Origin of the sequence: Natrinema gelatinilyticum, from assembly GCF_024266705.1 — an archaeon.
In the GTDB taxonomy this organism is placed as follows: Archaea; Halobacteriota; Halobacteria; order Halobacteriales; family Natrialbaceae; genus Natrinema; species Natrinema gelatinilyticum.
Window position 1 is genome coordinate 1,477,243 of record NZ_CP100756.1, and the last position, 112,978, is coordinate 1,590,220.

A 112,978-nucleotide genomic window follows, 5' to 3' on the forward strand; every position below is an offset into this window, starting at 1 on the left:
TTCCCGCGGACGAGACTCGAACGCGAGATTCGAACAATACGAGACTGAACGTCTCACAGACCGTTCGCGCGGCCACGCCGCGCGAAGACGAAGCGAGAACCACAGAGAAGTTAGCGTAGTCGTGTCGAAGCCGGCCGGTTTCGCCACCGCCGTCGCATCGACACCGGAAACGGCTTCCAACGCACCGTCGGTTGACAACGCCCGTTTTCTTGTGGGCTCCTCTCGACTAGTGAGGTATGGGAGCGGGCATCGATTACGGCAATCTCGACGAGGGACGGCACGTGAACTACTGGGCGCTCGATCGCACGCTCCAGCGCGAGCTTCGACGGGTGTACGACCCCACGGACTTCGAGTGGGCCGAACCCCGGCTCGAGGAGTTCGGCGAGCTGATCGGCCACACCGTCGCGGACAACGCGGATTACATCGACGACCACGGTCCGGAACTCGAGACCTACGACGAGTACGGCGACGTGCAGAATTTCGTCCGGTATCCCGCCGAACAGCGCGAGAACGAACGGGCGGTCTACGAGGCGGGCATCGTCGCCGACGCGTTCGAGGCCCCGCCCGGCCGCGACGAGCCGGTGCCGTTCAGCCACTTCCTCGCGATGTTGCACCTGTTGTCGTACGCCGACGCGGGATTCGGCTGTCCGGTCGCGATGACCGCCGGTGCGGCGCTCGTCCTCGAACGCTTCGACGAGGACGATCTCGAGGGCTACTACCACGGACTCGTCAGCCGCGACTACGACGGGCTGATCGAGGGGGCGATGTTCCTCACCGAAGAACAAGGCGGCAGCGACGTGGGCGCGAACGAAACGACGGCACGGTACGACGAGGAGGCCGATTGCTGGCGACTCACCGGTGAGAAGTGGTTCTGTTCGAATATCGACGCCGAGGGGACGCTCGCGCTCGCCCGGACCGAAGATGCGCCGGCGGGGACCGACGGGCTCTCGATGTTCCTCGTCCCCCACGGCGACCCCGAGGGGGGAGTCCTGACCGTGGGAGACCGCCGCGAATTCGAGGGCGCACCACCGGGCGAAGCCCTCAACGACCAGTTGTACCGGCGTCTGAAAGACAAGTTGGGGACGATTTCCGTCCCGACCGGCGAAGTCGAGTTCGACAAGACGAAGGCGTTCCTCGTCGGCGAGCGAGAGGCCGGTTTCCGACAGATGACCGAGATGCTCAACCTGGAACGGCTCGCGAACGCCGCCGCTTCCTGCGGAGTCATGGGCCGGGCCCTCCTCGAAAGCAGGGTCCAGGCGGCCACCCGCGAAGCCTTCGGGAAGACGATCGACGAGTTCCCGCTGATGCGGGAGGACCTCGTCGGAATGACTGTCGACTACGAAGCCGCGACGGCGTACGTCGCCGAAGTCGGTCGATTGTTTTCTGAACGCGAGCGCGCGCGACGAAACGGAGCGTCGCGTGACGAGCTCGACGACGAGTACCGGCTGCTTCGGATGCTGATCCCGATCGCCAAGCTCCGAACGGGCAGGATGGCCGTCGACACCACCTCGTACGCGATGGAAATCCAGGGCGGAAACGGCTACGTCGACGACTTCGTTACAAACCGATTACTCAGAGACGCGCAAGTGCTACCGATCTGGGAGGGGACCGAGAACGTCCTCTCGCTCGACGTCGTTCGTGCCCTCGAGCGCGAGAACGCTCACGAACCGTTTATGCAGACGGTCGAGGAGCGACTCGAGGCCGTCACCCATCCGGCGCTCGCGGACGCGGCCGACACGGTCGCCAGTGAGTACGAAGAGGTAACGGCGGCACTCGTGACGCTGGCCGAAGCGGACCCCGACTACGTCCAGCTCTCCGCAAAGCGGCTCGCACACTACGTCTTCGAGGTGTTTACCGCCTCGCTGTTGCTCGAAGAAGCGCAGGCTGATCTCGAGGACGGTGACGGTCGAACCGCGCTCGTCGCACGGCAGTTCGTTATGACAGAACTCGAAACGGGCGAGGCGCGGGGAATTACCGGCGGCGACCGGACCGTCCTCGAGGCGTTCGAGGCGATCGTTCACCACGCGCCGGTCGACCCCGAGACGGTCGCGGAGACGGTGACGGCCGACGATTGATACGGTCTGCTGTACCGATGTACCGGTGCAACCGCGACCATCCTGCGGGTGCACCGGCAATGGCGTACAGGAGTCCGTATGAGGCCCGTGACGCGTCGGACGAGAACGAGTCTTACGTGGCCACGGTCGCGTCTCGAGTTCGGATCCGTCCGTCGCTTCGGACGCCGACGTCGACCCCTTCGTAGGAAATCCACACCTCGTGGGCCCCGGCACCGACCTTCTGCTGGGCGTGTTCGACCAGCGAATCAAGCGCGTCCGGTTCGACGCTGTCGGACAGCGGGGACAACTCGAGGGGATCCGTCTCGAGTACGGCCGCGACAGCGGTGACGATCGCCTCGCTCGGTCGTTCGATCTCTGGATCGAACGTAGTCGTCCACTCGACTGACTCTGACTGTGACTCAGTTTCATCCGACGATTCGTTCGGGGAGGGCATAGTCAGCCGTTCGGAGAGTGGCCCGGTAGCCGCTGGGCTTCCCATATTCTCGCTTTAAATAATCGAACCGATAGATGCCGCAGGAGACCGATTTAGCCCACAACGGGACCGTCCGTATTTGAAGCGACGAGCGCGATCGATCGCATCATACGGACTCCTGTACGTCATTGCCGGTGCAACCGCGACCGTCCTGCGGGTGCACCGGTACAGCAGACCGTATCAGTCGCTCTGGATCCTCGGTGCGAGCATGTACGTGACCTGTCCCTGCCCCTCCGCGAAGCCGAAGTAGATCTTGACGGGGAACTCCTCGCCGAGATCCAGCGTGACCTCTGTGTCCGCGGGAATCGCTTTGTTCATGTCTTTGAGATAGTCGAGCGAGAAAAGCGAGTGTGCCGGGCCGACCTGCAGATCGATCAGATCATCCCGCGTGAGTTCGAGGTGAACGTCGTCGGTGTCGCCCTCCGCGTTGACGTAGAAGAACTCCTCGCTCTCGTCGACGCCGAATGCGATGTGGTCGCTAACCATGTCGGCTGCCGTTACCGATCGGTTGACGTCCTTGCCCTCGAGGACGACCTCCGCGGGGAGATCGAGATCCGGGATGTCTGGCTCCTGACGGATCGAATCGGGGTCGATGAGCGCGAGCGTGTACTCGAGGCCGTCGATCTGGATGTGGAGTTTTCGGGTCTCCTCGTCGAGTTCCAGCTGGACGAGCTGACCGGATTCGGCCATGCCAGCGATGTCTTCCAGCCGCGAGAGGTCGACGCCGAGTAGCCCGCCGTCTGCTTCGTAGGACTCGAACGCAGCCGAATCGAGCGAGAGGTCGACCATCCCGACGTTCGCGGGGTCGACGGCCCGGATTTCGAGGCCGTCCTCCTCGAGGTGGATCTTGCACTCGTCGACCAGCACGCTCACCGAGTCGAGCGCACTGGTGAGCGTTTCGGCGCTCACGATGGCCTTGAACATATAGGTCGCCGTACGAACGGTTGCCATAAAAAGCCACCCTTTACGCGCGGGCGGGGCTCGGCCATCGTGCTCGTGTTGGTCCGCGAACCGATCGGGCACGACCGTCTTCCCGTCTCGTCGGCGGTGAACGACACGCGTATCCGCCTCGAGCCGGTACCTCCGTCAAATGAGCAGAAAGGACCACTACTACAACAAGGCCAAACAGGAGGGCTATCGCTCTCGAGCGGCCTACAAGCTCAAACAGCTCGACGACCTCGAGAACGTCCTGTCCCGCGGCGACACGGTCGTCGACCTGGGTGCGGCTCCCGGCGGCTGGCTCGAGGTCGCCGCCGAGGAAGTCGGGCCACAGGGGACCGTGATCGGCGTCGACTTCCAGCGCATCAAGGACTTCAAGACTCACGAGAACGTCAAGACGCTCCGCGGGGATATGACCGAGAAGAAGACCCGCGACCGCGTCGTCGACGCGGCGGGCGGCCCCGTGGACGCGGTCATTTCTGACATGGCTCCAAATATGTCCGGCGAGTACTCGCTCGACCAGGCTCGCTCGCTCCATCTGGCACGACAGGCCTTCGAGACCGCCCTCGAACTCCTCGACAGCGGCGGGGACTTCGTCGTGAAGGTCTTCGAGGGACCGGACGTCGACGATTTCCGGGCCGACGTCGAAGAGGAGTTCCAGTACGTTCGTGCCACCTCGCCGAAGGCCAGCCGTGACGAGTCCTCCGAGATCTACCTCGTCGGAAAGGGTCGGCTCACCGCCTCGGTCCGAGCGGGCGACGAACTCGAGGTGAAAATCGTCGACGTCGGAAGCGAGGGCGACGGCATCGCCTCGGTCGACGGCTATCGGTTGTTCGTGCCGAACACGGTGACTGGCGAGTCAGTCGCGGTCCGCGTGGAGGACGTGAAGCCGAACTTCGGGTTCGCCCGGCGACTCGACCGGGACTGATACGATCTGCTGTACCAATGTACCGGTGCAACCGCGACCGTCCTGCGGGTGCACCGGCAATGGCATACAGTAGTCCGTATGAACGGCCACCGGGCTACTGCTACTCCCGATCCTCGAGTCGGTCGTGACGCTCGTCGATTTCGTCTAAGAGATCCAGGGTTTTGCGGATCGACGCGCGGATCGCGTCGCTACGGTTGACGAATTTTCCGTCGTCCCCGACGTGTTCGTCCAGATCATCGAGGAGTTCCTGCGGAATTTCGACGCTAATCTTGGGCATTAGTTTGGGTATGCGTTCGTATGCCCACACCTTAAGCCGTCGGCTCGGGACGCAGCGCTCAGCCGGAAACTGAGGCACTGGCTCGTTCAGCCTCCGATTCGGGTCGGGAAACCCCTTCCAGACTAGCGTGTCTGAAACGGTACCATTGAACTATGCTCTCTGTCGCAGGACCTGGTCGATAGCCGCCTCGAAGTACCCGATCGAAACGTACCTGGCATCGTCGGTACCAGCTGTGTCGGTATCATAGCACTCTTCCCCGGGCGTTGATGTCATCTACGTCTCCGGAGAAGCGACTGGAAAGGAGGTCTGATTATTGATCAGTTATCCGTCCTGTGAGCCAGATTATAAATATGATCGTGCCAGTGGCGATTGCCGTGAAAGCGAGGGCAAATTGTGGGCTTGTGAGTGGAAGACTCGCCACATATCTGGCGAGCTGATTTATGCCCCAGATGCCAACGAGAAGCGAGATGGCAAGTGCCATGAAGAGGAGTTCATAGTCGAACCACGTCTTCAGGCCTTCTGATGATATCATTGCAACAGTTTACCCTCGGAACGGTATATTCTTTTAGCTGTAATCGAGGACAGAAAACCCCTCCCTGCTCGCGTCGCTCGCTAAAGAAGGGGATACACCGCCCGCATGAATTGTTTACGTCTGAATCGTCTCTTTTACCACCATTTCGGCAAGGTGGATAGTAAGGTACTCACCACGCCCTGTCGTTGTTCAAACGCGACAAGAAGCGTGCAACGGCGGTTGTGGCCGAGTGTTGATTTGGGAGGAGTGGGACGCTCCGAACCGCCTGTCACGGGAACTCGCCTCCGGAGACTGAGACCATCCACAGAACGCCACGGCGTTCTGCCGGGCCGCACGAGACGCTCCGCGTCTTGTGGACGCTGTGGGATCGGTTCCTGCAGGCCCTGTCGTTGAACGAGGAAGCCCCAACCGCACCAAGCGAGGGACGGGGAGACCCGAGTGCGGGAGGGTGGGGTAGTTCACTCGTTTGCAAAATGTTCATCGACTGCTTCGCGGAACGCCCCGACGGTCATCTCGTAGACCGTGTTCCCGCTCTCGTCGCGATGACGACCGATCTCGAACGCGGGAGTTCCATCGATTCGAACCTCCCAGTCGTCGGGATAGCGGGTATTTACCCCGATGAACTGAATTCGGCAATTGTGAGTCGCTTCAAGTGGATCGACGACCTCGTGGGTATACACCCCATCGGCGAACCGTGGCGGCCGGTACTCCGCCAGTCCCATCTCCGCTCGAAGTCGTTCGTTATCGCGCCACCACTTCGGCTTGTCGGTCCCGGTCACAGTACGATGACCACCTCGCCGTCCTCGATCTCAACCGAATACGACGGGAGCGTCACACCCTTCCTGGAGAGACAGTCCCCGCTGGTCAGATCGTACTCCCAGCCGTGCCACGGACAATTGAGGATCTCGCCCTCCCGCTCCCAGCGGCTCTCAACTTCACCGGTTTCCCGGTCGTAGGAGGCAATCTCGGTCCCGGTGAGGGCACCCTCGCCGCACGGACCTCCTTGATGAGCACACCAGTTCAGATAGGCGTAGTACTCTCCGTCCTGGTGGAAGATGGCGATCTCTCGACCCTTGATTTGCGTCACGATCCGCTCACCGTCGGCGATTTCGTCGGCCTCGGCCACAACGTGGCGCTCGGTAGCTGTCCCCACCATTTCAGATCGAGAGGTCGAACGCCTCTATGGCAGTTCCCGAGAGGACTCGTTCTCTCGTCTTCTCGTCGCCGAATCGACGTATCTGCTGATCGAGGGCGTCAGGATGATCGAAGTCCCAGTGGGGATAGTCCGTCGAGAGCATGAGCGACTCGGGACCGAGAACATCGATTATCTGCTGGAGGTCTGCCGGGTCATTCGGCTCTCCGACGGGCTGAGTGGAGAAATAGAACTGGTCCCGGATATACTCCTCGGGGCTTTTCTCCAGGAGTGGCGCCTCGCTGCGCCGCATCGAGTATTCTTTGTTGAACCGGAACATCATATAGGGAACCCAGCTAACCCCCGCCTCCAGGAACGAGAAGTTGAGGTCGGGAAATTTCGCCGGGGTGCCGTTGACGATGAGACTTGACATCGTCATCATGTGCGCCCATGGGTGGGCGAGCATGTGATTTTCGAGGAATCGGTTGAACTGCGTATCCTGCACCGGAAAGTCCTTCGCGAAGGGGGCGCCGGCTGAGGCGTGGTACGCAACGTGGAGGTTGTTGTCCTCGGCAGCCTGATAGATCCGGTCGTACACGGGATCACCGAGTGGCGGCTGGGCACCACTGTTGAGCAGGTACAGTCCTTCGATGCATCGTTCCGATTCCATTCGGTCGATCTCTTCGGCTGCGGCCGCCGGGTCATGGGTCGCGACGGTACAGAGTCCGAGGAACTGGTCGTACTCGTCGAGGTAATTCTCGAGCAAATAATCGTTATAGGCGTACATCAATTCGACTGCCCGGTCGTCTTCAGGGACCGAATTCAGTACCGGAAAGGCGTTGATGAGCGGGTAATCGATTCCGAACTCGACACAGATTTTCTCGTACAGCGCATCCGCACTCCGAACGTTTTCCTTTTCGATTTCGATCTTTCCGCCCATATAGCGGTTCCATCCGCCTCTGTGAACCGGCGTGTAGGTTGGATACTTCGTGATCGACCGGTACGGTTCCTCACAGTACTCGGCCAACTCGTCGAACGGAATGGAGAGGTGAACGTCCGTATCGACGACCGTCGCCTCCTCGAACGCTCCACTATCCTCTGCTGTGCTAGTCATGCGCAACCGGATCACTTCTGTCCGGAAATAATTTCGGCTGCAGGGCCCCTTTCGCACGGTTGCGCACTGGTGTCTCTTTCCCAACAGATCACCACTGATGCGAATTCTTCGCCCGTCTGTCAAACAGGCTGCTCGATGCGAATCCCTGAAGCAACTCGCGGTCGCGCGACGAACATCCACTGTAGTCAGCGCGCACCTTCTGACAACAGTTAGACGCGGACTATGATGGGGTATCGAAGAACGAGCACACTCCACTGGAGTGAGATTGGACTACGACTCACCGCCCGTACCATTACTTGCGAGTTCCGGTCGTAGTCGACATGTCGAATTTCGATATTTCTCTCATCTCGTCCTGACGGTTGTGGTGCACCCATTCTCTCAATTTAGCACCCATTTTCTGTCAGAGGCTGGTCAGGATGTTCAGCTACTGCTGACTCGATGGAAATTCTGCTATCCCATAAGAGCGTGAAACAAGTATGGGACGCAAGAGACCGAGATCTATTCCGTGCCCCAAAGCACGTGCTGTTGACTGGTCCGAGTGCGTAGGAAGCCGAGTCCTGGGCAGTACAGCCCGACTGCCGCCAGGAGCGGCAGTCGGGAAAGCCCGCATAGGTGAATCTCTGTTTCACGCACCAGCGTTCCGAGGTGAATCCAATGTTCATCGGAATCGACGTACACAAACGGTACTCACAAATCGCAGTATTGGACGAAAACGGTGAGGTCGTCGAAGAGGTTCGCGTCGAAAACGCGAACCTCGACGACTTTGCCCAGCAGTACGCTGGGTCAAAAGCCGCGCTTGAAGCGACCAGCAACTATTACCACATCCACGATACGCTTTCAGAGTATCTGGATGTGACCGTCGCCAATCCAGGCGAATTAAAACTGATCTCCGACTCAGATGAGAAAACTGACCGCGTCGACGCGAAACAACTCGCTCGGATGGTTCGGTTGGGTTCAATCCCTGAAAGCTACGTTCCAACCGATGAGGTCCGGCAAGCCCGCGCACTTGTGCGCGGGCGCCAGAAGCTCGTTGAGAACCGGACTGAGTATGCGAACAAGATCCATGGTTTGTTGAGTGATCACGGGATCACTCAGGAGGTGAAACCGCTGAGTGTGAAGGGACGAGAGTTCCTCGCGGAACTCTCGCTCCCGGCGCCGTGGGATGCGCTGTTGGAGTCGTATCTGGAACTCATTCAGGCGCTCACCGAGCAGATTGAGTCGTTGGAAGCGGAGATCGAGGAACGGGCTGGGTCTCTGAAGGAGACCCAGCTCCTGATGACGATTCCTGGCGTGAGTTACTTTACAGCGTTGACGATTTACGCGGAGTTGGGAGAGGTCGCCCGGTTTGATCGGGCCAAGGAGGTCGTAAGCTACGTCGGGCTGAACCCGATAATCCGCGAGTCTGGCGACTCGCGGTTTGAGGGAAGTATCTCGAAACGAGGGTCAGGGCGAGTTCGGTGGCTGCTTGTTCAAGCGTCGTACACAGCGGTTCATACGTGCGAAGACGAGTACCTTAGCCGGTTTTACAACCGATTAGCCCGAAAGAAGAACTCGAAAACAGCGATTGTAGCAACCGCTCGGAAGCTGCTGGTTTCAATGTATCATATGCTGGACCGTGAGGAGGTGTACGATCCACCAGGGATGAGTGCCTGAGCGCCGCCGGGGCGGCGCTCATTGGCCGGTTGGTGGTAACGTTAGCGACTGCTCTCACTAACAAGAAGTCTCCCGCCTGATGGCTGTTACAGTAGCCATCGGTTCGCCGGTTGTCGATTCTCCGCTCGAAGACTGTAGCGAGTCCTCGTCGCCCGAAGAATTATCTTAGCAAACGTGGTTTGTTTAACCAGCAGAATTTCCATAGGTGAATAGATAGCGAATATCCAGCAGCGAACCACGCATACTGGAGCCAACCCTCACGGTAGAATTGTCGGCGTCTCAATTATTGGAAGCCTGTTCGGCAGGGAGAGTAAACGAAAAGGTCGATCCTTCCCCTGGTTCTGACTGGACCCAGATGTCGCCACCATGGCGCTCGACGATCTTCCGACACAATGCCAATCCGATGCCGGTTCCAGGGTACTCCTCGTGGGTGTGGAGTCGATCGAACACGTCGAAGATTCGGTCGGTGTAGTCGGAATCTAACCCGATGCCGTTGTCGGCCACCTGGAACACCCACTCCTCGGCGTCGCGTTCGGCGCTGATCTCGATCTCCGGCGGTTCCTCGCCTCGATATTTGATGGCGTTCGAGACGAGGTTCTGGAACACCTGTTCGAGTTGCTCCCGATCGGCGTGGACCGTCGGCAGCGATTCGACAGCAATCTCGGCGTCGTTCTCCTCGATCTGTCGCTCGAGGTTCCTGAGCACGTCCTTGACGACCGTTTCGCAGTCCGTGGGTTCAAGCGGTTTGGCCTCGGTATCGACCCGCGAGTACGCGAGCAGGTCGTCGATCATCTCCCGCAGCCGGTCAGCGCCGTCAACCGCGAAGTCGATGAACTCCTCGGCATCCTCGTTGAGTTGGTCAGCATACTGATTCTCGAGGAGTTGGAGGTAACTCGATATCATGCGGAGGGGTTCCTGGAGATCATGGGAGGCCACGTAGGCGAACTGTTCGAGCCGCTCGTTCGACTCCTCGAGCTTCTCGACCGTCTCAGCGAGTTGCTCCTCGTAGAACCGGCGATCGGTGACGTCAGTGTAGTGTTCGATGCGGCCACCCGCGTAGAGCCCAGTCTCGATGGGCTGGCTCCAGTGATGTAACCACCGTTCCTCGAGGGCGTCCTCGCCGAGGACGTGACACTCGAACTCCTCGGTATAGGTGTTGTCCTCGTAGGTGGCGAGCACGCGATCGGCGAACCGTTCGGGTTCCTCGAAGATGCCGGCGATGTCCGCCTCGATGACTGCACGCTTATCTCGACCGACGATCTCCTCCCGTTCGAGCCCGAAATACTCCTCGATTGACTCGTTGACCCAGACGATCTCGAAGTTCGAATCCAGAATGAATGTTCCAACCCCGGAGGTGTCGAGGACGTCGTCGGTCAACGACCGGTAGCGCTCCTCACTCTCTCTGAGGGCCTCCTCTCGCTCCTTTCGCTCGGTGATGTCGCGGACGTAGACGGACATCCCGGACTCGGACGGGTATGTTCGGATCTCCATCCAGATATCGAGAAGGTCAGAATGGAATTCGAACTCCACGGGCTCCTGGGTCGCCATCGCCTCCTCAGCCATCTCTCGTGGGTAGCCGTCGGCCACCTCGGGAAGGACATCCCAGACGCGGGCCCCAATCAACTCCCCCGGGGAGAGCCGCACCAGCTCCGCGGCACAGTCGTTCACATAGATGATACGCCACTCGTCGTCGAGAGCGAAGAACGCCTCGTCGACGCGATCGAAAATCTCGAGGATCTCCGCCTCGAGTTCGTCCCGTTGTTGTTTGAGGCGTTCCGCCTGCTTCCGGAGCTGTTCCTCGTGCTCGCGACGCTCGGTCATCTCGCGAGTGACCTTCACAAATCCCTCGAGGGTGTTGTCTTCGTCACGGATAGCCGTGATGGTGACGTCCGCCCAGAACTGTGATCCGTCCTTCCGGACACGCCAGCCTTCGTCCTCGGTGGAGCCCTGCTCGGCTGCAGCGGCGAGGTTCTCTTCGGGGACGCCGGCGGTACGGTCCTCCTCGGTATAAAATGTCGAGAAGTGTTCGCCGAGAATCTCCTCGGTGTCGTAACCTTTGATGCGTTCGGCACCAGAATTCCAACTGATGATGTAGCCGTCGGGATCAAGGCGGAAAATTGCGTACTCCTCGACGGCGTCGACGAGGGCACGGAACTGGTGGTCACGATGCTCCGGTGGGCATCCGCGACCTTCAGCTGAGTCCTCCCTGTCTTTCTGCGAAAAGGACGAGTCCTCTTCTGGCCCATTCACCATTACCGTTTTATCCTTGGAAGGGCGGAAAACTTTGTCGGGAGCAACGTTCTATTCTTCTGATAGATCCTCTCTATGCAGCAGGCCGTTTATATCAACTGTTGTGAGTTTCATTAAATTTCACAGGTCAGCCAGTCGGACTATGGTTAGGAGTCCGACTCGAGTTCGCTTACGTCGAGCTCACCCTCGAGATACGCTCGTCCGGTATCGGACAACTGGTAGAGCCCGGTGTCGACTACCTCGAGCAACTCGGCTTTGGAAAGTTTTCGACAGCGTTTACTCACGTACTGACGGTCGTACTCGATATTTGTCCCTATTACTCGTGGTGAGAGTAGAATTGGATGTTCCTCAAAAAAGAGCATAATCTCGTAGTCGGCTGGAGTCATCCAGGGAACCCGCTCGACCATCTTTTCACGATATCCCACAACCGGAACGGAAAAATCAGTACTATCTGGTGGTGAGTGAACCACTAACATGGTTTGATGAAAACTACGTTCGTGGATCAGATTTATGTTCCTACAGGTTATAATCAAAAGCACGGAAGCTATCAGTAACTCTCTCGGTTCCAGAATGGCAGAATAGCGGGCCGGTGCTAGCCCCACCGATCCGCGACAGCTTCCGTAAACACCCTACGGAAGCCATGAGTCAGGACGATTTGCGGGGCCTTGAAAGCCCCGACCGACCGCGCGCATCGAACACGAACGCTCGAGCCATCACCGACGGCGGCGAACGAACGGAACCAGAGTCCGAATCCGCAACCAGTCCAAACGAGTCACCCATTCCGAAACGCCTCGAGACGATCTCGAAACTCGTGCGTGGCGTGCTCGCGGACGTCCGTCGCACCGACGAACCGGATGCCGTCGACCATATCGACGAGTGGACGCGCCGGAGAGTGACTCGGAAGTTACGAGCGATCGACGCGGAGACCAGGCGGGTGGAACTCGAATTGATCGTCTTGCGTTCGCCGACCGGCGACGATTCGAGCGGGGATTCGGACGGCGACATCCCGGCGGTTACCAGCGGGGGCTCGGGGACGACGTCCCATCTGGGGCCGGACCTAGCCGTGTATCAGCTGGTGAAGGGTGACGACGGGTCCGAAGCGACCACGTCGGCGGGCAATTGCGACGCGGACGAGCACGACGGCGGTGATCGCGATGGGGAGTAATCTGAATCCCGACCCGGACAATCGGCTTCCCGCCACTGAAAACGAACGCACGGCCGAGCGCCTCGAGGCGCTGGCGGACCGAATCACGGCCCTCGAATCTGAATGCGCCCGAAAGGACGAGCGGATATCCGAACTCGAGCGAACGGTCGAGCACCTCGAGACCGAGACCGGCGATTTGGAAGAGTGAGCGACCGAGTGCGAATCCGAGCAGAGGGAAGCGAAACGTGCCGCGGAGGCGGCCCTGAAAAAAGCGGACGCGAACAAGGAGCGCATTCGCGAGCTACAGTCGCGCGAACTCGAGAAGGGAGCCCATCTCCAGACCGACACGGTAGACCCCCACGAAATCGACATCGTAGCGGATCACGTGGAGAAAATCACCAAGGACGGCGGCGGCACCTACTATCGCGTGCCGGATTCGAGTGATCCGCTCGACGGACGGGAGGGTGTGGCACTCGCCCACGGGGATCTGCTACCGATTCAGCAGTTCGCCCGGATGGACGAGGACATGCGCCGGTCGGCGGCGAACTCCCTGCCGACGCGACTCGCGGCGAAGTTGTGGCGAGCCAGGACGGACCCGACCGTCGGCGACGATCCCTGGACGGACGGCTGCAAGGGCGTCCAGGAGTTCGTCACGGCCTCCGACCTGAAACACTGGATTCGCCGACAGGAGGCGGGGATCAGCGACGCCTACGCGAAGAAGCTAGTCTCGAGGACGATCGACGCGACCCTCGACCTCTCGAAGCACCGGCTGGCGGTCCGGAAACGCACCCAGCGGACGAACGGCCTCGAGTACGTGGAACGTCGCCTGATCCTCCCTGCGGACGCGGAGATTCCCGGCGAGCGAACGGCTGCGAACGAGTCAGTAACGCCGACAGAGACGGACGTCTCGAGTAGATCAGCTACGACGACGTCCGATACCGAGGCGACGTCAACTGCGAGCGAATCGACCGCACCCGGAGACGGCTGACGTCCGCGGGTGACCGTGGACGGGTCGCTGCCCACTCCCCCGAGAGCGGTTTCATCTCGCACCCGATCCACCGAGACACAGCGTGCGAGCGGACGGTTGAGCGGGTCGATAGTCTTGGGTATCGTTCCTCGAGCAGTTCTCGGCAGTCGATCGCGAGACGCCCCTGTGAGTCACACCGGCGACGACGAGTGTCCATGGGAGCGACGGAAACGGACGGCCGTGTCACGGAGGCGAACGTGCCGGTGATGAGAAGCGCATCCTCGATTTCGAACTGCCCGAGTCGAAGCGAAGGGGTTCTGTGCCGTCGTCGACCACCGCCGGGGTGATCGAGCGATCGGGTGCCGTGGCTCACCGGTTCGAACTCGCTCTTCGATCGCTGGGATGCCGAGTGGGAACGACGGCGGATTCAGTCGTCGCGAGCGCGGTGCGTCGCGAACGACTGTGTGTCGGTCACCAGCGCGTGCAATAGAACGAGGACGACGACGGCGAAGACGATGAGCGCGCCGTCGACGACCGACGGGAGCAAGCCGAGCGAGACGATCAGCGTCGTCGCGCAGGCGGGCGGGTGGACTGTCTCGGTCGCGAGCATCCCGCCCGAGGTGAGGGTGGCGGCGAGAATCCCGCTGGCGACGAGTCGGAGCTGTGCCACCGTGAGCATTGGCGCACTCGCGGTCACCTCGAGCCCGGGCGCGATGGTGTGGTAGGCGACGAGTCCGGCGAGTACCCCGATCACGTGCCCGCCGACTACTCGTCGCGGACTGGTGACCTCGCCGGTCCGGACCGTCGCTAACAGGAACGCTGAGGGACCCAGGCTTGGAAAGAGGAGCGCCCGTCCGGTCACCCAGGCCAGTAGCCCGGGGACGGCGAGTAACGCGCCCACGTACAGCGTCGAAAACGGAGCCTCCTCTCTCATGCCCGCTCCGTTCTCGACGTGGGCTGAAATACCGTTCGTTGTCTCGAGTCCGGGGTTTCGAGTTCAGGAATACGACCGCCGATCGATTCCGTCTGTCGGAAAGGAGTTCTGTTTTGTACGCTAACAATTTCTGTTCAAACCCATTGTATAAAGGACGATAGCGTACCAAAAGATTTACTCGTAAGGATGTATTTGTTATTTGCACGTGTCGTCAAAGCGTAACACGGGGGCGCTCCAGCAAGGGGGATCTGCTCCGGAATTGGTGGGCACGTACGATCAACAACAACTATGACAGGAACGGACACAGTACTATCGCGACGTACCGTACTCAAATCGACTGGTGTAGCAGGAATCGCCGGGATTGCCGGCTGTATGGGCGGAAACTCGTCGGGGTCGTCCGAAATCGAGTTGCTTCACGCGTGGTCTTCGGGCGACGGTAAAAAAGCTATCAAGGCGCTCGTCGAAGGATTTCAGGAGGCCCACCCGGACGTCAGCTTCGCCGAGGAGCCGGTAAACGGCGCCGCTCGGGACAACCTCGATCAGGTCGTTTCCAACCGGCTGCAGTCGAACGATCCGCCGAGTACGTTCCAGACGTGGCCCGGGAAGACCCTGACGAAGTTCGGTGATGCGTACGCCGGCATCGAGGGCGACGTGTGGAACGACGAATTGAAGAACAACTACCTCTCGGGCCCGAAACAGCAGGCCCAGTTCGACGGGACCTACGTGACGGTCCCGATCAACATCCACCGCATCAACAACCTCTTTTACAACAAGACGGTGCTGGACGAGGCGGGGGTCGATCCCGAGTCGATGTCCTCTCCCGCCGACGTCGTAGATGCGTGCGAGACCATTTCGCAGAACACCGAAGCAGTACCGTTCGCACAGCAAACCAGCGGGACGTGGTCGACGGGTCAGCTGTGGGAGACGATCCTGCTCGCACAGGCCGGTATCGAGGGCTACAACGCGTTCATCAAAGGGAATGGCAATGTCGATCAGGTCCGCACCGCACTCGAGAACGTCGTCGAGCTCAGCGAGTACTATCCGGATGATGCCTCGTCGATCGGCTTCACCGAGGCCAACACGATGGTTATGGAAGGCGACGCCGCGTTCATCCACCAGGGCGACTGGGCGGCGGGCGCGTACAGCGGCGAAGATGGGTTCAACTACGGCGAGAACTGGGGCCAGATCACCTATCCTGGCTCGAGCGGAAATTATCTGCTGAACATGGACTCATTCCCCTATTTCGACGGCAATCCGTCCCCGGAGGCGACCAAGACCTTCCTCAGCTACTGTGGCAGTACCGAAGCGCAGGTCCTGTTCAACAAGCAGAAGGGATCCATTCCGCCGCGGAAGGACGCCGACGTCTCGGAGCTCAACACGTTCCAACAGGATCAGTACGACGACTTCACGAACGCGGACAACCAACCGCCATCGATCGAGCACGGACTGGCTATCAAACCGGCTGTCAAGACCAACATCAGCAGTGCGTTCAGCGGCTTCCTCGAGTCGTCCGATCCCGACGCGACTGCAGACGCTCTCGTAAACGCCTTCGAGTAAGAGAAGGCTCACAAGAATTATGCGCAATTTTATAACCAGACTTCGCAACCGCTGGTTCGGCAGCGACGTCCGCACCGACGGCGGTGAGGTATCGTCTCAGCGCTCGCTGCTACGTCGCGATTCGATCCGCTCGGCTCCCTTCTGGTTGCCGCCGTTCCTGCTTGTCGGACTGTTCGTGTACGGCGCAGTCACCTGGAACGTCCTCCTGTCGTTGACGGACTTCACTGGCCTCGGGAGTCCGGATTACAGCTCTCTCGACCTGGAGAACTATGTCGTCGCATTCAAGGGCGGGACGCCGACGTGGTCAGACCTGACGATCGATCCGGTGTGGAACTCCGCGACGAACACGGTCCTGTTGATGATCGTGTTCTCGGTCATTTGTCTCGCGCTCGGCCTGTTGTTGGCGATTCTCGTCGACCGGAACATCCGCTTCGAGAACACGCTCCGAACGATCTACCTGCTCCCGATGAGCCTCTCGTTCGTCGTCACGGCGAAGTTCTGGCTCTACATGTACAACCCGGATACCGGAGTGATCAACGTCGCCCTCGGGATGTTCGGAATCGGGCCGATCGAGATCGTTCAGAACCCGGAGCTGAAGCTCTGGGCCGTCGCATTCGCACTGATCTGGCAGTACAGCGGCTACGCCATGATCGTGTACCTGGCGGCGCTGCGGGGCATCCCCTCGAGCCACTTCGAGGCGGCACGCGTAGACGGTGCGAGCACCGTCCGGATGTACTGGCGGGTCATCGTCCCACAGCTTCGAACGGCGACCGTGAGCGCGCTCGTCGTCATCATGGTGTTCGCCCTCAAGGCATTCGACTTCCTCTATTCGATGTACGGCTACCAACCCGGTCCGTCGGCGGACATCCTCGCGACGCGGATGATCAGGGTTGCATACGAGAATCAGAACTGGGCGTACGGGTCGACTATCGCCGTCATCCTGTTCGTGATGGCGCTGTTCATCGTCGCACCGTACGTCTACTCGCAGTATCGACGAGGTGACCTATGAGCGGCGCAAGCGCGACGACCGGCGAGAGTACGGCGACCGGCGACGAGACCGAATCTGGCGTTGGCCTCACGCGGGCCGTCCTCTACGCCGTTCTGGGTGGAATGGCGGTGTTCTATCTCATCCCCATCGAAACGGGGCTGATGACGGCCATCACGCACCCCGAAACGTACGGTGGGCCGAACTCGTACCCGTTCTTTCCGCCGCTCGAACCGCTGGTACCTGGCACCGGAACGCTTTCGTTCCAGTCGTTCGGGAATGCGGTAGACGGACTGGCGAGAGGGCTGGTCAACAGCTTCATCCTCGTCATCCCGGCCACGATCCTGTCGGGGCTGCTGGGCAGCATGGCAGCGTACGGGCTGACGAACGTCGACTGGCGCGGCCAGATCGGCATCTACATGCTGTTCGTCGCCGGCATCTTCATCCCCTATCAGGCGGCCGTGGTGCCGCTGACCCAATTCTGGTACAACGTGGTGCCGCTGCGAACGATGTTCCTCCCGCTCGCCAGCATTCCGATGGTCCGCGAATACCACTGGAAGCTGGTGGCGCTGATCATCACCCACACAGCGTACGGAATTCCGATCTGTACGCTCCTGTTCCGTGCCCACTACAAGAAACTCTCGAGCGAGATGATCGAGGCGGCCCGACTCGACGGGGCATCGGTGTCGAAAATATACCGTCGCATCGTGCTTCCGCTGTCGGTCCCGATGTTCGCAGTCGTCTTCATCTACCAGTTCACGCAAGTCTGGAACGACCTCCTGTTCGCGTTGACCATCATCCAGTTTGGCGACGCGTCGGTCGTGACGCAGGAACTGGTGGGTATCGGCGTATCTCAGTCCGGAACGAACTTCCCGCTGCGAATGTCGGCGGCGCTGGTGGCGGCGTTTCCGACGCTGATCGTGTACATTCTGTTCGGTGACAAGTTCGCCGAAGGAGTGGTAACATGAACACAGGCAGTACTTCCACAGGTGATCCACTATGACAGAACTAACGCTCGATGAGGTAACGAAGGTATTCAACGAAGGCAGCGGTAACGAGGTCGTCGCGGTCGACAGCGTGGATGTCACGATCGACGACGGCGAGTTTCTCGTCCTCGTCGGTCCGTCCGGCTGCGGGAAGTCGACGACGCTCCGGATGATCGCCGGCCTCGAGACGATTTCCGACGGCGAGATTCGCCTGGGCGACCGGCTCATCAACGACGTCTCGCCGGCCGACCGGGACATCGCGATGGTGTTCCAGTCGTATGCGCTGTACCCGCACATGACCGTCCGACAGAACATGAGCTTCGGGTTGGAGGAGTCGACCGAGATGCTCGATGACGAAATCGCGGCCATCGTCGAGGAGACGGCCACGATGATGGGCATCGAAGAACTGCTCGATCGCAAACCCTCGGAACTCTCGGGCGGCCAGCAACAACGGGTGGCGCTCGGCCGTGCCATCGTCCGTGACCCGGACGCGTTCCTGATGGACGAGCCGCTGTCGAACCTCGACGCCAAGCTCCGTGCAACGATGCGGACGGAACTGCAGCGGATCCAGGAGGACCTCGGTGTGACGACGGTGTACGTCACGCACGACCAGACGGAAGCGATGACGATGGGCGATCGCATCGCCATCCTCAACGACGGCGTGCTCCAGCAAGTCGGCACGCCGCTCGAGTGTTATCACACGCCGAACAACCGATTCGTCGCCGGGTTCATCGGCGATCCGTCGATGAACTTCTTCGACGTGACGCTGTCGGGCGACTCCTTGACAAACGAGAGTGTCACGTATCCGCTCCCGGACGAAATCCGAGCGTCGCTCGACGAGGCGACGAATTTCACGCTCGGCGTCCGGCCCGAGGATATCGAGTTCCACGACAAGCAGACCGCGTTCGGCGACCACAACTTCGAATGCGTCGTCGACGTGGTCGAACCGGTCGGGGAATCGAACAACGTCTACCTCCGATTCGCCGACGACGACAGCCCGGATCCGGAGATGTTCATCGTCACTATCAGCGGGATGCGAAACGTCTCGAGCGGCGACCGCGTCGTCGCCACGATTCCGCCAGAGTCGATACACCTCTTCGACGAGCGCAACGGGCACGCCCTCAAGAACCGCTCTCTCGGCGACGTCGACGGTGTCGCCTCAACCTGAGTTCCCGGTTCGGAACCTCGTGAGGGGCCATCGACCTCGTCGCTGACGGCAGTCGAAGCGGACTCTCCTGTGATCCGCGCAGTCGATCTCAGTGTTCCACCGAGCCGAAAACGTAACGCTGCTTCACCCGAGAGTGACTGCCGTGACACTCCCCGGCGTCTCGGCGACGGGGCCGGACCTCCTTCGGCTCGTCGCCATTCCCGTCTTCGCGTGGGTCGCAGTTCGAGACATCAAGACGAGACGTGTCTCGAGTACCGTCTGGGTCCCTCTCTCCCTTCTCGGCACGCTGGTGCTAGTATGGGACGGTTGGCTTGCCTGGACCGCCGGCGGGGACGGCTGGACCGTGGGTTTCCTCGTACCGACGGCGATCAGTCTGGGGCTTGTCGTCCCGATCGCGTACCTGTTCTGGTGGTTCGGCGGCTTCGGTGGGGCCGACGCGAAAGCGCTACTCGTACTGGCGGTGCTGTTTCCGACGGTTCCCGAATACACGCTCGGCTCGGTGACGGTTCCGCTCGAGCCGATACCGATCGGGGCATACTCGTTTTCCATTCTGACCAACGCCGTTCTCGTCGGTATCGCCCTGCCCGTCGTTCTCGCCGTTCGAAACGCTGCCGCGGGCCGGATCTCCCCGATCATGATCGTCGGCTGGCCAGTCTCCTGGGAGCAGATTCCGACGACCCACGGTCAGTTGCTCGAGGCGCCGACGGGACTCACTCGCGGTGGACTCGATCTCGACGCCCTGCGGATGTATCTCCGCTGGCGAGGACTCTCGCTTTCGGACCTGCGCAAGTGCCCCGATCGATACCGCAATCCGGCAACGGTGCCCGCCGAACCGAACCCACCGACCGACGGCGCGGTGACCGCAGAGACGAACACTCGAGGCGACGGCGGAGCGCTCGAGCAGCCCGACAGGAACTGCGCTTCGGAAGCGACCCGCGAGACGGCGGAATTCGAGGACCCGTGGGGGGCCAAGGCGTTCCTCGACGATATCGAGGGATCGGCATACGGGACGGCCCCGGGAACGCTTCGCGACGGCCTCGAAGTCCTCGTGACCGAGGAGACGGTCTGGGTCTCGCCGGGGACGCCGTTTCTCGTGCCGGTGTTCGCCGGACTGGTGATCGCGCTGGTTTACGGCGACCTGCTGTTGGGGACCCTGTTCTAACTCAGCGGAACCGATCGTACAGCGGTACGAGGACCGTCCAGAAGAAGACGAAGGCAACGCCGACCCCGATCAAAACCAGCCACGGCTCGCCACGGCCCATCGGAGGCCCCCTCGAGAGGAGGACGAACGTGCCCGCGAACAGCAGACAACAGACGAGGACGCTGCCGAGTTCGACGGCCGTGGTAATCGGATGTCGTCGGAACTGGGCCACGAAACCGGCGATAGTCATACGAGGTATACGCGAGAGTCGCGCGCGGCCGGTAAAAACGTCCCGGCGCTCGAGCACGTGTGACCGTCGAGTCGGTGCCGAACGAGTCGGTGTGGAACGCGCTCTCAGAAGCGGTTCTCGGACGCGGTTATCGACCGGTGCGTCAGAAACGGATTGCGGCCCCGTTAGGCTCGAGACTCGATCTTGCCGGCGATCTCGTCGAGTTCGTCGTCCGAAAGCTCGGGAAGGTCTCCAACGACGCCGTGGATCGGGCCGCCGCCGTCGCCCTCGAAGCGGGGCACGATGTGGCAATGGACGTGGGGCACCTCCTGGCCCGCGGCTTCACCGTTGTTGAACGCGACGGTGGTCGCGTCGGCGTCGACCGCTTCTTCGACGGCGGGGACCATGCGGTGGATCGTCGCGTAGAGATTCGTCACGAGGTCGTCGGGGACGTCGTTCAGCCGCTCGTACTCGTCTTTCGGAATCACCAGCGTGTGGCCGGGGGCCAGCGGATTGGCGTCGAGAAAGGCCATCGTCGTCTCGTCTTCGTACACGACTCGAGCGGGGATCTCCCCCTCGACGATCTTGCTGAAGATCGTACTCATACGCGAATATGTGTCGGCTCGTCGTAAGTAGCTTACTCGCTGCATGGCGTTTCGCTCGTCCTGCGGTGCCGACCGGTCGGACGGGTGCGGGAATTCCGTCCCTCGATGGTCGTCTCCATCTGGACGAGAATTGTGTCCTTTTTCGGCGGAATTCGTACGAAACTGAACGTGGTGAGAAAAATACTGAAAAGACTATATCTGTTGCCGAAGTATGCGACACGATTGCTCGGTCCGCTCGGTAACTCCCGGCGTACTGATAGGGACAGTGACCGGGCGACGGCGCAAAGCGGCGCACTCGTTGGTGGTTCATAGCATGGTAGAGGTACTGTACGCGATAGAGCGACCGTTCATGCGGAAGACGTTCGAAGCGATCGACCGGCACGTGGACGTCGAGTCGGCGTACATTCCGGTTCGAGCGGACGCGCTGAATTGCAGCGACCACATTACGGAAATCGAGGTGCAGAACCCCGATGCGGTCGACAAGAACGTGCGATCGATCGATCCCGCCGTCGTCGTCTACAACCACCGATTCGGTATCGATCGGTTCACCTTCTACGAGGAGTATCCGCTCGTCCACGTTCGACACGGCGCGTCGATCGGTCGTGGTGAGATCGAGGTCACGTCGAAGACGATTCTCGAGCACGTCGACGCCGCGCTCGCACCCGGGGAACGCTGGGCGCGAGCGTACCGCGCCGCCGCACCGCCGGACGTTCGGATCGCCGTCGTCGGCGTCCCGGAAGCCGACGCGCTGGTCGATGCGCCGGCGCCTCGAGCGCGCCGGGTGCTGTACGCGCCGACCAACTATCAGGTCGGCCGAGGCACGTACGCGAACACTGCCCGCTCGATCATCGAGTGCTTCGCCGATACGGCGTACGAACTTCTCTTTCGCCCCCATCCGACCGATAGGCGCGAAGGACCGGGTCTCCCCGTTACTCGTGAGTGCCGAGAGCTAATCGCCGACGTATCGAACGTCGTATTCGATACGGCCACGACGCCCGTCGAGAGCATGCGTCGATCGGACGTCCTCATCTCGGATTACTCAGGCTCGATCACAGAGTGGCTCCACACGGGCCGCCCGCTCGTTCAACTGACGAATATCGACGCACTGGACCGCGAAATCCCCCGTATCGGCGTCACGACAGACGCGTTCGGCCTCGAACTCGTCGACGATCTATACAGAAACGGCGCCCCTCCGACCGTGAAGCGGCGCCAGGCGTCGTGGCTTCAGTTTCTCGGCATTCCGATGGACGGACGAGCCAGCGAGCGCGCCGCGAGGGAGGTGTGCCAATGCACGGTGTGATTCTGGCCGCGGGCCGGGGCCGACGGATGGGACACTACACCGACGACCTCCCGAAAGCGTTCCTCGAGTTCGACGGTCGGACCCTGTACGACAGACAGCGCGCCCTGCTCGATCCACACGTCGACGGAACGAGCGTCGTGCTGGGATATCACCACGAGACAGTTCTCGACAGGTATGAGCCCGAGGATCCGATCGTTCTCGGGGCGTGGGCCAGCTACGAGAACGCCGCGTCGTTACTGCTCGCCCTCAGACGAATCGACGACGACATACTGGTTCTGAACGGCGACGTGCTCGTCGACGAACGCGAAATTGATCAGCTCGCGGCGGAGTTCGACGCTCTGTCGGGCCGTTTCAACATCGTCGGGTGTATCCCCGGACTGCAGGACTCGGAGACGGCGATTCGCTGGGACGATTCTGGACGCGTGACGGCCTACGGGCTCATCAAAGGTCACCAGCACGCCGGATTTGGCATCGTGAGCCGCCACCATCGGTCGTCGGCAATCCGAATTCTGCGCGAACGGCTCCACGACTGGTATCCCTGCGTGTACCCGCGGACGCCGACACGACCGCTGTTGATCCCGGCCGACCGACACATCGAGATCAATCGACCGCTCGACCTCGAGCGGGCTCGAGCGTGGCTCTCATCCGAGCGGATTCAGTGTGCGTGATCGGCGGTCAATGAGGGGGAATCGACCGCCTCGGACGCGACGACCTCAAGCGGCGATGATACACGGTCGTCTACCACCGGACGTTCACTGACGTGATGGTCACCATCCGAGAACATTCTGTACAAACGTCATGGAAACGATCGGGAACCACAATATTGATAGCTGTTGCCTGATGGGAACCCGATAGATGGAGATTATCGGCCATCGTGGCTGTGCAGATCAGTTCCCGGAAAATACCCTCCTCGCGATCCGCGAAGCTGCCCGACGGCTTCCCGCAGTCGAGATCGACGTTCGACGGTGCGAGTCGGACGAACTCGTGGTGTTCCACGACGAGACCCTAGAGCGCGTCACCGACGCGGACGGCCGCGTCGCCGAGACGTCCTGGTCAGACCTCACCGAACTCACTGTCCTCGACTCCGGGGAACCGATTCCCCGTCTCGAGACAGTGCTACATGCCATTCCGGACGGGACGACCGTGCAGATGGAACTCAAAGAAACGGGTCTCGCCGCCGACGCGATGCAACTCGCGATGGCGGCCGGCGCAGACGTCCGCGTCACGTCGTTTCTTCCCGACGCTCTCGCGGAAGTACAGGCAAGCTGTCTAGACGTTCCGAACGGTCTCCTCTTCGGTGAAGAGCCCGATACCAACCTCTCTCGAGCCGTCGATCTGGAGTGTACCCACGTGGGTCCGCATTACGATCTCTGCATCGACACCGACGTCGTTTCCGCGGCACGCGACCACGGACTCGACGTCATCGCCTGGAAGGCGGCGCGAACGGTCGACGACGTGCGCGCCCTGTACGAGGCCGACGTCGATGGGGTCACCGCAGATCGGTGGGACGTTTCGCCACCCTCGCTCGCAGCAACTGCCGAACCACAGCGGCTGTAGCGATCCGATATGCGAATTCGGGCCGCGCGACTCGGCTTCGGCGCGGTCCGTCGGCTATCCGTCGACTCAGCGACGGATCTCGTCGAGTGTGTCCCGAATCGCCTTGAGGTACTCCTCCGGCTCGAATCCGAGCCTGGCGATCCAGATGTCCTGATACGACGGGTGCAGAATCGGGACGAGGGAGACCTCGAGTCGCTCACACCACACTGGCTCGAGGACGCGGTCGAGAAAGCCATCGAGTTCGCGCCCCTCGGCCGCGAGTATGGTCGACGTGGCGTGTTTGCCGGTCGCGAGAACGACCGTCGGATCGACGTCGGTGAGTTCGGTTCGCAGGTGGGGTCGGCAGTTCGCCCGTTCCTCGGGCGTCGGTTCGCGGTTCGTTGTCGGGTCGTCCGGGTCGGCCGGGAAACACTTCACCGCGTTCGTGTAATAAGCCTCGTCATCGTAGCCGATTCGCTCGAGCATGCGCCGAATTCGACGGCCGGAGTGACGCGAGGTGTAAGCCTTGCCGGTCCAGTTGCCACCGCGCCAGCGGTCGGCCTCGGGGGTTCCGTAGCCGGGCGCCTCACCGACGACCACGATGTCTGCCTCGAGACTGCCAGTTCCCCACGAAATACACTCCCGAGAGTCGGCCAGTGCCGAACACCGCGAACAGTCCGCCTCGAGAACGTTGCGACTGGCCGGAACGGCAGGTTCGTCGATGCGAGTCGATTCGGGATCGGAGTCGGATGCGGGCACATTCACCCGTCCGTCCGCGATAGCCGAGTGCGAATCGGTTCGGCACGGCCGCAATCGTGCAGTTGCGTCGCACGCGAGGGGACAGGTTTACCTTCGGTGGATGGGTAATAGACCGCTAATGACATCCATCGGTCCGGAACTACTCGCGGAATCGCTGTCGCTGGTCGTCTATACGATCGTCGCCGGGGTATTGACGGTCGGCGGCGTCCTCGTCGAACAGGCGAGCGTCCAGCATCTGGGAGCAGGCGAGGCCATGATCGCGCTGTGGCTCGCCGTGCTCGGCGGCGTCATGCTCTACGCGGGCGCATACGAACTCGGCTACCAGAAGGTTCTCTCGGAATACGTCTAGGCTAAGACGGCTTCGGTCCGGGTGAGAGAGCGGAGACGAGCGACCCGCGATATCGATTCCTCTTTACTCCCGGAGGCGGTTAGGTCGGGTATGAGCAGGTTCGGCGAGGTCGACGACCAGTACGACCCAGACCGACTCGAGCAGCGGATCTTCGAGTACTGGGACGACGTCGACGCCTACGAACAGACGGTCGAGCACCGATCGGACGGTGAATCCTACTTCTTCGTCGACGGCCCGCCGTACACGTCGGGGTCGGCGCACATGGGGACGACTTGGAACAAGTCGCTGAAGGACGTCTACATCCGCTACCTCCGGATGCAGGGGTACGACGTGACGGACCGCCCGGGCTATGACATGCACGGACTGCCCATCGAGACCCGCGTCGAGGAGCGACTTGGATTCGAGAACAAGAAGGATATCGAGGAGTACGGCGAGGAGAACTTCATCGAAGCCTGCAAAGAGTACGCCGAGGAGCAACTCGAGGGACTTCAGTCGGATTTCCAGGATTTCGGCGTCTGGATGGACTGGGAGAACCCCTATCGAACGGTCAGCCCGGAGTACATGGAGGCAGCCTGGTGGGGCTTTTCGAAGGCCGCCGATCGCGGCTTGGTCGAGAAGGGGCATCGCTCCATTTCCCAGTGTCCGCGCTGTGAAACGGCCATCGCGAACAACGAAGTCGAGTACGAAGACGTCGAGGACCCCTCGGTCTACGTGAAATTCGACCTGACGGACCGCGGGGGATCGATCGTCATCTGGACGACGACCCCATGGACGATCCCGGCGAACACCTTCGTCGCGGTCGACGAAGAGGGCGAGTACGTCGGCGTTCGCGCCGAGAAAGACGGTGACGACGAACTCCTGTACGTCGCGGAACCGAAAGTCGAGGACGTCCTGGGTGAGGGCCGCTACGAGGACTACGAAATCGTCGAGGAACGCACCGGCGAGGAGTTGATCGGCTGGTCGTACGAGCACCCCCTGTCCGACGAGGTCCCCGAACATCCGACCCACGAGGGCGCACTCGAGGTCTACGCCGCCGACTACGTCGACGTTCACGGCGATGGGACCGGCCTCGTTCACTCCGCACCCGGTCACGGTGAGGAAGACTTCGAGCGCGGCCGCGAACTCGGGTTCCCGATCTTCTGTCCGGTCGGCGGGGACGGCGTCTACACCGACGAAGCGGGCGTGTACGCGGGACAGTTCGTCAAGGACGCCGACGACGAAATCATGGCGGATCTGGACGACAACGGTGCGCTGCTTGCGTCTGGCACCGTCGAGCACAGTTACGGCCACTGCTGGCGCTGTGACACGGGAATCCTCCAGATCGTCACGGACCAGTGGTTCATCACGATCACTGACATCAAAGACGACCTCCTCGCGAACATCGAGGACAGCGAGTGGCACCCCGAGTGGGCCCGCGACAGTCGGTTCCGCGATTTCGTCGAAGAGGCGCCCGACTGGAACGTCTCCCGGCAGCGCTACTGGGGAATCCCGCTCCCGATCTGGACGCCCGAGGATCGAGATGACGACGAGGACATGATTGTTATCTCAACGCGCGAAGAACTCGCGGAGCGCGTCGATCAGGTCATCGACCCCGAGGACGTCGACCTCCACAAGGACACGGTCGACGAATTGACCATCACCGAGGACGGGACGACCTACACGCGCGTTCCCGACGTCTTCGACGTCTGGCTCGACTCTTCCGTCGCGTCGTGGGGGACCCTCGACTACCCCTCTGACGACAGCAAGTTCGACGAACTCTGGCCGGCGGACTTCATCCTCGAGGCCCACGACCAGACACGCGGCTGGTTCTGGTCCCAGCTGGGGATGGGAACCGCCGCGATCGGCGAGATTCCCTATCAAGAGGTGCTGATGCACGGCCACGCGCTGATGCCGGACGGACGGGCGATGTCGAAGTCCAAGGACATCCTGATCGACCCGCACGAGGCGATCGATCGTCACGGCCGGGACGTCATGCGCATGTTCCTGCTGTCGAACAACCCGCAGGGCGACGACATGCGCTTTTCCTGGAACGGCATGCAGACAATGGAGAACCACCTTCGGACGCTATGGAACGTCTTCCGGTTCCCGCTGCCGTACATGCGGTTAGACGAGTTCGATCCGCAGGAAACAGGCCTTTCGAACGTCGACGACGATCTCGAGCTGATCGACGAGTGGGTGCTGGCCCGGCTCCAGTCCACCAAAGCCGAGATGACCGAGCACTTCGAGGACTTCCGACAGGACCGCGCCGTCGACGCGCTCGTCGAGTTCATCGTCGAGGACGTCTCTCGGTTCTACGTGCAGGCCGTCCGCGAGCGCATGTGGGAGGAAGAAGACAGCGCCTCGAAGACGGCAGCCTACGCGACGATCTACCGCGTGCTTCGAGAGAGCGTCACCCTCCTCGCGCCATATGCGCCCTTTATCAGCGAGAAGATCTACGGGACAGTGACCGGCGACGCCGAGTACGATACCGTCCACATGTCCGACTGGCCCGCCGTCGAGGAGTACTGGGTCGACGAACAGCTCGAGGAGGACGTCGCACTCCTCCGGGCGATCGAGGAAGCGGGCGCGAACGCCCGCCAGCAGGCTGGCCGCAAGCTGCGCTGGCCGGTGGCGCGAGTGGTCGTCGCCGCAGACGACGAACGAGTCGTCGAGGCCGTCGAGCGCCACACCAGCCTCCTCGAGGATCGGCTCAATGCGCGCGCGGTCGAACTCGTGGCGCCCGACGACCGATGGGGCGAACTCGAGTACAGCGCGGAGGCCGACATGAGTGAGCTTGGCCCGGCGTTCGGCGACCGCGCCGGGCAGGTCATGAACGCGCTCAACGAGGCTCGCATCGACGAGCCGACCCTCGAATCGATCGAGACTGCCGTCGACGACTACCTCGAGGACGACGAATCCATCACTGACGAGATGGTCTCGTTCGTCACCCAGACGCCCGACGGCGTCGCCGGCACCGCGTTCGGTACCGACGGCGACGACCGCGGCGTGGTCTACGTCGACGTCTCGCTAACCGACGACATCGAGAGCGAGGGCTACGCCCGCGAGGTCATTCGCCGCGTCCAGGAGATGCGCAAGGACCTCGACCTCGACGTGGAAGAGCGGATCGCACTCGACCTCGACATCGACGACGTTCGGGTCGCCGAGCTGGTCGCCGAGCGCGAGGACCTGATCGGTGAGGAGGTCCGCGCCGACGAACTCCGGACGGTCGAAGACGGTCACCGCAAAGAGTGGGACGTCGACGGTGTGACGATGGAAATCGCCATCGAGCCGCTGGCAGCGGCGGAAGCGTCTGACTAGTCGGCGTCGCTCTCGTACCTGTGGTGCTCGTCGGATCGCTCTCAGACAGCGTCGGGTCGATCAATGGCAACCCCGGCGTGGATCTCTCGGGGACCCAGTCGACCGGGCCAGAGGTAGAGTCGATAGACGCTGGCCCGACTTATCGTCCGGAACGACGACGGCCGCGAGACTCGACGGGATGCCAGAGTTCGGCGTTCCGGCGAGTCTCGCGGCCGTCGCAACGGTGCTTTTCGGCGCACTGCAGGCTCGCCGTCGCTGAATCCCGTCCGCCGTCGCTCCTACTCGCATGAGACACCCCCAAACGAAATCGGTCGAGAGCCGCCCGTGGCCGTTTTACTCGAGGTCGACGCGAAATCGGCACGCATCGGCGCCGTCGTCGACGCAGGCTGTCTTCCTGACGGTCGCGTTCGCGTCGAAGGCGATGACGATACCTTCGAGGATGCCGTGAGCCAGTCCACAGTACTGTCTCTTCCGGTGGGTGTCGTAGGAGACGGACGCGTAGTTCCACTTACGCGTACAGGATAGTTCCGGGAGCGCTGCGTCAGCCGTCGCATCGTCGACGTCTTCGTACACGTCCTCGAGCGAGCCGAGGAACCCCGCCAGGTCCCACTCGCGACGGATGTGGGCGCTGAACGTCGAGAGTAGTTGAGGAGCGAGCGACCGGCCGAAATCCCGTTCGATCGTGTATCTGTCCTGTGTCGCCATCGCCGTGAGCGTCTGGAGGATGGCGTCGATTTCCGTGTCGTCGTACCGGCTAACGGGAAGATATAGCTTCGGCTCGATGCCGGATCGCTCGACGATAGTCTCCCAGCTGTCGTCGTCGGCTCGCTCGATAACGTATTCTTTGAGTGATTTGTGGACGATTCCGTGCATCTGGTCCTGGTGCCTCATCACGTCGCCTACTGCGCTTACCTCGTGTCGTGCGACGGGCTAATAACTATGGCAGTGTCAGGCGACTACTTAATGGTTTACTTACAGGTGCGACGCGAGCGTCGGTGCGACCGAGACGGTACTGACGCCTCGTTCGATCGTATCCGTGCCGTAGATTGCCTCGACGCCGGCGCGAGAGAGCTTCGTAACGGCGTTGCGGGCGAGTAGTGGATGGACGCAAGTGACGAACACGCGACCGACGTCTCGATCCTGCAAGACGCCGACGGCTTCGCTCATCGTCGACCCCGTCGCGATGATGTCGTCGACGACGACGACGTCGCGGCCGGTCACGGTGCCGTCCCTCGGAGATATCTCGACCTCGGTGCCGGAGTAACGGGTCTTCTCGAAGTAGTCGATTTCACCCGCGCCGTAGGCATCGCGAGCGGTTTCGGCGAGATCAATCGCGCCCGCGTCCGGCGAGAGGAAAACCGGGTCCTCGAGGTCGTCGGGCAACGGTTCGGCCAGCCGTCCGGCTGCGTCGACCGCCGTCGCGGTCGGATCGAAGTACTCGCAGACGGCTTCTTCGTGGGGATTGACGGTCACTACGTGGTCCGTGCCGGTCGAAATGGCCCGGGCGACCGCACGGGCAGACACGGGATGACCCGCCTCGAACGCCTCGTCCTGCCGACCGTATCCCATGTACGGCAACACGGTGACGACCTCCTCGACGCCGGACGCGCGGACGGCATCCTGTAGCTGAAGCACCTCGAGATGGGCGTCGCTCGAAACCGTCGCGGCGACGATCACCGCTCGCTCCGGGCGTGTGTCGGCGACGCCGGGGACGGCGGCCAGCAGTTCGCCGTCGGGGAAGCGGTCGTACTCGACGGCTGCGAGCGGTTCCTCGAGTTCGCGCGCGAGCGCCGCGGCGAGGGCCTGCGACGCGGATCCGCTAACGATCATAGTCGGTGGGACAGCCCGGGGATTAAACCAGTTTTCGTTCTTCCGGCCGCTTGCCGCAGGATTTTCGACGCAACGGGCAGAATCAGATTCTGTATAGTAGCGGGCCAAAACTATGGATTGCGCTGCTACTCACTATCAGGCGAGTTCGCGCCCGTCGACCGCCGGAGCCGCCGTTGCAGGAATCGCCACCCCGGTTACGTCCATGACTCCGAGCGATCGTGTCCGCCAGCCGTCGTCGATCGCAGACAGAAACATTCCTCGTTCCGTGACGGCGTAGACGGTGTCGCCGTAACCGAACCCGACGATCCTATCGTCCCCATCGGGAATGCCTTCCCGAGTAGCCCACTCCCCGTCGGTTTCGTACTCGTAGAGTTCGTCGCCCGAGACGGCGTGTGCGCGCTCGAGTCTACCACGCCGCGAGCGCGGATCCGCCGCGACTGTCTCGAACGCGCCCTCGAGTGCGTTCATCCAGCCGTTACCGAGTTTGTAGAGCCCGTTCCCGGTGGCGGCCAGCGGAACGCCGGCGGCCGAGAGGTCCCGAACGTCCGTCAGTCCGACGTGATCGAGTCCACCGTCGTAGACGCGGTAGACGCCACGATCTGTGCCGATCAGGTCGCCGTCGATCGCTCGCACTGCCGTGTCGGGGCCCGACTCGAGGATCGTCCACTCGTCGGCCTCGGCCGGCAGGCGCGCGATCCGACCGTCCGGACCGGCCGCAAGCAACTCTTCGCCGTCGAAGCCGACGGCGACGGCCGGACCGAACCCCGTTTCGACGAACGTCTCACCGCCACCTGCGACCGGCACGTCGCCAGTGGCGCCGGCGTCGAGTTCCGTCTCGAGCGCGACTACCCGGACGTCCTCGTCGGTCGCGACGGCGACGCGGCGGCGGGTCGCCGCGACGCCTCGGGCGGCACAGCGTTCGCAGAGCCCGAACTCACCGACGGTGTCGCCTGCGACGCGGACGCGAACGACGCCGTTCGCGCTCGCGACGTAGGCAGTGATCGCCCCCTCTTGGTCGCCGAAGACGCGTTTCTCCTCGATCGAGTTCATACGTGATCGTCGCGGGGCCGGGCCGAAAACGTTCCGTCCTGCGGGGACGGCGCTTCGGAATCCCTTTGGGGAGTCCGGACAGACTAGGGAGTGATGCAAGTCTTCGGATCGAGTGGGACGCGAGGCGTCGCCAACGAGGAACTGACGCCCGCGTTCGTCCTGCGAGTCGCGAAAGCGGCCGGGACGACCTGGGACGGCGATCGCGATGGGAATCGGGTCGCGATCGCCCGCGACACTCGCCACACCGGACAGATGCTGGCCGATGCGGCCGCCAGCGGACTGGCGAGTACGGGTGCCGACGTCGACCGTCTCGGAATCATCCCCACGCCAGGGGCACAGGCCTACGCCGAACGGGAAGGGGTCCCCGTCGTCGTCATCACGGCCTCGCACAACCCGCCGCAGTACAACGGGGTCAAACTCGTCGGCAGCGATGGCGTGGAACTCTCGGTCTCGGCGCTCGAAGCGATCGAAGAAACGCTCCTCGCCGAGTCGTTTACCGTCGCGCCCTGGGACGAGACGGGTCGCGTTCACGATATCGAGGGGGCGGGGCGCGAATACGTCGACGAACTCCTCGCCGCCACCGATCGAGCGGCGATCGCCGACGCAGACCTCACTGTAGCACTCGATCCGGGTCACGGAGCGGGATCGCTGATCAGCCCCACGTTCTTCCGCAAACTCGGCTGTCGCGTCGTCACCGTCAACAGCCAGCCCGACGGCCACTTCCCCGGTCGTGATCCCGAACCCATCCCCGACAACCTCGCCGACCTGGGCCGACTCGTCTGCGCGACCGACGCCGACGTCGGCATCGCCCACGACGGCGACGCCGACCGCGCCATCTTCTTCGACGAAAACGGCGAGTACGTCGAAGGCGATGCGACCCTCGCCGCGCTCGCCGCCGCCGAACTCGAGGCCGGCGACACCACAGTCTCCGCGGTCAACGTCTCCCAGCGGCTCGTCGACGTCGTCACCGACGTTGGCGCCGACATCGAATTGACGCCCATCGGCTCGACAAACATCATCACGCGCATTCAGGAACTCGAAGCCAGGGGCGAACGAGTGCCGATCGCGGGCGAGGGCAACGGGGGTATCTTCTTCCCGAATTACCGGCTCGCGCGCGACGGGGCCTACACGGCCGCGAGCTTTCTCGAGTTGGTCGCCGATCGGCCGGTCAGCGTGATCGTCGCGCCGTTCGACGGCTACGTTAACGTTCGACGAAACGTCGAGTACGAGTCGACGGCCGAACGTGACGCGATGCTCGACGCGGCAGCCAACCAGGCCCAGATCGCCGAGGCGGAGCTCAACACTCGTGACGGCTACCGGCTGGATTACGGCGACGCCTGGGTGCTCGCTCGACCCTCCGGCACCGAACCACTCGTCCGAATCTACGCCGAAGCTCGCGACGGTGATCGGGCCACGGATCTCGCCGACGACATGTACGAGGCGCTCGCCGACGCGAAAGCCGACGCTTGATACGGACTACTGTAAGCCATTGCCGGTGCAACCGCGACCGTCCTGCGGGTGCACCGGTACATCGGTACAGCAGACCGTATGAGTCGGTGTTTCGTTCTCGAGTGATTTTCACAAGAAAACGTTGCAACGTATCGGATTGCCGTTTTTTCTGTTTGCCAAGACCAAAGCGGTGATTCTACGGATGATTTCGACGCGAGATTTCCGTCCGCGAGCCACGTGCAATAACAACCGGTCCATCTGGACGTACGGATTCTGTATCAATCGGCGAGGCGTCTATCGATTCGTCTGATTTGAGTGCCTCGTCTGTAGCGGTCCGACTTAATTGTACGAAAGATTCTCCGTTCGGGTTGTAAATATTTTTCGATAAAAATAAATAAGTAATCTGCTGCAGTAGATTCATTGGTGCATGGTAGCAATAGTTATGCTACAAAGCACTCGTCACAGAAGCGGAGCAGGGGTGAAAATCATGGCCAATGCTCACAAACTCGATTGTGAAGCGGTATCGGATACGTGCCGTTTCATCATTCAATCGGAAGACGAAGAAGAAGCGGTCGAATTGGCTCAGAAACACATGAAGAATGTCCACGGCCAAGAGTACACGGGCGACGAACTTCGGGAGGAATATCTGCAAGTCGTGTGAACTACCCTGCCCTACCGCGCTCGGGCTTACCCAGCCCTCGCTTGTTAAGGACAGGGCTTCCTGCTTCGGTGTCGGAACGTGCAGGGAACGTCCCCACAGCGTCCACAAGACGCGGAGCGTCTCGTGCGGCCCGGCAGAACGCTGTTGGCGTTCTGCGGACGGTTCCAGACTCCACAGGCGGCTTCCCTTGACAGGTGGTTCGGAGTGTCCCACTCCTACCGGTTGGACACTCGGCCACAACCGTCGATGCACGCTTGTTGTCGCGTTTGAACACCGCCGGAGGCGTGGTGAGCATCTTATTCTCACTTTCTACCGAAGGATAATAAAGGTGCCGATTCACACGAAACCAAGACGTGCGGGCGTTGTATCCCCTCCCTGCTCGCTTCGCTCGCTGAGGAAGGGGGCTTAGCGCCCTCAATTACAGCTAACGACCGGTGGCGAGGTCGAGTATCGATTTCTATTTTGTAGCGTATGGTCTCACAGATGTCATCAATTTTTGATCGTCATTGGCTAATTTCGGGTGTTCGCAGTTCATAGTTAGCATGTGATTTCGTCCACACCGAGGCTAGTTCGTTAGATCTTGAATCGACCGAAGACGGACTCGTCGAGAAGTCGAGGACTGAAATCGAGTCCGACAGTCCCTCGAGTTGTCGGGGTGTCGAAACCGTGCTCGGATCAGTACGTGGCCGTCTACCTGTTCGGTACACCCGATAACCGGATGAGGACCGCAACGGAGCCACCGTATCGGAACGGATCGATCGGGGTCAGGGGTCCATTTCAGGCGTTCTGAACGGCCTCGCTCAGTTCGTCGTAGTCGGGTTCGTTCGTCGGGTCGTCGGCTTCCCATTCGTATGTCACAGTCCCCTCGTCGTCCAGCACGTATACGGCCCTGTTGGCGGCCTCGTACAGGCCCAGGTCGGGGATGTCGATCAAGAGATCGAACGCCTCGATCGTGTCGCCGTTCATGTCACTGACGAGGTCGAACTCGAGGTCGTACTCGGACGCGAACGCACCCTGGGAAAACGGCGAGTCGGCGCTGATTCCGAAGACTGTCGCATCGGCGTCCGTGAACCGATTGAGATTGTCCTGCAGGGCGACCATCTCGTTCGTACAGGGCGGCGTGAACGCCCCCGGAAAGAATGCGAGCACGACCGGTCCATCGCCGAGATGATTCTCGAGGTCGAACGTCTCGTGGTCGCTGCCCTTGTACGTCGCCGTGAACGTCGGTGCACTGTCGCCTGTCGAAACCATGGCACGAACTCGTACCCTCCTCAGCGTCCTAAATCCCCGGCCGTACTGGTTCGGTATTCCGAACGGTGTCTCGCCACGTTTCGTGAACGTCCGTCAACCGAAATCATTCACAATTTCTGCCTATATCCGTGATTAAATGCGGGGTATTAGCAATAGATATAAGTTACTATGGAGAAACAATCCAGTCTGAAGTTCGTTTCCGAATGCGAGAGGGCACGCGCGGTACGAAATGCCCCGGGTGGTGAAACACCGGAGACGATGCCTGGAAAGAACACCTGCTTTGCGAGTATTATTTCTCATATTGTATCGAGATATAAACGTCCCGCACGAGCGTCGAATCGACCACTACGACCAGCGATAGCACCGTTTTTCCGGTTATCGGACACGACGCTCGGTGGTCGGCGTGACGGATGAGGACACCGACGCCGACGACGCTCCCACCAACGACCTCGAGTCGTCGGCCCCCACGTGCCCGCGCTGTGGTGAGCGAGTGTACCGAACGATCACGACCGGTCCGCTTTCCGGATCCGTCCGCCCCTGTGGCTGTGCGGTTCTCCCGTGCGCCCTGAAGCGCGACGGCGAGTAGCGACTTCCGCCGCTCGTCCTCGAGAGCGGATTCGCCTTCGAGACGGCACCTCGAGGCGAAAACTGGTAGATCACGACTGATCGTAACCGAACTCGAGAATGAGACTCTAATCGGCCGAAAGACGGTTCTGACTGACGCAAACGTTATATATGTCAGTATTGTAGTGGGAATTAGGTGGTCAGAAATGGGACGAACTTCGTTCGAAGCGAACCACGGAGAGGAACTTACGCTCACGGTTGATGATAGAGGACGAGTGACCCTGCCGAAAGAGGTCCGGGACCGGTTAGGAATCGAATCGAACGATGAGATTCCTGCGACCCTCGTTGGATCCGTTCTCGAAATCAATCCGAAACCGAGTTCGAAGCTAGAGACGGCAACGGCAGGCCGAGATGACTGGGAGAACACGACACCGACCGATGCCGGAGAAACGCTCTTCGGGCCGATGGATCGGTAAAGTGGCGCCGATGACTGATTCTCTCCCGACTGAGGTGACGATTCTTACGGACGTGAACGTGCTCGCAATAGGGCTCACGGATGATCATCCCGCGCATGACGATGTGTACCCATGGATCCAGAACGTACTCGATGGGCCGAACGTCTTGCTCGTGTTCGATTATTATCCGCTCCGAGCGCAGTATCTCATGACGAGCAATTTCGGCGTGGATGCGGTTGCTGCTCGGAATGCGATCCAATCGCTCGTCCGCAGCCCCGCACGAATTGTGGGCGCCACTGAGACGACGCTTCTCGAAGCATACGAGATTAGCGCCGAGAAAAATCACGACGTGTATGATTCGTTCATCATCACTCTCGCGCGGACGTATGATGCCGATTACTTGATAACGACCGACAGCGATTTTGACGACCTTTGCGACGGCGAAGACGTGAAATACGTCAACCCAATCTCGACTGAGAAACGCGAGAAGCTAACACTCATCGACGGGTAGTCGCCCGAGCGTTATCCGTCTGGCTTGTACTGAGTGATTGGCGTACCCTGTGGACGTCTCGGGTCTGCAAGCTGCGCCCCTCATATCGTCGAGCCCAGCCTCGGCGACAACGTGTTCAAACGGTGCGCAGACCACTCTCGCTCTCTGGAACGGCCCCGGCGCCTACACCGGGGAGGTGGTCACTCGGCAGGGCCGGCAAAACATATCACCATCCCAAGGTTTCAATGAGCTCATTCTGCCGGATTCGCTCCCAGTTGCTCGAGGAACGAGAGTGTATCGTATAGTTGCCAAATCTCGAGTGAACTACCCCGCCCTACTCGTCGCCTTTGGCGACTCCTTGAGGGCAGGGCTTCCTGCTTCGACGACGCGACTTGCAGATACGGGAACTGTATCCACAGCGGTCGCAGTCTCCACAGGCGTTGCTTCGGAGTGAACCACTCCTAGGTTCTCCAGACCACGCGACTGGATGTTCAACGCCGCGTTCCAATCCCTGTCCAATTCGAACCCACACGACGGACACGAGTGTTCGCGGACCCACAACGGCTTCTCAGTCTCCATACCACACGACGCACACTCCGTTGTCGTCCCATGTGGGTGAACCTCAATGACGTGACACCCGTTCTTCCGACCGTGATGTTTCAGAATCGTACTGAAGTTTCGCCAGCCGACTTCGGCCTTGTTCCGCGCGTTGCCACTGCATTCAAGCAGTGACGTCACGTTCAGGTCTTCGACGAACACGGCATCGTGCTCGGTCGTGTAATAGTGCGCGAGTTTGTGTTTATAGTCTCGCTTCTTGTTCGACATGCGAGCATGGATTTCAGCGACTCGCCGCCGTTGCGTCTCCCAGTTGTTCGACTCGTATTGCTTGCGAGAAAGCGAACGCTGCTCACGTTCGAGGCGTTTTCGCTCGTCGGATAAGTCAAGACGTCCGACGGAGCGTCCGTCCGAATCCTGGACGAAGGTGAGAACGCCGAGGTCGATCCCAACCGTGTCTTCCGGCTCAATGTCAGCTGAGTCTGGTTTCTCTGGCGTGTCGGTGCTGATGCAGAACGAAGCGTACCACGCTCCAGTGGGTTCTTTCTTCACCGTGACTTCTTTGATAGCATCGTGGTCGGGAAGGTCACGGTGAAGTCGGAGTGGGATTTCGATGGTTTCACCACGAACTTTTGTGAGTCGGAGTATCGCTCGGTCTCTCGGGCCACTCTTCGTGTCGAGTTCGAAGCCCGATTGCCGGTACGTGAAACTCCGATACTCACGCGGTGACTTCCAGTTCAGCGAGCCAACGTCGTATCCCTTGGCTTTGAGTGTGCCGAGGTTGGTGATGTTGGTTCGGATACGCTCGACAGCTTTCTGCAAGACGGTGGAGTAGACCTGTTTGAGGTCAGTTCACTGTTGTTTGAGTTCTGGCAGTTCATCTCGGACGTGCCAGACACGCTGTCGAAGCGTCCCCTCGTCTTCTGGTATCTCGGTGAATTCGTGGAGGGCGTGGTTGTAGAGTTGTCGCACGGTGTCACGAGTCCAGTCGAGACTCTCCCGTTGGGTGGTGGTGGGAAAGAGACGGTATCGTGGACTGTACTCCATGCGACTTGTTTTCGTCTATGAATTGTGGTTTATTAAGCGTTTGTGAGTAACGGTGTGTGACGATCGTGCGGGTGCTGTATCCCCGCCCTCCTCGCTCCCGTCGGTCGCTCCTCGAGGACGGGGGCGTAGCACCCTCTCTTTCAGCTAACCGTCCGTCCTCGATTCGATCGAACTCCATGCCGATTACCTCGAACTCCTGGCCGGTCGGCTCGAGCCCCGGGCGCCCGGGCAATCGTCCCTCGAAGGTCCCACTGGCCGTGTAACGAACTGCTACGAGGTTACCTTCCCCGATGATCGAGTCGATCGTAACGCTGAAATCCGGGAAGGCGTCCCCGAATACTCTGACGTACTCTTCGTACGCCTCGCGGCCGCGAATCACCCGAGACCCACTAATATCGTACAGCACGACGTCGTCGCTCACCTGCTCGTCGAGCACTTCGAGAGTGCCCTCGTTGTACACGTCGAACGAGGCTCGCCGTACGATCGTTTTGTTCCCCTGTTCCCCGGGAGTTCCTTCCACTCCAGCCTGGTCGCTGGCGCTCGCGGAGGTCATCATCCCGAGTGCACCCATCGTGATCGCGCCGTCTTTCAGTAGCGTTCGGCGAACTAGCCCGTCTGCTGCGTGCGGTTTGTCGGTCATGGTGTCATCCCGCGTGGTGTGGGAGCGATCCCAACCACGATCAGAGACAGGAGAGGGTTTTCGAAGCTGTGGAGAATACGACGGAGCACGTACTATCTCCATCGGACGTACGCGACCGGCAAAGCGTCGTCGAACCCACGGCACGGGGTCGCCCTCGCCGGAGCGACAGGAACCGTCCGGTGGGAGAATATCGGTCGTGCTGATTCGCGTCGTGCTGCATTCGGGCCTTGAATACGACAGCTCCCGCTCGAGCGACCGAGTCGTTGCCGAGAGCGGCGGCTTAAATCGCGCGGATTCGGGGTCGAACGTATTTGTGCGTGGGGGTGGCAGCGTGGTACATGCCCACAGTTGAATTCGAGGGTGAAACGATCGAAGCCGACACCGGTGACAACCTCCGTCGAACGCTCCTCGATGCCGGACTCTCCCCTCACAACGGGGCAGCCCAGTACGCGAACTGTCACGGCAACGGGATCTGCGGGACGTGCGCTGTCGAAATCGTCGCGGGCGAGGTCGCCGAACCGACGGGCCAGGAGCGCCGCCGTCTCAAGCTCCCACCACACAGCCTCGACTCCGGACTGCGGTTGTCGTGTCAGCTCCCGATCGAGGACGACCTCGTCGTTCGGAAACACCCGGGCTACTGGGGCCAGAAAATCGAAGACGACGATTCGTGACTGCTGCGGGTCATGCCGACCCAGCGGTCACACGAGCCCCGGAGGATACCCCGTGACGCCTCCGCCGTCGACGATCGATACGCAGTCGTCCCACTCGACGGATTCCGCGGTCGTCTCACTCGATCGATCGGTGATCCTCGAGCCGGGAGCGCGACGTGATCGGCTGTCAATCCACACGCCACCTATTCTACCGCGATTTTCGTTTCCGTCACTTTCACTCCCGCCTTCGCGTCGGCTTGGTCGCGGTATCGATCGTCGATTTCCTGGGCGATTACCTCGTCGGTTCGGTCCCCGACTGCGCCGGAGAGCGGTGTGGCGAACATGAGTTCGAGTGCCACCCCGATCGGTTCGATCGCCTCGTCGAACGAGGTCCTGATTTCGATGGTTTCGATATCGTCGTCGAACTCGTCCTCCAACCGATGTTTGAGGCGCTCGAGGAGCTGCTGATCGATCGACTCGATCACGACCGCGTGCGTTCTGAGTCTGGACACGTGTGGGTTGGCCCCATCGGCCCCTATTAACCTCCTCCTTGCAACCATCACTCCGCTGTGCTCTGCCCGTCCCCGTTGTGCGAGTTCTGGATACATCGAGTCCCCCCTGTGCACCCTCCCTGTACGCGATCTACAATGACCTGTTCTCCCCGACGCCGCGTGAGATGGCCTCTCCCTCGAGCGTCGTTCGAGTCCGAGTACATTCATCGCTGTTACCGGAAAGCTACTTTTCGAGACTCGTGGGAAATTTCTCCGGACCGTCATTCCAATGATACCATCGATAACTGACAATCATACGCGAAGCACCAACCGGCGTCGGTTCCTGAAAGCCGCCGGGGCGACCGGTGTAGCCGGTTTCGCGGGCTGTCTGGCCAGTGGGTCGGAGAAAACACCCCCGGAAAACGAGACGGAGGGCGACGGCACCGTGCACGGTGACAGTGAGCGGCCACCGTCTGCAAGCACGATCACGCTCGGCGGTTCGATGAGCCTCTCCGGGGAAAACGCCGACCTCGGTCTGTTGTACCGGGACGCCTACGAGCTGACTATTAACCGGATCAACGAAGCGGGAGGCGTCGAGGCCGGAGACGGAAATACCTACACGCTGGATATGATCCTGCGGGACGACGAGAGCGACCCCTCGAGAAGCGAGGCCATCTACAGGGAACTCGTCGCCAAGGAAGACGTCGACTATCTACTCGGGCCCTACTCGAGTTCGGTGACGCTACCGGCGAGCGAGGTTGCGGCGGAGGCCCACCGACCGATGGTCTCCGGCGGCGGCGCAAGTCAGGAGATACACAGCCAGGACAACGAGTGGATTTTCAGCCTGTTACCGCTCGCTGACACGTACTCACATACCAGTATCGACATGGCGATGGCACAGTCGGAGCCACCGTCGTCAGCGGCGATTCTGGTCGAAAACGATCTCTTCAGCCAGAGCAGCGCGGAGGGTGACCGCCGGAAGCTCCGGTCGGCGGGGATCGACATCGTCGTCGACGAAACGTTTCCCAGCGAGACCTCGGACCTCTCGACGCTCCTCGAGCGGGTTCAGGAGAGCGACGCAGACGTCCTCATCCTGAACGCACACGAGGAGCACGCGATCATCGCGGCCGAGGGGATGGCGCGTCGGAACATCGACGTCGACATGGCGATGGCCACGGTCGGAGCCCTCACCGATTCCTTCAAGGAGCAGACGGGGGCGAACGGGGACTACTGGTACGGTCCATCGCCGTGGGCGAGCACCGTCGATTCCGAGGATGCCGTCTTCGGGTCGACGAGCGAGTTCATCTCGGCCGTCAACAGCGAGTACGGGTACGACCCCGACTATCACAGTGCGGCCGGCAGCGCCGTCGTCCAGACCTTCCAGCGCGCATTCGCGCAGGTCGACGAGGTCACACCAACGGCTGTGCGCGACGCCATTCGAACCGTCCAGTTCGACAGTCTCTACGGCCCGATCCAGTTCGACGACCAGCGCGTCATTCCGCGGGATATGGTCGTCTACCAGTGGCAACCCGACGTGGGCAAACAGATCGTCTGGCCGGAAGGGGTCCGCGAGTCCGACCCCATCTATCCGACGCCAAACTGGAACGAACGATAGAATTTCCACGGCGACAGCTTTCGGTACCGGGTCAGTACTCCGTCCCCCGCTCGGGTCCGTTGTGGTCGGATCACCCCTTCTCTCGGCTTGGATCGATGCCGGCGAACTCGCGCGACTCTCGGCGCTCTACTCGCACTCTCGCCCGACGCACTCCGAGACGCACTGGCGAGAATTCGGTTCGGCAGCGTGGCTCGAGGACTGAAGACGAGGAGAAGATCAGTCGAGTGTGACGTGCTGGCAGTTGCCCTCCAACCGAACGGTCGGGGACTCTTCCGCCCCGCCTTCGATCCACACTTCGATTCCTTCCCAGTTCCCGTCGGAACACCCGTTGTTGGGACCGCTGAATTCCGGCCACGGCCGTTCGAATCGGTTCCCGTCAACCGTTGTGATCACGTCGTGCGGGTCGGCCGACGCGGGAAACGTCGCGTCCTCGTGGGCTTCGTTGTCGTCGGAGAGGGTATACTCGCGTTCGAATACGACCGTTCCGTCTTCCGCTTCGACCGTAACTGTCGTCTCACGGGCGACCTCGCGGTCGCTGAGATACACGCTCACCGTGTGTGCGGGTTTTCCCGACGCATTGACGGCGCTACACCCTGCAAGCCCGCCGATTCCACCCGCCGCGATCAATCCGAGAACGGTGCGTCTGGAGGGGGCGCGAGACATGCTCAGTACCTGACACTCCAATGAAATGAACCTTCGGGTCGAGTTTCAACGGCCGGTTCGGGACGTCGGTCTCTCCACTTCGAAACCGACACGACGTCTTCGCTGGCTCAGTACCCTTGCCCCTCCGGCACGATCGTCACCGGAACAGACGCCCGGCGTGTGACTCCTTCCGCAACGCTTCCGAGCAACACCCGCGAGACGCCGGCTTTCCCGTCGCTTCCCATAACGATCGCGTCGATATCCCCGTTCCTCACGTATTCGAGGATCGCATTCGCCGCCCCGCTCCCTTCGACGACGGCCGTCTCGACCGGTCGATCGTACTCGTCGGCCGTCCGCCGAACGTCGTCGAAGAACGCAGGTTCGAGGTCTCCGGACGCGACGCCGCCGTAGCTCGCCTCGAGGTCGTCCACTACGGAGAGTACCGTCACGCGATCGGCGGGAACCCACTCGAGGGCGTACTCGAGCGCCGCTCGAGCCGGTCCGGACTCGTCCATCGGGACCAGGATGTGTCGTGGGATGACAGAGACTACGAGTCCAACTGTGGAAAATGCTCGGTCGTTCGAATCATAGCAGTCGGTGCACGTCGGTCCGTTCCCGAATTCGTCGGGCGTCGTACTCCGTCTGCGTAGTGGGCACATCGACATCGCATTCAGGCACGGAGAGTCACGGAGAAAGCCCCACCCTTCGAAGCAGGAAGGGCGTCAACCATCCACGATTCGTACACCCAGTAGGCCACCTCCAACGAGCCCCAGATACAGGACGTTTGTGAATGTAGTGATGTCTATCCAGACGAGGTAGCACCCATAGCCCCCGCCAATGATGAGAAGGACGGCTGCTGACGCGGGAATTCCCTGCTGTCGCCGTTGATACGCTTCGTTCACTCCATAGGCTAGTATCGCGGCTTGAACAAGGATCCGAAGTGCGAATTCCGCTCGTTCACTCCCTATACGTAGTGAACCGAGTACGAGCGTGCAGACGACGACCCCGAGGCCTATTTTCACAGCCGACTTCGAACGTTTCGCTAATCCATCTGCCATTCCCAGTAGCTATATTTGCGGCGAATTTCTTATTAAAACATAGTGTGATCGGCTCCGCTCAGTTCAACGGTCGACGTCGGGACCCTGAAACGCTTCCGACGACGGTACGAGAGAGGATAGTTACCGAAACGTATCAGGCTTCGAGCGGAAACCGTCCTGACTGTACATACACGGTTCGATGATACTATGGTCGGGCTGAATAGACGAATTGTTCTCGTCTGGACTGTATATCTCCTCGTTATTTCTGCCCTCATGTACGGCTCGCTGCGAGTCCTGCAATCGTCCGTTGACCCGGTTTCACCGACCGTGATTATCGTCGTCCCCGGGGTTAGTTTCGTCATCGGGCTCGCCTATCTGTTGCTTCAGTACCGATCCTGGGACGTTGTGATGCAGGACGAGGAACTCCGCCTCCAGCGCGGCGTCCTCCGAACGAAACAGACGTTCATCCCCTACAAGCAGATACAGCATATCGACGTCGAGGCACGGCCGCTCGAGCGAGTGTTCGGACTGTCCCGCCTCGTCGTCTACACCGCCGGTGCGCCACGTTCGGATCTGGTCGTCCCCGGGCTCGACTCGAGTGATGCGCTCGTTCTTCAGGAGCGATTATCGTGAGAGATCGGACGATGACTGACGCCTCGAGACTCCACGTGAGGTCGATCGTCTGCCGTGCGATGGACGACGTGAGTCTATCAGTCGTCCTGGTAACGGGCGTTTTGTTCGTGTATCAGGACGGGGTTCGCAATCTTCGCTATCTGCTCCCGTTTGTACTCCTCTATTTCCTCGCAGCGGCACTGTGGGAAAGCCTCTACTGGTCTCGATTTACCTATCACGTGACGGACGAAGACGAGATCAGCATCCGCTCCGGCGTGTTTCGCCGTCGTCATCGGACGGTTCCGTTCGATCGAATCGAACACGTACGGCTGCTGGAGTCTCCCGCGAGCCGACTGTTCGGCGTCACCGGAATACACTGCGAAACTGCCGGAACGCGTGACAAAAGTGAGGTCGAACTTCGATACGTCTCTCCGGAGACGGCAAGTAGGCTACGGAACACGCTCGAGTCGAGGCGTCTCGCTCGTTCACACGCGTCTCGGTCGGACGAAACGCGGTTATACGATCTCGCACCCTGCCGGTTAGCGGCGTACAGCCTGCTCAGAATTCACTACGCACCGGTTATCTTCGCGGTCGGAACCGTCGTTTCGATTGCGATCCTTCCGTTCGAGGCGACGGCCTCGCTCGATGTTCTGATCGTCACGTCCGTCCGGTCCGTTCTCCCCGTCGGCTTCGGATCGTCAAAGTGGGGCGGACTGATCGTTCTCGCGACCATCGCCGGATGGGGCGTCGGTGCCGCCCGGTCGGCGATCAGACTGTACGATTTTCGACTCACGCGTGACGACGACACGCTGTACCGACGTCACGGACTCCTCACTCGAGTCGAAGCGGAGATTCCGATCGATAACGTCCAGATCGTCCGATGTAGTGACAACCCGCTCTTTCGAGCCCTCGGGCAGACGGAACTCGAAATCCAGACGGCGGGTGGAAGTGAGATTATGCCGTTCGACTCGAAGACGACGCTCGTTCCGCTAGCGCCTCGAGCGGACGCCGAAGAAATTGCGCGACTGGTTCTCCCGTTCGACTTCGACGAGACGGCGACCGTCCCGAAATATGCACGGAGGAGATATCTCGTCCGGTATCTGCTGGCCGGGCTGCTCGCCGCCTCTGCGACGGTCCTCGGTCGGGACTATGCCGCTGCGCTCGCCTCTATTCCGCTTGCGGCGTCCGTTATTCCGGTACTGGTAGCTCTCGTCGCGGCGCACGTTCGTTGGTCCAATATCTCGTATGCCTTCGGGACAGACCACCTTCGAGTGTGTAACGGCTTCTGGCGACGGCGGGAGTATATCTTGCCCTATCGAAACGTACAGCGGTACACTGTCTCCCAGACCGTACTGCAACGCCGTCACGGACTCTCGACGTTGCGGGTCGAAACGGCTGCCTTTCCACTTTCGATCGGTGCGAGTATCCCCGACGTGGATACTGAAACAGCGATGGAGTTCGGTGATCGGTTACGGCGACATCTCTGATCTTCGATCTGCCCTCGCTTACGTCGCTGCTCTCTGCATCCGTCGTATCCCTTCTGGGCCCGACTCTCACTCTGAACGAATGCTACTGCATAACGAGACGGCTCCTCGAGCCCTCGAACGACCCGTGGTCGCGATGAACGAACGAGGGCCCGAGTGGAAAATAAAATGCTGGCGCCGAGTCACTCGAGATGATTGTCTCCGAGCGCGACCTCGAGTCGCTCGCGGTCCGTACGTAATTCCTCGAGTTCGGCTTCGACGCGGCCGTCTGTCAGCCGCTCGCGTTCGGCGTGCGTAAGCCGATCGAGGGTCTGCGCTGCAGTCTGCAGGCGGTCGTACTCGGGGTCTGTCGCGAGCAGTCGAACCTCGCGTAGCGCTGCGACGGTGTCCTCGTCGGCGACGCGGTCGACGAACGGGCGATACTCCCGCGCCCTGGTGCGGAGTGCGCCGGCGGGCTCCGGCGGCCAGTCGATCGTCAGCGGTTCGGGGCCGATGCCGTCGAGATACGTCTGCTGGGTCGCGACGACGCGCTTGAGTTCGTCCGCGCTATCCACGTAGTGGGAGAGCTTCGACCGGGAGTACTCGGCGTACTCGAGCAGTTCTGGGATCGTGTACTCGCCCGCTGAATTGGTTCGGACGTACGTCATCAGATCCGGCGGCGGCAGTCCGTAGTTCACGAACGGGTACCATCGGCTCCGCTCGAGCAGGTCGAACACCTCGCGTGCGGAGGCCTCGAGCCGGTACGCGTCGAACGCGTCGCGGATCGCCTCGTCGTAGATTTCGATGGGCTCTCGAAGGCGTTCGACCGGCGCGTCAAGGTCGGCGTTCGCGAGTTCGAGCAGCCGTTCGCGCTCGGCGATTTCGTCCGCGAGCGTCCGCAGTCGCTTGCTCGCGGCTGTCCGCGCGTCCGCCAGTTCCTCGCGAGCGGCGTCGCGTTCGTCGAGCAGGTCCGCACACCGTGCTGCGGGCTCGAGGGCCTCGCGTGCTCGGTCGAAGTCGGACTCGCTGAGCCGGCGCTTGTCGATCGCATCCAATGCGTCCTCGAACGCCTCGTACTCGACGAGGTCGTCGGGCAGATTCGTGACGAGCGTATCGAACCGTCCCTCGAGTTCGACGTAGGCCTGGAAGGTTTCCCGGCCGGTCCCGGTCGCGCGGTCGACGTACTCCTCTAACAGCTTCGTCGCGTCACGGTAGGCGTTCGCAGTTTCCTCGACCGACCCGTCACCGCGATCTTCGATCCGCCGTTCGGCTGTCTCGAGGCGCTTCCGGGCTGCTTCGAGCGATTCGAGCGGGCTGTGCGTCTCGTCGGTCCCGGCTCCGCTGTCGGAGCCGACGTCCGTCAGGTGGGCGCGATCGCTCATCCTATTCGTAGACGGCGTTCGGGTCGAACACTTCTTCGCCGACGATCTCACCGTCGATCGTCCGGTAGAAACACGATCGGTGACCGGTGTGACACGCCCCGCCCTCCTGGTCGACCAGATAGAGGAGCGTGTCGGCGTCGCAGTCGACTCGAACCTCCTCGACCGCCTGGACGTGGCCGCTCGTCGCCCCTTTCTTCCAGAGTTCGTCCCGACTCCGTGAGTAGTAGTGGGCCCGCCCGGTCTCGCGCGTTCGCTCGAGCGCTTTCGGGGAGACGTACGCGAGCATCAACACCTCGCCGGTATCGGCGTCCTGTGCCACGGCTGGGACGAGTCCGTCCTCGCCGAAGTCGACCGAAACCTCGTCGTCCATAGTCGAGATATTGTTCGTCCGAGCGATAGGTCTTTTGCCGCGGCCAGGACTCCGAGAATCGGCGTTCGAACCACGTCGCGGTCACGCGGCTGTCGTTCGGGTATGGGGACCGTGTTTCCGTGATCGGTGTCGTCGCGCTTCCAGCGTCTTTCTCCCGTTCCAGCAATAGTTCGCCAGAGTGACGAGGGCGATCGAGGTCGGCCGGTGTTACGGACCGCGGTACGGATCTGGCACGTTCCGCACCTCTATCCGGGAGTGACCACCAACGATGACAAATCGCGTTTGCATCGGGACGGCTCGCCGATTCTCGAAATGACCCGTGAGGGTACAACCAGCCGGAACCGTGCGGTCCGGCCAGCTCCGGCGATATCTTCAATACCGTGTCTCGGTCCGTAATCCGGTTCAATCGATCACGAGAGGACCTCGTCGTAGCGGTCGCCGATCAGACCGATCCGACGCCGACGAACGGAACCCCCTTGTACTGGGGGCGGAATGAATTCTCCATGAGCGAGCGAACGGCAACGGTCACGCGTGAGACAGCCGAGACGTCGATCGAGTGTACGCTCAAGATCGACGGAAGCGGTGCGGCGACGATCGACACGGGGATCGGGTTCTTCGACCACATGTTGACGTCGTTCGCCAAACACGGGCTGTTCGACCTCGAGATCGAATGTGACGGCGACCTGGAGATCGACGACCATCACACGGTCGAGGACGTGGCGATCGTCCTCGGCGAGGCGTTCGACGACGCGCTCGGCGATCGGTCGGGGATCGTCCGATACGCTGATCGACGCGTTCCGCTCGACGAAGCCGTCGCAAGCGCGGTCGTCGATGTGAGTGGACGGCCGCGCTGTTACTTCGATGGACGGTTCTCCCAGGAGTCGATCGGCGAATTCACCAGCGACATGGCGCGTCACTTCGGCGAATCGCTCGCGATGAACACCGGCCTAACGCTCCACCTCGAAGTCACCGGCGAGAACGCCCACCACGAGGTCGAGGCCCTGTTCAAGGCGCTCACGCGGTGTCTCGACGACGCGACGCGAATCGACGACAGGCGGGAGGGAACGCCGAGTACGAAAGGCACCCTCTGACCGCCGACGTGACCCACGGAGGACATCTCCCGTAGTCGCGTCTAGAACGTTCGGAACGAACGAGACGTGCACGCATCGTTACGGCCTACGGCCTGACGAGCATCTCTCGCTCCTCGACGAACTCCCCGGTTTCGACTGCGTGGTCGATAATGGCCTCGACCTCGTGACCCTCGAGATCGTAGGCTCCTGCCGCCAGCTCCTCGACAGCGCTTCGTTGCATCGGAAAATGGCGGTTGCGAAGGAGCCGAACGACCTTGCTGTAGGCTCCTGGGGTAGGGTTCGACGGCCCCACCGCCGCTGTAGATGCACTCGAATCGACCCCGTCGTCGGCCGACGATTCGGTCCTCGAACCTGTAGTGCCACCAGAACCGGGCTCGCACTCGTCCACCGTGACCGAGTCGCATTCGGTGCGTTCGAACGTGATTCCGTCCTCGAGTACCGTCTCTGCGGACGATTCCGTCCCGGAGTCGGAATTCGTCTCGACTTCGGATCCAGTACTGCCTGTCGGCTCCGAGCCGGTTGCGTTCGAACTCGGTGTTCGACGACGCTTCTCCGTGGATTCGTTCGCCGTCGCGACGACCGCTCCTGTCTTCTCGTTACTTCCGTTTTCCGTCGACTCACCTTGTCGGCCTTCGGTGCGGGATTCGACGTCGACGTCGACGCCGGCGCGAGCGATCAGCGGCTCGATCAGCGCCTCAAGTCGCTCCCTGCAGTCGGGACAGAGGACGACGCGGCGCTGTTCGGCCTCTGTCGGCTCGAGCACCGGCGGAACGATCTCGAACGTACCCGCAGCGTCGGCACCACAGAAATCACAGCTCCGGAGTTCGCGCATAGTATCGCCTCTTTCGCGGAGCGTAAAAATCATCTGTCAACTCACACTACGAGAAAATGGCTCGACGCCGGCTGGCCAGCGGTGTCGAGAGAGTGATTCAATCGATACGAGGAATACGAGGAGGATCACCGAACATTATACTGCAGCGTCCGTAGACCCGATATCGAATGTTCGACGAGATCATGGAGAAATTCAAGGGGTCGCCGAGCCAGCAGGCCGTCATTCGCCTGCTGCTAGAGCGGGGCTTCTCGGTCAACGACGAGGGCAGGGTCGTCTCGGGCGGTATCGAGATTCCGAACACCGGAATCGCCCGCGAGATCGGCGTCGATCGCCGAGTCGTCGACTCGACCACCGACGTCATCCTCAAGGATCCCGAACTGCGCCGTATTTTTCAGAACATCTCGCAAGTGCCGAGCCTGATGGATCTGGCTCCCGTCCTCGACCTGACGGTGCTATCGATCGCCGTCGACGACGCCGAACGAGAAGGGATCGTCGCCGCGATCACGGGGACGCTCGCCGACCATGGAATCTCGATTCGCCAGACCATCAGCGAAGATCCGGAGTTTACCGACGAACCGCGGTTGTACCTGATTACGGACGAGGACTTGCCGGGCGAGGCGATTACCGCGATTCGCGACCTCGAGTTCGTCCGGAAGATCGAACTTCAGTGAGGACGATACGGGTCACTCGTCGCCGGTCGACTCGCCGTCGCTGTCGATATCGACAGTCTCCGCGAACTCCTCAAGGACCGACGCGAGGGCGCTCGTCAGTTCTTCGAATCGCTCGATCGACATGTCATCCGTCGTCACCCAGACACCGTGAGGGCCGCGAATCGCCCGCGAGAGAAAGCCGTTCTCGAACATTCGAATCGTCGCCTGGTACTCGCCGAGTTGCGTGTTCCGGTAGGCCGACTGCGAGTGGAATCCCAGTCGCTCGTGGTCGGCGAACCCGACGAGATCCGCGGTCTGTTCGAGGTCCGAGCGGAGGTACAGTTGCTCGACGTCGTCCTCGGTGAAGTAGGTGATACTGCGTAGTTCGTCGCCTACCGTCGTCCGGCAGACGCTGTATAGTTCGTCCGCGAGTTCGGAATCGATGCTCTCGCCGTCCATATATGCATCCACGACACGGAATAATAATAGCGTAGGGGTCCCTGCGGCTCCGTTTCCGTTTCGCTCGGCGACCGGAGCCGGGACATGACGATACCCGGCGACCGACGGCCTCTTTTCGCGGGCCAACGTATCGTCCGCCCATGGACGGCGTCGAAACGCCGGACGCGTGGAACATGCGAGGTGGCCGGCCGTGAGCGGCGCATACCGTACCGTGGCTGAACCCGCGACCGCCGAATTCGTCGTCCAAGGGTCGGAGTTCATCGGTCACGTCCGACCGGTCGATTCCGTCTCGGCGGCTGACGAGTTCGTCGACGCCGTTCGGGCCGAGTACGCCGACGCCACTCACAACGTCCCCGCGTATCGCGTGCGCACCGACGCCGACGGCGACTTCCTGCGCGAGTACGCGAGCGACGAGGGCGAACCCTCCGGCTCAGCCGGCAAGCCAGCGTTGAACGTCCTCACCAAGCGGAATCTCGAGAACTGCGCGGTCGTCGTGACCCGCTACTACGGCGGCACGAATCTCGGCATCGGTGGCCTCGTTCGGGCCTACTCTCGAGCGGTCAAAGAGGCCGTCGAGCGAGCGGGCATCGTGGAGGAACGACCGCACGAGCAGGTATCGATCACCGTCGAATACAACGACTCGGGCACCGTGCGCTCTATTCTGGAGAGCGAGGGGTACGAGTTCGACGCTGACTACGCGGCCACCGTCGCCTTCGACGTTCGCGTCCCAGTCGCCGAGGGCGACGCGCTCCGCGACCGTCTTCGAAGCGCGACGAGCGGCCGGGTCGACCTCGAGTAGCCCCTCCGAACGATGCTGGGCTCGAGACGTGTCGTCGACCGTGGGTCGGCGGACCGTTACAGGGAAACGCGTTTCTACCGTGAGACGGGCGTCATGGACCCGCCCACGAGCGTGCCAACACGTAGCCACCGAACGCGAGTCGAAATGCCGAATCACGAGTATCGATGAATTTACAATCGACGTGTGATAGTGTGATTCGTTCGACACAAATAACTCGGACAGGCGCAATCGTCATTGATTGACCCCGAAGGACTATTCGATCGGTTCGTCTGTAACGACGCCCAGAAAGTTCGGTCGACGGGAGGGGTTTGACCTGAAACGGTGGGGTGCAGGGGTCATCGATATACGGCAGTCACTCGTATGCCGAATATGGACCGGAACGTCTGTGGGTTCGACCGCCTCGGCCGTACCGTCCCCGCAACGATGTTGCTGCTGGTCGGCTATCGGAACCGAGACCGGACGGGCCGGCACGCTTGCATTCGTCGGGGGTAGCGACCTTCTCGTGACCGCAATCATCCAGCGGTGCCCGATAAACGCACTGGTGAGACTCGACACGTGCGGAGCGGACCGGTAGCAGTGCCGCGGACGGCGCGACAGGGTCACCGCTCCAAGACGGAACGCGTGACCGCGCGGGCAGTGACGTCCTCGTTCGCGGTCCCGCGGTCACTCGCCGGTCTCGTAGGGAACTGCGTCGCCGTCGACCGGCGGGGCACCGATCGCGATGACGGAAACGGGATCGTTGGCGTCGGCGGGATTGTACGCTCGGTGGGGCGCTTCCGGCGAGGCCGCGAACATCGATCCTTCCGCCACCTCGAACTCACCGTCCGGAGTCTCGACGCGCAACGTTCCCGAGCAGACGACGAACGCCTCCTCCTGGGTTTCGTGGTAGTGGTAGGCGAGCGGCAGCTGTTCTCCCGGCGCCGCGGCGAACCGGTTGATCGCAACGCTATCCAACCCGGCCGCCTCGCTCAATCGGCGGAGATCGCAGGGTCGATCGGCGACGGGCTCGAGATCCTCCGGGTCGGTGACTGAATATGTCATGCGAGCCGTTCGCACGGAACTCGCAAAAGTCCGTCGACGCCCGGCGAGGCGATACCTGAGCTGTCGGCCGCACGCGGACGCAGACGGCGGACGGCGCTATCAAACCGGCCTCACGTCGTCCGGAACGCCCGGTCGCCGGCGTCACCGAGGCCGGGAACGATGAAGCCGTCGTCGTCGAGATGGTCGTCGATCGACACCGTCAGCAGATCCGCCTCGGGACACGACTCGCCGACCCGGAGCAGCCCCTCCGGCGCCGACAGCGCCGAGAGAACGATTAGATTCTCGGGCTGCGTGGCGGTCTCGACGACGTGCTCGAGGACAGTACACATCGTACTCCCCGTCGCGAGCATGGGATCGGCGACGATGACCGTGTCCTCTTCGTGTATCTCGGGCAGTTTCACGTAGTCGACGGTGATGGGGAACGATCCGTCTTCGTCGCGACCCGCTTCCTCGTCGCGGCTCGCGCTGATGACGCCCTGGCGAGCCCGGGGAAACGCTTTCAACAGCCCCTCGACGAACGGCGTCGCAGCGCGCAAGACGTTGATGATCACGACGTCGTCGAGGCCGCGGACGCGCTCGCCCATGGTCGTCTCGAGCGGGGTTTCGATCTCGACGTATTCGGTTTCCATCCGGCCGTCGATGATCTCGTAGCCGCAGATCCGGCCGAGTTTGACCAGTCCCTTCCGAAAACTGACTTGCTCGGTCTCGACGTCGCGAAGCCGCGAGAGCGTGTCCTTCGCCAATGCGTGGGTAACGAGATAGGCGTTGTCCCGGTCTTCGATCGGCATATTCGTATGGCCACCCGCCGGGTAGTTCACAGTGTCGATCAGGTGCGAGCACGGTCGCGCGCCTCGAGGTCGGCTGCCCGATCAGGAGTCGAAATGCGAAATTGTGCTCGCTAAGTCAATATTACCGATCGGCGAGTCGCGCACCGGGACGATTTTGCCCTTCGCTATCGGATCACGGACACGGCCTCCAGTCGTCAGAAACGGACGTAACGGTGGACCCGGTTTAATCGGTCGATCGGTGTATCCCCCGTTGCCCGATCACGGGTGAAGTACCACGGGGGCACGCCCCGTGGCTTCACCGTGTTGGCGGCAGGCCCAGAAACGGGCCATATGGCCGCAGGCGAGTTTAATTCCCCTCGGACTTCCCGAGATGGGTCATCTGGAATTCACACCCGAACACGCGGTGTGTCCGTGAGGGTCGGCCGCTCCACCACGGCCCGATGGCGTCCGTCGCACCACGCCGAAGACGTGGCTGGTGAGAGAGCCACATTCCTCCGCAACTGTGCACAGTTGCGACGAATTAAGATCTTTAATTCACACAACTGTATCTTTAAACACGTTATATAATATAATAAATGTTACATGATTCACTCTCGGATTAAAGCCCCGAGGCACTCTCGCTGTAATACTGTAGATACTCACGATGAGCCACCGGTTCCAACAGCAGCCACGGCAGGGACAGCCGACAGACCAGTACGGACAGCAGCCAACGCAGTCGATGGGTGGTCCGGGACAGCAGACGGGCGGGCAGCAGATGGCTGGGCAAGAGCAACCGATGACCGGCCGAAGACAGCGGATGGGCGGACCAGGACAGCAGATGGGCAGGCAGGAAATGCGGAGCCAGCAGTCATTCGAGGACCATCTCACCAACAAACTCCGGATCGCACTCGAGGACTTTACTGAGCTGGGCCACATCGCCGATTGGTGTGCAAAAACGTGCGCGGCGGAGGGGCTCTCGGCGCCCGCGCACATCACGCACGATATCGCGGAGCTCGCGGAACTCAACGCGAGCATGATCGCGCGCGATTCGATGTTCGGTCCCGAAGTCGCGGACGCGTTCATCCGGGTGGCAACCGAGAGCTTGCCCGAACTCCGGCAATACCAGCAACACCCACATATTTCGGAGACGATTTCTGCGATCGATCGAACGATCGACTCCTGTTCGACAGTCCTCGAGATGGTACATGGCGGACCGCAGATGGGTGGACAACAGCGGACTGACGAACAGCAGATTCCCACAGGGGGAATGGGAGGCGGACAGGAAGGCACGTACGGTCGCGGCCAGGGCAGCGGTCACGGAATGGGCAGCCAGTACTAAGCCACCGCGGTCCGTCGACGGCCCGTCCGTAACGGCCCGCTGAGTTCCGTCTGTGACGGTTCCGCCCATTTCCTGACGTGATCGTGTGTCAACCATCCCTGCGGGCGACGGCAGAGAAGTTTATACTCGTCCGTACGCTACCACACGGCCAGCCGAATGGAAGAGAGCATCTCGGGATTCAAGACTCGCGGTGACTGGGGCGACATCGTCGAACACGGCGAGCGGATCACACATGCACTGCAAGATGCCGGGGCTCACGACCTCGACCAAGGCGACGGTGCGCACTATGCGCAAGCATTTGAGGAGTGGGACGAGTGGCGGCCCAAGGCCCACGAAACCCTCAATTCCGACGTCAGTGAGAAGACCGCAGACCAGGCGAGTGTCGAGGAAGGCAAGGGCGAAAAGGCCGGGAAAGAGCCAGACGAAGACATCAAGACGGCCGGTGAAAAACTGTCCGAATCCTATGAGAAACTCGAGGAAGACGACGCGGAGGCGGCGGTCGGCACCTGGAAGGAGTCGATCGACTACGTCGCGCGGGCGGCCGACTCAGCGGGGCGCAAGGCCCTTCGCCGCGTTGAGGACACAGTCTATCAGAACGTGATGACCCAACTCGCGCCCTACTACTTCGACAACGAACTCGTCAGCGCAAACATTCAGCAGTCGGCGCGGAACGGCGGAAACGGTGAGCAGTTCGTCTTCGAAGTCAACGTCAACGACGACGGCCTCAAAGAGGACGTCTCCGACCTGCTCGCCGAATACGAAGACGAGATCGACCGCTGGCACGTCGAGGTGGAGAAGGACACGGACGCCGCCGAAGCCATCGAGGGGGCCGAGCCACCGCCGAAACCCGATGATAACTCCAGATCGACGACGAACTGACTGATTGCCCGTCAGTCGGCAGCCACCAGCCGCCCTTTGCAGCCGGCGGTCGGCACACACTTGTAGGATCAGGCAATAGGAAGCGAGTAGATGGTCGATCTCGCCACGCTCGGGACCTTCGCCGTGGCCGCGGTTGCGAGCCTCTTCATGGCCTGGGCGATCGGCGCCGGTTCGAGTGGTTCCACGCCGTTCGCACCGGCCGTTGGTGCGAACGCAATTTCAGTGATGCGAGCCGGGTTTCTCGTCGGATTGCTCGGCTTCAGCGGTGCGGTGCTCCAGGGGGCGAACGTCTCTGAAGCAGTCGGCACGGAGTTGATCGGCGGGGTCACGCTTTCGTCGATTGCCGCCATCCTGGCCCTCCTGATCGCGGCCGCCCTCGTGGCCATCGGTATCTTCACCGGATATCCGATCGCGACCGCGTTTACCGTGACCGGGGCCGTCATCGGCGTCGGCCTCGCGCTCGGCGGCGATCCGGCGTGGCCAAAGTACGCCGAAATTGCTACGCTGTGGCTGTTGACACCGTTCGTCGGCGGGGGAATCGCCTATGCGGTCGCCCGACTCCTCCGCGCCAAGTGGGTCTCGGAGACGTATTTCATCGTCTTGCTGGCCGGGCTCGTCGGCGCAATCGTCGGCAACATCAAATTCGCCCTCCTCGGCCCGCCGGGAGCCGGCGGCGCATCGATCGCCCAGGTTCTGAGCGAGTGGCTTCCCGGCACGGACACCGCTGGCCTCGTCGTCGCGACGCTCGTGATCGCGGCGATCTGGGCGGGCCTGATCGCATTCGATCTCGGAAAGGGGCTCGAGCGCGGCGAACGACATTTCCTGCTCGTCCTCGGTGGCCTGGTCGCCTTTTCCGCCGGCGGTAGTCAGGTCGGGCTGGCGATTGGCCCGTTGGTCCCCCTCTCGAGCGAGTTCGAGGTGCCGCTGTTCGCGATGCTCGTCGGCGGCGGGTTCGGTCTCCTGCTCGGTTCGTGGACTGGCGCACCGCGAATGATCAAGGCGATTTCGCAAGATTACTCCTCGCTGGGACCCCGTCGGTCGATCGCCGCACTCATTCCCTCGTTCATCATCGCACAGGCCGCGGTGTTTTACGGTATCCCGGTCTCGTTTAACGAGATTATCGTCAGCGCGATTATCGGCAGTGGGTACGCTGCGGCCGGCGCCGGCGGCGGAGTCAGCGCTCGGAAAATGGGGTACACCGTCCTCGCATGGATCGGCTCGCTGGCCGGCGCGATTATCGTCGCTTACGTGGTCTACTCTGCCATCGGTGCGATCGCTCTCTGATCCGGCCGATATCGAACGGTCTTTACACGACGGATTGTGAGTTCATCTATGGACGAGGACACCGTCGATTCCCCGAGACGTGGAGGTGGGGACGAGTCGGTCCAGTGGCGGCGGGACGCGAGTACGTCCCGGACCGTTCGACTCCTGTGGACGTTCGGCGTCGGTACATTCTTCGCCGCGATCGGGGTCGTCATCTGCTGGCGACTCTACCAGCTGGCCGGTGAGGCTGCCGGCGGACTCGGCCGGAACGTCGTCCTCGCGCTCATCGCAGCAGTCGCGGCGACGATCCTCGCGCTTGCCGTCGCAGCGGACACCGAACGACACCTCGAGCGCCTCATCGGTCCGCTCTCGAGAGACGTTCCGACGGGAACACGCTTAGATCGGGCGATGGATGCCGCGGTCGGCACGGTCGTGATGGGCGCTTTCATCAGCGTACTGATGGGAGTCGGGCGGTACGTCTCCCAGAACGAGCTCCTGGCAGTCGGTGCGGGCCCCTTCACCGGGTTCGCCGCGTTTTTGCTGCCACTCGCACTCGTCGCGCTCGGCCTGGCATCGTTCCTGCAGTCGGTCGGCACGCTCGACCGTTCGGAACGGGTGATCTACCTCTACGAGCCGAAACAACGAGTCGATCTGGCGGTGATCACCGACGTTTCGGTTCGACGTCTCGGCGACGCCGCCGTAATGAAACTCGGCTACGCACAGCCCGACGGGCAATACGTTCAAGGACCGCGGAGAATCGTCGTTCCACCCGAAATCGCACGCGACGTCGCGTCGCTCGTCGATTCGAACGGCTGACCGGTCACGTATCGTTTTCGTCGATTTCGAGGGCTTCGGGTCCGGCCTCCACGTCGGGTTCGGGTTCCTCGTCGACGACCTCGAGTTTCCGGAGGCGGGCTTTCATGATTCGGGTGTTCTCGACCGTTTCGACGGTGATGCGGACGCCGTCGTAGGTGATCTCCTCACCCTCCTCTACGAGACGTCCCGCGCGATTGAAGATGAAGCCGGCGATGGTCTCGAACTCCTGGCCCTCCGGGAGATCGATCTCGAGCGCCTCGTTGACGTCTTCGATGTTGACCTCGCCCCGGACGAGAACGGTGTCCGCATCGATCTCCTCGATCGGCTGTTCCTCGCCGCCTTCGAGGATCTCGCCGACGATTTCCTCGATCATGTCCTCCATCGTCACGAGCCCCTCCGTGGTGCCGAACTCGTCGATGACGATCGCCATATGCATCCGATTTTCGCGCATCTCGGAGAGGAGTTCGTCGACGTTCTTCGACTCGGGAACGTGTAGCGTCGGCTGGATCAGATCGCCGAGCTCGAGTCCGTCGTCGCCAGTTTCGCCGTAGTTGAGGTCCCGGACGAGGTCGCGGATGTGGACGACGCCCTGAACGTTGTCGAGGCTCCCTTCGTAGACCGGGACGCGAGCGTGGCTGCTCTGAATGCAGGTCTCGATCGCTTCGTCGATTTCGGCGTCTTTCGGGACAGCCGTCATGTCCAGTCGCGGCGTCATGACCTCCTTGACGATCGTGTTGTTGAACCGGAAGATACGCTGGAGCATCTCGTGTTCTTCTTCCTCCAGGACGCCCTCGCGCTCGCCGGATTCGATCATTTCCTGGATCTCGTCCCGGGTAACGTACGGTGTCTCGATCGCCCCCGTGGAGCCGGTGAGACGGTTGATCTGCCGCGTGAGGTAATCGAAGAGAACGACGAGCGGATACATTACCCGCTCTGCGGCCTTCAACGGCCCTGCAACGCGGATCGACCAGGACTCGGTATTTTCGACGGCGTAGGACTTCGGCGCGCTCTCGCCGAACAGGAGGACGATGGCGGTGATCCCGAACGTGGCGAACAGAACGGCCGTCAGACCGCCGAAGTAGAGCGCGAGGATCGCCGTCGCGATCGACGACATCGCGATGTTGACGATGTTGTTCCCGACGAGGATCGTCACGAGCAACCGGTGTGGATCGGCCTTCAGGGCCTTCACGCGTTCCGCACCTGGGATCCCGTCCTCGGCCATCCCCTCGACACGATGTTTCGGGATCGAAAACAGCGCGATTTCCGACGACGAGAAGAACGCTGACAGACCCACGAGTACGACGAGGGCGAACACGCCGAGGACCGTCACCACCGACTGGTTGATCTCGAGTCCCACCACCGGGATCTCGTACAGGGCCAACATAATGTCGAGGGGTGGAGACAACGCCATTGATATACTGGGTTATAGCTGGATCGGTTAACAGTTTCCCATTTGAGTATCAGTGACAGTGATCACCGCATCCGATCGATGACGACAATCATTTCCGAACACGACCGCACGGGCTCTCATCGCCGGGCCCGACCGGTCACGGCCATCGTCGCCGCCGACGACACGGTTTTCCGCTCGTTTCCCCAACGCTCGAGTATGAGCGCGACCGCCGAGCCACCGATCACGTTCTACCGACTGCAGGGCTGTCCGTTCTGCGAGCGGGTCGCCCGGCTGCTGTCCGAGTACGACCTCGACTATCGATCGCGGTTCGTCGAACCAATGCACTCCGATCGAAACGTCGTCAAACGCGTCGCCGGGGTCCGGACCGTTCCCGTCGTCGTCGACGAGAATATCGGTGTCACGATGGCCGAAAGCGCAAACATCGTCAGCTATCTCGAGTCGACATACGGCGAGGGAGAACACCCCGATCGGGCCGCGGCGGATGCGGGAGGTGACGACTGATGCCCGACTTCGAAGTCGTCGAACTTGGCCCGACCGACCATCCCGAACCCGGCGACGAGGCGCCGGAATTCACCCGACCGTTCGTCACCACCGAGTTCTGGGAGGACCGAACGCTCTCGAACCTCGTCCGTGACACCGACGGACCGACGATCCTCGTCTTCACTCCGATGACGGGTTCGTTCCTCGCGAAATACGTCTGGGACGAACTCGCGGATCGAAACTGGAACGAGGGCTCGGCCCAGATCGTCGGCGTCACGGCGTCGACTCCCTACGGCATCAAACGATTCCTCGCGGACAACGACTATCCGTTCCGGTTCGTCAGCGATCCGAGCAACGAGGTCGCGGCGACGTACGACGTCGCACACGACTTAGACGGGATGACAGGGGTCAGCGAACCCCGCATCGCGTTCTTCGCACTCGACAGCGATCGCACGGTCCAGGGCGCGTGGGTCGCGACCGACTGGCCAGAGTTCCCCGACTACGACGACCTTGAGTCGGAACTCGGACTCGCGTGAGGTACGTCCCGATCCGAACACCCGACAGCTTTTTGCGCAAGATCCGCCGAGTTCGAACCGAATGAGCGAACTCGACCGCGCGGCGGATGCGATCGAATCCGGGTCCCTCGTCGTCTACCCGACCGAGACGGTCTACGGGCTCGGTGCGGCGGCACTCGATCCCGACGCCGTCGATCGCGTCTTCGAGGTGAAAGGGCGTGACCGATCGAAGCCGATCTCGTTCGCAGTGCCGTCGGTCCCGTCGGCGCTTCCGTACGTTCGTACGTCGGATCGAGAACGACGGTTCATGGCGACGTTTCTCCCGGGACCCGTGACGGTCCTCTGTCGTCGACGCGACACCGTCCCGGACGAACTCACTGCGGGCCGCGACCGCGTCGGTGTCCGCGTCCCGGATCACGACCTCGCACTCGCGCTCTGTGAGCGCGCCGGAACGCCGATCACTGCGACGAGCGCGAACGTCAGCGGCCGCGAGAGCGCCCGGGACCTCGCGGACCTCGACCCCGAGGTTCGTGAGGCGGCCGCGGTCGTCCTCGACGGTGGCGAAACCCCCGGCAGCGAAAGCACCGTCGTCGACGTCTCGACGGGGGTAATCCACCGGCGCGGCGCACTGGCCAACGAGATCGAGGGCTGGCTCGAGCGTCACTAGAACTCCGGGTTGGGGCGATTAGCGCTTCAGGAGCGATCGCAACGTTCTCGTTTTCACGCCGCAGTCGGCCGCGAACTCGCACGGCTCGCACTTCGAGCGCTTCGTCGTCCGGGCCGGCGGCCCATTTAGTTCTCGGACGACACGAAGGGCGCGTCGATACTGCGCGTTCCGCCGAGTCGTCAGCTCGAGCGATCGAATCACGCCGTAGGCCGGATACTCGAGCCAGGCCCGCTCGATCCGGACCCTGTGCTGCCATGCCAGCGCCTTCGCGGCCGCGACCGCGTGGACCGACTGGGACTCCCAGACCCCGGTATCGGGCGGCTGACCGGCCGAAATCAGGACTGGCTCGAGCGGGTCCGCAAGGACCTTGTGGACGCTCCCCCGACAGTGGCGGCCGACTGCGAACACTGCCCGGTCGTCGGGATCGCACAGTCGTTCCCAGTGCTCTGCAGCCTCGAGTCGCCGCCGGGTGGACGCCAGTCGTTCGCGATACCGAACCGCGGAGACGGCGATCGGCTCGCGCTCGAGGTCGTCTAACGAGGCCTCGAGCAACTCCTCGTACCGGGTCGCGAGCGCTCGAATCGACTCGACCTCGGGCGGCGGCTCGCGGGCCTCGTCCGGCAGGGTCCGCTGATAGTAGCACTTCCGCGGACAGTAGGCGGCGGTCCGGAGATCGCTGAACGAGACGAGCGTGTGGGTCACGAACCGTCTGGCCGCTCCTTCGTATAAGAAGTCTCGCTCGGCGATCGACGGAACGCGTTACTAAGCGTTACTGAGAAACCGAGTGGACGCACGGCGTATTCCGTTCGAAATAGGGATCCCCAGCACACACCTCGGCGGAGGCGCGTCCGCAGTGGACGCATTCTCGGTGGACACTCGTCCGCAGTAGGTGCATCCACAGTACAAGCAATCGAACCGAGCGCGAGCGGAGCGAGTGCTCGGCCTTTTTTCATCGAACTTTTTTGACCGGGTTCGAGCGAACGCAGTGAGCGAGGACCCGGTCAAAAAAGTTCGTTAGAAGTCCACGTCCGTTTCCATCCCCTCGGTCGCGTCCTCGAGTCCGTCCTCGCGGAGATCGGACGCCATCCGCTCCGAGAGTTCCGCGTCCGCGAGGATGCTGTCGAACTCGTCGCGATAGCGATCGTTCGCCGACCGAGACTGATCTTCCGCTCTGGCGACGCGGCGGTACCGACGGATCTTTGCCTCGCTGACGTCGTACTCGTCCGCCAGCGTCTCGTCGTCCTCCTCGCGGTCGCGAATGGCCGCGAGATCCACCTCATCCGCGTCGTCGTCGCCCACGAGGTGTAACGACATTCGCGCCTCGAAGACGTCGTCCGCGTCGACCCCGATCCCCCCTGCAATCGCGTCGTCGGTCCGGCCATCGTAGAACCCCCTGGCGACCGTGATCAATTCGTCGTCGGTTAGGTCCGTGTCGAACGCGTAGCGCTCGCGCATCTGCTGGACGACGCTCTCGAGGCGTTCCTCGTCTGTTCGCTCGTCGCGTTCGAGGGAGCCGCGGGTGTTCTCCTGGGATTCGGTAATCGTTTCCTCGCCATCGGTGACGGACGTGAAGATATCCCGAAGTTCCTCGGTTTTATCGTTCATGGGTGGACACTCCCGATGGGTGGCTATTTAAGCCTGTTGCCAGCCCAAGTTGGGAGTTGACGGTCGAACATAATCAACTGTTAAAAACTCAAAATAGATTTATAATTTTCGCAAGACGGCGTGGGGGAAAGCCAATGAGCAGTGTGGCAAGAATTAAGTTAGAGCCCTGCCCCTCATTGGATATGCAAACCGTAGCACAGTCGAACGTAGCGAGGGAGACGTACTGGGGGATCACCAGCGTCGAGTACGCAGTGTTTTACCTCCTCGCGTCGATCACCATCGCCGTCCTCCTCTACGGCGTTTATCGGCGGTTCGCCCGCTATGCCGAAGGGGACGACGATTCGTTCGCTCGTCTCGACAACCTTCCGGATCGAATCGTGAGTAGCGCCAAGATAGTGCTCTCGAACGAGAAACAGTTCAACAGGGACCTCTACGGCGGTCTGATGCACTCGTTTATTATGTGGGGGTTCTTGACGCTACTTATTGCGACGACTATCATTGCAGTTGATCAGTATGCCGTCCAGAAAATACTGCACACGACGTTCTGGGAGGGTGACTTCTACCTCGCCTACTCGTTCGTCGTCGACGCCATGGGGCTGCTGTTCGTCGTCGGCATCGGAATGGCGATGTACCGCCGCTACTGGGTCCGCAACCACCGACTCTGGGATCGACATACCTCCGTCGAGGACGACCTCTTCATCTGGACGCTGTTTGCACTCGGGGCCGGCGGCTTCCTGCTCGAGGGACTGCGTGTCTACAGCGCCGGCATCCCGGACCACGAGGTCGTCAGCTTCGTCGCCTACGGGATGGCACTCGGCTTCGAAGCGGTCGGACTCCCGACGTTGGGCCCCGAACAGGCCGGGCTCAACGGCGCCGGATTCAACGTCGAGAATCTGCACTGGCTCGCCTGGTGGACCCACTCGCTGATCGCATTCTTCTTCATCGCGTGGGTTCCCTACGCCAAGCCGTTCCACATGATCTCCTCGTTCGCGAACGTCGTCACCAGGGACGAGAAAGCAGGCCAGCGCCTGCCCAACGTTCCCTCGGATCTCGACGCGACCAACGCCGAGTCTATCGACGACTTCACCTGGAAGGAACTGCTCGACCAGGACGCCTGTACCAAGTGCGGTCGCTGTTCCTCGGTCTGTCCCGCCAAGGCCTCCGACCGCCCGCTCGATCCGCGAAACGTCATCCTCGACCTGAAATCCTACCGCGAGGACCTCGACGCGGGTGGCAACGAACAGCCGATCATCGCCGACGGCGGCACGAGCGTCATCAACACGGAGACGATGGAATCGTGTATGGCCTGCATGGCCTGCATGGACGCCTGTCCCGTCGAGATCGAGCACCTCAAGAGCTTCACCCGGCTCAACCGCCAGATGACCGACCAGGGAGACATCAACTCGAGCATGCAGGACGTCTTCCAGAACGTCATGCAAAACGGCAACACGTTCGGCGACTCGCCCCGAAACCGGGGCGACTGGACGGAGGAGCTCGATTTCGACGTCGCCGACGCTCGCGAAGACGAAGTCGACTACCTCTGGTACGTCGGGGACTTCCCGAGCTACGACGAGCGCAACAAGCAGGTCGCCCGCTCGCTTGCGACCATTCTGAAAGCGGCCGACGTCAGCTTCGGCATCCTCTTCGACGACGAGAAGTTCGACGGGAACGACATCCGCCGCGTCGGCGAGGAGTTCCTCTACATCGAACTCGCCGGCCACCACGTCGAAACCTGGGAGGACTGCGAGTTCGACACAATCGTCTGTACCGACCCCCACTCGTATAACACGTTCAAGAACGAGTATCCGGAGGTCGACTTCGAGGAATTCTCAGACGACCCGATGATGCCTTTCGAGTACGACGAGCAGTGGAACGCAGACGGTGACATCGACGTCCTCCACTGGACCCAGGCCGTCGAGGAACTCGTCACCGACGGCAGACTCGACCTCACCGGCACCGAACTCGACTACACGGTCACCTACCACGATCCGTGTCACCTCGGCCGATACAACGACGAGTACGAGGCGCCGCGCGAACTCATCACAGCCACGGGCTGTACGCTCGACGAGATGCCCCGCAACCGCAGCAATTCCTTCTGCTGTGGTGGCGGCGGTGGCGGCCTCTGGATGGACTTCGAAGAGGAACCCAAACCGAGCGAAGAGCGGATTCGGGAGGCGCTCGAGGACACCGACGCCGGCAGCAGGGTCGAAAAGTTCGTCGTCGCCTGTCCGATGTGTATGACGATGTACGAGGACGGCCGCAAGACCGGCGGCTTCGAGGAGAAAATCGAAATCGTCGACGTCGCCGAACTCATCGTGGAAGCGATCGGGGAGGAAGACAAAGCGAAGGTCGAAGTCGCGGCCAACTAACGACGCGCCCGGTTCGGTGGGGTGGCGGCTGTTTTGAACTCGATTTTCTTCAGGCGGAACGGATCGAGCGCATCGAAGGGCACGCCCCGGAGCGATTCACAGCCCATACCCGTCGACCGGAACCGACCGTGCTCTCGTCCGACGTGGTGTCACGCGTGTGCCGATCGCTACCCGCTCTCGCTACGAGAGATGAGATCGTCGATTTCGTCCTCGTCGATGAGGTCTCCGGGCTCGGATGACTCGCAAAGCAACTCATCGATGTCCTCGTCAGAGAGTTCGTCCCACTCGTTGCGGAGCGACTCGATAAATTCGGAGCGAGACTCGTAGACGGTATCGACCAGTCGCTCGAGCAGTTCCTGTTCGGTTACTATGTGACCGGTCTCGGACTCGATTTCGGTCTGTAAGTCCTGCAAGCGACCTTTTGTCCGATTGTCTATTTTTACCGATTCAATCATACTCGGTATAATGATTCTTCGGTTGTAAAACTTTTCATGCCGAGATATCGATACAAAGGTGGCGGCAACACCATCTCTGACGGTTCGGATGACTTCGATCACGACCGGAGATTGGGAGGCAAGACTCATACGGTCTGCTGTAAGTCATTGCCGGTGCAACCGTGACTGTCCTGTGGTTGCACCGGTACATCGTTACAGCAGACCGTATCAGTCGGTGTAACCGGTTCGTGGCGACGTCTCCCGTGGCGGTTCGTCGGTTGCGGCGTCGGTCGCCGTGACCTCACGAACGAACTCGAGGAAGTTATCGAATACGAGCTTCGCCTCACATGTCCGCTGGTAGTTCGTCTCCGTTATCTCGTCGAGGAGCGTCTCGCGGCGCTCGTCTGACAGGTCCTTCCGATTGACGAGTCCGCGTGCGGTCGCGATGTCGTACTCGGGGTGGAACTGGACACCGAAGACACGATCCTTGCGGAAGCCGTGGTTCGAGTAGTCGTTTTCGGCGAGGGGGGTGCTCCCCGGTGGGAGTTCCGACACCTCGTCGGTGTGGCTGGTGAAGACGGTGAACGACTCGTCGATACCGTCGAACAGCCGTGAGTTCCCGCGGTGTTCAATCTCGCTGTAGCCGACCTCGTAGACCCCCATGTCATCGACGGTGCCGCCGAGGACGTCAGCCAGGAACTGGTGACCCCAGCAGACGCCCAGGAACGGCATCCCACGATCGATTGCGTCGCCGACCCACTCCGTGAGCGGCCGCATCCAGTCTTCGTCCCAGTACACCGACGCTCGAGAGCCGGTGATCACGGCCGCGTCGTAGTCGAAGTCGTCCGGAACGGTCCCGTCTGTGACGTCGAATTCAGCCAGTGACGCGTCGAGTTCGCGCCGAAAATTCCGCGTCGTGTTCTCGTCCCGATACGCTGCGTTCAGGACGGCGATCCGAACGTGACTCATTACTCGCTAATGACGCCTCGGAAGAAATAGGCCTTCCGCCCATTCACGACGGCGGCGCCGTGACAGTCGCCAGTGAGTCGACTGCCCCCTCGAGCACACTGGCAGTTCGTCTGTCACTGCGGGTGATAGGTACCGTTTTCGTCCCGATTGAATCGTTCGCCAGTGTCGAACCAGCCGTTGGTGAACCGTCCGATATCAGCGGTCCGATCGGCACCGCCACGTCCAGATTCGTCGGGTTCGTCCCGCTCATCGAGCGGACTGGAGCTTGGGAGGTAGCCGTCGGCCACCACCGGTCCCGAAAGCTGGAGACGACCGGTCGCCGCGCCGGAGAGAACGGTTCCATCAGTATCGACCAGTCGGACTCGACAGTCTGGAACCGGGCGGCCGACACCGGAACCGTCGGCCGCCGACTCGGCTCTATCCGCGCCGAAACCCTGGCTCAGGGCAGTTGGACACTCGAGGCGGCCGTACGCACGCGCGAATTCCACGCCGTGGACCCGATAGTCACCGGCCACGTCGGTGGCGACCGGTCCCTCGCAGACGACGCGCTCGAGCGAGCCGGCGGCCTTCTCGAATCCCGATTCCGCTGCGATCGCTCGGATTGCCTGCTCGTGGCCCACCAGAAACGTCGCGTTTTCGGCGGCCATCGCGGCCACGGCATCGGTAGGGTCGAACGCGCGATCGATCACGAGCGTGGCACCGACGTAGAGCACCGACAGTGCTACCCGAACGAGACCAGTTGCCGCTGCAAGCGGAGTCGGGAGCGGGACGACGTCGTTCGCAGCGAGCCCCCACGCGACGACGGCCGTGATGCAGTTGCGCTCGACGGCGCCAGCGGAAAAGCCAGCGACGGGTCGACCCGATTGGCCGTGAAGCGCCAGTACCGGGTCCGCCATCGGCGAGTCGTCGTCCAGATCGAGAGGATCGGCGACGGTCTCGGCTAGCTCCTCAAGCGTCACAACCCGATCGTAGGGTATCGACCGCACCAGATCTCGCTGGGCGGGTTCGGCGACGACCAGGGTGGGCACCAGAGCGTCGAACGGCCGCTTGACCGAGGCGGGGGTCAGCAGATGAGAGATGGGCGCGAACGTCGCACCGAGGTGCCGACACGCGAAAAAGAGGGCGAGCGAGGCGACCCGGTTGCGCGTGACGAGACAGACCGTATCGCCGGGCTCGATTCCACGCGCCGCGAGACGCTCGGCCGTCTCCGTCACGAGCATCGACAGCTCCCCGTAGGAGATACAGTTCTCGTCGATCGTCCCCGCGGGGGCGTAGCGCCGCTCCTCGGAGATGTCGATGATCGCGGTCCGGTCCGGAAAGTGCGCTGTCCGTCGCGCAAGCGAGAGGGTCACGGGCGTGACTCCACCGCTCGAGTACGTAGTATACGGGGGTCGATCGATGGGCGTCGATCGCCGTCGATTACGTCGACTCGTTCGTCCGTTCCTCGAGGAAGCCGCGCAGACGGTCGTTGACCGTTCGCGAGCGTTCGATGAAACAGAGGTGACCCGCCCCCTCGAGTTCCCGGAACGATCCGCGGGGAAGCCGTCGCGCGAGGTCCCGTCCGTCCGCGGGAGATACCAGTTCGTCCGCGCCGCCGTGGATCACTCGCGTCGGCTGGGTTACCTCGACCAGCCAGTCGGTCGCGTCGAATCCCTCGAGCGCCGCGACCTGGGCCTGCCAGCCCGCTCGATCGGCGTCCCCCTCGGCTCGCCAGTCGGCGATGCCGTCCCGGACGTCAGGCTGTGACTCGAGAAACGCAGCCGAGAGCCCCGCCTCGAGCGACTCTCGGAGCGCCTGCGGGTCGTCCGGAGAAGCGAACAGCGCCTCAAGCGCCATCGCGGCTCCCCGCGGTGCGGTACCGAAGAGCGTGAGTGTTTCGACGCGATTCGACGACCGAGCGGCCGACAGCGCGATCGCACCGCCGAGGCCGCATCCCACGAGGTGGCCGTTTCGGACCCCACAGTCGGACAGCACCGCCTCGAGGTCGGCGACGAGCGTCTCGAGGGTGTAGGGTCCGACCGGGGCGTCCGAACGGCCCGTCCCGCGGAGGTCCCAGACGACGACCTCGTAGGGACCGGCGAGCGCGGCGTGTTGCCAGCCCCAGAGCCAGCCGCCGAAACCCGCTTCGGAAACGAATACGACGGGTGCACCATCGCCGTCACGGTCGTAATACAGCGAGACACTTCCGTTCGATGCGGTGGGCATAGACATACTGTCGGGACGGATACCGAAAGAAGGGGTGGATTTCGGCTCGGGACAAGAGGTGGCCGCAGGGCCGTTTTCGAGTCGACCGGTTTAGGCGTTCAGAATCTGCCGAAGGACGTCGGGAGCGTCCTCGAGTGCGTCGTCCAGGTCCTCGACGTTGGGGCCACCACCCTGTGCGAAGTCCGGCGGACCGCCACCGCCGCCGCCGACACGGCCGGCGAGTTCGCCAACGACCTCGCCAGCGTTGACGCCCACGTCGTCTGGAACGGCCACGACGAACTGCGCGCCATTCGCACCGCTGCCGAGCACGGCGATCGTTCCCTCCTCGACGAGGGCGTTGGCGGTCGCTCGCAGTTCGTCCATGTCGGCGTCGATCCGATCGATGACGGCAGTCGTGTCGCCGACATCGATTTCCTCGCCGCCGCCACCGCCGCCAGCGCGGGCCTCGGCGAGCTGTTCTTTCAGATCTTCGATCTGCTTGCCGCGATCTTTCCACTCCTCGAAGAACCGGTCGGCGGTCTCAGGAACCGCGTCGGGCGACACGTCGAGGATCTCGGCGGCCTCGTAGAGGGCGTCTTCCGTCCGCTGGGTGGCCTCGAGGGCGGCCGCTCCCGCGGCGAACGTGATACGTTCGACGCCGTCCTGGACACGCTCGGTGGTGAGCACCTTGATCGCGCCGATGTCGCCGGTTCGGGCGACGTGGGTGCCGCCGCAGGCCTGGACGTCCTCTTCGACGTGAATGAGGCGGATCTGCTCGCCCGGCGGGATACCACCCTGGTAGAGATCGAAGCCGTGTTCGGCCTCGGCGTCGTGTCGATCGGGCCACTCCTGGCTGACCGCAGTGTTGTTCATGACGAGCTCGTTGGCGCGGTTCTCGATGGCTTTGACCTCTTCGCGTGAGATCCGGTCGTAGTGGCGGAGATCGATCCGGGAACTCTCGACGCCCTTCTGGGCACCGGCCTGTCGAATGTGTTCGCCGAGCACCTGTCGCGCCGAGTGGATGACGATGTGGGTCGCCGTGTGATGGCGCATGAGCTGACGACGACGTTCGCCGTCGATCTGCCCGTTGACAAGTTCGCCCTTCCCTGGATCCTCGTCGGTTCGATGGAGGACGACGTCGTCGACGATCTGGACGTCTTCGACCTCGACGGTCGTGTCGTCCGTCGAGAGCATGCCCATATCTGAGGGCTGGCCACCGCCTTCGGGGTAGAACATCGTCTGATCGAGGACGACGTCGTAGCCGTCTTCGCGCTCGAAGACGTCGAGGACGACCGCCTCGAACTGCGTTCGATCCTGGTCGTCGTAATAGAGTTTCTCCGTCTCCGGGAGGTCTTCGAAGCGCTCGAGTTCGCCTTCCTCGGTTTCGGCGACCACCTCGGGTGTGTCGTGGCGCTTTGCGACGAGGCTGTAGAAATCGTCGGGTACATCGACGGACGCGCCGGTCTGCTCGGCGATCTCCGCGACCATATCGGGCTGAATGCCGTGGGAGTCGTAGAGTTCGATCAGTTCCTCGGTCGGAATCGGCTCGCCTTTGTTCGCGTACTCCTCGGCCAGCGTTTCGACTCGTCGACCGCCGCGTTCGAGCGTCTCGCGGTACTTTTCGACCTCGGTCCGGACGATGTCACGGATCGTATCGCGGTTCTCGTACTCGAGGCGCTCTGCTTGCATGTCGATCAGTTCGTCGAGCGGCGCGTCGACGCCGGCGGTGTCACAGAGGCGCTTGGTGCGCCGGAGGACCATTCGCGCGAGATAGCCCGTGCCGACGTTCGAGGGAACGATTCCGTCGCCGAGCATGTACGCGAGCGTTCGGCAGTGGTCTGCAATCGCGTAGATGTCCTCGAGCGGTTCCATCAGGGCCTCGAGATCGACGACGTCGACGTCGAGTTCAGCGGCGATCTCGTCGCGGGCGGTCTCCATGTCCTCGGCCTCGTCGATGTCCATGTGGCCCGCGAGTTTGGCAGCCCGGTGAATGAGATCCTCCTGCTCGCCCACGTGCTCGATCCCCGCATTGTCCTTCAGGAAGGCGATCATGTCGGGATAGACGGCCTCGTAGACGGTCGGCGTCCCCTGCGAGACCCAGGTCCACCGCTCGAGCCCGTATCCGGTGTCGACGATGTAGGTGTCCATCGGACTGTAGCGGTTTCCGTCTTTCATCTCGTACTCGCCGTCGGGGTCTCGCTCCATGGACATGAAGACCAGCGTGGCGAGTTCGACGCCGCGGTAGATGACCTCGATCGCGGGGCCGGCGTTCCCACCGCCGACCCACGGATCCTCGATGTAGATGACCTCCTCGAGATCGACGCCTAGCGAGTCGAAGAAGGCGTCACAGAGTTCGACAGTCCGGTCTTTCCAGTACACCTCGCCGTGGTAAGCGTACTCGTCTTCCGGGACGTCCTCGCGCGTGTTGAACGCGTGATGGGCCATCATCTCGAAGGCCATCGTGTGCCGGCCCGTCTTGCCGACGTTGTCGATGTCCTGCATTCGGATGCAGGGCTGTGAGATACATAGTGGGTTGGCCGGCGGCGGGGTCTGACCGCTCGTCACCAGCGGCTGGAAGTCGTAGATCGACGCCTGGGTCAGCAGGACATCGTCACGCCAGCGGTTCGCCGCGACCGGATATGGGTCGATTCGCTCGTGGTCGTTGGCCTCGAAGAAAGAGAGGAAGGTCTCACGCATCTCCTCGAGACTGTACGACGCCTCGAAGCCGGCGTTGTCGATGAAGCCGTACTCCTCGCAGGGGGGCTCGCCGCAGGTTTCCCTACCGTGATCGCGCGTCCAGAAGTGAGCGCCACACGATGGACACTCTTTGCGCTCGAATCCTTCCTCCTCGAAGTACTCGAGGCGGTATTCGTCCGCCAGTTCGCTCATTACGCACCTAGTGACCCTGCAACGTGTAAAACAGTTCCGCAAATCACTCCGCGAAACCATCGTCTGACGGCACCTAAATCGGACCGATCGGCTCGAAACCGTTCGACCGATCATCCGAAAGAGGAGACGGGACGAGAAAAAGTGCCAACTCACCGTCCGTTACATCCAGTAAATCCATTAGTCTGGCTTGAGGGCATCAGGTATAGACTGTAGCCACTATCGACACAATGACGAAGCCGCCAGCGACCACCCGACCCCGAACGATCCTCTACGTTGCAGCAACCGACGAAGCGGCGAGCGACGGTGCTGCTGCGCTCGAGAACGTCGATGCCGCTCCGGATCGATCGGTCCGGCCGGCGACGACGGTCGAACGCGTCCGTAACTGGTCCCCCGCGGTCGACTGCGTCGTCTTCGCCGAAACGCCGACGACGGCAGCGGGATCGAATCTGCTCGAGATGGTCGACGCGTGTGATTCGACGCCGCTCGTTCTCTTTTCCGATCCGTCGTATGCCGCCACGGCTGCCCGGTCGGCGGACGGCATCGATGGCTACGTTCGCCGCGACACCGACGACGCCGTCGCGCACCTCGCCGACGAGATCGAGTGGGTCTGCAACGACGGAACCGACATCGATTCGACGGACGATGCCGAACGCGAGACCGAACCGATGGTCACGACCGGAGAACTGACGGCCGCGACGAGCACGCCGACTGCCAAGGTCATCGGGTCGCTCTCCGAACTGGCCGCCTGTCGCGACCGCGAATGCCTCTTTTATCAGCTAGTCGAGACCGTCGCCGACAACCTTGATCGGGAGTACTGTTGGCTCTCGACGGTTCACTTCGGTCAGTTCACCCCACGAGCGACCGCGCCGGCGGTCCCGGACGACGACCTCGAGGTCCTGTCGTGCTCGGGTCCGCTCGGCGACGTCCTCGGAACGGACGAGCCGGTCCGGTTCGACGAGATCGGGGCTGGTACCGAGGTCGAAGCACCGTTCGAGGGAACCGCATCACTGTGTTGCGTCCCCGTCGGCGATGTCGGACTGCTACTGGTGGCGGGCGACGAGTCAGCGGCGTTCGACGAGCGCGACTGCGACCTGCTCGAGTCGTGGGGACGGATCGCGACCGCTCTCCTCGAGCGGATCGACGCGGAAGCAGCGTCCGAGACGAAGCACGATCGACTGCGTGTGGAACGGGACCGGTTGCAAGCGGAGCGGGATCGCTTGTCGGTCGAACGGGACGACCTCGCTGCCGAACGCGACCGCTACCGGACGCTCTTCGAAAACGTGCCGGAGCCGGTGATTCGCTACGAGATCGACGACGGTCAGCCCGTCGTCCGAACCGTCAACGACGCGTTTACGAAGGTCTTCGGCACCGACCTCGAGGCGATCGTCGACAAGCCCGTCGACGAGGAGACCGTCCCACCGGGGCTCGAACACCGCCGGAAGACGCTGTTCGAATCGCTCCGATCGGGCGAGCGTCGACAGTTCGTCAGCTGCCGAGAAACCATCGACGGAGTCCGGGAATTCCTGCTCACACTGGTCCCGATCGAATCGAAGACCGACGAAACCGTCGAAGATGCCGGCGTCGTGGACGCCGAAACGGGCGACGAGCACGCCGACATCGACGACGGGGCCACCGAAACGCACAGCAGACACACCAAAATCGACGGCGGATTCGCCGAACCGGACGGTATCTCGGACGACCACGCTGGTACCACCCGGGAGGGGCTGATCGTCTACAGGGACGTCACGGATAGCGACCGACGCGAGCAGGAACTGGCCGCCGCGCAGTCGCGACTCGAGACAGTCGCCACACTGGTCGACGACGACGTCCGAACCCCGCTGAACGCCGCCCGCGGCTATCTGGAACTCGCCGCAGAGACCGGCAACAGGGAGCACTTCGCGGAAGTCGAGGACGCCCAGAAGCGGCTGACGGAACTAATCGACCAGATCGTCTCGATCGCCAGACAGGACCTGGTAGTCGTCGAAACCGAACCCGTCGCAATCCACGACGTCGCGCGCCGGGCCTGGGTCACCGTCGAGACCGGAGCCGCGCGCCTCGTGACGCGGTCGACGGAGAATCGCGTCTTCGAGGCTGACAAATCACAGCTTCGCGAACTGTTCGAACGGCTGTTTCAGGCCGTCGTGAACACGGGAAGCGAAGCTGGTTCCGCCAGCGATTCGGCCGAACATCTCGGGTCATCCGACGCGAAGCCGATAGTCATCGTCGGTGTGACCGACGACGGCTTCTACGTCGCTCGACGGGGCTCCGAAACAGCGGCCGTCGGCGGGAACGGCGCGCTCGAGAAGGATCCCGTTCCGGGTCGACTGGCCATGGCCGACGGCACCGGCTTCGGACTCGGGTCCGTCGAACACATCGCCGACGCCCACGGCTGGAACGTCGGCGTTGCGGAGGACGAGAATCGCATCGCCTTCGCGTTTCGGGGCGTCGACGCTCGCGACGTCGATTGACTCTCCGAATTCGAAGGCGGTCGTAACTGACGACGAGTGACCGCAGAGCCGCGGCGTTCGATACACATGATGTATCCGTGGATGCGACTCTACAGTCTTACAGCGAGAGTGCCTCGGGGCGTGACCCCGAGGGTGAATCATATAAGATTTATTAGATTATCTAACGTGTTTAAAGCTACAGTTGTGCGAATTACAGACCGTACTTCGTCGCACCTGTGCACAGTTGTGGAGGAATGTGGCTCTCTCAACACCCACGTCTTCGGCGTGGTGCGACGGATGCCATCGGGCCGTGGTGGAGCGGCCGACCCTCACGGACACACCGCGTGTTCGGGTGTGAATTCCAGATGACCCATCTCGGGAAGTCCGAGGGGAAGTACATTCGCCTGCGGCCATCTGGCCCGTTTCTGGGCCTGCCGCCAACACGGTGAAGCCACGGGGCGTGCCCCCGTGGTACTTCACATCGCAGGCGAACGTCGGTCTGAACTCGAATCAGTTCTTCACCAGAAGATTCCCGCTATCCGTCTCGAGACTGTCGTACGTCTCGAGGGTCGTGATCGCCGGTTCGGTGCACAATACTCTCCTACCATCGCTGGCAAACGTACCCGCGTTCGATTCTCGCTCGGCGCTGTTCGAACAATCGGAATCGGTATGTCCGTTGCGATGGGTCTCTGTTCCCTCTCGCTCGCCGGAAATCGCTCGTGATCCGTTGCTGTCGCCAACCGAATCAGAGCAGAAACGTGGACTGTGCGACCTATGCGTCCGCCTCGAGGGCCAGTGACGCCAGCATCGCCTCGAGTTGCAGGCGTTCGTTCGCGCCCTCAGTGATTCGGTAGTCGACTTCGCCGAGGCGCTCGAGCAACTGGACCGTCGCCTGCTCGGGAATGTCGAACTTCCACGCCGAGCGGTGTAGTTGATCGATAACGTCGCCGCCGGCGAGGCCGCGGTCGGTCAACAGGTCCTCGAGGGCAGCGCGGGCGGCGGTGAAGTCGCCGTCGATTGCGTGCTCGACCATCGCTTCGACCTCCTCGGGGCGCGCGGTGGCGGTGATCGCGAAGACGGTCTCTTCGTCGACGGTCTCGCCCATCACCGCGGCGGCCTGGAGGCCGTTGATCGCCTTTCGCATGTCGCCGTCAGCTGCGTAGACAAGGGCGTCGACGCCGTCGTCGGTCACCTCGATTCCTTCCGTCTCGGCTATCTCTCGAATCTGCGCCTCGATTGCCTCCTCGGAGAGCTCGGTAAACCGGAAGACCGCACACCGCGACTGGATCGGATCGATGATCTGGCTCGAGTAGTTACACGAGAGGATGAAGCGGGTGTTGTTCGAGAACTGCTCCATCGTCCGGCGTAGCGCGGACTGGGCGTCGGAGGTGAGCGCGTCGGCCTCGTCGAGGAAGATGATGCGGTGATCGTACCCACCGAACGAAGAGCGCGCGAAGTCCTTGATCCGGTCCCGGACGACGTCGATTCCGCGCTGGTCGGAGGCGTTCAACTCGAGGAAATTCTCACGCCAGTCGTCGCCGTAGACTTCGCGGGCGATACCGATGGCCGCCGTCGTTTTACCCGTTCCGGCCGGCCCCGCGAACATGAGGTTCGGTAGGTCGTCCTGCTCGACGTACCGTTGTAGTCGCGGAACGATGTTCTCGTGGCCCTTGATTTCGTCGAGCCGTTCCGGACGGTACTTCTCGATCCAGACTTCGGTCCTGCCGGGAGTCGGCTCCGCCGCCTCGGCGTCGGCCTCGCTCATACCGGACACAGAGCGGGACGAAAGATAAATCGCCCGAAGGCCGGTCTCGGTCCGGACGTCGCCGTCGACTGGCAGGGGCGTCGAGCCGCTCCCGAACGCTCGGTCTCCACCGCATCGGCGAGTACGGACCCGTTCGAATTCGGTCAGAAACTGACACGCATCCTGACATATTAGTAACACGTTTTTCTGCGTGCTCGTGGGAGGACGACGTATGGAAGGGGAGAACCACCGATCACGACTCGTCGTCGCGATGCTCGTCGTGATTGTGACGTTCGGTATCGGTCCGATGACGGTCGCCGCCCAGCCAAACCCACAGACGGGCGGTACGGTCGTCGTCGAGGAAGGGGAGACGGTCGACGGACTCGAGTCGTTCGCCGGAACCGTGATCGTTCGGGGAACAGTCACCGGCGACGTCAGCGCAGTCGCGGGCGACGTGACGATTGCAAGTACCGGTTCGGTCGAGGGCGACCTCGAGGCCGCTGCCGGGAGCGTGACGATCGAAGGGGTCGTCGACGGCGACGTCCAGATCGGAGCTGGGAGGGTGACGGTTGCCGAAAACGGCACCGTCAACGGCACGTTCATGGTCGGCGCGGGCAACGTGATCGTCGACGGGACGATCGATGGCGACGCAGAGATCGGCGCCGAAACGATTCGCCTCGGCGAGACGGCGTCCATCACCGGCGATCTGCGCTACGACGGCGATCTCGAAGGGAACACTGATGCGGTCGCGGGTTCGGTCGAGGAAGATTCTTCGCTCGGCGTCGACGGCGGACCGACGGTGCAGCCGTTCGCGTCGTGGATCGTCGCGGTCTACACGCTCGTGGTGAACCTGCTTCTCGGTGCGGTGTTGCTCGCATTGTTCCCGCGGTTCTCCGATAACGTCGCGGCGAGCGTCTCGACGAGTCCGATCCGCTCGGGGCTCCTCGGGCTCGGCGTTTTCGTCGGCATTCCCGTCCTTCTAATCGCACTCGCGATCACCATCGTCGGGATCCCCCTCTCGATCGTCGGCGTGATCGCGTTCTCCTTCCTGCTCTGGATCGCCACCGTTTACGGCTGGTTCGCCGTCGCCGCGGCCGTCCTGTCCGCGATCGGTATCGGAAACCGCTGGCTCGCGCTCGTCGTCGGGTTGGTCGTCGGCGCGGCGATCACCAGAGTGCCCATTGTCGGCGGCCTCATCACCTTCCTCGTTCTTTTGCTCGGACTTGGTGCCATCGCTCGCGGACTGTACGGCCACCGGCGAACCGTCAGAGAGCGAGAGCGCGGTCACGGCGTCAGGACGGGCTCCGACGAACCGACCACGGACTGACCGAACGCGGCGCGAACGGGTGCCACGGAGCGACGCGCTCAAGGCCGTCGCTCCGTAACTGCGCGTATGCACGTCACCGTCGACGTCAAGGGCGAGGACACCTACGAATTCGATCTCGAGACGGTGGCGGAACCTCCAGACGACACGGCCGCCGATAGCGCTGAGACGACCGACACGACGCCGACCTACGCGGACCTCCTCCACAAGGTCGACTTGAGTCCGCACGAGGTGAGCGTCCTCGTCGACGGTCGGCCGGTTCCCGAAGACCAGCCTGTCGAGCACGATCACGTGACGGTGTTACGGCTCATCAAGGGCGGGTGCGACCGGTGACTTGCCCGATCCGAAACCGACACGTCGGCGGCCCACCTCGGTTGTTGTGACCGACGAATGTTCGTCCGTACTGCTACCCCCGACGACGCACTCGAGGTCCGTCGGATCCTCGACGCGGCCATGCTAGAGCCCGGGAACATCGAGAATCGGATCGACGCCGGCGACGTTCTGGTGGCAGGTGATCGCCGAGGAGGAACGAGCACGAACGAGAGTGGTGGCGCAGGGAGCGAGCGGATTCTGGGAACGATCGTTCTCGAACCCCGCGAATCGGGGGCCGGTGCCCACATCGGCGCAATCGGTGTCCGCCGTCGCCATCGGGGTCGCGGGATCGGCCGGGCGCTGATCGAACGAGCACTCGAACTCGAGGGGCGACTCACGGCCAGGTTCGACGATGACGTGCGCCCGTTCTACGAGCGCCTCGGATTTTCGATCGAACCGATCGATGAGCACCGAAACCGGGGCGTCACGGTCACAGCAGATCGAACGTGATCGCCGCTGGCCCGATCGTCGTCCACAGTGTGCCCGCGACAACGACGGCGACCTCTTGAAACCCGTCTCCTGCCGGCGTACCTTTTTCTGACAGAACGTGGTAGCACCCTCTGCATGGCGCTCCAACGGATGCTCAGCGGCGATCCGTCGAAGAGTTCGAAGGTCTATCTCGCGATCGGTGCCCTCTCGCTCGCGAAGGCTGTCGCAGTTCGAAAGGACCGAGAGCGGTTCCGGCGCGAACTGCTCGACGCCGGCCTATTCCTCGGTGCTGGACTGGCCCTCCGCCGATTTAGCCAGATCAAAACCGAAAAGCGGCAGGAACTCGAAGCACAGCTTCCGGAGTGGGCGGTCGACGCGCTCACGTCCGAACCCGCTTCTCGAGGGGTCCGAACGATCGCCAGACAGCGACTCGGCGGCCGATCTGAATCGAAGTCCGAACCGAAATCGACGTTCCGGGATCGTGCTCGCACCGTCTTGGCGAGTTTGTAACTGACGGATCGGCAGTCACCGGTCCGTCATGTGATTATGTCCCACAGACGGGTACCGAATCGGGTTCCGCGGGGGACCGATCACGGCCTCGCGACGCTTTCTCGCCGTACACGGGGGTCCGCTTAACGGCGTGTTTTGGTCGGGTCAGACTCGGTCCACTGGAACTCAGACGTCTCGTCCATCGAGTCGTCGGTTCCGAAGGTATCGTTCGAAACGCGGGTCGCGGTCGGGTCGGGACCGACCAGTGACAGCGTCTCGGACGAATTGCGGCCGGTCCTCATCGCCTCGGCGATGGAATCGGCCGTCTTCCAACCAGCATCCACCGTCCGCTCGTCAGTGTCCGACTGGACTGCGACGCTCAACTCCGAAACGAAGATAGAGTCGAGCGAGTCGACGGGACTGTCGGAACGGAGCGTAGAATCCGATTTCCCATCTCCAGACGATGGCCCATCGGGGGGTTCTTCTCTCCGACCATTCGCATCCCTCGAGGGAGTTGCGACCGACTGAAGCCTGGCGAACAACGCCTCCGCGGTCTCGTCGTCAGCATCGATCACTGGATCGGTCGTCGCTTCGTGCTCGCCAGCGCTCTCGATGAGTTCCTCGGGTGACTCCACGTCGTAGACGTCGAGGATCGCGTCGGGGTCGGCCTCGACCCCTTCGAGTACCTCCGTCACTGTCGAATCGGTGCTCATAGCTCCGGTTCCACCGTTTTCCCCCTTCGTTACGCTGACACTACCGGGACGGTACTCGGCGGACGTCCTCGAGCTCGAAAGTTTCACGAAATGCAACTAATTCGTGACAAAGCCGCTCGTACTCGTTTTGCGGGAGTAGAGGGATCGATCGTGCGGGAGTAGAGGGATCGATCGCTGACGCGCCCCGACGAACCGTCGGCGCGAACCGCCGGACGTTAAAACAGGTCCTGGGTCAACTCGAGCGTTTCCTCGCGGTCGTCCCAGTTCACGAAGAGGGCGACGCTGGTCGCGCTGGTGATGATGTCCTGCAGGTGGATTCGGGCCTCGGCGAGGGGGGTGACGATATCGCTGATGATCCCCGGCTGATTGGGGAGTTCGCCGCCGGTAACTCGGACGACGGCGATCGGCGAGTCGACGGTGACGCTCGAGAGTTCGTCTCGAGCGATGACCTCGCGGTGGAGGATGTTTTCGGCGCGTTCAGCCTCCTCTTCGTCGATGTAGAACGTGACTGTGTCCATCCCACTGGCGACGGCGTCGATGTTGACGTCACTCTCGGCCAGCGCTTCAGAGAGGTGGTTGAAGATACCCGGCTGGTTGCGAATCGCACGACCGGCGACCGTCAGGCAGGCGAGCGGCCGCTCGCGCAGATCGACGAGGTTTCTGAATTCGCCTTCGATGCTCGTGCCACCGGAGAGGAGATCGCCGTGCTGGTAGTGAACGACGCGAACGTTGAGTTTTCCGTCCTTATACGACAGTGCCGAGGGTGCGACGACCTCAGCTCCGCGAAACGACAGGTTTCGGAGTTCGTCGACTGAAATCTCGCCGACGTTGCGAGCCCCCTCGACGACGCGGGGGTCTCCGGTCATGACGCCTTCGACGTCGGTCACGATGACGACCTCGTCTGCGTCCATGTACTTGCCCATCATGACCGCCGTCGTGTCGCTACCGCCACGACCGAGCGTCGTAATCGATCCGTCGGGCCCTTCCGCAAGGAATCCGGTGATGACGGGTACCGTTTCGTCAAGGTCTGTGGCGACGTTGTGGGCGCGTTTCTGCGTCTCCTCGACGTTTACTTCACCGTACTCGTCGGTGATGACCGGCCAGTCGTCGCTTCCCGGCTCGAGAAACGTTGCGTCAATATCACGAGCCGAGAGCGCCGCCTTCAGCATGCGAACCGAGGTCCGCTCGCCCATGCTGACGATCTGAGCTCGGTCGGCTTCGTCGGTCTCGAACGTGATTTCGTCGAGCAGCTCGTCGGTCGTCGACCCCATGGCGCTGGCGACGACGGCGATTTCGTGTCCGTCCTCGACGGCGGCGGCGATCGAATCCGCGGCGCGGTTGATCCGGTCGCCGCTGCCGAGACTCGTCCCGCCGAACTTCGCTACGACGCGCATACTGCCACCTCGTAGGAGGCTCGCATTGCGATCGAATGACTCATACTCGGTCCGTTACCAGAGCGAGCAGATAACTGTGTCCCATCGTTCGCATTTTTAGCTGTAATTGAGGTCGTAAGCCCCCTTCTGCTCACGGCGACGCCGTTCGCATGGTCAGCGGGACCGACGGTCCCGCACTATCCGCAGCGAGCGAAGCGAGTAGGGAAGGGGTACAGCGCCCGCACGTCTTGTTTTCGTGTGAATCGGCACCCTTCCTCCCCCATCGGTCGAAGGTGGGAGTACGATGCTCACCACGCTTCCGGCGGTGTTCGAACGCGACAACAAGCGTACATCATCGGTTGTGGCCGAGTGTCGATTCGGGAGGAGTGGGACACTCCGAACCACCCGTGAAGGGAAGCCGCCTGCGGAGTCTGGAACCGTCCGCAGAACGCCAACAGCGATCTGCCAGGCAGCACGAGACGCGGAGCGTCTTGTAGTCGCTGTGGGACCTGTTCCTGCACGTTCCGACATAGAAACAAGACGCTCCGTCCGCACCAAGCGAGGGCCGAGGAGGCCGAGCGCGGGAGGGCAGAGTAGTTCACGCCGCCATTCACCGGCCGTGAGACGACTCACAAACGTATCGAAAATGTATCGAAAGTTGATAGACATCAGGCGAGTTACGTACCCACTCGCGACCGGGATTTATTGTCATGCGCAGCATTACCACACATCGATGAACGTACGGGATGCACTCGAGGCCGACGCCGACGCACTCGCGTCGATCGCGGACTCCCCGACGGACGTGATGCGAAATCTCGTCCACGACCGAACGGTGCGCGTCGCCGAGGACGGGAGCCACGATCCGAACGCCGACGTGTCGGACTCGCAGTACAACGGCTCCGATCCGGAGGATCTGCTCGGATTTATTAGCTTCGACGCGCGCGAGGACACCGTTCACGTAACCCAACTTGACGGGACGAGCGACGCCTGCAAGCGGTTACTGGCCGAACCGGTTCGATTCGCCGAGCGCGAATCGATGGCCGTCGAACTGCTCGCCGCGCAGGATGCCGACTCCATCGAAGCCGCTGCCGAGGAACTGGGGTTCCAGCGTCACGGCCGCGGGCCCCAGTTCAACGGCGCTCCAACGGTGCGATTTCGACTCGAGCCGTAGGAGGAACCGGACTGTCGATCGCGAGGATCGTCACGAGAATTTCTGAACGGTCACGTCTAACGTGTCCAGATCCACGATTGGCGCGAAGCCGGCGTCGGGGTCGATGTTGACGCTCTTCTGAAAGTCAGTCTGGGCCTGCCAGCAGCCTGAGTTGATCGCGAGGACGTTGTGATATTTTCCGAATCCGAGTTTATGGACGTGGCCCGTATGGAAGATGTCGGGCACCTCGTCGACGATGAGATAATCCTTCTCTTCGGGTGCGAGTCGGGTGTGGCCGCCGAACTGCGGAGCGACGTGGCGCTTCTTGAGGAGGTGGTACATCGCCTTGTGCGGATCGTCGTAGCTGGCCTTTTCCTCGGGGAGTTCCGCGATCACCTCGTCCAGCGAGACGCCGTGATACATCAACACGGAGACGCCCTCGAGCGTTATTGTCGACGGGTTGCTCACGATCCGAGGGTCGTGTACGGACATGATCTCCCGTAACTCCTCGTCGAACCCCGGCTGTGGCTCGGCGAGGCGGACCGCATCGTGGTTCCCCGGGATCATGACGATCTCGATGTCACCGGGCACTTTCTTCAGGTACTCGCTGAACGCTTCGTACTGTTCGTAAATGTCGACGATGTCGAGTTCCTCGTCCTGATTGGGATACACGCCGACGCCTTCGACCATATCGCCTGCGAGCAACATGTACTCGACGTGTTGGGCCTGGTCGGTATGGAGCCAGTCGGCGAACGCGTTCCACGCGTCTGCCATGAATTCCTGGCTGCCGACGTGGACGTCGCTGATCAGCACCGCCTGGACGTGGCGATCCGCGGTCGACGGCTCGTGTGTTCGGGGCACGTCCGGGAAGTACATCGAATCGACGAACGCGATCCCTGAATCGTCCGCGAGCGTCCCTTCCAGCGCGAGAGCCTCGTCGCAAAGCAATTCGTCGACGAGGTCGACGTACGCCCGGTCTTTCATCACCAACCAGGGGAACGTTCCGGTCGCGTCCTCGAGTTCGATCAGCCAGTGGCCGCTCGCGGTCGATCGGATGTCGTTGACCAGGCCGACCATCGCAGCCTCACTGCCCCCGGGCATCGCCTGGATTGCCGTCGCCGGCCGATGGTTGACCCGGGATCGAAGCTTCGCTCCCAGTCGATCGAGCCTGTCCCGAAAAACCGAGACGAAATCGCTATACTCGCCCGTTCCTGTACTTTGGCCGGTCATATCGCCGACGATCTCGACCGACCGTTTCGACCGGTCGGCGGAGCGGTCGGCGGCGGAAGATCCCTCCGTTTCAACTGGAGGTCGATCGGCCAGTTCTCGTTCCGTCGGGGTGTTTCCAGTTGAAACGGAGGGGGTTCGATCCCCGGATGGAGACGGGTTTTCCGAACCGGCCGCATCGGTTCGCGATCGATCGGCGGGTTCGGTAGTCGAGAGGGCCGCTTCGACGTGCGCAGTCCGAACGACGAGTACGTCCTCCGGCACTTCTTCGAGAACGCGTTCGAGTGCGGCGGTCGAATTCGCGGCCGCTGCAAGTTTCGTTACGGCCTCACGCTCTGCGTTGTATCCGCGGGACGTGAGTTCGCTGACGATTCGAGCGGAGGCCTCGAGTGGCACACGCCACGCATTCACGACGGACGGCAAAAGGGTAGCGGATCCCGCTCACGTGGAGCGCGTGTCACCGAATTTCCGCCCCGGTGCGAGACGAGATCCGGTCAACCCGGGCGGGACTCGAAATACGCCACAGGATGTGGTCTGTCTGGGCAGGATTCGAGACACGTCGTTGAGTCACGTGAACCGGAGAACTCTGAAGTCCCACCGTAAGTCGCCGGAACGGTGATGCCACGGTCCGAGAAACGAGTTGTCGATGGACGAGCCTGACGATTCGAAATACAGCCGCCAACGGGCCAGCTCTCGGGTCGATCATCACCGGTCCATCGGGGAGCTGTCGGGTGGTCGCGGTGACACCGATCCGAGCGCGACAACCCGGCCTCGTGACGGCGAGGGCGAACGACCCAGGGTCGTGGCCGGGACCGGTCGGTGGCTGCTCGAGTCGGACACGCTTCCGATCGCCGTGAGTCGCACCGTCGATCGGTTATCGTTATCGCGTTCCTTCGTCTCCTTCTGTGCGGGATCAGCAGTCAGCTACCGGTACGTGGCGTCGTCGAAAGTGAGAGTATGAAGCCGAACATGGAGACGGGCGATTACGTCTATCTCGTCGAAGAAGTCTGATACGCAGGCGACCGACGGTGCCGTGGCAGGCACCGGCGTCTCACGACGGATTCGTGACGAAAGGTGATGTCGACCGAGCGTACGATCAACTTTGGCGGTCCGGCGCAGAGACGACCGTCGTCCGGCCGGATTAGGTGACCGGCAAAGCGATAGCTCGAATTCCATGGATCGGACGGGTTCGGCTCGTGATCGATTCGGTCGGTGTGGCGACTGGCATCGGCTCCGTCAGTATCCTCGGCACGTCGGGTGTGATCGCGCTCGTTCTCTTCAGAATGGCCGTCGGAACCAACAACGGCGGTTTATAGTTTGCCACAGTACAGACGCCCGTGAACAGAAAGTTGATTGTTGGCCCGGGCAAAGCAAGGGACAATGAGCGGTTCTAATTCCGGGAGACCATCTGACGATTCCGGAGACGATCACCTTCGGCAGGATCGAAGCGGCGGCGACCCTCGATCGACGAGAGAACCACGACAGTCCACATCAGATTCTGATAACGTTTCGATCGAAAACGACGGGGTCGTTCGCTGGTTCCTCAAGACCGACGACGAGAACGTGCTGTTGATACGTGATATAGTGAGCAGCGTGGCCATCGTCGCCGTCGTCGGCCTGCTGTTGTTCGGGGTGAGCGGTATCTGGCCGCCGCTCGTCGCCGTCGAGAGCGGGAGTATGCAACCGCATATGCAAAGAGGCGATCTCATCTTCGTCGTCGAGGAAGGTCGATTCGTCGGCGATGGGGCCGTTGCGGGCACCGGCGTCGTCACCCTCGAGCAGGGACGAGAGAGTGACTATACGAAGTTCGGGATGGCAGGGGACGTAATCGTCTACCGACCCAACGGAAATGCAGCAGAGACACCGGTGATCCACCGTGCTCACTTCTGGGTCGAACAGGACGAAAACTGGGTCAATACCAAAGCCAGTGAGGAGATCGTCGGCGACAAGACGTGCGACGAGGTCGCCAACTGTCCCGCGCCGTACGCAGGCTTCGTCACGAAAGGCGATCACAACGCCGGGTACGATCAACAGATGAACCAAGGCGCTGATACCGGCGTCGTCAAACCCGAATGGATCACCGGCAAGGCGAAGTACCGTGTTCCGTGGCTAGGTACAATTCGATTGACCTTCGACAGGCTCCTCGGCGGAATGCTCGTTCCTGGATCGCCCTCGAGTCCAGCGCTCCAGGGAGTCGATCCTGCGACGATTGCGACGACACCATCGCCCGCGAGCCCTGAGATACCCGGACCGGGACAGGACGTCCACCTCACGGGTGTCGCCGGCATCGCTGGTGTCGGTGGTGTCGGTTCCGCGATTACAATCGACCGGTATCGCCGCTGAACCGCCTTACGTAGTTGATCGTTCCGTCGAACCGCCTTACGTAGTTGATCGTTCCGTCGAACCGCCTTACGTAGTTGATTGTCTCCAAGATCGGAACGCTTCTGCGTTTCTGGGTTATTTCCCGTATCCCGTACCCCGTTCGCTCGATATGAGCGCTTCGTTTCATTTGTTCACGTTTTCGAACGCGTGGTCACAGCCTCTAACCCCTGTGCTCCGCTGATTGTAAACAGAGATTCCTGTCGGAGATCTGGAGTTGAAACGAAGGAGGCGGCGTCGGACCAGTTGAACGTCGCTATGCGGGTACGATAGTGGATACGACACACCGAGGTGCGCTGTACGTCCAACGTATGGAAAGCAAAAATCGAACGGAAGATCCGGCCAAAAATCGATTATTGGCCGGTACGCCTTTGCCTAGTTTTCGAATCGGGCCTGGACGAACGGCTGGACGTCGTCGATATCGCTCAGTCGAGAGTCGCTCAGCAGCACCGCCTCCGTCTCTTCGAGTGGAACCGAGAGGCTGATCTCTTTGGTGCGACCGTAGCGCCCCTTCGAGACGACGATCGCGTTGACGATACCGAGCATGTCGAGTTCGCTGATGAGATCCGTCACGCGACGCTGCGTCAGGACGTCCGCATCGATCTCCTCACAGAGGCGTTTGTAAATGTTGAACACTTCGCCGGTGTTGATGCTGTGAACGCCGTTTTTCTCGAGCAAAATGATCGCAAAGAGAACGAGTTTACTCTGCGTTGGCAGCGTGCGGACGACTTCGACGACGCGATCGAGTTCGATCTTGTCCTGGGCCTGTCGGACGTGTTCTTCCACAATCGTCTCGGCCTGGGACCGCTCGGCCAGCTCCCCTGCCGTTCGAAGCAGATCCAAAGCGCGTCTCGCGTCACCGTGTTCCTGTGCGGCAAACGCCGCACACAGCGGGATCACGTCCTCCGACAGGGCACCTCCCTTGAACGCGACCTCAGAGCGGTGCTCTAAAATATCTCGTAACTGATTCGCGTCGTATGGCGGAAAAACGATCTCCTCTTCACCGAGAGAGGATTTGACTCGTGGATCGAGAAAGTCGGTGAACTTCAAGTCGTTGCTGATTCCGATGATCGACACTCGCGAATTCTCGAGTTCGGAATTCATCCGCGAGAGATTGTAAAGCGTATCGTCGCCGCTTTTCTCGACGAGTTTATCGATTTCGTCGAGCATGATGACGACGACCCGCTCGTCGTAATCGACGGCGTCGAAAAAGACGCTATACACACGGTCGGTCGGCCACCCGGTCATCGGAACCTCCTCGAAGGACTCCTTGTCATCCTCGAGTTCGGCTCTGCGGGCGTCGACGTCGTCACGAGTATCGAACGGCGTGGACTCGAGGGGGTGAGTCGCCGGGGACGTCGCGGAATCGGTGGCTGCAGCGTCGGAGGGCGCGGAATCGGCTGTGGTGGAATCCGGTGTTGCGGAGTCGGATGGTCTGGAATCGAGGTCGTCCCCATGGACGTCCGTGTGATCCGATCGGACGCCGGTCGACGCAGCGTGTTCATCCGGTGACCCCTCCATTTCAGGTGGAGAACCGGACGACTCCGTCTCCGTTTCGTCTCCAGACGAAGCGGTGGGATGTGATCCACGTTCCCCGTCGGAGACGAACTCGAACGGATCTGACGCCGTCCGATCGTTCGGGTCGGGACGCCCGTCAGTCGCGCTACTGTCGGAATTTGCCTCGTACTCGTCTACGTCGTTGAGCAGCGACTCGAGGTCTGCTATTCGATCGTTGATGCGCCGCTTGTTCTTTTCGATGAATTTGTTCGCGAGCTGAGCGAGGACACGATACTGTGTATCGGTGACCTCACAGTTGATGTACTCGACATCACACGGAACGCGGTACTTCTGGGAGGTGCTCTCGAGTTCCTTACTGACGAATTTGGCGCTCGCAGTCTTTCCGGTCCCGGTTTTGCCGTAGATGAGAATGTTTGATGGGGTTTCGCCGCGGAGCGCAGCGACGAGAATTGTCGCCATTTTGTTGATTTGATCGCTGCGGTGGGGTAATTCGTGCGGTGTATAGGACGGGCGAAGAACCTCCTTGTTCTCGAAAATCGGTTCTCCACTGAGCAAATCGTCGAACAGTCCCTGGTTCGACTCTTCGCCGGTGTCGATATCAGAGTTCTCCAGGTTCGACGAAAACACGTTCACTCCGTCGACCTCGGACTCATCCGATCCTACGATTTTTGAGTTGTCGTCTGACATTCGTCGTATGCGAACCCCCTTATTTCGAGTGGAAACCCGAACCAGTAGTGAGGATTTTCACAGTGTGATGGCCTCCTCCAGAGGATCCACTGATGCCTACTCCCAATTCGGGTCCAGTTGATGCAAACGAAACAGAGGAAAAGCACGCTAATAAATTCTTCCCTTCCTTATTGCCCGTGCATAAGAATTAGAAGGAGTACTTCAAGAAGGAGTACTTCATCAAACTCTTCTCGAGCAGTGCGATCGTCGACGGTAAAATCGTCTTCTGGATCTCGAAACCGAGAATCGAGCCCGACTAACCACCTGGATTCGAAATCCAGTTCGGTGTCGATTTGCTGCTCGACGTCTGACGTCCGTCTAAGAAAGCGAGCAGTGCGCGGACAGTGTGACTCACAAAACTGGTGATTGCCGTCCGGTGTTGCTATCCGAGTCAAATCAAATATGAATCAAATATGGTGGGTTACTCACGATAGGTCGGATCCTGGGTTCGATAACTGACGATGGTTCGATTAGCAGGTCATACCGTGACAACCGTGACAATGGGGTGTTCAATAAGGCTGGTGTACTGTGAGAGAGGAGCATCTGCCGAAAGAGATCCAGCTCGGTGAGTTAGATTCGGTTTGGAAGTGGATTCAACTTGCCGAGTTATGTTCGCTCACTGGACATGCTCAGGCCACGAAGAATGCTCCATCGACTGATTCACCGATTGGACCAGTTTGAAAATCTCATCTGATAGTTGTGGAGGTGTGATCAATGGGAGAGGAACCTACCCCCCCACCCCTTCGTTTCAAGTGGAACGGCCGGAGGGGGAGGGGTGGGGTCACGAGGGGCTATAGAATGGGAAGTTTTATTTAGTTAGATGAAAAACAGTAACCGTAGAACTAGCAAAGTTGATTCACTTACTAGGCTTCATCTTTCGATTGCTAGTCTAAACTAGAATGGTTTTTCTACACAGGTTTAATTGCTAGAACCTCAATTAAATTGCTAGAACCGCCTTCTCCCTCGGAATCGTGCGGTAAAACGCCTGTATCTTCCTTCCAGTCGAAAGAACGAGGCTGCTGCTCTGCTATTTCATCCGATCGAGTCTCTCAATCCACCTCTGCCTCACCGGTCTCCACCTGAAACGAAGGGGTGGGGGGCACTCTCTCCACTATCATCTTCGTCATCGTGTGACAATATTTCGCTTACCGTCTTTACATCATGTGACAATGTCTCACTTCCTGACTACCTTTGCCAATCAATGGCAATATTACTTTTCTGACGATGGCACTCTCATCTCCGGGAGTCGACACTCTCGACTCCCAATTCCAGAACTCCCTTCTTCTTTGGTACGCCGACGATTCATATCATATTGGTACGGACTGCACGGTACTGTTCCGTTCGAGACTAATCCAAGTTCGTCGAACTATCATTATGTCTGACGTAGTCTTAAGTGAGTTCAGTTTGTAGTGAGTGCAGATGCACCCCGCGGTGCTGGAGGCCCCCACAGATGGGACTGTTCACAGAACTCAAAGATAGTATCTCTCGGGTGACGGATCGCCTGTTTTCGGAACAGGAACCGAAGCGTATCGGTATCTACGGTCCACCGAACGCCGGCAAAACGACGCTCGCGAACCGAATCGCACGCGACTGGACTGGTGATGCGATCGGTGCGGAAAGTCACGTCCCTCACGAAACGCGACGCGCACGACGGAAAGAAAACGTCGAAATCGAACGGGATGGCAAAACGGTGACTATCGACATCGTCGATACACCCGGTGTGACGACGAAAGTCGATTACGAGGAGTTCACCGACGACATGGACGAAGAAGACGCCATTCGCCGTTCCCGTGAAGCAACCGAGGGCGTCGCCGAGGCGATGCACTGGCTTCGAGAAGACGTCGACGGCGTTATCTATGTCTTGGATAGTGCGGAAGACCCGATCACACAGGTCAACACGATGCTGATCGGCATCATCGAATCCCGAGATCTCCCAGTTCTTATCTTCGCGAACAAAACCGACCTCGAGGAATCGAGCGTCAAGCGGATCGAAGACGCATTTCCGCAGCACACGACTGTCCCGCTCTCTGCGAAGGAAGGCACCAACATGGATGAAGTGTACGGCAAGATCGCGGAGTACTTCGGGTGATAACGATGCCGAAAGCTACCAACGCGGACGATTCGGACCCATCTGACGGCGTACAGATCGACATGATCAGCGGGGAGCGACTGGACGGTATGGCAACGATGGAGAAGATCAGGATGATCTTAGACGGCGTCCATGACGGTAACATCGTGATCCTCGAGGAGGGATTGACTCCCGACGAAGAGAGTCGACTTATCGAGGTGACGATGGCCGAGATCAGTCCCGACGAATTCAACGGCATCGAGATCGAAACCTATCCAAAATCCGATACTCGCAACTCATCGCTGCTTAGCCGCCTTATGGGGAGCGATCAGCCGGATACGAAACTGACGGTGATCGGACCGGCAAACCAGATAGAGACGCTCCACAAGGACGAAACGCTCATCAGTGCGCTCGTGTCCCGTAACTAATGCCACACCAGTGTACGAACTGCGGCCGGACGTTCGCCGACGGCTCCAAGGAGATGCTGTCGGGCTGTCCCGACTGCGGCGGCAACAAATTTCAGTTCGCGCCGACTGCCGCGGCCGCAGCTGAATCGTTCGACGATGGCGGTGATCCACGGTCGGCTTCGTCAGCCGGTGGGGGCGGACCGACGACCGTCGACTCACCCGATTCGACGGACTCGGCTGACCCATCCGCGTCCGCGGAGTCGTCGGGTGTGCCGACGCGAGCCGCTAAAACCGTTCGCGATTGGGTATCCACTGACTCGTCGGACAGCCGGAGCGAAGAGTACACTGATGCTCCCGAACAAGCACACCGGAACGGATCCGATTCCACCGGACGCCAGCAACCGGGTCGGTCGCACACAGCCTCCCGGTCGGACAACCCCTGGCCCTCGAGTGCGAAACCCCAGACCGACGAATCGAGTTCACCGACGAACGACGGGTTTGCCGAGTGGCCTGAAACGGCTCGCCGACCCAAAGATCGATCCGACGCTCAGAGCGAGCCCGAGTCACCGGGCGACGGGCGCGAAGAACGAACCGAACGGAACGCCGGCCAGCCGGATCACTCGTCGGCCACTCCCGCCGAACCGTCTACTGAAGATGAGAATTCGGCTCAAGCCGACGCCCGCAGCGAAATTTTTCCAGCGAAAGACCTTCCCTCCTACTCAGCGGGTCCCGATCGGCCCACCGTAGAACGGAAAGCCGACGGCAGTACTCGGGTGGATGCGCGGGACAGCGCCGAAGATACCGATACCGGGGCAGACGATGGTCACCCACCCGATCACGGTCGTGTTGTCAGCGAACCGAGCGGCGAGCGCCCGTCCATCGAGGAGCTCCGCGCGGAACTCAACGAACAGTTCGAAAGCATCAAGATCGTTAGCCCGGGCCAGTACGAGCTCAATTTGATGGAACTGTACAATCGCGAAGAGTACATTATTTCACTCCAGGAAGACGGCCGGTACGTCATCGACGTCCCGGATTCATGGCGCGCTAGCGACGACGATGCTGGCTGAACGACGCTGTTGAAAGCGACCGAAACCGGAGTCGATGCGCGTCCTGAAGCTGTAGCCGTGGTCTTTCTAACTACCACCGGATTGTTTCAACTCTACATCCTCCGAAACTCGTTTTAATTCGCCATACTGCGGCTCTTCTATTTCCATCTGAAATGGTGGTTTATTGGGTTCGTTCCAAGAATGCGGCTTTCCCGTCGGACTACCAGGGAAGACTCGGTCGTTCGATGAGATACGAGAGCCACCGACGTCGTCCTCTTGTGAACGGACGTGTACTTCGCGGTTGAGCGACCGGAGCTACTCGATAGATGAAGGTGACCGAGTCAATAAGTTCGACGGACTGTGGAGGGACGGATGGAACCCGTGTAGAACGGTTCGACAGACTGAAGGGAGACAGATGGATTTATGCGACGCGGATTCGACGTCACGCACATGAGTACTGCAACCAAGATCGTTCTCACTACGGTCGCCGTATCGGCGCTGCTGTCGATCCTGCTTGTTTTCCAGAACGCGCTCGCCTGATGTTCGAAACCCGTCCGCTCTCGAGTCCGGTCGAGGACGTTCGGGCAGTTCACGCCCCAAGTGCCTCGATATTCGATTGCGACCGCGATTTCGAGACGCTGCCGCCGGCTCAGGCCGAGGATCTCGGTCTACTCGTCGACGCACTCGAGCCCGCGAGCTATCCTGCAGCCTGGCTACCCAGCGACGCCCCGGCGTTGCTCGCTCGCTACGCGAGTTCGGATCTCACGATCGGAATGCCCGGCGACGGAAGTATCGTCTGGACACGCCAGACCGAACCACCGGTCGTTCTCGTCAAGCCGCGAGTCGAAGGGTCGCCAGCCACGTTTGTCGATTTCCTGCTCGCCGAGGCATTCGTCCAGGTCGGACTCGACGTTCCGGAACAGTTCATCGGCTTCTTCGAGGAATCGTACCGCGACCTCGATGCGGCAGTTCCACTCGATCCAAACGCCACCTATCAAATCGCTGCAGCGCTGTACGATGGCTGGGTGGGTCTTCAGACCCGGGACGTCTTTGCGGAGTGGCACGACGATTATCCCGCACTCGCCGACGCCTGGCAAGATGCCGGAAGCCGACTCGAGAACCGCGTTGCTGGGTTGCCAAGCGCCGTTTCTCGCGGTGATACCGATTTCGCTGACGCGACCGAACTCGCGTGTGCGGCGATCAAGCACGCGATCGAACTGCCGGCTCCCTTCGCAGCCCTCGATACCGACGGCTATCGAGATCACGGTCCCGAGTACGCGATTCGCTGGGCCGAGAAGACGTTCGACTCGCTCGCCGACGAGTCGTAATCGACTGGTCGTTTGCTGATGGTTCGTTTTCACGCGGATGCTGTCGTAACCAATCTCCTGTGGATGCTGTCGTCAACGAAGTCGTGCGAGACGATCGCGACCAGCAATCAGCTCTCTAGAACTCGGCGTCGACGTTGCCGTCCTCGTCGAGGTCGATTACGCCGTCGAACAGCGCGCGGAATTCGTCGACGGTGTCCGCGTCGTGGGGTTCCTCCGAAAGGTGAAAGAGTCCGACCGCGTCGTATTCGTCGAGTAGATCGAGGATTCGCCTGACAGCCTCCAGGGCCCGTTCTTCACCAGCGTAGTAGGCCAGTTCGGTGACGGAGTCGAAACTGAGACGGAGTTTTCCGTCGTGTTCGTCGAGAAAGCCGTCGATGTGCGCGACGATCCCGTCAATGTCGTCAGGAGCGGCGACGTAATGGACGGTGTCGCTCGAGCGCCGCGAGTATCCCCGTTCGATGCTAAGGGTATCGAGAATCTCGGCTCGTTCTTCGTCGACGTCGTAGTACTCGAGTTTCTGACGAACTTCTCGGGCGGTAGTCCGCGTCGAGATGACGAGGAAATTATCGGTGTCTGCTTTGAGGAAATCAGTGTCGATACGATCCGTCTCACCGGTACTCGGATGCAAAAGGAGTACTCCGGTACCACCGGGTACCGTTTCCGGTGTCCCGTCGATTTCGAGCGTATAATCCATACTGGCGTGAACAACTTTGGGCAATCCCTTAAGAGTGCGGATGTGGGTCTCGGCGCGCATGAAACTCCAAAATTCGGAGGAAGGGCCTGAAACGGTTCGAGGGTGGGACAGTGAGTTTCACCGAGTGTCGATACGAAATCCGGATACCCACGGATTTCAGTCAGCGTCGACCCTTCATACACCATACTTTAGGTAAGCCTAAAAACCTGTCGAAGAGTATCCTGTTACTGATATTCAAGTGCGGCGGTGCCTGGGCTGATGGCTATCGGTGCCTCTGGTATCCGCTCCACGTTGCGCCGGTACGAATTCGATCGTTCGAAGCGTCCTGTATCGCCCGAAGCGGCCTCCGTCGTCCAATGCAGTAGTTTCTGTATGCGAACTCGTTTATTACTGGCCGTCCATCGTCCGAACATGATCGTACGCGAGGAATTCGACGACTGGGCGGCGAGTGGCCGGGATAGAGGAATGGAGGAACGCCACTGGCACACCGCAAAACACGCGCTGGCGCGGATGCCGGTCGAACCCGGCGACACTGTCCTCGACCTGGGCTGCGGGAGCGGCTACGCCGGGCGAGCACTCCGGGACACCAGCGATGCTGGTCGAGTCTATGGCCTCGACGGGTCGCCGGAGATGGTTCACAACGCGGCCGGATATACCGACGACGAGTCGGTCGGCTACGTCGTTGGGGATTTCGACACACTCCCGTATACCGACAACTCGATCGACCACTGCTGGTCGATGGAAGCCTTCTATTACGCCTCCGATCCGATGGAAACCCTCCGCGAAATAGCTCGTGTTCTCCGACCCGGCGGAACGTTCTACTGCGCCGTCAACTATTACGAAGAAAACGTCCACTCTCACGAGTGGGACGAGTTCATCTCGGTGGGGATGACTCGCTGGAACCGCTCCCAGTATCGGGATGCATTCCGTGAGGCCGGGTTATACGTTGCAGAACAGGACAACGTCCCCGATTACGAAATCACGATTCCCGACGAGACCGAGTTTCCACTCGAGGAGTGGGATACCCGTGATGCAATGATCGAACGCTACCGCGAGTTCGGAACGTTGCTCACCGTCGGTGTCGCTCCGTGAGTTCTCTCGGTGTCGCACTGGGAGACCTCTATATCGGTATTGCGATCCCGTAGCGGTCGAGTCACTCGGTGGATACCCGTCAGCTCGAACCCCCCAATTTCCACTCGAGTTACTCGTTCTTGCCGGTACGATCCGTGACACGTCGGTTGGCTCGAGTTGAAACAGTCCCGTAGAGATATTCAAATTCATACATACGTATATTCGGTACTTCCCGAGCGTCGCTTCGTGAGCTGTGCTGAGTCACGATGACCGGAGTGAACGCTAGTGTGATAGCTGAGTGAAGGAGAAATAGAGTCCACAGATGGAGAGAACCGAACCGAGAAAGCTGGGATACGCCGTTCTAAGCGAATGCTGCTGCTCGTCAGGTCCCGCCCAAGGCCGCGGGCTGGCGTCAGCCCGCGGCCGATGCGTATGTTTCTGGCACACCGACGCCGTTCATCTTAATCTCCCACCTCCGCTCTAACTCTTCCTCTAATGCGTGTCTGATCCAGTCAGAGAAGGTCTTGAACGTGAATTCCTCGGGCAGGTCGCGCCCGCCCCATCGTGGGCGGGCGACGACCGCCCATCGAAGCACAAGCCAGAGGTTCTCCAACAAGAATCCAATCAAGACGAACGCAAAGCGGATGACTGGATCCTGTGTCGTTGTTATTACCCGCGCTTGGCGGAATACACGGTAGCTCGTCTCGATCGCCGATCGTTTCCGATAGAGTCGTTCGACCTGCTTGGGCGTGCGATCGGCCAGATCGCACGCCACATACCCTCGCACAACCTCTCCGCTTTTCCCTCGATTTCCAGCGTGATAGGACACAGCGACCGCGAGCGGGAATTCCAGTTCCCGCTCGCGGCCTTTGTACATCCGATAGGTCGTCATGTACGAGCAGTGCGTATTCAGCTTCTTCCTCATGCGCTTGCCCTTCTTTTGGACGGGAACGACAGTCGCAGCAATCTCCCGTGAGCGGCGCAGAATACGTTCGTTGTAGAAGCCACGATCAGCCAAGAGCAACTCTATCTCGAAGGGATAGGCTTCGACGCGGTCGAGGACGCGCTCGACCGCGTCGGCCTCTTTCTCATCACTACGGACGTACGTCATCGCCAATGTCACTGGCTTTCCGTTCGAGACGAGATACGCCGTGCAGTACCGGTGGCACGTCGTTGTTCCGTCTTTTGCGTGCATGCGGCAGAGTTCACCTTCTTCATCGGCGTACGTTCCGTGGTAGGGGTTATCGACGAAGTCAATGGAGACGATCCTCGACCGATCAGGGTCGAGGATCGTCATCGCCAACTCCTTGAGAAGGCGGTTAGCAACCCGCTCAAGCCACTCTCGGTTGAGCGTATGTAGCCAGTCCATGACAGTATCGTCACAGGCAGCGTTGTCGTTGTCCTTGCACGTCTCCCAGATGGAGGTCTGGTTCACTGCTGCAAGAACCACGACAGCCCAGATATCGCCGGGATCGAGGGGCGAGCCCTCGATCCCTGGCAAAGGGAGCTGGCAGATGACGTCTTCCGCTAAATCTTTCACGTCCGAGTCCGAAAGAACACCGTCTGGCTGAGGGGTTTTGAACACATTCACTCAACCAGACATCTTCCTCATCAGACCCACGCTTTAGCTTCAGCTCTCACACCAGTCGGGAAATACCGATATTCTGCCTGCGGAACAAGACCTCCAAACTGACCCGAGCCGACAGGCGGACTCGGATACACGGATGGGGTCGAAGTCGTTGCGCGTGCGAGACGGACTCAACACATCAAAACCGTTTACTTCTCGTATCGTTCGCCGGCCGGAATCGCCACCTCGAGCCAGTTTTCTTCCGGCGGAAGCGGACAGTCGAAGGTGTCGCTGAAAGCACAGAACGGCGAGTACGCGAGGTTGAAGTCGACGATTATCTCGTCCCCGTCGGTCAGTTCGTCTTCCGTCGCGAGTTCCATATATCGGCCACCATGGTAGCTCTGTTGACCGGTGGTCTTGTCCCGAAATGGCACGAACAGTGGTTGTTCGGTCGGGCGTTCCTGTCGGTAGGCTCCCAGTTCGAACGTCCCGTCTTCCAGGTCGTCGTCTGTGCGCGATAGATCGAACGTGAGGGTCGCGGTCCGACGGTAGCGCACCTCGCGGCCCGCCGTGGTGTCCATCAGAACTGGGTCTGGATTCTCGTGGACCGTCGCGGTTGCGGTTACCCGGTACGTCGGATCCGGGTCGAAGTAATCGAGCCCGTTGAACGAATCGCGTTCCTCGGGTGGGATCGGCGACTGCGGATGATCAGCGAAAAAATCGTCTTTTTCGGCACGTTTCGACTCGAGTTCGTCGCGCCAGCGGTCGACGTCGATGGAACCAGTGTCGCTCATGGGTGACGTAGGTGACCGAGCCTGGAATGCGTTACGTTCCTCACCGCAGGATTTGGGCGGTTGTACGATACTGGCCGTTTTTCTCTCCCCTTCCGGTTCGATGTAACGAGGGTCCGCGGGTGACCGTTCGCGATGACACCACTCCCCCTGCTCATCCTCGCCCCTCGCTTTTTGTTCATGTCGGCTTCCGGGACGTACCACCGCCGGTCTACTCGTTCCCTCGAAGACGTGCGAGTCTGCAGACCGAGGCGGGACTGGTGACGGAGAGTGGGGGCGGTGAATCGAGACGGGACCGAGAGACGGTCTCGAGCCGTGAACGAAACGGGAGTTACGAACCACGGTTCGGTGTGGGATCGCTGCTCGTCTGGCAGCGTTCGAGGCAGACGCAGATTCGTTCGTTCTCTCTTCACTATCCCGGTCGTTTAAATACTATCGCGCGACCAACACGGTTCGTCAACCCTATCACCGACCGACGATGAGTACGGCAAGAATGACGAATTGGCGGACGGTATTCGGCCACGACAGCCCCTACAACCCGCAGGTGGACGGCATCGAGACGGCCATCGATACCGCCCGGGATGGCGGTTACACCGTGGTCGAAGGTGCCTGTGGCACCGGAAAGACGATGATCGCGCTCACGGCGGGGATCGATCTCGTGCGCGATCCGGACACGGGCTACGAGCGCGTCCTCGTCCTCACGAGTGTCAAACAGCAGTTACGCCAGTTCGAGAATGACCTCGAGACGATCAACGAAAATTTACCCGTCGACTGGGATCCGGTTTCAGGTCTCACGCTCGTCGGAAAGGCCGACGTCTGTCCGTACAACCGCGAGGGGAAGGCGGGATTCGACGACGGGACCGTCTACGACCGCTGTGAAACACTGCGAGACCGGACCCGTGATCTCACCGGCGATGGCGGCGAGACGACGGCACGGAACCTCGCCGGCCAGGCCCGGAGCCAGCAGGTCGGACTGGCCGACAGCGCCGACCGAGCCACCGGCACCTTCCTCGAGACCGCGGGCGAACCGTCTCCCTATCCGTCCGAGCTGCCCGAGTATGGCGATGGTGGACCCGTCGGGGCCGAAACCGAGTACTGCCCGTTCTACGCGCAATACCTCGAGGACCTGCCGGACGAGGCGAGCGACGGCGACGCCGCAGAAGCGATCCCGTACGATTTCACCGACGCCGGCATGGTCGCCCCCGAAAATTTGGTCGCCAGGTCTGTCGCACACGGAACGTGCCCCCATTCGGTAATGGGTGCTGCCCTCGGCCACGTCGAGGTCGTCATCGGGAATTATTACCACGCCTTCGATCCGAGAACGGTCGGCTCGTTTACTGGTGCGCTCTTAGACGAGTCGACGTTCGTCGTCTGCGATGAGGCACACATGCTGGAGCCGCGCGTTCGCGACCTGGTCAGCGAGAGGGTCGCCGACTCGACACTCCGTGATGCCGAAACCGAACTCTCGCGAGTGATTCAGCCGGTCAAATTCGAGCACGAGGGTCGCCAGGCCACGGGCGGGTCCAAGACCGCCGACGCCGACCTCGTCCGCGCGGAACTGGCCGACAGCGACGTGTCCTACGAGGAGCTCAATCGGACCCTCGAATTCGTCGGGGACCTCCGGACCGAACTGGACCGACGAGTGGCCGATTTTCTCGACCGAAAACACAGGGGGTGGCAGTCGAACCTGACCGACCTCCCCGACGAGGAAATACCCCTCCGCGATCCGGTGGAGCCAGCCGAAGACGAACTCACCGAATGGGCTAGAACAGCGGGCTACGGTGACGCGGACTGGGTCCGCGCCGAGGCAGTTGGTGCGGTCGTCGCGCGAATCCTGAACGAAGCCGAAGACGAAGACCGAACGCGTGCTGCCCCCGCCGTGGGCCGCGTTCTCGGCGAGTGGTACCGCCAGGGTCACACCGACTACTTCAGAGAAATCGAACTCGAGCGAACCTGGGACGACACCGAACCGGCAGACTCGTGGCGCCGGGCGTACAACGCCAGGCTCGGCCTTCACAACTGCGTTCCGAGCGACGCGATCGGCTCCCGCCTCGCTTCGTTCGGCGGCGGCATTTTGATGAGCGCCACACTCGAGCCGATGGACGCCTTCACCGAGGTAACGGGGCTTCGGTACCTCGCGCGTGCCGAGGACCGACCGGTCGTCGAACGCCGGTACGGTCTCCACTTTCCCGCTGAGAACCGGGAGAGCTTCGCGGTCGCCACGCCGAAGTTCACCTACGACAACCGCGGCAGTCCGAGTGACGCGAGCGGGGTGAGCGACCAAGAGCAGCGGAATCCGACCAGAACGCACTACGCAGACGCCATCCAGAAGATCGCTCGTCTCCCCGGCAACGTCCTCGTCGGAATGCCAAGCTATGCCGAAGCAGAGTGGGTCGCGGGCGTCCTCGAACGTCGGGTGGACAAACCGATCTTGCTCGACGCCGCGAGCGACGACGAGACCACCCAGTCTCTCAAGGATGAATTCTTCGCGGGTGACGGAAAGGTACTCGTCACGAGTCTTCGGGGGACGCTGACCGAGGGCGTCGACTACAGTGGCGATCGGCTCGCAGCTGCGGTCGTTTGTGGCGTCCCGATCGTCAACACCTCGAGTCCCCGGACGAAAGCAGTTCGCCGGGCCTACGATGACGAGTTCGGCGACGGCTTCACGTACGCGCTGACGATTCCTGCAGTTCGGAAGGCTCGCCAGGCGATCGGTCGCGTCATCCGAAGTCCCGAGGATGTCGGCGTGCGCGTCCTGCTCGACGAGCGCTACGCTCGCGACAGTTGGGACTCGGTTCGTCCCTATCTGCCCGAGGACAACGAATTTCAGGCGGTGAGTCCCGACATGCTCGACGTCGGGCTCGAGCGATTTCGGTCACAGTTCTCGTCGCAGTAGCCTCTCGAATCGATGGTTCAGCTTGGCCCGTTCGGTGGCCTCCAGCGCCAACCTGATCGGATGGTTGGATGATGGTGAACTCGACCACGGTGGTCAGCGCCGACGTGATCGACCTGCAGTGTACCAGACGAACCTGTTCGTCTACGGTCCCGGCGGCTACAAGTTCTCCGTCTTCGTTCGGATCGACGCGCCGCTACAGTTACTGCTGTCCGTGGCGACCGTCCACGGGATCACCTTTTTCTGGGGGCTATCACCGGCGGAGGCCCGACTGCCTGCGATTCTCCGTTACTCGGTTGCCTCACCGCTTTCAACGATTGATCCATCCGCGTCCACTGCGTCCAGTTCCACGTCGACCGCTTCCTCCTCGACCTCGAGCGGCGGTTCGGTTTCGTCGCTTCGCTTGAGCGCCTCCGCGAGTTCCCATTCGCGCTGGCGTCGTTCCGCGTTGCGGGCGTGCTTGTTCCGACCGTCCTTCGTGTCTGCCATAGAGTAACACACCGGGGCGAACGGGATAACGCTATGCCTGGCGGTTCCCGTTGACCGCTTCTTTTGGCCGCCGACCGCTATCGGTAGCCGACCCTGCCGAGTGGACGGAGCGCGGCCTCGTTCGGGAGCACGCGGACGAGTGCGGAAGCCGGCTCGTACGTGACGCGGTCGGTCGCGGACTTCGCTGCGACGATTTTCCAGAAGCCGGGCGCATCCAGACGCAGTCGACACAGCCCGCGGTCGTCCGTTCGCACGGATTTCGTTTCGGTCGTGACGAAAGCCCCGGCGACCGGTCGTCGCTGGTCATCGCGAACGCGGACGATGATCGGGGTCCCCACCGCTACCTCCTTTCGATCGACGGTGACCCGGAGACGACGAGTAACGCGCATACCGACTACTATCTCGACTAGGGCGAAAAAGGCCCACTTGCGTGCTCCGGCGCCCACGTCGGTCGTCGCCCGCTCACCGCGAGGCCACGACGTGTGCGTCCTCTGGCGCGAATCCCACGGTCAGGTCGTCGCGCTCGGGCACATTCTCGAGTTGTAACGTGATTTCTCTGCCGTTCCACCGACCGTGGACACGGACGGTCTCACCGAGGAATTCGGTCGTTTCGACCGTCACGGGGAGTCGATTGTGGGTGGCAGTCCGCGAGAGTGCGCCCGGTCGCACACAGACGGTCGTCCGCTCACTCCCGTCTGGGAGCGCCGGAATATCGAGCTGCCGGCCGCCGACTTCGACTCGAGCCCCGTCCCGGTCGGTCGAGAGCACCGTCCCCTCGAAAACGTTGTTGTCGCCGACGAACTCCGCGACGAATCGGGTCGCCGGTTCCCGATAGATCTCCTGTGGGCGGCCGATCTGCTCGACGCGACCGTCGCGTAACACCGCGAGGCGATCCGAGATAGCCAGCGCTTCGGCCTGGTCGTGCGTGACGTAGACGGTCGTGATCTCGAGTTCGGACTGGATTCGCGTAATCTGGCGGCGCAGCGATTCTCGGAGCTGGGCGTCGAGTGCGCTCATCGGCTCGTCGAGCAAGAGCAGGTCGGGAGCCGGCGCCAGCGCTCGGGCCAGCGCGACCCGCTGTTGTTGACCGCCGGATAGCTGTTCGGGGCTGCGATCGCCCATCTCCTCGAGGTCGACCAGTGCGAGCAACTCCGCGATACGTTCGTCGACCGTCGTCCGGCCGGGCGGATCGCGGAATCGCAGCCCGTAGCCGACGTTTTCGGCGACGTTCATGTGGGGAAACAGTGCGTAGCTCTGGAAGACGACGCCAACGTCCCGTCGTTCGGGCGCGACGCTGGCCATCTCCCGCCCGTCGAACCGAACGCGTCCGGCCGTCGGCTCCTCAAACCCGGCGATCATACGAAGCGTGGTCGTCTTCCCGCAGCCGGACGGCCCGACGAGGGTGAAAAATTCACCGTCGCGGACCGTGAGATCGACGTTTTCGAGCGCGACGGTGTCGTCGTACGCTCTGGAAACTGCCTCGAGTCGAAGCGTCGTCATCGCTCGAACCTCCCGCCGACCCGGTCGACGACGGCAAAACTTGCGGCGGTCACGAACAGGAGGACCGTTCCCATAGCGATCGCGGGGCCGGAGCGGCGGCCGAGATAGCGCTCGACGGCGACGGGCATCGTGTACGTCTCGTTTCCACCCGCCAAAATCACCGTCGAAGAGAACTCGCCAATCGAGATGGCGAAGGCGAAGGCTGCGCCGGCGACAATGCCGCTTGCGACCAGCGGGAGTTCGACGTCGACGAGCGCGCGATACCGGGGCGCTCCCAGGGCTCGAGCGGATTCGACCATAGCGGGGTCGAGAGACGCCAGAAGCGGTGAGACGTTGCGCGTGACGAAGGGGTACGCTGCAACGGCGTGGGCGGCGACGATGGCGACCGCACCCGTCACTTGGAACCGCCAGCCGCCGGGTAGCGGAATTCCGAAGACCAACCCTTGCAGGAGGCCGATGCCGAAGACGACGCCGCTGACCGCGAGCGGGGCCATCGCCAGCGTGTCGACGAGCTTTCCCCCGCGGCCCGCACGGACCGTTATCGTCGAGATGACCACTCCCATCGGCACGGCGATGAGCAGCGTGGCGACGCCGAAGACGAGCGAGTTCCGGATGGCGACGGCCGGCAGCGTCTGATAGGACGCACCCTCGAACTGGCGCTCGAGCAGGAACGCGAAGTGTCGAAGCGTGAGTCCGTTCCCGTCCGTCACGCTTCCGACGATCAGACTTGCGATCGGCCCGACGAAGACGACCAGCGCGACGAGTCCGTAGACGCCGACCGCCACTCGGCGGGGCGACAGCGCGGTCCGAAGATCCGGGAACAGCGGCGTTCGTGTCGGCGGTGAGGTCGTTCGAGCCAGCCCCGCCCGTGCGGACTCGTACCGAAGGTACGCGTAAGTCAGTCCCAGCGAGAGGACCGTCTCGAGGACGGCGAGTGTAGCGGCCTCGCCGTACGCGAGTCGGCGGACGCGGTCGTAGATCCAGACTTCGACGGTCGCGAGCTGCAGTCCACCCAGCGCGAGGACGATGGGGAACGTCATAAACGTGAAGATGAAGGTCAGCAACGCGCCGGTCAGGACAGCTGGCAGGAGCTGTGGGACGACCACGTCGCGGAACGCGCGGCGAGGGCTTGCACCGAGGCTGCGTGCGGTCTCGACTGTTCGAACGTCGATCGACTCCCAGGCTGCGACGGTGATGCGCGCGACCAGCGGTGCATTGTAGAACGCGTGGGCGACGATGACGATGGCGAGCGGGTTCCCCTCGATGAACGGGTACGGCTCGATTCCGACGAGTCCGAGCAGCCCGTTGAGCGTTCCCGAGTGACCGAACATCGCGTAAAAACCGACGGCGACCATGATCCCTGGCAACACGAACGGAACGATCGTCAGGGAGCGAAGCGTCTTCCGGCCCCGAAACTCGTAGTTCGCGAGTACGTACGCGGCGGGCAGTCCCAATACCACGCTCGCGGCCGTCGAACAGATTGCCTGATACGTCGTAAATCCGAACAGACCCGTTTGGACGGTGGGCGCGTCGACTCGCAACCATGGAATCGGCAGTTCGAGCCCGGGGAGTGACGCCTCGAGCGATATCGAAACCGAAACGGCCGCGAGCCAGCCTGCGACCTCCTCGAGGTGCGATCGAATCGAGAGCGGCTCCGCGAAGAGGTCCGCGAGGACGCCGACGTAGAACGGATCGGTGAGGACGTCGGCGAACGTGGACAACGTGAGGGTTCCTCCGTCGAGGACGGCGTCGGCGAAGACGAGGCCGACTGGGAGATAGAGCATGATCGCGAGGACGGTCGCCGTCGCGAGCCCCGTCAGCGAAAGCGCATTGCGTTCGAACCATCCATATACGGCTGCGGCTTGCCATCGAACGCGAGGCCACCACTCGCTCGCTCTCGATCGTCCCATCGACGTCCTCTACTGGCTGGCGAACTCGCGTGCCCAGTCCTCGACCCATCCGTCGAGCTTCCCCCGGAGGGTCTCGTAGCCGACGGTTACCGCCTCCGGCGGTTCGTGGGCGTACCGGTCGAACTCCTCGTCGAGATCGACGTTTTCGGACGTGACGGCCGGGAACTGGACGTTGCGCTGGGCGATGACGCCCTGGGCCTCGCTCGAAAGGGCGAAATCGAGGAACGCGTAGGCCAGGTCGAGTTCTGCCGCGTTTTCGAAGATACCCATTCCCTCGGGGTTCGCATACCCCTGATCGTCCGGGAACGCGACCTGATGGCGGCTCATGTCGTAGCCCTCGGCGCTCGCGTACACCTGGTCGGTCGAGTACGAGACGACCATCGGCCGGTTCTCGTTCATGTACGACCCGTAGTAGGATTCGGTCCAGTCGTCGAGAATGCGGATCCCGTTGTCTCCGAGTGCTCGCCAGTAGTCGAGGTAGCCGTCCTCGCCGTAGGCGTCGATAGTCCACAGCAAGAACGCTCGGCCCGGGTCGGACGACTGAGCGTTCTGGGCGAGCAGCGCGTCTCCGTAGGCCGGCTCAGTCAGGTCGTCGAGGGTTTCCGGGGCGTCGACGACGGTCTCGTCGTACACGAGGCTGATGTATCCCGTGTCGTACGCGAGCACTCGTCCGTGGGGATCGGCCATGTCGAGGCTGTCGCGGATCCGATCCGACCGGTCGATTCGGTCGACGTTGAGTTCGCGAAAGAGGCCACCCTCGCCGAGTGTGTCGTCGATTCGAACGAGGTCGTCCACGTTGAGCCCGAGGTAGAGGTCCGCATCGAGACTGGCGCCCTGTTGCTCGCGACTGATATAGTGGTTGAGTCCCTGGCTCGGCACGGTCCAGGTGAGCGTTGCGTCGGGGTATTCCGCCTCGAACGCATCCTTGAGCCAGGTCCCGGCCGGGTTGTCGCCGTCGACCATCGACGTGTAGGACGCGACCGTCAGTTCCCCCTGCAGATCCGGATCCTCCGGCTCTCGGTCGCCGTCTCCGCGTTCCCCAGCATCGTCTTTCCCGTCCCGCGTCAGGCAGCCGGCGACTCCGGCGACCCCGCTCGTGCCGACCGCGCCGATGAACGTCCGTCGTTTCATTACGCGGTGGTTGTACCCGGTGGTCTTAAACGCCATGATCGACGTCCGTGGACCCGATTGCGCGACTGCGCGCAGTAGTGCTAATTCTGACACAACCGACCACCGACACTTTTCTCGTTGTCCCTCGTACGTCCACTATGGCCCGCAACCGAACCGTCATTAACGCGTTCATCGGTGCTGTCATCGGTGTGGTACTCTCGTTCATCCCGTTATCGCCCATCATCGGGGGTGTCGTCGCCGGTTTCCTCGAGGGGCCGGACGAACGCGCGGGAACGAAAGTAGGTGCACTGGCCGGCGCGATCGCGTTCTTTCCGGTCGCGTTCGTGGGATTTATCATGCTCGGATTCCTCGGGTTCGGCCTCGGATTTGTCGGCGGGGCCCCCGCCGTGGGCGTCTTCTTCCTCCTGCTCGTGATCGTTAGCATGATCCTGTTTTTCCTTCTCTATACCGTTGGCCTCTCTGCGCTCGGGGGATATCTGGGCGCGTACCTCGCGAACGAGTATCCGACGAAGCAACGGCGAACCCGAGAGACCATCGGATTCGAAACGACGTCGGACCGTTCCGTTCGCGCTACCGATATCGCGCCGATTCGGGACCGGGACTCGGATCGGGATCGGGATCGGGACCAGGACCTGGAGGAGAATCGGGGTGTGGACTCGGATTCGGATCGGGACCCGAACAGGTAACCTGCCTGACCCTCGAGGGGCCGACCGTCCCCGGTCGAACTGACGAGCGGCCTACTCGTATCTGAGCGCATCGATCGGGTCCGTCCGCGCGGCCCGCCAGGCCGGATATAGTCCTGCGAGAACGCCGACGAGCATCCCGACGACGATCGCGAGCGCGACGTACTGGAGGGGATAGACGAGCGGGATATCGATGTACTGCGCCCCGAGATAGCCGGCGACGAGTCCCAGCCCGGTCCCCAGGACCGCGCCGATCACGCCGAGGATCACCGCTTCGGTCAGGAACAGCCCGAGGACGTCGCGATTTTGCGCACCGACGGCTTTCATGATGCCGATTTCGCGGGTCCGCTCGGTGACGCTGACGAGCATGATGTTCGCGATGCCGATCGAGCCGACCAGCAGGGAGATCGCGGCGATTCCCACGATAAAATTCTGCAGGAGATCCAGCACGTCCTGAAGCTGCTGGAGTAGTTCCGTGCTCGTTCGGAGTTGCACCTCGAGATCGTCGCCCATTAGCTCGCTCGCGTCGGACTGGTCACTCTCGAGGTAGTCGATGGCCGCCTCGCGGGCGGCGTCGATAGCCGCCTGGTCGTCGGAAGGCGCCTCGACGACGATGGCGAGGAAGCGAGCAGGGCTATCGGTCCCACCGTCGCTGCCGTTTCCAGCGCTGGTTTCGTTCCCGGCGCCGGTTTGGTTTCCACTGCCGCCCGCAGTGCCATCACCGTTTCCCGCGTCACCGTCCGTTCCACCGCCGAATCCCAGCCTGGCCGCCTGCTCCACGTAGTACGGATCGGTTGGAACGTAGACTCGAGGCGAGGACTCGAACCCCTCGAACGGGCTCAAGCCCTCGCTCGTGTCGGTTATACCGACTACCTCGATGGTGGTACGCTGGCCGCCGAGGAACGTCACCGTGAGTTCGTCGCCGACGGTAACGTTCTCTTCAAACTGGCCCGCCGCGGCGGGGTTGATCACCGCTTCCCGTTCGCCCATTCGGAATGGCCTCCCGTCGGCCAGTTGATCCTCGCCGATGTACGACGGCCCCGAGGCGACCAGTCCGTTACCCAGAGCGACCGTCTCGTTGCCGTCCGAAAGCGCCTGGGTCTGTATCGTCGCGTAGCCGTAGGCCGCCTCGACGTCCGCTAATTCCTCGACGTTTTCGAAGTCGTCCTGCGTGAAGACGGGTTGGGCACCCGCGAGCGGACCGCCCTCCGCATCGGGTTCGGCCGCCCACCCGTAGAGGCTACGTTGGTCGTCGGGGCTGATGTCCCCGATGATTCCCGCCTGCAGACTCGCGCCGAGACTGACGAACGCGATTACTGCAGCGATGCCGATCACGATCCCGAGCGTCGTCAACGACGACCTGAGTTTGTGACCGCGAATGGACCGCCAGGCGAGGCGAAGACTCTCGAGCGGATTCATTCGGAATCAGCTCCCGCCTCTCCAGCCGCCGAGCCCGGCCGCGACGTGCCGTTCGCACCGCTCTCATCGAGTTCTTCGATCCATTCGATTTTCCCGTCGAGGAGGTGAACGATCCGATCGGCTCGCTCGGCCACGTGCCGCTCGTGGGTGACGACAAGCAACGTCGTTCCGGCGTCGTGAAACTCGTCGAAGAGATCGAGAATTTCGGATTCGGTATCGGTGTCGAGGTTTCCCGACGGTTCGTCGGCCAGCACGATCGCCGGGTCGTTGATCAGCGCCCGCGCCAGCGCGACACGCTGGCGCTGACCGCCCGACAACTCGTTCGGCAGGTGATCCGCCCGATCAGCCAGTCCCACGCGCTCGAGGAGATTTCGCGCACGCTCCAGTCTAGTCGTCCGATCGACGTTCTGAAACAGCTGTGGTAGTGCGACGTTCTCGAGCGCGTTCAGCCGCGGCATAAGGTTGAACGTCTGGAAGACGAAGCCGACCTCCGTCCCTCGGAGGGTGGTGCGCTCGCGGTCACCGAGTGTGCCGACGTCGCGGCCGCCGACGACTACGGTTCCGTCTGTCGGCGTGTCGAGACAGCCCACGAGGTTCATGAGCGTCGACTTCCCGGAGCCGCTCGGCCCCATGATCGCTGTGTAGGATCCCTGTGGCACCTCGAGACTGACGCCGTCGAGCGCGTGGACGGGTTCGCCGACGCGGTACGTTTTCCGCACGTTCGAGAGAGAAACAGCCGTGCCCGAAGTCGCCATGCGGATTCGTCCACGGACTGTTCAAAAAAGGTTCCGCGCGGTCTGTGCCCAGTTCTGTTCGTTTCTCACCGGTGGTGCGTGGTTCTCATCGGTGCCGTTTCGATCACGTTGCACGCGATTCGTTCGTGTCGGCCCTGGATCGATACCTGTGACCTCGGTTCGTTCGCGCCGAGAGCGCTCTCGACATTCGCTACAAAGATGCAACGTTTTTCCCGTCGCCCCACACTTGAAGAACCATGAAGACGGAGGGCGGCTCGGAGGCTGCGAAGCGCCGCGCCGGCGAACGAGCGATCGAGACCATCGAGGACGGATTCGTCGTCGGGCTCGGCACCGGCTCGACGACTGCCCACGCGATCCGAGCGATCGGCCGGGACGTCGCCGACGGCCTCGAGATCCGCGGGATACCCACCTCGTTTCAGTCCCGCCAACTGGCCCTCGAGGTCGAGATTCCGCTGACGGACCTCGATGCGGTCGACGGCGTCGACCTCGCGATCGACGGCGCGGATCAGGTGGTCGACGATCCGGACGCCCCGACTCACGGTGCGCTGATCAAAGGCGGCGGTGGGGCCCACGCACGCGAAAAACTCGTCGATACGGCGGCCGACCGGTTCGTCGTCGTCGCCGATCCCTCGAAGCTGACCGACCGACTCGAGCGGCCGGTTCCGATCGAAGTTCTCCCCGACGCCTACTCAGTCGTGGCGGAGCGCGTCCGCTCGTTCGGTGGTGAGCCGACGCTTCGGGACGCCGAGCGAAAGGACGGGCCAATCGTGACCGACAACGGGAACTTCGTTCTCGATTGTGAATTCGGCACGATCGACGATCCCGACGCGCTGGCAACGCGACTCTCGAGGCTCCCGGGGGTCGTCGAACATGGGTTGTTCGTCGGGCAGGCAGACGCGACCTACGTCGGCTACGACGACGGCGTCGAGGTCCGTCGGTACTGAAGCGGAGTCCAACTATCGCGCAGCCGACACCGAGTCGCCAAGTTCCGTACACCGCTCATCGTTTCATCTCGAACTCGTGAGGAGTCTCGAACGTCAATTCGAGCGCCCGTTCGACGGCTGTTCGTGGAACAGGTCCCGTATCGAGTCCGAAACCAGCGAATAGCAGCTTGTGACCCGCCGATAGATCTGCTTCTGGGCCGAGAAGCCAGATGAACGTCAGGCGCTCGAATCAGTCGACGCGAATCGCCCGAGCCGACATCGTCTATCGTCGGAGTTTTCGAGTGCGTGCCGTTCGCCGCCCGACGATGACTCGGCTCGAAGCGATCTCCGCTAGTAGCGCAGTCCAGACCGCTGGGATACGTTTCATTGCGCGGTGACATCGTCACCGCGAACGCAGTCGAAGCCGGCGGTTCGTAGGCGGGCCGCTTTCATCGTCTCCACCTTCGTCTCCCTCGTTGCTTTCAGCGTCGCGACGGGGACTCCAGGAGAGGAGGGTCACGGTCAGGTAGAGGACACCTAACAGGCGCACAGCCGGCACCGCCCACGGCTGGAACTCCAGGTCGTCCCCGTTGGTGTAGCCCACGTTCTGGCAGAGCGCGATAACGGATCGTGGGATCAGAACGAGGATGAGGCCGGCTACCCCGAGGATCCCGCCGACGAGTGACGGCTCCTTCCGATTGCGTGCGAGCAGCCAAACGAACGCCAGTCCCTCGAGGCGAGCGCCTGCGAGTGCGACCGGCCGTCGCTGGCAGCGCTCGGGATTTCGCAGGCCGATCCGCTCGCACAGTCCGATGACTGGTTCTGGCTTGACGATTTCGACGAGTCCGAAGGTGACCAGAAGATTGCGAAGCATGTCTTCGACGTACGTCGGCGGGCGGCAAAAAGCGCAATCTAGAGCTGACGTGACTATCGAGCATCATAGACGAGTTACACGACGGTGTGGTGACTCCGGGCTGATGACACGTAGTCCGACTTGACGCGTCGCTCGTCGACTCGCGGTCGAAAAATATTGGGCGGCGTTCCTTACAGGTCGCGAGGCTGGACCGTCTTTCGGTCGTTGGCCTCAGCACGTCGGGCGGCGTCGTCGAGCAATTCGGAAACTTCCTCGTCGAGCGCGTCGTAGAAATCCGAGGCAACGTTTTTGTCATCGAGCGCTTCCTTGACGGCGGCTTTGACGATAAGGTCTGCCATACGATGTATCCGTTTCCCGTTATCACATATAAATATATTGGTTAGCAGCGGAAATACGGGGGTTGCAGCGGTTCATTCGGCCGTTTCGACCACCGATATCACCGGAAAGTATATGTTTAATGAGCGGCCGACTCGGATTTCGGCACCGACGAATAGCAAAATCTGGCTCGCGCGCGTCTCCGAGGGTTAGCGCGCACCGTTAGTGATGCAGCCGGTCGTCGTTCTGGTGATCGGGTCGACGGATTCGAGTATCTCGGCCGCCCAGGTCGAATATGCGCGAACTTCTCGAGGCCGTCGCCGACGGTTCGCTGTCGCCGGCACAGGCCGAAGCTGAACTCAACGGGTACGTAACTGGTGATGCGGGTCGATTCGATGCGGCCCGTGAGCAGCGCCGCGGGGTTCCGGAGGCAATTTTTGCCGAGGGCAAGTCGGTCGAACAGGTTATCGAACTCACCGAGACCGCGCTCGAGACGACTGACCGTGCCTTGCTCACCAGGGTATCACCTGCGCAGTTCGAGGCACTCGAGACGCACATCGACGAGACGGTCCCCGGCGCGACGATCGATCAGCGAGCGACGACGGTTCGGGTAACGGTGCCCGACTACCAGCCGCCGACCGTCGATGCGACGGTCGGGATCGCAACCGGTGGAACGGTCGACGGGCCGGTTGTCGCCGAAGCGGAAGCCGTCTGTCTAGATGCGGGAGTGACTGTCGATCGGGTCGACGACATCGGGGTCGCGGCACTTTCACGGACGATCGACCAGCTCGACCGCCTCCGCGACGCGGACGTACTGATCGTCGCCGCCGGCCGCGAGGGTGCACTGCCGACAGTCGTCGCCGGCCTCGTCGATACACCGGTGATCGGCGTTCCGATCTCGAGTGGCTACGGATACGGTGGCGACGGGAACGGAGCACTCGCCGGCATGCTCCAATCCTGTACGGTTCTTTCGGTCGTCAATATTGATGCGGGATTCGTCGCCGGAGCCCAGGCGGTCCTTATCGCACGGGCGATCGACACCGCTCGTGACTAGGTGCCATACTTGCTTTCAGAAAATTATTTTCTCCAACCGAAAACCCAGACAGCGTATGGAGAAAGTTACTTATTCAGTCGCCCAATAGATTGACATACCGGCTTCGGCCGGTGTGACCAATGCCCAAGTGTGATCACTGCGGCGCGCACGTTTCCGAACGGTTCGCACGCGTCTTCGCCAACGAGAACGGTGAGATCCACGCGTGTATCAGTTGTTCAGCTAACGCTGGAATCGCGGAAGCTGCGAAAGAGCGCGCTCGCGGCACCTGACGCACCACCTCCGACAACCACGTGCTTCCGACGGACGAGACGCTTTTTACGCATCCGTCCCTGTTTGCAGTCGATGGCCGATCACGTCGTCTACGTCCTCGAATGCGCCGACGGGTCGCTTTACACCGGCTACACGACCGACCTCGAGCGACGCGTGGCCGAACACGACGCAGGCGACGGTGCGAAGTACACCCGAGGCCGGACACCGGTGGAACTTCGATATCACGAGCGATTCCACTCGAAGTCGGCCGCGATGGCGCGCGAATACGAAATCAAACAACTGAGCCGATCCCAGAAAGAACGACTCGTTGACCGGAAGTGAGTGCGGCGGAGGAGACCCATGTTTGGAGTGCGGGTCGACTCGACCGGGCCCGATTCGCACGTACTGATCGGTTTCGCACGTTCTGGTATCCCATCTTTGCCCATCTTCGCTTCATGTTCTCCCCCTGTCCGTCGACCGATTCTATTATCCTAACCGTGTCCAAAAAATAGATGATTGCTGGGAGTGACGGTAGCAACGAGATGCAACTCGACGTCGTCGACGATCTCAAACAACCCGAATACATCGGCGAGAATCGGTGTGAACCCTGTACCGTATTGAACCTCGTTATCGCGGCGGTGATCAGTTCAGTCGTCGCGCGGAAGTCTCGACTCGGCGGCACGGTCGCCGTTGGAGTGTCAATTGTCCTGATCTATCTCCGTGGCTATCTCGTTCCCGGAACGCCGACACTGACCAAGCGCTACCTTCCGCCCGAAGTCTTGCGTTGGTTCGGCAAGGAACCCGATCCTGCGGTGGCGGGTGGACTCGCCTTCGACGATTCTGCGGAGTCGTCCGGCGCCGGCGAACTGAGTCGTGACCGTCCCGAAATTGAACCGGACCGCCCCAGCGATGTGTCGACGGTCGATGACGTCGAGAGCACCGCGACCGACGAGATCAGCGATGGCGGGGCGAGTGCCGACCACGAAGACATGGCGATTGTCGATCTCGAGTCGTTCTTCATCGGAGACGAGATCCTCGAGCCCTGTTCCGACAGGGATGACCTCTGTCTCACCGACGATTTCGAGGCCGTCTGGCTCGACGAAATCGACCCGCTCGACGAATCGGGCGTCGACGTCGCGGCGGCCGGCGACGCATTCGGGTTCGACGCGGATCCCGACGACTTCGATCTCGAGACGCGCGACGAGACGCGTGTCCTGCTTTCCGGCGCACGAGTGGTCGGTCGCTGGCCGTCTCGGGCTGCGTTGATCGCAGACATCGCTGCAAGCCGGGCACTCGAGTCGTGGGTCGACGACTGGAGCGCGTACGAACCCGAGACGAAAGGCGAGGTCCTCAATAGTCTCCGGATGTTCCTCGAAATCTGTCCGTCCGGCGGCGACGTGCAGATGGGCGAGGAAGTCGTCGAATCCTGCTGCACGTCCCACGACATCGTCGCAGTCACCTGTAAAGAGACCGGCGAACGGCTCTTCGAACAGCGTCTCATCGACGGGGATGTCTGATCGAGTCGCCGACTGCGCCTGACGTCGATCCGGTCGAGTAGCTGTTCGGGGTTCGTTTGTCGCGGATCTAGGTTCGTCTCGTCGGAAGCTGACTTGAGGCCCCTCGCTTTTTTCGCATCGGCTAGCAACCACAGGAGCATGGAGACGATCAGTTTCGGTACCGACGGCTGGCGGGCGACGCTCGAGGAGTTTACGACCCCACGAGTTCGGATGGTGGGACAAGCGGTCGCGACGTATCTCGCCGACGAGGACGTCGCGGGGCCGGTCGCAATCGGGTACGACGCCCGCGAAACGTCGCGGAGGTTCGCCGAGGAGCTAACGCGTGTGTTGTGCGCGAACGGTGTCGACGTGGTGCTTTCAGACCGGGACCGGCCAACGCCGCTGATCGCCCACGCTATCGTCGACCGCGATCTCGCCGGCGGACTGGTGATTACCGCGTCACACAATCCGCCCGAGTACAACGGCGTCAAATTCATTCCCCACGATGGCGCACCGGCGCTTCCCACCGTCACCGACGCCATCGCCGAGCGCCTCGCCGAGCCCCAGCCGCTCCCCGAAGACGAGCACGGGACCGCTCGGGAGGTAGACTTCGCCGAGTCACACGCCGACGCCGCCCTCGACCTCGTCGAGGAAATCACCGGCAGCGCCGACCTCTCGGGGCTGACCGTCGCTTACGATGCCATGCACGGTAGCGGTCGCGGGACCACCGATATCGTGCTCGAGCGCGCCGGTGCTTCCGTGCAATGCCTGCGCTGTGAACGCGACCCGGACTTCGGTGGCGGCTCCCCCGAACCGGCGGCCGAGAATCTCGCCGCGCTGATCGCGACGGTCACGGACGATGACGACGTGGACCTCGGAATCGCGAACGACGGCGACGCCGACCGCATCGCCATCGTCACGCCCGAACGCGGCTACCTCGACGAGAATCTGTTCTTCGCCGCGCTCTACGACTACCTGCTCGAGGACGACTCGGGCGCGGCCGTCCGATCCGTCTCGACCACCTACCTGATCGACCGGGTCGCCGAGGCTCACAGCGAGACCGTCCACGAGGTACCGGTCGGGTTCAAATGGGTCGCCGAAGCGATGGCCGAGCGCGACGCGCTGATCGGCGGCGAAGAATCGGGTGGCTTCACCGTTCGAGGCCACGTTCGCGAAAAAGACGGCGTCCTGATGGCGCTACTCGCCGGTGCGATGCACGTCGAGGAACCGCTGGACGGGCGCGTCGACAGACTGCTCGAGGCCCACGGCACCGTCGTTCAGGCCAAGAGCAGCGTGGACTGTCCCGACGACGTGAAACCGCGGGTGCTGTCGGACCTCCAGGACGAGATTCCCGAGTCCGTGGCTGGAACGGCGGTGGAGGATGTAAACACCGCCGACGGGTTCAAACTCCTGCTGGCCGACGGCTCGTGGCTGCTCGTTCGTCCCAGCGGAACCGAGCCCGTGCTGCGGGTCTATGCCGAGGCGTCCGACGAAGAACGGGTTCAGGAACTGCTCGAGACAGGTCGGGAATTGCTCGAGCCGCTCGTTTGAACGGCCGAGTCGACCGTTCTCCGTCACTCGACCCGTTCTGCCGGAACGCCGGCGACCGTCGCGCCAGGGGCGACGTCCCGCGTAACGACAGAGCCGGCACCGACGGCCGCCCCCTCGCCGATCGTGATGTCGCCCAGCAGCGTCGCGTTGGCACCCAGGTGTGCGCCGTCTTCGACCGTCGGATGGCGCTTGACTGGTTCGTTCGTGTCGCCGCCGAGGGTAACGCCGTGGTACATGTGGACGTCGTCGCCGATTTCCGCCGTCTCACCGATGACGACACCCATCCCGTGATCGATCGTCACTCGCCGTCCGATCTCGGCCGCCGGGTGGATCTCCACGCCCGTCAGTAGACGCACGACGTGGGAAATCAACCGCGCGAACAGCCGAGCGCCACCGCCGGCGTTCCAGCACCGGTGAGCGAGGCGGTGGGCCCAGACCGCGTGCAGACCCGGGTAACAACACACTACCTCGAGCCACCCCTTCGCGGCAGGGTCGCGCTCGCACATCGCCCGCACGTCCTCTCTGATGCGCCTAAGCATCGTCCCAATCGCCGTCGGCCGCCTCTGCGAAGCAGGCGTCGCGATGGCCGTGACGGTCGCAGCGGTCGCGTGGGAGCCACGGTTCCCCGGTCGACCGACGACACCAGCTCACGGTGCGACGAGAACGGTTCCTGTCGAAACACGCGACTGAGCCGCTGCGTACCATAGCCGAACGTAGCAGTGGAACTGGGTAAAACGATTCGTTCCAACGCTTCCCTGCTCACTTACCCCGAACCAACCGCGTTCCGATTCGATCGGGCAGTCCGGCCTCGTCGACGGCCGCCTGAACCGC

General features: G+C 61.7%; 113 protein-coding genes and 2 pseudogenes (2 of these 115 running past the window's edge). 60 read left to right on the plus strand and 55 right to left on the minus strand.

The genetic code is table 11. The features are described from left to right. Both NJU76_RS07235 and NJU76_RS07240 read left to right on the plus strand, forming a co-directional pair. On the plus strand, positions 1-48 hold the 3' portion of the coding sequence (locus NJU76_RS07235; protein ID WP_254532099.1) for an SWIM zinc finger family protein. The gene continues 591 nt to the left of window position 1, outside the view; the window shows 48 of its 639 coding nt (coding positions 592-639); its start codon lies off the left edge, out of view; the stop codon is at positions 46-48. Positions 49-236: 188 nt separating this feature from the next. Continuing rightward, complete coding sequence (locus NJU76_RS07240) at positions 237-2,075, plus strand: acyl-CoA dehydrogenase family protein (protein ID WP_254532100.1); 1,839 nt, start codon at positions 237-239, stop codon at positions 2,073-2,075. Between the two features lie 112 nt (positions 2,076-2,187). Here NJU76_RS07240 and NJU76_RS07245 read toward each other — a convergent pair whose 3' ends face one another. Together NJU76_RS07245 and NJU76_RS07250 are read right to left on the minus strand one after the other, a co-directional pair. Further along, positions 2,188-2,553 carry a HalOD1 output domain-containing protein gene (locus NJU76_RS07245; RefSeq protein WP_425604296.1) on the minus strand — a complete coding sequence of 122 codons (366 nt, stop codon included), beginning with the start codon at positions 2,551-2,553 and terminating at the stop codon, positions 2,188-2,190. Between the two features lie 174 nt (positions 2,554-2,727). Next, a complete protein-coding gene (locus tag NJU76_RS07250) occupies positions 2,728-3,471 on the minus strand; it encodes a DNA polymerase sliding clamp (RefSeq protein ID WP_254532427.1) in 744 nt (247 codons plus the stop codon). A 166-nt stretch (positions 3,472-3,637) separates the two neighbouring features. Between NJU76_RS07250 and NJU76_RS07255 the strand changes: the two genes are divergently transcribed. Beyond that, positions 3,638-4,414, plus strand: a complete 777-nt coding sequence (locus NJU76_RS07255; RefSeq protein ID WP_254532101.1) for a 23S rRNA (uridine(2552)-2'-O)-methyltransferase — start codon at positions 3,638-3,640, stop codon at positions 4,412-4,414. A gap of 100 nt (positions 4,415-4,514) precedes the next feature. Here the strand turns inward: NJU76_RS07255 and NJU76_RS07260 are convergent, their stop codons facing one another. The 5 genes from NJU76_RS07260 to NJU76_RS07280 all read right to left on the minus strand — a co-directional run bounded on the left by NJU76_RS07260 (position 4,515) and on the right by NJU76_RS07280 (position 7,469). After that, positions 4,515-4,691: a ribbon-helix-helix domain-containing protein gene (locus NJU76_RS07260; protein WP_254532102.1), complete on the minus strand. Its 177-nt coding sequence runs from the start codon at positions 4,689-4,691 to the stop codon at positions 4,515-4,517. 310 nt (positions 4,692-5,001) lie between these two features. Further along, complete coding sequence (locus NJU76_RS07265) at positions 5,002-5,223, minus strand: hypothetical protein (protein ID WP_254532103.1); 222 nt, start codon at positions 5,221-5,223, stop codon at positions 5,002-5,004. 458 nt (positions 5,224-5,681) lie between these two features. Next, positions 5,682-6,002 (minus strand): hypothetical protein, encoded by a 321-nt coding sequence (locus NJU76_RS07270; protein ID WP_254532104.1) that lies wholly within the window; start codon positions 6,000-6,002, stop codon positions 5,682-5,684. After that, positions 5,999-6,379 (minus strand): Rieske (2Fe-2S) protein, encoded by a 381-nt coding sequence (locus NJU76_RS07275; RefSeq protein ID WP_254532105.1) that lies wholly within the window; start codon positions 6,377-6,379, stop codon positions 5,999-6,001. Before NJU76_RS07275 ends, NJU76_RS07270 begins: the two co-directional genes overlap by 4 nt. Before the next feature lies 1 nt (position 6,380). Then, positions 6,381-7,469, minus strand: a complete 1,089-nt coding sequence (locus NJU76_RS07280) for an amidohydrolase family protein (protein ID WP_254532106.1) — start codon at positions 7,467-7,469, stop codon at positions 6,381-6,383. Between the two features lie 654 nt (positions 7,470-8,123). Here NJU76_RS07280 and NJU76_RS07285 point away from each other — a divergent pair. Then, a complete protein-coding gene (locus NJU76_RS07285) occupies positions 8,124-9,122 on the plus strand; it encodes an IS110 family RNA-guided transposase (RefSeq protein ID WP_254532107.1) in 999 nt (332 codons plus the stop codon). Positions 9,123-9,401: 279 nt separating this feature from the next. On the opposite strand, the gene NJU76_RS07290 is transcribed toward NJU76_RS07285, so the two are convergent. Beyond that, positions 9,402-11,375, minus strand: coding sequence for a PAS domain S-box protein (locus NJU76_RS07290; protein ID WP_254532108.1), 1,974 nt, complete (start codon positions 11,373-11,375; stop codon positions 9,402-9,404). A 143-nt stretch (positions 11,376-11,518) separates the two neighbouring features. Beyond that, the gene (locus NJU76_RS07295; RefSeq protein ID WP_254532109.1) at positions 11,519-11,779 is read right to left on the minus strand and encodes a MarR family transcriptional regulator; all 261 of its coding nucleotides are present in this window, start codon (positions 11,777-11,779) and stop codon (positions 11,519-11,521) included. Positions 11,780-12,012: 233 nt separating this feature from the next. On the opposite strand from NJU76_RS07295, the gene NJU76_RS07300 reads away from it, so the two are divergent. From NJU76_RS07300 to NJU76_RS27000, 3 genes are all read left to right on the plus strand, one after another. Then, on the plus strand, positions 12,013-12,537 hold the full coding sequence (locus NJU76_RS07300) for a hypothetical protein (protein WP_254532110.1): 525 nt from the start codon (positions 12,013-12,015) through the stop codon (positions 12,535-12,537). Continuing rightward, positions 12,527-12,724, plus strand: coding sequence for a hypothetical protein (locus NJU76_RS26995; protein ID WP_425604297.1), 198 nt, complete (start codon positions 12,527-12,529; stop codon positions 12,722-12,724). Before NJU76_RS07300 ends, NJU76_RS26995 begins: the two co-directional genes overlap by 11 nt. An 84-nt stretch (positions 12,725-12,808) precedes the next feature. Further along, the gene (locus NJU76_RS27000; protein ID WP_486642018.1) at positions 12,809-13,504 is read left to right on the plus strand and encodes a DUF8008 family protein; all 696 of its coding nucleotides are present in this window, start codon (positions 12,809-12,811) and stop codon (positions 13,502-13,504) included. Positions 13,505-13,910: 406 nt separating this feature from the next. Here NJU76_RS27000 and NJU76_RS07310 read toward each other — a convergent pair whose 3' ends face one another. After that, positions 13,911-14,417 (minus strand): HPP family protein, encoded by a 507-nt coding sequence (locus tag NJU76_RS07310; RefSeq protein WP_254532111.1) that lies wholly within the window; start codon positions 14,415-14,417, stop codon positions 13,911-13,913. Between the two features lie 372 nt (positions 14,418-14,789). Between NJU76_RS07310 and NJU76_RS07315 the strand changes: the two genes are divergently transcribed. The 5 genes from NJU76_RS07315 (at position 14,790) to NJU76_RS07335 (ending at position 20,275) form a co-directional block, all read left to right on the plus strand. Further along, entirely contained in the window at positions 14,790-15,974 is a 1,185-nt protein-coding gene (locus NJU76_RS07315) for an ABC transporter substrate-binding protein (protein ID WP_254532112.1), read from the plus strand. A gap of 19 nt (positions 15,975-15,993) precedes the next feature. After that, positions 15,994-16,983, plus strand: a complete 990-nt coding sequence (locus NJU76_RS07320; RefSeq protein WP_254532113.1) for a carbohydrate ABC transporter permease — start codon at positions 15,994-15,996, stop codon at positions 16,981-16,983. Further along, entirely contained in the window at positions 16,980-17,927 is a 948-nt protein-coding gene (locus NJU76_RS07325; RefSeq protein WP_254532114.1) for a carbohydrate ABC transporter permease, read from the plus strand. Before NJU76_RS07320 ends, NJU76_RS07325 begins: the two co-directional genes overlap by 4 nt. Positions 17,928-17,958: 31 nt before the next feature. Next, positions 17,959-19,113, plus strand: coding sequence for an ABC transporter ATP-binding protein (locus tag NJU76_RS07330; protein ID WP_254532115.1), 1,155 nt, complete (start codon positions 17,959-17,961; stop codon positions 19,111-19,113). 142 nt (positions 19,114-19,255) lie between these two features. Beyond that, positions 19,256-20,275 (plus strand): A24 family peptidase, encoded by a 1,020-nt coding sequence (locus NJU76_RS07335; RefSeq protein WP_254532116.1) that lies wholly within the window; start codon positions 19,256-19,258, stop codon positions 20,273-20,275. A gap of 1 nt (position 20,276) precedes the next feature. Here NJU76_RS07335 and NJU76_RS07340 read toward each other — a convergent pair whose 3' ends face one another. Both NJU76_RS07340 and NJU76_RS07345 read right to left on the minus strand, forming a co-directional pair. Then, entirely contained in the window at positions 20,277-20,504 is a 228-nt protein-coding gene (locus tag NJU76_RS07340) for a hypothetical protein (protein ID WP_254532117.1), read from the minus strand. 164 nt (positions 20,505-20,668) lie between these two features. After that, positions 20,669-21,088, minus strand: a complete 420-nt coding sequence (locus tag NJU76_RS07345) for an HIT family protein (protein ID WP_254532118.1) — start codon at positions 21,086-21,088, stop codon at positions 20,669-20,671. A gap of 313 nt (positions 21,089-21,401) precedes the next feature. Here NJU76_RS07345 and NJU76_RS07350 point away from each other — a divergent pair, with 313 nt between their 5' ends. The 3 genes from NJU76_RS07350 to NJU76_RS07360 all read left to right on the plus strand — a co-directional run bounded on the left by NJU76_RS07350 (position 21,402) and on the right by NJU76_RS07360 (position 23,945). After that, the gene (locus tag NJU76_RS07350; protein ID WP_254532119.1) at positions 21,402-22,388 is read left to right on the plus strand and encodes a CDP-glycerol glycerophosphotransferase family protein; all 987 of its coding nucleotides are present in this window, start codon (positions 21,402-21,404) and stop codon (positions 22,386-22,388) included. Continuing rightward, positions 22,376-23,056 (plus strand): NTP transferase domain-containing protein, encoded by a 681-nt coding sequence (locus NJU76_RS07355; protein WP_254532120.1) that lies wholly within the window; start codon positions 22,376-22,378, stop codon positions 23,054-23,056. Before NJU76_RS07350 ends, NJU76_RS07355 begins: the two co-directional genes overlap by 13 nt. 187 nt (positions 23,057-23,243) lie before the next feature. Beyond that, the gene (locus tag NJU76_RS07360; protein ID WP_254532121.1) at positions 23,244-23,945 is read left to right on the plus strand and encodes a glycerophosphodiester phosphodiesterase; all 702 of its coding nucleotides are present in this window, start codon (positions 23,244-23,246) and stop codon (positions 23,943-23,945) included. A 66-nt stretch (positions 23,946-24,011) separates the two neighbouring features. On the opposite strand, the gene NJU76_RS07365 is transcribed toward NJU76_RS07360, so the two are convergent. Further along, complete coding sequence (locus NJU76_RS07365) at positions 24,012-24,683, minus strand: uracil-DNA glycosylase (RefSeq protein ID WP_254532122.1); 672 nt, start codon at positions 24,681-24,683, stop codon at positions 24,012-24,014. A 118-nt stretch (positions 24,684-24,801) separates the two neighbouring features. Here NJU76_RS07365 and NJU76_RS07370 point away from each other — a divergent pair, with 118 nt between their 5' ends. Together NJU76_RS07370 and ileS are read left to right on the plus strand one after the other, a co-directional pair. Further along, positions 24,802-25,032: a DUF8151 family protein gene (locus tag NJU76_RS07370; RefSeq protein WP_254532123.1), complete on the plus strand. Its 231-nt coding sequence runs from the start codon at positions 24,802-24,804 to the stop codon at positions 25,030-25,032. Between the two features lie 90 nt (positions 25,033-25,122). Beyond that, the gene (gene ileS / locus NJU76_RS07375) at positions 25,123-28,329 is read left to right on the plus strand and encodes an isoleucine--tRNA ligase (protein ID WP_254532124.1); all 3,207 of its coding nucleotides are present in this window, start codon (positions 25,123-25,125) and stop codon (positions 28,327-28,329) included. 333 nt (positions 28,330-28,662) lie between these two features. Here ileS and NJU76_RS07380 read toward each other — a convergent pair whose 3' ends face one another. The 3 genes from NJU76_RS07380 to NJU76_RS07390 all read right to left on the minus strand — a co-directional run bounded on the left by NJU76_RS07380 (position 28,663) and on the right by NJU76_RS07390 (position 31,209). Beyond that, a complete protein-coding gene (locus NJU76_RS07380; RefSeq protein ID WP_254532428.1) occupies positions 28,663-29,202 on the minus strand; it encodes a heme NO-binding domain-containing protein in 540 nt (179 codons plus the stop codon). A gap of 99 nt (positions 29,203-29,301) precedes the next feature. After that, complete coding sequence (locus NJU76_RS07385; RefSeq protein WP_254532125.1) at positions 29,302-30,159, minus strand: ribose-phosphate diphosphokinase; 858 nt, start codon at positions 30,157-30,159, stop codon at positions 29,302-29,304. A gap of 135 nt (positions 30,160-30,294) precedes the next feature. Beyond that, the gene (locus NJU76_RS07390; protein ID WP_254532126.1) at positions 30,295-31,209 is read right to left on the minus strand and encodes an HVO_0234 family beta-propeller protein; all 915 of its coding nucleotides are present in this window, start codon (positions 31,207-31,209) and stop codon (positions 30,295-30,297) included. 93 nt (positions 31,210-31,302) lie between these two features. On the opposite strand from NJU76_RS07390, the gene glmM reads away from it, so the two are divergent. Beyond that, the gene (gene glmM, locus NJU76_RS07395) at positions 31,303-32,679 is read left to right on the plus strand and encodes a phosphoglucosamine mutase (protein ID WP_254532127.1); all 1,377 of its coding nucleotides are present in this window, start codon (positions 31,303-31,305) and stop codon (positions 32,677-32,679) included. A 466-nt stretch (positions 32,680-33,145) separates the two neighbouring features. After that, on the plus strand, positions 33,146-33,319 hold the full coding sequence (locus tag NJU76_RS07400; protein ID WP_254532128.1) for a DUF1059 domain-containing protein: 174 nt from the start codon (positions 33,146-33,148) through the stop codon (positions 33,317-33,319). Between the two features lie 777 nt (positions 33,320-34,096). Here the strand turns inward: NJU76_RS07400 and NJU76_RS07405 are convergent. Beyond that, complete coding sequence (locus tag NJU76_RS07405) at positions 34,097-34,570, minus strand: redoxin domain-containing protein (RefSeq protein ID WP_254532129.1); 474 nt, start codon at positions 34,568-34,570, stop codon at positions 34,097-34,099. 403 nt (positions 34,571-34,973) lie between these two features. Here NJU76_RS07405 and NJU76_RS07410 point away from each other — a divergent pair, with 403 nt between their 5' ends. From NJU76_RS07410 to NJU76_RS07420, 3 genes are all read left to right on the plus strand, one after another. After that, positions 34,974-35,156 (plus strand): hypothetical protein, encoded by a 183-nt coding sequence (locus tag NJU76_RS07410; protein WP_254532130.1) that lies wholly within the window; start codon positions 34,974-34,976, stop codon positions 35,154-35,156. Positions 35,157-35,340: 184 nt separating this feature from the next. Then, positions 35,341-35,610 (plus strand): AbrB/MazE/SpoVT family DNA-binding domain-containing protein, encoded by a 270-nt coding sequence (locus NJU76_RS07415; RefSeq protein ID WP_254532131.1) that lies wholly within the window; start codon positions 35,341-35,343, stop codon positions 35,608-35,610. 10 nt (positions 35,611-35,620) lie between these two features. Beyond that, the gene (locus NJU76_RS07420; RefSeq protein ID WP_254532132.1) at positions 35,621-36,100 is read left to right on the plus strand and encodes a type II toxin-antitoxin system VapC family toxin; all 480 of its coding nucleotides are present in this window, start codon (positions 35,621-35,623) and stop codon (positions 36,098-36,100) included. A gap of 303 nt (positions 36,101-36,403) precedes the next feature. Here the strand turns inward: NJU76_RS07420 and NJU76_RS07425 are convergent. Next, a pseudogene (locus NJU76_RS07425) lies at positions 36,404-37,681 on the minus strand (RNA-guided endonuclease InsQ/TnpB family protein). Then, positions 37,611-38,321 (minus strand): ester cyclase, encoded by a 711-nt coding sequence (locus tag NJU76_RS07430; protein WP_254532133.1) that lies wholly within the window; start codon positions 38,319-38,321, stop codon positions 37,611-37,613. The pseudogene NJU76_RS07425 and the gene NJU76_RS07430 overlap by 71 nt, the downstream one beginning before the upstream one ends. Positions 38,322-38,659: 338 nt before the next feature. Between NJU76_RS07430 and NJU76_RS07435 the strand changes: the two genes are divergently transcribed. Next, complete coding sequence (locus NJU76_RS07435; RefSeq protein WP_254532134.1) at positions 38,660-38,992, plus strand: 2Fe-2S iron-sulfur cluster-binding protein; 333 nt, start codon at positions 38,660-38,662, stop codon at positions 38,990-38,992. A 182-nt stretch (positions 38,993-39,174) separates the two neighbouring features. Here the strand turns inward: NJU76_RS07435 and NJU76_RS07440 are convergent, their stop codons facing one another. Then, positions 39,175-39,483 (minus strand): hypothetical protein, encoded by a 309-nt coding sequence (locus NJU76_RS07440; RefSeq protein WP_254532135.1) that lies wholly within the window; start codon positions 39,481-39,483, stop codon positions 39,175-39,177. Between the two features lie 268 nt (positions 39,484-39,751). On the opposite strand from NJU76_RS07440, the gene NJU76_RS07445 reads away from it, so the two are divergent. Next, on the plus strand, positions 39,752-41,077 hold the full coding sequence (locus NJU76_RS07445) for an ABC transporter substrate-binding protein (protein WP_254532136.1): 1,326 nt from the start codon (positions 39,752-39,754) through the stop codon (positions 41,075-41,077). A gap of 216 nt (positions 41,078-41,293) precedes the next feature. Here the strand turns inward: NJU76_RS07445 and NJU76_RS07450 are convergent, their stop codons facing one another. Together NJU76_RS07450 and NJU76_RS07455 are read right to left on the minus strand one after the other, a co-directional pair. Further along, positions 41,294-41,740, minus strand: a complete 447-nt coding sequence (locus NJU76_RS07450) for a hypothetical protein (protein ID WP_254532137.1) — start codon at positions 41,738-41,740, stop codon at positions 41,294-41,296. 107 nt (positions 41,741-41,847) lie between these two features. After that, the gene (locus NJU76_RS07455) at positions 41,848-42,258 is read right to left on the minus strand and encodes a universal stress protein (RefSeq protein WP_254532429.1); all 411 of its coding nucleotides are present in this window, start codon (positions 42,256-42,258) and stop codon (positions 41,848-41,850) included. Positions 42,259-42,963: 705 nt separating this feature from the next. On the opposite strand from NJU76_RS07455, the gene NJU76_RS07460 reads away from it, so the two are divergent. After that, positions 42,964-43,389: a PH domain-containing protein gene (locus tag NJU76_RS07460; RefSeq protein ID WP_254532138.1), complete on the plus strand. Its 426-nt coding sequence runs from the start codon at positions 42,964-42,966 to the stop codon at positions 43,387-43,389. An 11-nt stretch (positions 43,390-43,400) separates the two neighbouring features. After that, the gene (locus tag NJU76_RS07465; protein WP_254532139.1) at positions 43,401-44,855 is read left to right on the plus strand and encodes a PH domain-containing protein; all 1,455 of its coding nucleotides are present in this window, start codon (positions 43,401-43,403) and stop codon (positions 44,853-44,855) included. A gap of 179 nt (positions 44,856-45,034) precedes the next feature. Here NJU76_RS07465 and NJU76_RS07470 read toward each other — a convergent pair whose 3' ends face one another. Together NJU76_RS07470 and hisI are read right to left on the minus strand one after the other, a co-directional pair. Further along, complete coding sequence (locus NJU76_RS07470) at positions 45,035-46,213, minus strand: DUF7118 family protein (RefSeq protein WP_254532140.1); 1,179 nt, start codon at positions 46,211-46,213, stop codon at positions 45,035-45,037. 1 nt (position 46,214) lies between these two features. Beyond that, on the minus strand, positions 46,215-46,583 hold the full coding sequence (hisI, locus tag NJU76_RS07475) for a phosphoribosyl-AMP cyclohydrolase (protein ID WP_254532141.1): 369 nt from the start codon (positions 46,581-46,583) through the stop codon (positions 46,215-46,217). Positions 46,584-47,086: 503 nt separating this feature from the next. Between hisI and hisB the strand changes: the two genes are divergently transcribed. Further along, a complete protein-coding gene (gene hisB / locus NJU76_RS07480) occupies positions 47,087-47,674 on the plus strand; it encodes an imidazoleglycerol-phosphate dehydratase HisB (RefSeq protein ID WP_254532142.1) in 588 nt (195 codons plus the stop codon). Positions 47,675-47,759: 85 nt separating this feature from the next. Here the strand turns inward: hisB and NJU76_RS07485 are convergent, their stop codons facing one another. Beyond that, on the minus strand, positions 47,760-48,506 hold the full coding sequence (locus NJU76_RS07485) for a hypothetical protein (protein ID WP_254532143.1): 747 nt from the start codon (positions 48,504-48,506) through the stop codon (positions 47,760-47,762). Between the two features lie 167 nt (positions 48,507-48,673). On the opposite strand from NJU76_RS07485, the gene trpY reads away from it, so the two are divergent. Beyond that, positions 48,674-49,177, plus strand: coding sequence for a TrpY family transcription regulator (gene trpY, locus NJU76_RS07490; RefSeq protein ID WP_254532144.1), 504 nt, complete (start codon positions 48,674-48,676; stop codon positions 49,175-49,177). 12 nt (positions 49,178-49,189) lie between these two features. On the opposite strand, the gene NJU76_RS07495 is transcribed toward trpY, so the two are convergent. Continuing rightward, the gene (locus tag NJU76_RS07495; protein ID WP_254532145.1) at positions 49,190-49,615 is read right to left on the minus strand and encodes a DUF7522 family protein; all 426 of its coding nucleotides are present in this window, start codon (positions 49,613-49,615) and stop codon (positions 49,190-49,192) included. A gap of 190 nt (positions 49,616-49,805) precedes the next feature. Here NJU76_RS07495 and NJU76_RS07500 point away from each other — a divergent pair, with 190 nt between their 5' ends. Next, complete coding sequence (locus tag NJU76_RS07500) at positions 49,806-50,414, plus strand: IMPACT family protein (protein WP_254532146.1); 609 nt, start codon at positions 49,806-49,808, stop codon at positions 50,412-50,414. A gap of 369 nt (positions 50,415-50,783) precedes the next feature. Next, positions 50,784-50,988 (plus strand): annotated as a pseudogene (locus tag NJU76_RS07505) (YgaP family membrane protein). An 89-nt stretch (positions 50,989-51,077) separates the two neighbouring features. Here NJU76_RS07505 and NJU76_RS07510 read toward each other — a convergent pair. After that, positions 51,078-51,455 (minus strand): cupin domain-containing protein, encoded by a 378-nt coding sequence (locus NJU76_RS07510; RefSeq protein ID WP_254532147.1) that lies wholly within the window; start codon positions 51,453-51,455, stop codon positions 51,078-51,080. A 110-nt stretch (positions 51,456-51,565) separates the two neighbouring features. Beyond that, a complete protein-coding gene (gene upp / locus NJU76_RS07515) occupies positions 51,566-52,243 on the minus strand; it encodes a uracil phosphoribosyltransferase (RefSeq protein ID WP_254532148.1) in 678 nt (225 codons plus the stop codon). A 643-nt stretch (positions 52,244-52,886) separates the two neighbouring features. Here upp and NJU76_RS07520 point away from each other — a divergent pair. The 4 genes from NJU76_RS07520 (at position 52,887) to NJU76_RS07535 (ending at position 56,519) form a co-directional block, all read left to right on the plus strand. Further along, positions 52,887-53,561, plus strand: a complete 675-nt coding sequence (locus NJU76_RS07520; RefSeq protein ID WP_340681230.1) for a hypothetical protein — start codon at positions 52,887-52,889, stop codon at positions 53,559-53,561. A gap of 156 nt (positions 53,562-53,717) precedes the next feature. Then, positions 53,718-54,440 carry a DUF5828 family protein gene (locus NJU76_RS07525; RefSeq protein WP_254532149.1) on the plus strand — a complete coding sequence of 241 codons (723 nt, stop codon included), beginning with the start codon at positions 53,718-53,720 and terminating at the stop codon, positions 54,438-54,440. A 90-nt stretch (positions 54,441-54,530) separates the two neighbouring features. Continuing rightward, complete coding sequence (locus NJU76_RS07530; protein WP_254532150.1) at positions 54,531-55,724, plus strand: inorganic phosphate transporter; 1,194 nt, start codon at positions 54,531-54,533, stop codon at positions 55,722-55,724. Positions 55,725-55,772: 48 nt separating this feature from the next. After that, positions 55,773-56,519, plus strand: coding sequence for an LptF/LptG family permease (locus NJU76_RS07535; RefSeq protein WP_254532151.1), 747 nt, complete (start codon positions 55,773-55,775; stop codon positions 56,517-56,519). Positions 56,520-56,523: 4 nt separating this feature from the next. On the opposite strand, the gene NJU76_RS07540 is transcribed toward NJU76_RS07535, so the two are convergent. Further along, positions 56,524-57,930 (minus strand): hemolysin family protein, encoded by a 1,407-nt coding sequence (locus NJU76_RS07540; protein ID WP_254532152.1) that lies wholly within the window; start codon positions 57,928-57,930, stop codon positions 56,524-56,526. Between the two features lie 195 nt (positions 57,931-58,125). Between NJU76_RS07540 and NJU76_RS07545 the strand changes: the two genes are divergently transcribed. From NJU76_RS07545 to NJU76_RS07555, 3 genes are all read left to right on the plus strand, one after another. Further along, positions 58,126-58,431 carry a glutathione S-transferase N-terminal domain-containing protein gene (locus NJU76_RS07545; RefSeq protein ID WP_254532432.1) on the plus strand — a complete coding sequence of 102 codons (306 nt, stop codon included), beginning with the start codon at positions 58,126-58,128 and terminating at the stop codon, positions 58,429-58,431. Beyond that, a complete protein-coding gene (locus NJU76_RS07550) occupies positions 58,431-58,946 on the plus strand; it encodes a redoxin domain-containing protein (protein WP_254532153.1) in 516 nt (171 codons plus the stop codon). Before NJU76_RS07545 ends, NJU76_RS07550 begins: the two co-directional genes overlap by 1 nt. A 61-nt stretch (positions 58,947-59,007) precedes the next feature. Beyond that, positions 59,008-59,592 carry an L-threonylcarbamoyladenylate synthase gene (locus NJU76_RS07555; protein ID WP_254532154.1) on the plus strand — a complete coding sequence of 195 codons (585 nt, stop codon included), beginning with the start codon at positions 59,008-59,010 and terminating at the stop codon, positions 59,590-59,592. A gap of 18 nt (positions 59,593-59,610) precedes the next feature. Here NJU76_RS07555 and NJU76_RS07560 read toward each other — a convergent pair whose 3' ends face one another. Both NJU76_RS07560 and NJU76_RS07565 read right to left on the minus strand, forming a co-directional pair. Beyond that, entirely contained in the window at positions 59,611-60,294 is a 684-nt protein-coding gene (locus NJU76_RS07560) for a hypothetical protein (RefSeq protein WP_254532155.1), read from the minus strand. Between the two features lie 312 nt (positions 60,295-60,606). Next, complete coding sequence (locus tag NJU76_RS07565; protein ID WP_254532156.1) at positions 60,607-61,197, minus strand: conditioned medium-induced protein 4; 591 nt, start codon at positions 61,195-61,197, stop codon at positions 60,607-60,609. A gap of 182 nt (positions 61,198-61,379) precedes the next feature. Between NJU76_RS07565 and NJU76_RS07570 the strand changes: the two genes are divergently transcribed. Continuing rightward, positions 61,380-63,566 carry a (Fe-S)-binding protein gene (locus NJU76_RS07570; RefSeq protein ID WP_254532157.1) on the plus strand — a complete coding sequence of 729 codons (2,187 nt, stop codon included), beginning with the start codon at positions 61,380-61,382 and terminating at the stop codon, positions 63,564-63,566. A gap of 167 nt (positions 63,567-63,733) precedes the next feature. Here NJU76_RS07570 and NJU76_RS07575 read toward each other — a convergent pair whose 3' ends face one another. The 5 genes from NJU76_RS07575 to alaS form a co-directional block, all read right to left on the minus strand. Beyond that, positions 63,734-64,021, minus strand: a complete 288-nt coding sequence (locus NJU76_RS07575; RefSeq protein ID WP_254532158.1) for a hypothetical protein — start codon at positions 64,019-64,021, stop codon at positions 63,734-63,736. A 207-nt stretch (positions 64,022-64,228) separates the two neighbouring features. Next, on the minus strand, positions 64,229-64,969 hold the full coding sequence (locus tag NJU76_RS07580) for a type 1 glutamine amidotransferase (RefSeq protein ID WP_254532159.1): 741 nt from the start codon (positions 64,967-64,969) through the stop codon (positions 64,229-64,231). 113 nt (positions 64,970-65,082) lie between these two features. Further along, on the minus strand, positions 65,083-66,321 hold the full coding sequence (locus NJU76_RS07585) for an AMP-binding protein (RefSeq protein ID WP_254532160.1): 1,239 nt from the start codon (positions 66,319-66,321) through the stop codon (positions 65,083-65,085). A 67-nt stretch (positions 66,322-66,388) separates the two neighbouring features. Beyond that, positions 66,389-67,174 (minus strand): alpha/beta fold hydrolase, encoded by a 786-nt coding sequence (locus tag NJU76_RS07590; RefSeq protein WP_254532161.1) that lies wholly within the window; start codon positions 67,172-67,174, stop codon positions 66,389-66,391. 90 nt (positions 67,175-67,264) lie between these two features. Further along, positions 67,265-70,042 carry an alanine--tRNA ligase gene (gene alaS / locus NJU76_RS07595; RefSeq protein ID WP_254532162.1) on the minus strand — a complete coding sequence of 926 codons (2,778 nt, stop codon included), beginning with the start codon at positions 70,040-70,042 and terminating at the stop codon, positions 67,265-67,267. A gap of 227 nt (positions 70,043-70,269) precedes the next feature. On the opposite strand from alaS, the gene NJU76_RS07600 reads away from it, so the two are divergent. Next, positions 70,270-72,510: a histidine kinase dimerization/phospho-acceptor domain-containing protein gene (locus NJU76_RS07600; RefSeq protein WP_254532163.1), complete on the plus strand. Its 2,241-nt coding sequence runs from the start codon at positions 70,270-70,272 to the stop codon at positions 72,508-72,510. Positions 72,511-73,261: 751 nt separating this feature from the next. Here the strand turns inward: NJU76_RS07600 and NJU76_RS07605 are convergent. After that, on the minus strand, positions 73,262-74,254 hold the full coding sequence (locus NJU76_RS07605; RefSeq protein ID WP_254532164.1) for a replication factor C small subunit: 993 nt from the start codon (positions 74,252-74,254) through the stop codon (positions 73,262-73,264). Between the two features lie 211 nt (positions 74,255-74,465). Here NJU76_RS07605 and NJU76_RS07610 point away from each other — a divergent pair, with 211 nt between their 5' ends. The 4 genes from NJU76_RS07610 to NJU76_RS07625 all read left to right on the plus strand — a co-directional run bounded on the left by NJU76_RS07610 (position 74,466) and on the right by NJU76_RS07625 (position 76,868). Beyond that, positions 74,466-75,560 (plus strand): bactofilin family protein, encoded by a 1,095-nt coding sequence (locus tag NJU76_RS07610; protein WP_254532165.1) that lies wholly within the window; start codon positions 74,466-74,468, stop codon positions 75,558-75,560. Between the two features lie 66 nt (positions 75,561-75,626). Then, positions 75,627-75,890: a ubiquitin-like small modifier protein SAMP2 gene (samp2, locus tag NJU76_RS07615; protein WP_254532166.1), complete on the plus strand. Its 264-nt coding sequence runs from the start codon at positions 75,627-75,629 to the stop codon at positions 75,888-75,890. Between the two features lie 57 nt (positions 75,891-75,947). Further along, complete coding sequence (locus NJU76_RS07620) at positions 75,948-76,379, plus strand: GNAT family N-acetyltransferase (protein WP_254532167.1); 432 nt, start codon at positions 75,948-75,950, stop codon at positions 76,377-76,379. A gap of 114 nt (positions 76,380-76,493) precedes the next feature. Then, on the plus strand, positions 76,494-76,868 hold the full coding sequence (locus NJU76_RS07625; RefSeq protein ID WP_254532168.1) for a hypothetical protein: 375 nt from the start codon (positions 76,494-76,496) through the stop codon (positions 76,866-76,868). A gap of 122 nt (positions 76,869-76,990) precedes the next feature. Here the strand turns inward: NJU76_RS07625 and NJU76_RS07630 are convergent, their stop codons facing one another. Beyond that, entirely contained in the window at positions 76,991-77,560 is a 570-nt protein-coding gene (locus tag NJU76_RS07630) for a hypothetical protein (protein WP_254532169.1), read from the minus strand. 215 nt (positions 77,561-77,775) lie between these two features. Then, positions 77,776-78,954, minus strand: coding sequence for an aspartate kinase (locus NJU76_RS07635; RefSeq protein WP_254532170.1), 1,179 nt, complete (start codon positions 78,952-78,954; stop codon positions 77,776-77,778). Positions 78,955-79,666: 712 nt separating this feature from the next. Between NJU76_RS07635 and NJU76_RS07640 the strand changes: the two genes are divergently transcribed. Further along, entirely contained in the window at positions 79,667-80,104 is a 438-nt protein-coding gene (locus NJU76_RS07640; RefSeq protein ID WP_254532171.1) for a hypothetical protein, read from the plus strand. Positions 80,105-80,134: 30 nt separating this feature from the next. Here NJU76_RS07640 and NJU76_RS07645 read toward each other — a convergent pair whose 3' ends face one another. Further along, positions 80,135-81,706 (minus strand): DNA-directed DNA polymerase II small subunit, encoded by a 1,572-nt coding sequence (locus NJU76_RS07645; RefSeq protein WP_254532172.1) that lies wholly within the window; start codon positions 81,704-81,706, stop codon positions 80,135-80,137. 984 nt (positions 81,707-82,690) lie between these two features. Between NJU76_RS07645 and NJU76_RS07650 the strand changes: the two genes are divergently transcribed. After that, positions 82,691-83,653, plus strand: a complete 963-nt coding sequence (locus NJU76_RS07650; RefSeq protein ID WP_254532173.1) for a S26 family signal peptidase — start codon at positions 82,691-82,693, stop codon at positions 83,651-83,653. 411 nt (positions 83,654-84,064) lie between these two features. On the opposite strand, the gene NJU76_RS07655 is transcribed toward NJU76_RS07650, so the two are convergent. Beyond that, on the minus strand, positions 84,065-85,894 hold the full coding sequence (locus NJU76_RS07655) for a Cdc6/Cdc18 family protein (protein WP_254532174.1): 1,830 nt from the start codon (positions 85,892-85,894) through the stop codon (positions 84,065-84,067). A 1,489-nt stretch (positions 85,895-87,383) separates the two neighbouring features. Here NJU76_RS07655 and NJU76_RS07660 point away from each other — a divergent pair. From NJU76_RS07660 to NJU76_RS07675, 5 genes are all read left to right on the plus strand, one after another. After that, positions 87,384-88,022, plus strand: a complete 639-nt coding sequence (locus NJU76_RS07660) for an Era-like GTP-binding protein (RefSeq protein ID WP_254532175.1) — start codon at positions 87,384-87,386, stop codon at positions 88,020-88,022. A gap of 5 nt (positions 88,023-88,027) precedes the next feature. Beyond that, the gene (locus NJU76_RS07665) at positions 88,028-88,429 is read left to right on the plus strand and encodes a DUF2073 domain-containing protein (RefSeq protein WP_254532176.1); all 402 of its coding nucleotides are present in this window, start codon (positions 88,028-88,030) and stop codon (positions 88,427-88,429) included. Continuing rightward, positions 88,429-89,475 (plus strand): OapC/ArvC family zinc-ribbon domain-containing protein, encoded by a 1,047-nt coding sequence (locus tag NJU76_RS07670; protein ID WP_254532177.1) that lies wholly within the window; start codon positions 88,429-88,431, stop codon positions 89,473-89,475. The genes NJU76_RS07665 and NJU76_RS07670 overlap by 1 nt, the downstream gene beginning before the upstream one ends. A 429-nt stretch (positions 89,476-89,904) precedes the next feature. Continuing rightward, positions 89,905-89,994, plus strand: coding sequence for a hypothetical protein (locus tag NJU76_RS27005; protein ID WP_425604299.1), 90 nt, complete (start codon positions 89,905-89,907; stop codon positions 89,992-89,994). After that, the gene (locus NJU76_RS07675; protein WP_254532178.1) at positions 89,994-90,782 is read left to right on the plus strand and encodes a DUF7089 family protein; all 789 of its coding nucleotides are present in this window, start codon (positions 89,994-89,996) and stop codon (positions 90,780-90,782) included. The genes NJU76_RS27005 and NJU76_RS07675 overlap by 1 nt, the downstream gene beginning before the upstream one ends. 115 nt (positions 90,783-90,897) lie before the next feature. Here the strand turns inward: NJU76_RS07675 and NJU76_RS07680 are convergent, their stop codons facing one another. Further along, the gene (locus tag NJU76_RS07680) at positions 90,898-91,476 is read right to left on the minus strand and encodes a DUF7090 family protein (protein WP_254532179.1); all 579 of its coding nucleotides are present in this window, start codon (positions 91,474-91,476) and stop codon (positions 90,898-90,900) included. A gap of 411 nt (positions 91,477-91,887) precedes the next feature. Here NJU76_RS07680 and NJU76_RS07685 point away from each other — a divergent pair, with 411 nt between their 5' ends. Beyond that, a complete protein-coding gene (locus tag NJU76_RS07685) occupies positions 91,888-92,568 on the plus strand; it encodes a class I SAM-dependent methyltransferase (protein ID WP_254532180.1) in 681 nt (226 codons plus the stop codon). A 391-nt stretch (positions 92,569-92,959) separates the two neighbouring features. On the opposite strand, the gene NJU76_RS07690 is transcribed toward NJU76_RS07685, so the two are convergent. Further along, positions 92,960-94,132 carry an ISH3 family transposase gene (locus tag NJU76_RS07690; RefSeq protein ID WP_254532181.1) on the minus strand — a complete coding sequence of 391 codons (1,173 nt, stop codon included), beginning with the start codon at positions 94,130-94,132 and terminating at the stop codon, positions 92,960-92,962. 191 nt (positions 94,133-94,323) lie between these two features. After that, complete coding sequence (locus tag NJU76_RS07695; RefSeq protein ID WP_254532182.1) at positions 94,324-94,908, minus strand: DUF1684 domain-containing protein; 585 nt, start codon at positions 94,906-94,908, stop codon at positions 94,324-94,326. Between the two features lie 490 nt (positions 94,909-95,398). Between NJU76_RS07695 and NJU76_RS07700 the strand changes: the two genes are divergently transcribed. Next, positions 95,399-97,801 (plus strand): ATP-dependent DNA helicase, encoded by a 2,403-nt coding sequence (locus NJU76_RS07700; RefSeq protein ID WP_254532434.1) that lies wholly within the window; start codon positions 95,399-95,401, stop codon positions 97,799-97,801. 285 nt (positions 97,802-98,086) lie between these two features. Here NJU76_RS07700 and NJU76_RS07705 read toward each other — a convergent pair whose 3' ends face one another. From NJU76_RS07705 to NJU76_RS07725, 5 genes are all read right to left on the minus strand, one after another. Further along, a complete protein-coding gene (locus tag NJU76_RS07705; RefSeq protein WP_254532183.1) occupies positions 98,087-98,287 on the minus strand; it encodes a hypothetical protein in 201 nt (66 codons plus the stop codon). Between the two features lie 77 nt (positions 98,288-98,364). After that, positions 98,365-98,676, minus strand: a complete 312-nt coding sequence (locus tag NJU76_RS07710; RefSeq protein ID WP_254532184.1) for a carboxypeptidase regulatory-like domain-containing protein — start codon at positions 98,674-98,676, stop codon at positions 98,365-98,367. Between the two features lie 73 nt (positions 98,677-98,749). Continuing rightward, positions 98,750-99,787, minus strand: coding sequence for an ABC transporter ATP-binding protein (locus NJU76_RS07715; RefSeq protein ID WP_254532185.1), 1,038 nt, complete (start codon positions 99,785-99,787; stop codon positions 98,750-98,752). Continuing rightward, positions 99,784-101,697: an ABC transporter permease gene (locus tag NJU76_RS07720; RefSeq protein ID WP_254532186.1), complete on the minus strand. Its 1,914-nt coding sequence runs from the start codon at positions 101,695-101,697 to the stop codon at positions 99,784-99,786. Before NJU76_RS07720 ends, NJU76_RS07715 begins: the two co-directional genes overlap by 4 nt. Before the next feature lie 9 nt (positions 101,698-101,706). Beyond that, positions 101,707-102,828 (minus strand): thiamine ABC transporter substrate-binding protein, encoded by a 1,122-nt coding sequence (locus tag NJU76_RS07725; RefSeq protein ID WP_254532187.1) that lies wholly within the window; start codon positions 102,826-102,828, stop codon positions 101,707-101,709. Between the two features lie 137 nt (positions 102,829-102,965). Between NJU76_RS07725 and NJU76_RS07730 the strand changes: the two genes are divergently transcribed. After that, positions 102,966-103,514, plus strand: coding sequence for a DUF5518 domain-containing protein (locus NJU76_RS07730; RefSeq protein WP_254532188.1), 549 nt, complete (start codon positions 102,966-102,968; stop codon positions 103,512-103,514). 51 nt (positions 103,515-103,565) lie between these two features. On the opposite strand, the gene NJU76_RS07735 is transcribed toward NJU76_RS07730, so the two are convergent. Together NJU76_RS07735 and NJU76_RS07740 are read right to left on the minus strand one after the other, a co-directional pair. Further along, positions 103,566-104,930 carry an ABC transporter permease gene (locus NJU76_RS07735; protein ID WP_254532189.1) on the minus strand — a complete coding sequence of 455 codons (1,365 nt, stop codon included), beginning with the start codon at positions 104,928-104,930 and terminating at the stop codon, positions 103,566-103,568. Next, positions 104,927-105,685 (minus strand): ABC transporter ATP-binding protein, encoded by a 759-nt coding sequence (locus NJU76_RS07740; RefSeq protein WP_254532190.1) that lies wholly within the window; start codon positions 105,683-105,685, stop codon positions 104,927-104,929. Before NJU76_RS07740 ends, NJU76_RS07735 begins: the two co-directional genes overlap by 4 nt. Before the next feature lie 236 nt (positions 105,686-105,921). On the opposite strand from NJU76_RS07740, the gene rpiA reads away from it, so the two are divergent. Beyond that, positions 105,922-106,629, plus strand: a complete 708-nt coding sequence (gene rpiA / locus NJU76_RS07745; RefSeq protein WP_254532191.1) for a ribose-5-phosphate isomerase RpiA — start codon at positions 105,922-105,924, stop codon at positions 106,627-106,629. A 382-nt stretch (positions 106,630-107,011) separates the two neighbouring features. Here rpiA and NJU76_RS07750 read toward each other — a convergent pair whose 3' ends face one another. Then, on the minus strand, positions 107,012-107,482 hold the full coding sequence (locus tag NJU76_RS07750) for a hypothetical protein (protein ID WP_254532192.1): 471 nt from the start codon (positions 107,480-107,482) through the stop codon (positions 107,012-107,014). Positions 107,483-107,652: 170 nt separating this feature from the next. Next, the gene (locus NJU76_RS07755) at positions 107,653-107,820 is read right to left on the minus strand and encodes a DUF1931 family protein (protein WP_008013450.1); all 168 of its coding nucleotides are present in this window, start codon (positions 107,818-107,820) and stop codon (positions 107,653-107,655) included. A gap of 272 nt (positions 107,821-108,092) precedes the next feature. Between NJU76_RS07755 and larB the strand changes: the two genes are divergently transcribed. The 5 genes from larB (at position 108,093) to NJU76_RS07780 (ending at position 112,147) form a co-directional block, all read left to right on the plus strand. Beyond that, positions 108,093-108,851 carry a nickel pincer cofactor biosynthesis protein LarB gene (gene larB, locus NJU76_RS07760; protein WP_254532193.1) on the plus strand — a complete coding sequence of 253 codons (759 nt, stop codon included), beginning with the start codon at positions 108,093-108,095 and terminating at the stop codon, positions 108,849-108,851. Positions 108,852-108,970: 119 nt separating this feature from the next. Further along, positions 108,971-109,120: a DUF7563 family protein gene (locus NJU76_RS07765; protein WP_254532194.1), complete on the plus strand. Its 150-nt coding sequence runs from the start codon at positions 108,971-108,973 to the stop codon at positions 109,118-109,120. 73 nt (positions 109,121-109,193) lie between these two features. Further along, positions 109,194-109,442 (plus strand): GIY-YIG nuclease family protein, encoded by a 249-nt coding sequence (locus NJU76_RS07770; protein WP_254532195.1) that lies wholly within the window; start codon positions 109,194-109,196, stop codon positions 109,440-109,442. Between the two features lie 200 nt (positions 109,443-109,642). Beyond that, on the plus strand, positions 109,643-110,617 hold the full coding sequence (locus NJU76_RS07775; RefSeq protein WP_254532435.1) for a DUF8054 domain-containing protein: 975 nt from the start codon (positions 109,643-109,645) through the stop codon (positions 110,615-110,617). Positions 110,618-110,755: 138 nt separating this feature from the next. Then, a complete protein-coding gene (locus NJU76_RS07780) occupies positions 110,756-112,147 on the plus strand; it encodes a phosphoglucomutase/phosphomannomutase family protein (RefSeq protein ID WP_254532196.1) in 1,392 nt (463 codons plus the stop codon). A gap of 23 nt (positions 112,148-112,170) precedes the next feature. Here the strand turns inward: NJU76_RS07780 and cysE are convergent, their stop codons facing one another. Beyond that, positions 112,171-112,686: a serine O-acetyltransferase gene (cysE, locus tag NJU76_RS07785; protein WP_254532197.1), complete on the minus strand. Its 516-nt coding sequence runs from the start codon at positions 112,684-112,686 to the stop codon at positions 112,171-112,173. Between cysE and NJU76_RS07790 the strand changes: the two genes are divergently transcribed. After that, on the plus strand, positions 112,673-112,837 hold the full coding sequence (locus NJU76_RS07790) for a hypothetical protein (protein ID WP_254532198.1): 165 nt from the start codon (positions 112,673-112,675) through the stop codon (positions 112,835-112,837). The genes cysE and NJU76_RS07790 overlap by 14 nt on opposite strands. A gap of 69 nt (positions 112,838-112,906) precedes the next feature. On the opposite strand, the gene NJU76_RS07795 is transcribed toward NJU76_RS07790, so the two are convergent. Further along, a protein-coding gene (locus NJU76_RS07795; protein ID WP_254532199.1) for a metallophosphoesterase family protein crosses the window boundary here: on the minus strand, positions 112,907-112,978 show its final stretch. It continues 597 nt past the right edge of the window; 72 of the gene's 669 nt are visible here — the last part of the coding sequence; its start codon lies beyond the right edge, outside the window; it ends in the stop codon at positions 112,907-112,909.

Coding starts and splice junctions, on each gene's coding strand:
- NJU76_RS07240 (WP_254532100.1), top strand. CDS start 237: ATGGGAGCGGGCATCGATTACGGCAATCTCGACGAGGGACGGCACGTG.
- NJU76_RS07245 (WP_425604296.1), bottom strand. CDS start 2,553: ATGGGAAGCCCAGCGGCTACCGGGCCACTCTCCGAACGGCTGACTATG.
- NJU76_RS07250 (WP_254532427.1), bottom strand. CDS start 3,471: ATGTTCAAGGCCATCGTGAGCGCCGAAACGCTCACCAGTGCGCTCGAC.
- NJU76_RS07255 (WP_254532101.1), top strand. CDS start 3,638: ATGAGCAGAAAGGACCACTACTACAACAAGGCCAAACAGGAGGGCTAT.
- NJU76_RS07260 (WP_254532102.1), bottom strand. CDS start 4,691: ATGCCCAAGATTAGCGTCGAAATTCCGCAGGAACTCCTCGATGATCTG.
- NJU76_RS07265 (WP_254532103.1), bottom strand. CDS start 5,223: ATGATATCATCAGAAGGCCTGAAGACGTGGTTCGACTATGAACTCCTC.
- NJU76_RS07275 (WP_254532105.1), bottom strand. CDS start 6,379: ATGGTGGGGACAGCTACCGAGCGCCACGTTGTGGCCGAGGCCGACGAA.
- NJU76_RS07280 (WP_254532106.1), bottom strand. CDS start 7,469: ATGACTAGCACAGCAGAGGATAGTGGAGCGTTCGAGGAGGCGACGGTC.
- NJU76_RS07285 (WP_254532107.1), top strand. CDS start 8,124: ATGTTCATCGGAATCGACGTACACAAACGGTACTCACAAATCGCAGTA.
- NJU76_RS07290 (WP_254532108.1), bottom strand. CDS start 11,375: ATGGTGAATGGGCCAGAAGAGGACTCGTCCTTTTCGCAGAAAGACAGG.
- NJU76_RS07295 (WP_254532109.1), bottom strand. CDS start 11,779: ATGGTCGAGCGGGTTCCCTGGATGACTCCAGCCGACTACGAGATTATG.
- NJU76_RS07300 (WP_254532110.1), top strand. CDS start 12,013: ATGAGTCAGGACGATTTGCGGGGCCTTGAAAGCCCCGACCGACCGCGC.
- NJU76_RS26995 (WP_425604297.1), top strand. CDS start 12,527: ATGGGGAGTAATCTGAATCCCGACCCGGACAATCGGCTTCCCGCCACT.
- NJU76_RS07310 (WP_254532111.1), bottom strand. CDS start 14,417: ATGAGAGAGGAGGCTCCGTTTTCGACGCTGTACGTGGGCGCGTTACTC.
- NJU76_RS07315 (WP_254532112.1), top strand. CDS start 14,790: ATGGGCGGAAACTCGTCGGGGTCGTCCGAAATCGAGTTGCTTCACGCG.
- NJU76_RS07320 (WP_254532113.1), top strand. CDS start 15,994: ATGCGCAATTTTATAACCAGACTTCGCAACCGCTGGTTCGGCAGCGAC.
- NJU76_RS07325 (WP_254532114.1), top strand. CDS start 16,980: ATGAGCGGCGCAAGCGCGACGACCGGCGAGAGTACGGCGACCGGCGAC.
- NJU76_RS07330 (WP_254532115.1), top strand. CDS start 17,959: ATGACAGAACTAACGCTCGATGAGGTAACGAAGGTATTCAACGAAGGC.
- NJU76_RS07340 (WP_254532117.1), bottom strand. CDS start 20,504: ATGACTATCGCCGGTTTCGTGGCCCAGTTCCGACGACATCCGATTACC.
- NJU76_RS07345 (WP_254532118.1), bottom strand. CDS start 21,088: ATGAGTACGATCTTCAGCAAGATCGTCGAGGGGGAGATCCCCGCTCGA.
- NJU76_RS07350 (WP_254532119.1), top strand. CDS start 21,402: ATGGTAGAGGTACTGTACGCGATAGAGCGACCGTTCATGCGGAAGACG.
- NJU76_RS07355 (WP_254532120.1), top strand. CDS start 22,376: ATGCACGGTGTGATTCTGGCCGCGGGCCGGGGCCGACGGATGGGACAC.
- NJU76_RS07360 (WP_254532121.1), top strand. CDS start 23,244: ATGGAGATTATCGGCCATCGTGGCTGTGCAGATCAGTTCCCGGAAAAT.
- NJU76_RS07370 (WP_254532123.1), top strand. CDS start 24,802: ATGACATCCATCGGTCCGGAACTACTCGCGGAATCGCTGTCGCTGGTC.
- ileS (WP_254532124.1), top strand. CDS start 25,123: ATGAGCAGGTTCGGCGAGGTCGACGACCAGTACGACCCAGACCGACTC.
- NJU76_RS07380 (WP_254532428.1), bottom strand. CDS start 29,202: ATGCACGGAATCGTCCACAAATCACTCAAAGAATACGTTATCGAGCGA.
- NJU76_RS07385 (WP_254532125.1), bottom strand. CDS start 30,159: ATGATCGTTAGCGGATCCGCGTCGCAGGCCCTCGCCGCGGCGCTCGCG.
- NJU76_RS07390 (WP_254532126.1), bottom strand. CDS start 31,209: ATGAACTCGATCGAGGAGAAACGCGTCTTCGGCGACCAAGAGGGGGCG.
- glmM (WP_254532127.1), top strand. CDS start 31,303: ATGCAAGTCTTCGGATCGAGTGGGACGCGAGGCGTCGCCAACGAGGAA.
- NJU76_RS07400 (WP_254532128.1), top strand. CDS start 33,146: ATGGCCAATGCTCACAAACTCGATTGTGAAGCGGTATCGGATACGTGC.
- NJU76_RS07405 (WP_254532129.1), bottom strand. CDS start 34,570: ATGGTTTCGACAGGCGACAGTGCACCGACGTTCACGGCGACGTACAAG.
- NJU76_RS07415 (WP_254532131.1), top strand. CDS start 35,341: ATGGGACGAACTTCGTTCGAAGCGAACCACGGAGAGGAACTTACGCTC.
- NJU76_RS07420 (WP_254532132.1), top strand. CDS start 35,621: ATGACTGATTCTCTCCCGACTGAGGTGACGATTCTTACGGACGTGAAC.
- NJU76_RS07430 (WP_254532133.1), bottom strand. CDS start 38,321: ATGACCGACAAACCGCACGCAGCAGACGGGCTAGTTCGCCGAACGCTA.
- NJU76_RS07435 (WP_254532134.1), top strand. CDS start 38,660: ATGCCCACAGTTGAATTCGAGGGTGAAACGATCGAAGCCGACACCGGT.
- NJU76_RS07445 (WP_254532136.1), top strand. CDS start 39,752: ATGATACCATCGATAACTGACAATCATACGCGAAGCACCAACCGGCGT.
- NJU76_RS07450 (WP_254532137.1), bottom strand. CDS start 41,740: ATGTCTCGCGCCCCCTCCAGACGCACCGTTCTCGGATTGATCGCGGCG.
- NJU76_RS07460 (WP_254532138.1), top strand. CDS start 42,964: ATGGTCGGGCTGAATAGACGAATTGTTCTCGTCTGGACTGTATATCTC.
- NJU76_RS07465 (WP_254532139.1), top strand. CDS start 43,401: ATGACTGACGCCTCGAGACTCCACGTGAGGTCGATCGTCTGCCGTGCG.
- NJU76_RS07470 (WP_254532140.1), bottom strand. CDS start 46,213: ATGAGCGATCGCGCCCACCTGACGGACGTCGGCTCCGACAGCGGAGCC.
- hisI (WP_254532141.1), bottom strand. CDS start 46,583: ATGGACGACGAGGTTTCGGTCGACTTCGGCGAGGACGGACTCGTCCCA.
- hisB (WP_254532142.1), top strand. CDS start 47,087: ATGAGCGAGCGAACGGCAACGGTCACGCGTGAGACAGCCGAGACGTCG.
- NJU76_RS07485 (WP_254532143.1), bottom strand. CDS start 48,506: ATGCGCGAACTCCGGAGCTGTGATTTCTGTGGTGCCGACGCTGCGGGT.
- trpY (WP_254532144.1), top strand. CDS start 48,674: ATGTTCGACGAGATCATGGAGAAATTCAAGGGGTCGCCGAGCCAGCAG.
- NJU76_RS07495 (WP_254532145.1), bottom strand. CDS start 49,615: ATGGACGGCGAGAGCATCGATTCCGAACTCGCGGACGAACTATACAGC.
- NJU76_RS07510 (WP_254532147.1), bottom strand. CDS start 51,455: ATGACATATTCAGTCACCGACCCGGAGGATCTCGAGCCCGTCGCCGAT.
- upp (WP_254532148.1), bottom strand. CDS start 52,243: ATGCCGATCGAAGACCGGGACAACGCCTATCTCGTTACCCACGCATTG.
- NJU76_RS07520 (WP_340681230.1), top strand. CDS start 52,887: ATGAGCCACCGGTTCCAACAGCAGCCACGGCAGGGACAGCCGACAGAC.
- NJU76_RS07525 (WP_254532149.1), top strand. CDS start 53,718: ATGGAAGAGAGCATCTCGGGATTCAAGACTCGCGGTGACTGGGGCGAC.
- NJU76_RS07530 (WP_254532150.1), top strand. CDS start 54,531: ATGGTCGATCTCGCCACGCTCGGGACCTTCGCCGTGGCCGCGGTTGCG.
- NJU76_RS07535 (WP_254532151.1), top strand. CDS start 55,773: ATGGACGAGGACACCGTCGATTCCCCGAGACGTGGAGGTGGGGACGAG.
- NJU76_RS07540 (WP_254532152.1), bottom strand. CDS start 57,930: ATGGCGTTGTCTCCACCCCTCGACATTATGTTGGCCCTGTACGAGATC.
- NJU76_RS07545 (WP_254532432.1), top strand. CDS start 58,126: ATGAGCGCGACCGCCGAGCCACCGATCACGTTCTACCGACTGCAGGGC.
- NJU76_RS07550 (WP_254532153.1), top strand. CDS start 58,431: ATGCCCGACTTCGAAGTCGTCGAACTTGGCCCGACCGACCATCCCGAA.
- NJU76_RS07555 (WP_254532154.1), top strand. CDS start 59,008: ATGAGCGAACTCGACCGCGCGGCGGATGCGATCGAATCCGGGTCCCTC.
- NJU76_RS07565 (WP_254532156.1), bottom strand. CDS start 61,197: ATGAACGATAAAACCGAGGAACTTCGGGATATCTTCACGTCCGTCACC.
- NJU76_RS07570 (WP_254532157.1), top strand. CDS start 61,380: ATGCAAACCGTAGCACAGTCGAACGTAGCGAGGGAGACGTACTGGGGG.
- NJU76_RS07575 (WP_254532158.1), bottom strand. CDS start 64,021: ATGATTGAATCGGTAAAAATAGACAATCGGACAAAAGGTCGCTTGCAG.
- NJU76_RS07580 (WP_254532159.1), bottom strand. CDS start 64,969: ATGAGTCACGTTCGGATCGCCGTCCTGAACGCAGCGTATCGGGACGAG.
- NJU76_RS07590 (WP_254532161.1), bottom strand. CDS start 67,174: ATGCCCACCGCATCGAACGGAAGTGTCTCGCTGTATTACGACCGTGAC.
- alaS (WP_254532162.1), bottom strand. CDS start 70,042: ATGAGCGAACTGGCGGACGAATACCGCCTCGAGTACTTCGAGGAGGAA.
- NJU76_RS07600 (WP_254532163.1), top strand. CDS start 70,270: ATGACGAAGCCGCCAGCGACCACCCGACCCCGAACGATCCTCTACGTT.
- NJU76_RS07605 (WP_254532164.1), bottom strand. CDS start 74,254: ATGAGCGAGGCCGACGCCGAGGCGGCGGAGCCGACTCCCGGCAGGACC.
- NJU76_RS07610 (WP_254532165.1), top strand. CDS start 74,466: ATGGAAGGGGAGAACCACCGATCACGACTCGTCGTCGCGATGCTCGTC.
- samp2 (WP_254532166.1), top strand. CDS start 75,627: ATGCACGTCACCGTCGACGTCAAGGGCGAGGACACCTACGAATTCGAT.
- NJU76_RS07620 (WP_254532167.1), top strand. CDS start 75,948: ATGTTCGTCCGTACTGCTACCCCCGACGACGCACTCGAGGTCCGTCGG.
- NJU76_RS07625 (WP_254532168.1), top strand. CDS start 76,494: ATGGCGCTCCAACGGATGCTCAGCGGCGATCCGTCGAAGAGTTCGAAG.
- NJU76_RS07630 (WP_254532169.1), bottom strand. CDS start 77,560: ATGAGCACCGATTCGACAGTGACGGAGGTACTCGAAGGGGTCGAGGCC.
- NJU76_RS07635 (WP_254532170.1), bottom strand. CDS start 78,954: ATGCGCGTCGTAGCGAAGTTCGGCGGGACGAGTCTCGGCAGCGGCGAC.
- NJU76_RS07640 (WP_254532171.1), top strand. CDS start 79,667: ATGAACGTACGGGATGCACTCGAGGCCGACGCCGACGCACTCGCGTCG.
- NJU76_RS07650 (WP_254532173.1), top strand. CDS start 82,691: ATGAGCGGTTCTAATTCCGGGAGACCATCTGACGATTCCGGAGACGAT.
- NJU76_RS07655 (WP_254532174.1), bottom strand. CDS start 85,894: ATGTCAGACGACAACTCAAAAATCGTAGGATCGGATGAGTCCGAGGTC.
- NJU76_RS07660 (WP_254532175.1), top strand. CDS start 87,384: ATGGGACTGTTCACAGAACTCAAAGATAGTATCTCTCGGGTGACGGAT.
- NJU76_RS07665 (WP_254532176.1), top strand. CDS start 88,028: ATGCCGAAAGCTACCAACGCGGACGATTCGGACCCATCTGACGGCGTA.
- NJU76_RS07670 (WP_254532177.1), top strand. CDS start 88,429: ATGCCACACCAGTGTACGAACTGCGGCCGGACGTTCGCCGACGGCTCC.
- NJU76_RS27005 (WP_425604299.1), top strand. CDS start 89,905: ATGAGTACTGCAACCAAGATCGTTCTCACTACGGTCGCCGTATCGGCG.
- NJU76_RS07675 (WP_254532178.1), top strand. CDS start 89,994: ATGTTCGAAACCCGTCCGCTCTCGAGTCCGGTCGAGGACGTTCGGGCA.
- NJU76_RS07680 (WP_254532179.1), bottom strand. CDS start 91,476: ATGGATTATACGCTCGAAATCGACGGGACACCGGAAACGGTACCCGGT.
- NJU76_RS07685 (WP_254532180.1), top strand. CDS start 91,888: ATGATCGTACGCGAGGAATTCGACGACTGGGCGGCGAGTGGCCGGGAT.
- NJU76_RS07695 (WP_254532182.1), bottom strand. CDS start 94,908: ATGAGCGACACTGGTTCCATCGACGTCGACCGCTGGCGCGACGAACTC.
- NJU76_RS07700 (WP_254532434.1), top strand. CDS start 95,399: ATGACGAATTGGCGGACGGTATTCGGCCACGACAGCCCCTACAACCCG.
- NJU76_RS07705 (WP_254532183.1), bottom strand. CDS start 98,287: ATGGCAGACACGAAGGACGGTCGGAACAAGCACGCCCGCAACGCGGAA.
- NJU76_RS07710 (WP_254532184.1), bottom strand. CDS start 98,676: ATGCGCGTTACTCGTCGTCTCCGGGTCACCGTCGATCGAAAGGAGGTA.
- NJU76_RS07715 (WP_254532185.1), bottom strand. CDS start 99,787: ATGACGACGCTTCGACTCGAGGCAGTTTCCAGAGCGTACGACGACACC.
- NJU76_RS07720 (WP_254532186.1), bottom strand. CDS start 101,697: ATGGGACGATCGAGAGCGAGCGAGTGGTGGCCTCGCGTTCGATGGCAA.
- NJU76_RS07725 (WP_254532187.1), bottom strand. CDS start 102,828: ATGAAACGACGGACGTTCATCGGCGCGGTCGGCACGAGCGGGGTCGCC.
- NJU76_RS07730 (WP_254532188.1), top strand. CDS start 102,966: ATGGCCCGCAACCGAACCGTCATTAACGCGTTCATCGGTGCTGTCATC.
- NJU76_RS07735 (WP_254532189.1), bottom strand. CDS start 104,930: ATGAATCCGCTCGAGAGTCTTCGCCTCGCCTGGCGGTCCATTCGCGGT.
- NJU76_RS07740 (WP_254532190.1), bottom strand. CDS start 105,685: ATGGCGACTTCGGGCACGGCTGTTTCTCTCTCGAACGTGCGGAAAACG.
- rpiA (WP_254532191.1), top strand. CDS start 105,922: ATGAAGACGGAGGGCGGCTCGGAGGCTGCGAAGCGCCGCGCCGGCGAA.
- NJU76_RS07750 (WP_254532192.1), bottom strand. CDS start 107,482: ATGCTTCGCAATCTTCTGGTCACCTTCGGACTCGTCGAAATCGTCAAG.
- NJU76_RS07755 (WP_008013450.1), bottom strand. CDS start 107,820: ATGGCAGACCTTATCGTCAAAGCCGCCGTCAAGGAAGCGCTCGATGAC.
- larB (WP_254532193.1), top strand. CDS start 108,093: ATGCGCGAACTTCTCGAGGCCGTCGCCGACGGTTCGCTGTCGCCGGCA.
- NJU76_RS07765 (WP_254532194.1), top strand. CDS start 108,971: ATGCCCAAGTGTGATCACTGCGGCGCGCACGTTTCCGAACGGTTCGCA.
- NJU76_RS07770 (WP_254532195.1), top strand. CDS start 109,194: ATGGCCGATCACGTCGTCTACGTCCTCGAATGCGCCGACGGGTCGCTT.
- NJU76_RS07775 (WP_254532435.1), top strand. CDS start 109,643: ATGCAACTCGACGTCGTCGACGATCTCAAACAACCCGAATACATCGGC.
- NJU76_RS07780 (WP_254532196.1), top strand. CDS start 110,756: ATGGAGACGATCAGTTTCGGTACCGACGGCTGGCGGGCGACGCTCGAG.
- NJU76_RS07790 (WP_254532198.1), top strand. CDS start 112,673: ATGCGCCTAAGCATCGTCCCAATCGCCGTCGGCCGCCTCTGCGAAGCA.
- cysE (WP_254532197.1), bottom strand. CDS start 112,686: ATGCTTAGGCGCATCAGAGAGGACGTGCGGGCGATGTGCGAGCGCGAC.